Genomic DNA, 115,343 nt, shown 5'->3' on the forward strand with positions numbered 1-115,343 from the left:
GAGTGTGGAGCGCTGGCAGCAGGAACTATCGCAACTGCTACCGTTGTTTGTGCAAAGTGCCGGTATTGCTGCAGTGGTGGCCAGTGCCAGCCTTATTTGGGTGGTACTGTTGTTAGAATGGCGCCGCCGTCATGGGGTATTCGGCTTGAGCGGCTGGTTATTGCTGCCACTGTTAGTACCGCAACTAACTCTGCTACTGGCATGGCAGGAGCTGTTTGCAGCGTTTACCAGTGGTGGCCTACCATGGCGTTATGCGCTAGCACTCATTATGGTGCAGATACCCTTTAGTGCGGCCTATGTGTATTTAATTTTAGCGCCGCTGGAACAGCGCTTTGAGCAACGTTATCTGACCACTATGCAAAGCTTCGGTTATGGCTTTTGGCGCAGCTGGTGGCTGACTAAACGCTCATTATTACAACAGCCCCTGCTATTGGCTTGGGTATTTGCAGCGCTGGTTAGCATGGCACAGTATCTACCTATAGTTTTGTTTGGTGGCGGCCGTTGGCTGACCTTGACTAGTGAATTAGTCGCTGTGAGTAGCGGTGCAAATAGTCAATTAATAGCGATTTATGCGGTCAGTCAATGGTTGCTGGCACTATTATTCTTGCTGGTATTGGCATGGCCGCAACAGGCTGTTGAAGGAGAACAACAATGAGCACCACGCAACTTCGCCTTAGTGCAGCACAATTGCAACTCGCAGGGCAACAGGTGAATCTACCTGAGCTTAGCTTGGGTTGCGGCGAAATATTGGCGGTGATAGGGCCTAGTGGTTGCGGTAAATCAAGTTGGTTGCGCTGGCTACTAGGTGATCAGCAGTCGCATATGCAGGTCAATGGCAGGATAGAACTCAGCGGTACCGACATCAGCACATGGCCGATTGAACAACGTGGTATCGGTATTGTGTGGCAGGATTTTTTACTGGTTCCGCATTTAAGCGTTCAGGAAAATTTGCGCTTAGCGCTACCAAAAGCACTGCGTAGCCAGTCACGTCAGGCGCAACAGCAGGTGATTTTTGAGCGTTTGCAGCAAGTTGAGTTAGGCGACTTGGCGCAGCAACCGGTGACTGCGCTCAGTGGCGGTCAGCGCGCACGAATCGCCTTATTGCGGGCACTTATTAATGAACCGCGTTTAGTGTTATTGGATGAACCCTTCGCCGCGCTCGATAGCCAGTTACGTCAGCGTATTCGACAATGGACCTTTGCCACCTTAGCGCAAACTGCAACGAGTGCCATTATTGTCAGTCATGATAGCGCCGACTTTCCAGCGGGATGTAGCCAGTTACATTGGCCACAAGGAGCAAACTATGATTGACCCATGGTGGATCAAGCAACTGCGACAACCACTTAAGCACGCGGCACAGCTTGCGGTGAAGCTCGGTGTTAGCGCGAACCAAGTGACCGTAGCCAGTTTTCTGATTGGTATGCTGGCAGTGCCCGCGCTGGCGTTGGAACAGTACTATCTAGCGCTTGTAGCGATTCTGTTGAACCGTATCGGTGACGGCCTTGACGGCGCGATAGCCCGCATCAACGGCACCACTGACGCGGGTGGCTACTTGGACATCAGCTTAGATTTTATCTTCTATTCGGCGGTGCCATTTGGCTTTTTGTTGGCTGACCCAGTGCAAAATGGAGTGGCTGCAGGCTTACTCATGCTTACGTTTATGGGTACTGGGGCAACGTTTTTAGCTTTTGCAGCCATCGCGGCAAAGCGTGGCATAGATAACCCCAACTATCCAAATAAATCCTTGCATTACTTAGGTGGTTTAACTGAAGGCTTTGAAACTATTGCGGTATTTGTGGTGATCTGTGTACTACCGCAGTTTTTTGTCGAGCTCGCTTATGGCTTCGCATTGTTATGTTGGGTCACTGCGTTGAGCCGCTTGTACGCCGGTTATCGTACCTTAGAATTACCCGGATCGTCAGCAGATTGAGTCTGCGCTTTGGCAGCTTGAAACGGGATCATCAGCATGCCACTGAGTCGAGTGGTTTGGTGGCTGTTGGGATAATCGCTGAGACCTATTTGCAGCGCATCCGGTCCGGCCGCAGCTTGTTCGGTATAACTGTGGAATAGCCGATCCCATAGCGATAGATTAAAGCTGTAATTACTGTTGGTTTCCGCCACCACTTGACTGTGGTGAATGCGGTGCATGTCTTGGGTAACTATCAGATAGCGCAGCGGCCGTTCTAGCCAGGTGGGTAACGCCACATTGCCATGGTTGAACAGCGAAGTGGCATTGAGCACTACTTCAAATACAATCACTGCCCATAGCGGCGCACCTAACACCACCACCACCGCTATTTTAATTAGCATACTGAGGATGATTTCAAGCGGATGAAAACGTAGGCCGGTACTGCTATCGAAGTCGGGGTCGGCATGGTGCACGCGATGCAGACGCCACAGCCAAGGTACTGCGTGAAATAACCGATGCTGCCAATAAATGCTCAGATCAAGCAGAAGAATACTGGCGGCAAAGGCTAGCCAGCTAGGGGCGTTGAGCCAATACCACAGGCCCAGTTGCTGGCTTTGTGCCCATAATGCCGCACCCACCGCACCGGCTGGAATGAGCAAGCGTAATATCACCGTTGACACGGCTAACAGACCAAAATTATGCAGCCAACGCTGACTTTTCTTCACCGACGGCGTGCGTTTGGGGCGCCAATGCTCCCACGCAACCATAGCCAGCAGTACGCCAGCAAAGCAGCTGAGTCGGATCAGCAGCTCCAGCGTCATAGCCTATTGAACTTTCGGCTGATGGTTGGCAAATGGCGGCCAACCCATGGTGATACCACCGAGCAGATGCAAGTGAATGTGATAAACCGATTGCCCGCCATCGGCGTTACAGTTCATTACCACCCGATAGCCACTCTCAGCGATACCAAATTGTTGCGCCAATTTAGCCGCGACCAAGTACAGATGACCGACGACTTCGCGGTCGGTAACCTGAATATCATTGATGGTGGCAATACGCTTTTTCGGAATGATCAACACATGCACAGGTGCTTGCGGATTAATATCGCGAAATGCCAAGCTAACTTCGTCTTCGTGGACAATATCCGCCGGAATTTCACGGGCAATAATTTTGTCAAAGATACTCGCAGTCATCTTACCCCCTCAATACATAGCCTTTTAAATACAGCGATTCTGGGAAATTAGTTCGCACTGGGTGATCGGCACTTTGAAAGAGGTGCTCAATAATGTGCATGGGACGCTTAGCATCCAAGCAGGCATCGGCCACGACTTTTTGGAATAATTCACCCGATAGTAAGCCCGAGCACGAGAAGGTTAACAGCGTGCCACCTGGCTTCAACAACATTACTGCGAGGCGGTTAATGTCTTTGTAGCCCCTGCAGGCATTCATCAGGTTAGCTTTACTATCAACAAATTTGGGCGGGTCGAGCACAATCACGTCAAAGCGCTCACCTTGGTGATGGAACTTACGCAGTGCTTCGAACACATCTAATTGCATATTGGTAAGTTGCTCGGTGGCGAAGCCATTACGCTCATGGTTATCAGCTGCTTGCGCAAGCGCAGGCGCTGAAACGTCCAAGTTAACTACTTCGCTGGCACCCGCTGCGGCGGCATATAAACCAAAGCCGCCGGTGTAACTGAAAGCGTTCAGCACCCGTTTACCGGCGCTATAGCGGCGCATGGCTTGGCGACTGTCGCGTTGGTCGAGGTAATAGCCAGTCTTGTGACCTTGCTGTAAATCAACGCCTAATTGCAAGCCGTTTTCTTCAATCCACAAGGTGGCAGGTGGCAAGCCGCTACCGTTATCATGCAGTAATTGCACCACCGGCGGTAAGCCTTCTTTTTTGCGCACGTCTACGTCAGAGCGCTCAAAAATGGCACAGTCGGGGTACAACTCACGTAACGCCGCAACAATGGCATCACGCCAGCGCTCAGCACCGGCACTTAACAGTTGGCACACTAACCATTGGTCATATTTATCAATGGTCACACCCGGTAATTGGTCGCTTTCTGCGGCCACCAAGCGATAGGCGTCACTGGCGATAGATAAACTATCGCGCAGCGCTTTAGCGGCGCTAATACGGGCCAAGAAGAACGCGGCATCGATGCTATCGTTCTGTTGAAAGCTCCAAATCCGCGCGCGAATTTGTGATTGCGGTGACCACGCCGCGTAGCCGAGCCAATCGCCATCGGCGCTATGAACTGCAACGGTATCGCCGCTTTGCGGATTACCTTTGACTTTGCCGATAGCACCGCTGAATACCCACGGATGCAGACGTTTTAATGATTTTTCTTTGCCAGCAAGCAGATGAATGGTGGCGTTCATTATTTCACGCGCATGCCAGGTTTGGCACCGTCTTGCGGGTTTAAAATATACAGCTCTGAGCCACCTGGGCCGGCCGCTAACACCATACCCTCGGATACCCCAAAACGCATTTTACGTGGCGCTAAGTTAGCCACCATTACGGTCAATTGCCCAATAAGCTGCTCCGGCTGATAGGCGGATTTAATACCGGCAAACACTTGGCGTGTCTCGCCGCCTAAATCTAAGGTTAACTTCAGCAGTTTTTCGGCACCTTCAACATGTTCAGCATTGGCAATACGGACCACCCGCAAATCAATTTTAGCGAAATCATCATAGACGATCTCAGCACTGATTGGGTCGGCGATTAATTCACTGTTGTCGCTGCCAAGCGCCGCTGCGGTCGCATCAGTGCTGGCTGTAGTGCTGGCTTTAGAATCTTCAATCATGGCATCTACCTGAGTCATTTCAACACGTTGTAACAGCGCCTTAAAGGGGCTGACGGGGTGGTCGCGTAACAGAGTTTTATAGCTGTCCCAGACAAACTGGTCTTGCAAGAACTCTTGCACACGGGCCGATAGTTGTGGCACTACAGGGGTTAAATAGACCATTAAGATACGGAACAAATTAATCCCAATAGAGCATACCTCATGCACTTCAGCAGCGCGCGCTGGGTCTTTAATAGCTTGCCACGGCTCTTTATCAGCAATGTAGGCGTTGGCTTTATCAGCGAGTGCCATAATGTCGCGCATCGCCCTGCCAAATTCGCGTTGCTCAAAGGCTTGGGTAATGCCATCGCCAGCAGCCTGAAATTCGTGTAACAGGCTGGTGTCGTTCAGTTCTGCAGCGAGCTTGCCGTCGAATTTTTTGCTGATAAAACTGGCACAGCGGCTGGCAATGTTGACGACTTTACCCACTAAATCGGCGTTCACTCGTTGAGCAAAGTCGGTCAAGTTAAGGTCTAAATCATCGATACGGCTCGATAACTTGGCGGCAAAGTAATAACGCAGATAATCCGGGTCAAGATGATTCAGATAAGTGCGCGCCATAATAAAGGTACCTTTTGATTTTGACATCTTGGTACCGTTGACGGTGATAAAACCATGCGCCCACACGTTGGTCGGCTGGCGGAAATTAGCACCATTGAGCATCGCTGGCCAAAATAGACTGTGGAAGTAAATAATGTCTTTGCCAATGAAGTGGTACAGCTCGGCCTGGCTATCAGGCTGCCAGAAGCTATCAAAATCAGCGGCACCAGTGCGCTCACAGTAGTTTTTAAAGCTGCCCATGTAACCAATTGGGGCATCTAGCCACACGTAAAAATATTTACCCGGTGCATCAGGGATCTCAAAACCAAAATAGGGCGCATCGCGGCTGATATCCCACTGCTGCAAACCGGCCTCAAACCATTCGTTGAGTTTGTTCGCCATTTCATCTTGCAGCGAGCCAGACCGGGTCCAGGCTTTGAGCATTTGCTCGAACGCGGGCAGATCAAAAAAGTAATGCTCTGATTCCCGTAATTCTGGCGTTGCTCCAGATACCGCTGAACGCGGATTGTTCAATTCAATCGGCGAGTAGGTAGCGCCACAAACATCACAGTTATCGCCATATTGATCGGTGGCGCCGCATTTCGGGCAATCACCTTTAACAAAACGATCGGGCAAGAACATGTTGCGCTCAGGATCGTACAGCTGCTCAATGGTTGTGGTCTTAATGTGACCAGCGCTGCGCAGGCGTTTATAGATGAGTTCGGCACAGGCGCGGTTCTCATCGCTATGGGTGGAATGATAGTTGTCAAAGGCGACCTGGAAATCAGCAAAATCAGCCTGGTGGGCCTGTTGCATATCAGCAATCATCTGCTCTGGGGCTATGCCTAATTGCTGGGCTTTGAGCATGATAGGCGTACCATGGGCATCATCAGCGCAAACATAATGACATTCGTGGCCGCGTAACTTTTGAAAACGTACCCAAATATCGGCTTGGATATAACCGAGCATGTGGCCAATGTGAATGGGGCCATTGGCATAGGGAAGGGCATTAGTGACCAAAATTTTACGTGAATTTGCTGACATCGAGCGGTCCATATAACGACAAAAAGATATCCACGCAGTGTACCTGAATCACCGCTAGCAATCCAGCTACAGTCACCGTATCATGCGGCTTAGCCGTAGCATTTACGAGGAGTTTTAGATGTTCGAAAAATGGTTTTCAGGCGACCCCATAGCCGCAGCCTATGAACAGCTGCGGATCCCAGGTTGGCAGGGCAAATTGCCGACTGAATGGCTCCAGGTTGCTGGCCATCAAGCCACCTTAACCCTACCATTTGCTGCCGGAGATTCATTTTTAACGCCATTTCGCGCTGACCCAGTGCTCGGTAAATTGACCTGGCAGCTGCAATTAAAGATCCGCAAGCTAGCCAATTCACAGCCGGAGCTACCGCTGATTTACGGCAATGTCATTGTCGTATCCTCGGGTAAAGGTGGTGTGGGCAAGTCCTCGGTAAGCGTGCAGTTAGCGCTGGCCTTAGCCAACTTTGGCGCCAAAGTAGGGCTGCTCGATGCTGATGTTTACGGACCGTCGTTGCCGACCATGATGGGCGGTGCCGAAGAAAAATTGCACTACACCCCGCAGAATAAAATGCTGCCGCATCAGCGTCATGGCGTGTGGGTGACTTCGTTGGGGTACCTGACCGATGCTAAAGCTCCAGCTATTTGGCGTGGGCCGATGGCTAGTGCTGCGTTGCAGCAGCTATTTCGTGATTGCCAGTGGCCACAACTCGATTACTTGATTATTGATATGCCACCGGGCACCGGCGATATTCAACTAACCATGGCGCAAAAGTTACCCATAACTGGCGCGGTGGTGGTGACCACCCCACAAACCGTGGCGTTAGCCGATGCCGAAAAGGGCATCGAAATGTTTCGTAAGGTAGGTATTCCACTGACCGGTATTATTGAGAATATGAGCTATTTTGAATGCTCTGCGTGTGGCCATCACGAAGCCATTTTCGGCAGTGGCGGTGGGGCTGATGTGGCACAGCGCGAGGGCGTGCCACTTCTAGGTCAATGGCCGCTGGCAGCGCGCATGCGGGCGGCGCTTGATAACGGCGTACCGCTGGCAGTGCAGGCTGCGGCTGATCCGTTAGTGGCGCTAATGGCCGACAGTGCACAACAATTAGCCATGCAGCTTTACCAACAAGCAACCAGCAAGCCATAATAGCGCCTCACAGGAGAGTCATATGCGTTTAACTGATGGACAAATAGAAGCTTATTTGGCAGCCGGACGGATCGTTATTGATCCACCGCCACAAAGCGAAGATATCACCGGTGTGACCGTTGATATCCGCTTGGGTAATGAATTTCGGGTGCTACAAGACCACGCCGCACCGTTTATTGATATCAGCGGTACCCGTGAAGATATTGACCGGGCTATTTCGCAAGTCATGAGCGAGGCTATTGTGCTGACCTCTGAGCAGGCATTCTTTATTCATCCCGGCGAATTTGCTTTGGCGGTCACGCATGAAGCGGTGACGCTGCCCGATGACATGGTGGGCTGGTTAGATGGCCGTTCATCGCTAGCACGCTTGGGTTTGATGGTGCATGTTACCGCGCACCGTATTGATCCGGGTTGGTCAGGGCAGGTGGTGTTGGAGTTCTATAACAGTGGCAAGTTGCCTTTGGCGCTGCGGCCGTTAATGAAAATAGGGGCGCTCAGCTTTGAACAGCTCGATGAGCCGTGCTTGCGCCCCTACAGCAAGCGTAAAGATGCCAAATACCGAGACCAGCGTGGTGCAGTCGCGTCGCGCATTGCGGCTGACCACAACCAGTCGGAGTAATTAGCGCAGCGGTGTGGCGTGGGCAGCACCGCCGAATATGGCATTCATCAAGACAATATTAAGCCCATCCATGTAAGCGCGGTAGGTGGGCTCTTGGGCAAAACTAATCACCATGCCGCGACCACGGGGTTGCCACATCAAAAACGGCTTGTAGGCCAACTGTTCAACATTCTCCGCCCACAAGTAGCCACTGGCGACTAACTGGTCGGCAGCGGCGTAGCGCATGACATTGCGGCCGTTATCGATAGTCAATGGCCGATAAATACGATTGCCAACGGTTAAACTAATGGCTTGTGGTTTCATACCGGCTGTCAGCCAATGCTCCAAATCCACGTCCAAGCGCGTCAATACGCCTGAGGTTGGGTAGGGCGCGGCAATGTCGGGCTTGATGTAATCGGCAAACTCTTCATGACTATGGAATAACATACCTTCTACCCGAGTGCTATCACCATGGCCATTCGCTTTGTAGTGGGTAGAGCTTTCAATTGCACTGGCGAGTAAGCCTTGTTCAATCGCCCAGTCAGTGGCGTTGGCAAGGGTAATGAGCACGCCGCCGCGGGCTACCCATTGCTCAATGTTGGCCACGCCACGGTCGCCAAAGCTGTGTTGCAGATCGCCATAAATGCTTGGCAAAATCAGCACCTGATAGTGACTTAAATCGGCACGCGCTAATTGATTGGCGCGAATTGCCGTTACGGGATAATCAAATTGCTGTTCGATCACGAAGCGCGTGTGGCCGGCATTTAAGCTTGAAAATGGTTCATCCCAGGCGAGCGCAATGTTCGGAGCGTGCAGTTGTTTGACATTATTAGAACCAAAGTTTGGCCCATCAGTTACCCAGCTGCGATCAACGCCATCAATGATTGCGCCGGTTGTTTGCGCGAGAGCGGTTAATTGCTTGCTCAGTTCAGCGCTGTTGTCGGCGCGGGTGAAAATCAAGCTACCGGCCGGGTAGCGCGTACCGTTGGCGTGGGTAAACGCCATATCACTACGTTTGACGGTAAGCCCTTGGCGCAGCGCAGCAGTCAACAAGCGACCGCTATTCATATCGCCCCAGCTAGCAATAAAGCCGACTTTAGCATCGGGATTGGTGACGCGACCCGGTTCCAGCAGTTCTTCACCGACCTCACGTTGCGCGACTTTAGGCAGTTTGGCGCAGGTGTCGTACGACAAATTAAACATCAGTGGTAATGACCAGGCCGTTACATCATAGATTTCATCGGGTAAATTGTTCGCGCGGCGACGCTCTTGGTCCTCTAAAAAAGCTTTATCCATGGCAATTTCTGGATCGAGCAGAGTGCGAACCATGTAATGGGCCGGTTGCGCGCCATCGACAATAAAGCTACCGGCTGGGTATTCAGTGCCGCAGGCGCTAAAACCTTGCTCGGCTTGACTAACTTCTACCCCATGTTGGCGCAATAAGCCGGCAAGACGGCGGGCGCCCGCGCGATCGTCATCGGCACGGAAAATATGGAAGCGCCGCTTACTGCTATTGCCATCGGCGATTGCCTGTTGGCGATACTGCCAGAAATTATTGAGTAGGGTGCGGCGATTATCAGCGGTTGATTCGACCGTGGCAATAGAGGCGACATAATGACGTTTGACGCCATCGCCGTAGGTGAGGATATCGCCATCTTTGGTGCGAAAATGTAGACCGCGCGCTGACGCCATTTCATAGGTCATCGACAGGGTGCCGTGATAGAGCGGCCAACTGGCGCCATAGCCTGGGTAAAAGGCATCGAAAATTTCGCGGGTAAAGTAGTCGTAGCCGAGTTCATCAAACCATTTGGCATTATTTTCACCAATCACCCACAGCTGTTCGCGCTGGGTTTTGCTGATCAGTGGATTATACGGGCGTGCCTCAGGGGTAAAGTAGTAGCTGGTATCGCCGCCCATTTCGTGGAGGTCGACAAACACCAACGGCAAGTGCTCGAGTAGGGCATCGACCTGACCGGCAATTTCCGGTTGGGTTAGTGCAATCCAGTCACGGTTCATATCGAACAAGTAATGATTACTACGGCCACTTGGCCATGGCTCATTGTGCTCGGCAGAGATGCGATCGGCACTGGGTTCGCTGCCTACGGTCATGTAGTACCGGCTGACAAAACGACCACGGCCATCAGGGTTTTGTAATGGGTCAAGGTAGACCACGGTTTGGTCTAAATAGCGTTTAGTCTGCTCGTCGTCGGCGGCGAGTAAATGCCAGGCCGTTAGCATAGCAGCCTCTGGCGACGAAATTTCGTTACCGTGAACGCCATACGATAGCCAAATACTCGCTGGTAAGGTATCGATCAGTGTTGCTGCTTGTTCTTTAGTGGTTTTGCGTGGGTCGGCAAGTTGTTGCATACCCGCGGTGATTTGTTCCAGCTTAGCAATATTATCCGCACTCGAGATCACCGCGTAATAGAGCTCGCGACCTTCCCACGTTTTGCCATAGGATTTCAATACCACCTGTTGCGGAAACTGTTCGGCCAAGGTTTTGAAATACTGTTGAATAGCCTCTGGGCTGCTAATTCGGCTGCCAGTCGGATAGCCCAATACCTTTTCAATACTTGGTACGTCGCTGCGATAGCTGTTTTCAAGCGCTAAGGTATCCGCTTTAACTGGCTGGGTAACAGCCAAACAGGCGAGTACTGCACTGAGTGCCGTTAGACGAAAATGATTCATGCATTAACCTCGTTTATGGAAATAACACGGTAACGGCGCGTTCTAGAGCCTGCAGCAAACTGCTTGGGTCGTGCCGATGAGCTGCATCACGGGCTGGTACAATACTGTTTATAGTGGGTAATTGCAGCGCTGGGTCGGCATGATTGGTGATAACTAAGTCAATCGCTAATGGCCCGAGTTGCTGCTCCATCCAAGCTAGCCGTTCTGACAACGATAACCGCCCCGCAGGACTATGTTCTGGCAGTAGATTATCAATAAACACAACAGCTGCAGGGCTATCTGCGATGGCTTGTCGAATTTCAGCTACCAATAGCGGCGGCATGATGGAAGTTAAGAAGCTACCCGGACCGAGAATGATTAATTCGGACTGTAAAATATGCTGCACCGCCTCAGGGGTAGCGTGAACCTCGGGAGCTAATTTAAGTTGTCGTGGCATGTGACAGAGTTGATCAACATGCACTTCACCAAAACACTCCAGCTGCTCATGGGTTTCGGCGACTAAATCGACGGGTATCTCGGACATTGGCAAGATACGCGTGGTGATGTTGAGCAAGCGACTGAGCAGGGCAATGCCATCTAAGGGTCGCGCACTGACTTGATCAAGGGTGTAGAGTAACAAATTACCGAGATTATGACCGTCTAGCTCATGGCTATCGTCGAAGCGATAGTTCAACACCTCAGCGGCTAACGGTTGTTGCGTTAGTTGACTTAAGCAATTACGAATATCACCCCAAGCAATGGTCTGTTGTTGCTGCCGCAAACGACCGCTGGCACCGCCGTTATCGGTTGTCGCAACAATACCTATCAAGCGTTTGCGCATAAACATCAGACAATGCAGCACGCGACCCAATCCATGCCCACCACCAATGGCGGTGATAAGTTTGAGATCGCGAAGCTGAGTTCGAGTGTTAGCGCGCTTTATCATGTTGTGTGATTGTTACAATAAAAAGAATAGCGGTACTTTATGCCCATCTGATCACGGATTCAAGCAACCTTCCAAAGTAAAAGCTAAGTAAACGATGGGCAAGGGACTTAGCCGAAGCAAGACGACATGATATAACTATGATCCTTGGCATATCTCATGAGGATTATTTATGTTGACTAAAATGAAGCTTGTACCTTACCTAACTGCAGTCACCGCAGCACTAACACTCGCCGGGTGTGGTTCTAGCGACGACCCAGATACAGCAGTATTTTCGCTGGCTGTCAGTGACGCGCCGGTGGATAGCGCGGACGCTGTGTGGGCTTGTTTTAGTGCGATTGAGTTAATCGGCAATGAACAAGGCACGCAAGTGTTCACCATCGGTGAGGATAGCAATACCATCGCCAGTAACGATGTCTGTAAAGATAGTAACGGCGCAACAATTCCAAACACTCATGGTCTCGATTTATTGACGTTCACCGGTAGCGATTCAGAAACGATTCTCAATGGAGTAGAGGTTGCTGCAGGGGTTTATTCACAAATACGCTTGGTCATGGCGGCCGGTTCGTTCGTGCAAGTTGGTGATCAACAAATCCCCTTGTCGGTACCGTCGAACGAACTTAAATTTGATGGCGTGACCTTAAGTGCAGGCGGGCAAGCAAACTACACGGTCGAATTCGATCTACGCCAAGCGTTAGTCGACCCCGTAGGGCAAGCTGGCTACTTTTTAAAACCGCGTGGCGTTCGTTTAGTGGATAACGCAATGATTGGGCACATCGAAGGTAGTATCGCTGAAGCCTTGTTGATCAGTAACCAATGCACGGTTGCACCAACCGATGTGGGCGTTCCGGTAGCGAGCGTTTACGTGTATCCCGGTCATGGTTTGGATGCGACCACGTTAGCTGATATCGGTGGTTCGGAGACGCTTGAACCATATGCAGTAACAGGCGTCTATTATGATAACGTGAGTGCTTATGATTTTGCGATTGGTTTCGTTGACCAAGGCGATTACACCGCGGCGTGGACTTGCCAAATTGACGATGATCCTGAAGCCGACGATGTGATTGAGTTTATTGGTAGCAGTGAAATTCAAGTTGGTGCTGACGGTTCAGTGGTTCGCGTTGATTTCAGCGCAGGCTAGAGTTTTGTTGGTTGTCTCTCCCATTGGGCCTCATTTGAGGCCCTTTTTTCATCCTGTTAAGGCTTTTTTTTCAGGGCTATTCGCGCCATACTAACCGTCACTTCATGGGCTATGAGAATCACTATGATTGCGCCACTAAGTTCTAAGTCAGTGCTAGCACTGCTGCTCGCCCCTTGGTTGCTGATGACCAGCGCCGCAACAGCCACATCCTTGCCGACCACCGCATTATGTATTGCTGATCACCCGCACCAAATAACCGCAGAGGTAGCTGATACCGATCGCACCCGCGCGCGCGGGTTGATGATGCGTGCGCAACTTGCTGAGCATTCCGGTATGTGGTTTCGCTATCAAAGTGAACGGCCAGGAAGTAACGGTTTTTGGATGTATAACACGTGGATTGCACTGGATATCGCCTATTTAGACGCGCAACAGCGTATCGTTGCCATTATCCAAATGCAGCCCTGTGAGAGCATCGATCCAAGTCGTTGTCCGGTGTATCAACCCAATGTGCCGTACCATAGTGCGTTAGAAATGAATCTGGGCTATTTCGCTAAACATAATATAACACTTGGGGCGCAGGTAACCGAGTGTACCGACTCTTCACAACAAACAACAATAAAGGAGAAGCCATAATGAAACGCCTCACGGTGTTGGCTACGTCAGTCTTGTTACTGGCATGCAGCCCGGCCCCCGAACCTACCGCAAGTGAACAACCGAGTGCGGTATCGGTGGACTCGTACAGTTTTAATGAAAATTACCGCAGTTATTTAGAAACGCTTAGCGGTGATGACTTTGCTGGTCGCGCACCGGCGGGTGAGGGCGAAGCAAAAACTGTCGCCTTGGTCGAGCAAAAATTCTCACAGTGGGGTATTAAACCCTACAATGCAGATACCGGTAGTTATCAGCAACCGGTGCCATTAGTGCGTATGTTGCCGTATCAAGTCAGTGATATGCAGTTTAATCACGATGATTTAGCGGCATTCAGCTATCGCAATGACATGATGGCATGGTCACCGCGTGTGCAAGATGGTGTTGAGCTGATTGATAGCCCATTAGTATTCGCTGGCTATGGCATTGTTGCACCAGAGTATGGCTGGAATGATTATGAAGGCCTCGATGTTGCCGGCAAGACGGTTGTGGTGTTAGTCAACGATCCAGGCTACGACAGCGGTGATAGCGAAGTCTTCAATGGTAAAGCCATGACTTATTATGGTCGTTGGACGTATAAATTTGAAGAAGCCGCACGCCAAGGCGCTGCTGGGGTGCTGGTGATTCACGAAACCGGTGCTGCAGGTTATGGTTGGGGAGTGATTGCAGGTGGATCACCGCAACGCTTCGATTTAGCCCGCGATAATAACAACATGGATCGTAGCGAGATTGAAGGCTGGATCACGGAAGCCAGTGCCGATCGCTTGTTTGCGCGTTTAGGCGAAGATTACAAGAGTATGCGTCAGCGCGCTCAACAAGCAGATTTCAAAGCTATTGATTTAGGCACATCAATGTCGTTATCGGTAGCAACCAAATTTGATTATCTCGATTCGCCGAATTTAATTGGTTATATCGAGGGCGCTAAATACCCTGATCAACATGTTATTTATATGGCTCATTGGGATCATATGGGCGTTGACCCAATTAATCCTGATGATGGCATTTTTAATGGTGCACAGGATAACGCCAGCGGCACCGCTGGGGTTATGGCATTGGCAGAGTTCTACGCTAGTCAGCCGGCACCAGACCGTTCAGTGGTATTTGTGTTAGTCACAGCTGAAGAGCGCGGCTTATTAGGCTCTGATTGGTATGCTGATAATCCGATGTTACCGCTGGCTAAAGCAGTCGCAGGTATCAACATGGACGTGATGAATGTCTACGGTCCGATGCGCGACATGGTGGTAGTGGGTCGCGGTAATTCCGAGCTCGAAGACTACTTGCAAAAGTATGTTGAGCAACAAGGGCGTTATTTAGCTGCCGAGCCAAACCCTGAAGTCGGTTCGTACTACCGCTCAGATCACTTCAATCTGGCAAAACGTGGTGTACCGATGTTGTATGCCAAAGGTGGCAATGATCACATTGAGTTTGGCGTCAGTTACGGTCAAGAAAAGCGCGCTGAATATATTCGTGATGCGTACCATAAACCAGCTGACGAATATGACCCGAATTGGGATCTGCGCGGTGTGCAACAAGACCTGTGGCTGTATTATCAAGTTGGTCATGAGTTAGCTCATGGTGATGCTTGGCCGAACTGGTATGAGGGCAATGAATTCCGTGCTATCCGTGATGCCTCACAAAGTCAGCGGCAGTAACCGATAGTGAATTTATTGGCAGAAAGTTTCGGTGTTTTAGCACTGGTATTAAACTTCATTGCCTATCGTCAACCCAGTGCTAATGGTTATCGATTGATATCGGCCATTGCGCTGGGTTGTTTATCGGTGCATTTTTTCATGATTGAGGCAATGGCCGGAAGTATCGTTACCGGCATTGCTTTTGTTCGTAATTTAGTTGCCTTACGTTGGCAAGGGCCCTGGGTCTTATGGTCCTTTGTTGCTATTAATATCGGCTTTCTGCTGTATGAAATCATCGCCCCACAAGGCGGGCAGGCGGTTTATTGGGCGCTCGCATTAGCCTACAGCTCATCGATTATTTTCACGGTGGGTTCTATAAAGCTTAATGATCCAGCGTTAATCCGGCGCTGGTTTTTGTTAGCCGAGTCGCTGGGTCTGATGTACTCAGTGCTGGTTGGCAGCGTGTCAGGAACGGTCTTCAATATCGTTAATATCACCAGTATTTTACTCAAATTGTTACAAGATAGACGCGCCGCTAACTTGTAATCATCGGTACAGCCCACATAATAGTCAAAGATGTATTAACGATGAGAGCCTTATGCTGATTTATATTCGCAATATGCGAGCAAAATTAACCCCTCCGGCGGGTGCTAACCCGTTGCTTTTGATTCTAAGTTGGCTGGTTATGGGCTTGGTTTTTGTCATGGCAATTGGGCTTGGGCTATTGTTTTTGCTGGTCGGTTGGATTTTACTGCTACCGGTAATGTGGCGTCGGCGCCGCGAAATCAAGCAGTTTTGGCAGTTTAATCGTGCCGCCAAGCAAGCCGCCCAAGCGGCACAACAGCAACGCAGCCAATCTGCTAGCAATGCTGGTACTCATGAGCAACAAGCCGGGCGAGTATTTGAAGGTGAGTATCGCGATACTAGCGAGCGCTAACCCGTGGTAGACGGCGCAGCATGCGGCCGAGACCAGACAGCAGCAGATCACACGCCACTACGACTACCAACGCTAACAGCAAACCAGTCAGCAACGCCTGCTGGGTAAAGGGCACGTTGTAACTGTACATGCGCCAAGTACTTTCACGTAATTCGCCATCGCTTTGGCTCGCTAAAAACCACAGTTGCCCCAGATAACTGGTTTGCAGGCCGCGCTGCTGGCTGCGAAAAAGTTCGACACGGTTCACTAAGGTTTGAATGGGTTCAGCACTTTCTCGAATGGCATTATCACTAGAGCTACGATGATGATCGATGAGACGTTGTAGATCGCCAGCAAAATGTTTGCTGGCGATTTCTTGATACTGGCGGTAATACACCATAGCTTCGCTGTACTGGGCATCTAAGCGTTGCTGATATTGGGTCAAAAAGTTGGGGATTTGCACCCCAACAAAGGCCGTCATAATGGCAATAAGCAGCAACAGATAGCGGTATAGCATAATCACCTCGGTGACGTTATACCGATTGGTTTAATCGTGCTGTGGCGGTTTTGGTGGAAACCGTTTACGAACGATATAGAACAACAACGGTACAAAGAATATGGCTAAAATAGTACCACCTAGCATACCACCAATGACACCTGTGCCAATAGCCTGGCGACTCACTGCACCGGCGCCAGTAGAGAGTGCTAGGGGCAATACGCCAAAGGTAAAGGCTAACGAGGTCATCAATATTGGCCGCAAGCGCAGTTTAATCGACTGTAGCGTGGCATCGAGCAGGGCGACTCCTTGCGCTTGTAAATCTTTTGCAAATTCGACAATCAGGATAGCGTTGCGCGCTGATACACCGACCGTCGTTAATAAGCCAACTTGAAAATAGACATCATTTTCTAAGCCGCGCATGGTCGCTGCAAGCACTGCGCCCAATATCCCCAATGGCACTGTTAACATGACCGCAAACGGAATTGACCAACTCTCGTAAAGGGCGGCTAAGCAGAGGAATACAATCAGCAATGACAAAGCGTACAACATCGGTGCTTGGTCGCCTGATATTTTTTCTTCCAACGAAATCCCCGTCCACTCAAAGCCGATACCCGTGGGGAGTTGGCTAATCAGCTGTTCCATTTTCGCCATCGCATCACCTGACGAGAAGCCGGGGCTTGCCTCGCCTTGAATGTTCATAGCCGGAACACCGTTATAACGTTCTAGGCGTTGCGGGCCAAAGGTCCAGCGGCTACTTGAGAAGGCCGAGAACGGCACCATGTCGCCTTGATTATTGCGCACATACCATTGGTTTAAATCTTCCGGCACCATGCGGCTTTCAGCTCGACCGGCAAGATAAACTTTTTTCACCCGTCCGCGATCGGTAAAGTCATTGATATAACGACTACCAAAAGCGCTGCTCAGGGTGCTGTTGATATCACTAATGGCCAAGCCGAGTGCTTTAGCTTTGTTGTAGTCAATATCGATTTGGAACTGTGAGGTGTCCTCCAAACCATTCGGTCGCACCCCAGTCAGCGCTGGCTCTTGCGCTGCCATCCCTAACAGTTGGTTACGTGCTGCCAATAGCCCTTCATGACCAACCCCACCGCGATCCTGCAAGTACAGGTTGAAACCACTGGCGGTGCCCAGCTCAGGAATTGAGGGGAGGTTGAAGGCAAAGATCATGGCTTCACGGATTTGGCTAAAATAACCAAAGGCTTGACCGATAATCGCCTCAACTTGTAGTTCCGGGGTGGTACGCTCGTCCCAGTCGGTTAAGCGCACAAAGGCTAAGCCAGCATTTTGACCTTGGCCACTAAAGCTAAAACCAACTACCGAAAACACCGAGCGAACGCCCTGTGCCTGATCGAGGTAATAATCTTCAACCTTGGCCATAGTTTGTAGCGACTGTTCTTTGGTAGCCCCTGCAGGTAACTGCATTTGGGTTAAAAATACACCGCGGTCTTCGTTGGGAATAAATGAGCTGGGCATACGCGCAAACAGCATGCCCAAAACCACCACCAAACCAACGTACAGCAGAACAAAGCGACCACTGCGCGCGATGATAGATTGCACCGAGCTGCTGTAGCCTTGGGTAAAGCGGGCGAGGCCGCGATTAAATACCGCGAACAAGCCTTTCGGTTTGGTATGCACTGGTTTGAGTAAGGTTGCGCACAGCGCTGGTGAGAAAATGATTGCCACCAATACTGACAAGCCCATGGCTGAGATGATGGTAATTGAGAACTGGCGGTATACCGCGCCGGTTGAGCCACCAAAGAAGGCCATCGGCACAAACACCGCCGCCATCACCAAGCCAATGGCAACCAAGGCCCCAGTTATTTGCTGCATGGATTTAATGGTTGCTGCGCGCGGTGATAGGCCTTCGTCGGTCATCAACCGTTCGACGTTTTCCACTACCACAATGGCATCATCAACCAGCAGGCCGATGGCGAGCACAATACCAAACAAGGTTAGGGTGTTAATGGTAAAACCGAACGCTGACATGATGCCAAAGGTGCCGAGCAATACCACCGGAATAGCAAACGCTGGAATCAGCGTGGCGCGGAGGTTCTGCAAAAACAAGAACATCAATAAGAACACCAACAACACCGCTTCAAACAGAATTTTCACCACTTCTTGAATGGAGATTTCAACGAATGGCGTGGTGTCGTACGGGATCACCGCTTCAATCCCGGCTGGGAAAAATTGTTCCAGCTCGGCCAGTGTGGCTTTGACATTGGCGGCGGTTTCTAGCGCGTTGGCGCCAGTGGCCAAGTTTATCGCTAAACCTGATGCTGCTTGACGATTGAAGCGGCCTGTCACGCCGTAGCTTTCACCACCTAACTCTACTTCAGCCACATCAGCGACGGTTACGGTTGAGCCATCGGCATTCACTTTCAGGAGAATTTGCTCAAATTCGGCAACCGTCTGTAACCGCGTTTGGGCAATAATGGACGAGGTTAAGCGCTGGTTTTCAACAGCTGGAGAACCGCCCAATTGCCCAGCGGCGATCTGATTATTTTGCTCGCGCAGTGCAATAATGACGTCTTGTGGCGTTAAGCTGTAACGATTTAAGCGCGCAGGGTCAAGCCAAATGCGCATGGAGTAGGGCGTACCAAATAACTGAATACTACCCACACCTGGGGTTCGACTGATCGGGTCTTGTAGACTGCTGGCGACGTAGTCGCCGAGATCGATCTGATCGATATCTGGGTTACTTGAGACCAACGCAATAACCATCAAAAATGAGTTATTGGCTTTGGCCACAACTAACCCTTGGTCTTGCACCTCTTGGGGTAACAACGGCAACGCTAACTGTAATTTATTTTGCACTTGTACTTGCGCTATATCGGCGTCGGTACCGGCGGCAAAGGTCAGGGAAATACTGGCATTGCCCTGCGAATCACTGGTCGATGAAAAATACATCAAGTTATCAATGCCATTGAGATTTTGCTCAATGACCTGAGTAACGCTCTGTTCTAGGGTAGCCGCGGTGGCACCCGGGTAGCTGGCGTTAATTTGCACCGACGGTGGGGCAATTTGCGGGTATTGTTCCACCGGCAACTGGGTCACTGCAAGGCCGCCACCGAGCATAATCAGAATGGCGATAACCCATGCAAAAATGGGGCGATCGATAAAGAATTTAGCCATAAGTTACTTCACTTCCTCTGCCGTGACTTTGGCGCCAGGCTGGATTTTTTGCAGCCCTTCAACGATCACTTGATCACCGGCACTTAGCCCGTCTAACACAATCCAGTTGGCGTTATACGTGTTGCCAAGGGTGAGATAACGCATTTCGACCTCGCCTTGTGCATTGACCACCATGGCCGTGGGCCGGCCACGAGCATCACGGGTTACCCCTTGCTGTGGCACCAACAAGGTCTGTTGCAACTCGCCAGCTGCCAGCTCAGCACGCACATACATGCCCGGTAACAACCATTGGTCGGCATTATCGAATTGCGCGCGCAGGGTGATTGAACTGGTATCGCTATCGACGGTGACTTCATTAAACAACAAGGTACCGGTGAGCTGCTGTTCGCCCGCGCTGTCTAGTGTGATGGTGACGCGTGGACCCTGTTCGGAGTCGGTACTCAAGCGACCGCTGCGAGCAGCCTGTTGCAGACGCATAAATTCGTCACTGCTTTGGACAATATCCACATAAATTGGGTCGAGTTGGTGAATACTGGTCAGTGCTTGTGCTTGCCCAACTTGTATTAAGGCACCTACAGTCACACTAGAGCGCCCAATACGGCCGGAAATTGGGGCGGCTACGCGGCTGTAATCTAAATTCAGCTGGGCTTTCTGCAGTGCTGCTTGAGCGACCTGTTGATTGGCTTGGGCACTCAGAAAATTCGCCTCAGCCTCATCATAGTCTTGCTGACTGATAGCTTTTTCCTCAAGCAGACCTTTGGAGCGTTCATAGCGCGCAGCATTTGCTTGCAAAACTGCCTCGGCACTGGCTAGTGATGCTTGTGCAGCGGCTAATTCAGCTTCAAATAACGCTGGATCAAGTTGATACAATGGTTCGCCTTGCTGCACTAAGCTGCCCTCAACAAAACGTTGTTGGCGCAAAATACCGCTGACCTGTGGCCGCACTTCTGCTACTTTAAAGGCGGTGACGCGGCCGGGGAGTGTGGTTGATACGGGCACAGATTGTGGTGTTAGCGTGACGACTCCAACACTTTGTGGTGCGCCGGTATTCATACCGTCGCTTGTATGTTCCGCTTGACCGCAAGCGGCTAACCAAAATGTTGTCGCAAATGCTAGGCTAAGCGCTGCGAAAGGGCGTTGACGCATGTGTAATCCTCTTAATTTGTATGGCTTTTAGATAAGCATGATTGCCGCCAATTATACATACATACATGAATGTTTGTAAGTGGGATCAGAATCTTTTTACCCGAATAAAACGTAACAAAGAATGTGTGGCTAAGATGCGAACCAATCGTTTTAGTAAACAACTGATCTGGGCAGGCGCGGTGCTTGTACTAGGCATTACCCTGATGCTGGGTTGGAATTACTGGCAGACCAGCCAACCGGGTCGTGATCGCAATCAATTATACGTGGAATTGCTGGAGCGCTCAGGGCAATTTAACCGTGACTTGCCAAAGTTACTTGATCAGCAGACGCGCTTTGAGCGCGCTGAAGTGGTTAATTATGGCATGCGGTTTGTTTATGCGTTGATTGCGGTGGATCGATTTCAACATGATATCAATAGCGTACAAAAACAGGTTGAACCCTTTATGTTGAACAGTTTTTGTACGGCGAAAAGCATGCAGTTCTATCGCCAGCAGGCTGAATTTGTTGAGTACCTTTATCAAGACCGTAACAACATGAATTTATTTACTTTACGTTTTACCAGTGCCGATTGTGATAGCGCTGAACCTACTAGGAAATCCTCATGAAATTAACTCAGTTCGTTACTGCCGCAAGCGCCATGTTGATTGTCTCTATGGCGCATGCCGGGCAAGTTGAATACCACGATCAAGCGCGTTTACACGCTATCGCTGCAGCCGTTCAAGCTGATCGCATCGAGGCCGATATCACCACCTTGGTAGGCTTTGGTACGCGTCATACATTATCAGATACGGTATCTGATACGCGCGGTATTGGTGCCGCTCGGCGTTGGATCAAAGCTGAATTTGACAAAATCTCAGCAGCCTGTGGTGGCTGTCTTGAAGTTTATTATCAAAGCCGCGTTATTTCTGGCACTCCGCGCATTCCTGACGCGGTTGAGGTGGTCAGCGTGATTGCCGTGCAACGCGGCACCATTGATCCGAATCGTTACGTGATCATGAGTGGTGATATCGACTCACGCGTCAGTGACATTATGAACTTCACCGATGATGCCCCAGGCGCCAACGACAATGCCTCAGGTGTTGCCGGCACGCTGGAAGCAGCGCGCGTGTTAAGCCAGTACAAATTTGCTGGCAGCATTGTTTATGCCGCTCTAGCTGGCGAAGAGCAAGGCTTGTTTGGTGGCCGAATTATGGCGGAAACGGCACAACAAGATGGCTGGCGCATCAAAGCGGTACTGAATAATGACATGATCGGTAATATTACCGGTATCAATGGTGTCACCGATAACACCACGGCACGCATTTTTGCCGAGGGTACGCGCATGAACGAAACTGAGCAACAGGCTCGGCAACGCCGCTTCATGGGCGGTGAGGTGGATAGCCCGAGTCGCAACCTAGCGCGCTTTATCGATTGGATGGCAGACCGTTATATTCCCAACTTGGATACCAAAGTGATTTATCGCCTCGACCGTTTTGCCCGTGGCGGTCACCATCGGCCGTTTAACGACCTCGGTTTTCCCGGCGTGCGGATCATGGAAACCAATGAGCATTATGACCGTCAACACCAAGATCTGCGTGTTGAAGATGGCCGTCATTATGGTGACACCATCGATGGCGTAGACTTTGTTTATGCGGCCAAACTGACGGCCCTGAATGCGGTATCGTTAGCCGCAATGGCTTGGGCACCGAGCCCACCGGCGGCGGTCAGCATAAGCGGTGCGGTTAGCGCCAACACCACCTTAAAATGGGCCGCTGCTAGTGCCGAGGAGCAAGCATTGATCAGTGGCTATCGGGTGTACTGGCGGGATACTGATGCGCCGAATTGGCAACACAGCCGTTGGGTTGGTAATGTCACTGAATACACCTTAGAAAATGTCGTCATTGATAACTACTTCTTTGGCGTGGCCAGCGTTAGTAAAGACGGTTTTGAAAGCCCTGTGGTATTTCCAGGCCCAGCTGGTGCCTTTGGTGAATAACCACTGCAGTAATAAGGATAGACATGTTTTCATGGTTTGAACGACGCTTAAACCCATTCCCGGACGGTGGCGATCAACAGCCACCCAAGGGCTTGCTGAAATTCTGCATGTACTACAGTCGCGGGGCTTGGCGCTATATTTTGCTGGCCGGCAGTTTAATGATGCTGATTGCTATTACCGAAGTGTGGTTATTTAGTTTTATTGGCAGCATTGTTGATTGGTTGGCGCAACAAGACCGCGACACCTTGTTTAACGAGCATTTTTGGTCGCTTACAGGCATGGCTGCGGTTGTCTTAATTGGCTTACCGATATTAGTCATTTTGCACTCATTGGTGACTTACCAGGGCTTGCTGGGCAATTATCCAATGCGCATTCGCTGGCTACTACATAGCTATCTACTCAATCAATCGCTAAGTTTTTACCAAGAAGAATTTGCCGGGCGCATCGCCACAAAAGTGATGCAAACTGCGCTCGCGGTGCGGGAGACAGTGATCAAGCTGTTCGACGTGCTCAATTACGTATCGGTATACTTCATTGGTACTGTAGCGATTGTTGCCAGCGCTGATTGGCGCTTAGCGTTACCGTTAGTTGCTTGGCTGGCTTTATACATAGTCTTGTTACGCTATTTTGTGCCGCGCCTAGGCCAGGTTGCCGCATTACAGGCCGATGCCCGTTCAGTGATGACTGGTCGCATCGTTGATAGTTATACTAATATTCAAACGGTTAAATTGTTCTCCCATGCCCAGCGCGAGCAAGCATTTGCCAAAGAGGGCATGAGCGAATTCCTGCATACCGTACATCGCCAAATGCGGCTGGTGACTAAGCTTTACACCTGCCTGTATTTACTCAACTCCCTGCTGCTATTTAGCGTGGGTTGGTTAGCCTTACAACTTTGGGCAGATGCCTTGATAAGTGTCGGCGCTATTGCGGTCGCGTTAAGCTTGGTATTGCGCTTATGGGGCATGAGCCAGTGGATCATGTGGGAAGTGTCGGCGTTGTTTGAAAATATTGGTACCGTGCAAGACGGTATGCAAACCGTGAGTGTGCCGCAGGTTATTCGCGATGTGGCTAATGCAGCGCCACTACAGGTGCCACACGGCGAGGTGGTTTTTGACGATGTCTGTTTTCAATACAGCAGCGACAAGCCGATATTGCAACAACTGCAGTTGCATATCAAAGCTGGGGAGAAAATTGGTGTCGTAGGGCGTTCAGGCGCTGGTAAATCAACCTTGGTGAATTTATTGCTACGCTTCTACGACCTCAGCAGTGGTCGCATCTTAATTGATGGCCAAGATATCTCGCAAGTTAGCCAAGACAGTTTGCGTCAGCATATTGGCATGGTCACTCAAGATACTTCGCTGCTGCATCGCTCAGTGCGCGGCAACATTGCGTATGGTCGACCACAAGCCAGCGATGACGAGGTTTTACAAGCAGCTCACCGCGCCGAAGCGGATTTGTTCATTGACGACTTAGTGGATGCCAAACACCGTCGTGGTCTCGATGCCCATGTTGGTGAGCGTGGCGTGAAGTTGTCAGGTGGGCAACGGCAACGTATTGCTATCGCCCGTGTGATGTTGAAAGATGCTCCCATTTTAATTCTCGATGAAGCGACCTCGGCGCTCGATTCTGAAGTTGAGGCTGCTATTCAAGAGAATCTTTATAAATTGATGGAGGGTAAAACGGTCATCGCCATTGCCCATCGGTTATCGACCATTGCTGCGATGGATCGCCTGATCGTGATGGATCAAGGGCGCATTGTTGAGCAAGGTAGCCACACCGAGCTGTTGGCTGCTAATGGCCTTTATGCGCAGTTATGGGCCCGGCAATCGGGTGGTTTTCTCAATGATTAACCAAGTACTACTAAAATCCATGGAATAAATCAGGCAGTTGCTACGTCTTAACCCTAACGACTATGCTCATACATGAATTCATGCCGATAGCATGGTCATTGGAATCGCAGAAAAGGTGGCAACTGTGCAACAACGACTTCAACAACTTCAAGTCTATACCCCCGCCGCGCAGCGCTTTGCCACGCAATTGCTAGGCTGCGCTGCGAGTGCTGCGGATGTTTGCCAAAGTAGCCTAGAAAAAGCGCTGACCACCAGCCATTTTCCGAGCGATGCTGCGGTGCTGAAAAGCTGGTTTTTTCAGGTGGTTCGACATCAGTGCTTGGATCACTTGCGGCGCAACGCGCAGGCTAAGTTCAATGATGCAGAGCCAACTGACCTGGACGGTGAGGCGGGTTACGCTAATCAAACTATCCATCCAGACCAGCAGTTGCAGCAACAGCAGATGGCCATCGTCATGCGCCGCGCCTTGGCGCAGTTACCGCTGGCTCATGCTGAGATTCTGTGGTTACGAGAAGTACACGAGTTCAGCTACCAGCAGATAGCAACCATTATTGCGGTGGAGGCGGGTACAGTGATGTCGCGAATTCATCGTGCGCGACTAGCGCTGCGGGTGCAATTGCTAAAAATTATTGCCTTGGAGGATCTATGAACGGTCACTATCGTTGTGATGAAATAAGTGTCTTGATATCAGGCTATTTGGATGATGAATTAACCCAGCAGCAACAGCAACGGCTGTTCCTTCACTTACAGCAGTGCAGTGATTGCCAGCAGCAGTTTGACCAGTTACAGCTATTACAGCAAAGTATGCAGCAAGGCCTAACGCAAGAGGGACTGTCTATGCGTGAAGACGATCGAATTCAACAGCAGCTCAATGAGCCTAAGACACGGCTGTTACGCCGTGCCGGCTGGCTACTAGCAGGGTTTGGCGCGGCGCCATTACTCGCCTATGGTTTATACCAGTTCTGGCATGATCCGCAGGTTCCAGTATGGATGAAATTTAGTTTGTCGGCCTTTTGGTTGGGCGGCTTAGTGGTATTTATTAGTGTGTTAAGACAACGCATACGCGAGCGTAAAACCGATCGCTACAATAAGGTGAAATTATGAGACACATCAGTATTTATACCAGCGAACATATTGCTGATAAAACCATCATTGAACATGTAGGGTTAGTGCGCGGCAATACCATTCGGGCGCGCCATTTGGGCCGCGATATTTTAGCTGCATTTCGTAATATAGTGGGTGGTGAAATTCATGACGACACCAAACTATTGGCTGAGAGTCGCGAGCAGGCGCTTGACCGCATGGTTGATGAAGCCCGTGCCCTGGGGGCTGATGCAGTGATTGGGGTGCGCTTTTCAACCTCTATGTTAGCCCATGGTGCGGCTGAATTACTTGCTTATGGTACCGCAGTAAAACTAAAGTAGGCAGCATTAGCAGCCTAACTTGAGGATGACATGGGCTATTCGCGGTTTAGACGGTATTGGCAAGCAGCATTTGTTCGTGATCATGAAGCGCACCACGGTTTACTGGAACCTTATGCGGAGGCCACTGAGGCCCTGCATCAAGGCTCGTTTAACAGCCGTTGCTTGCAACGAGCTGAGCGCTTGTCAGCGCAACTCGGCTGGCAGCAATTAGAGCAACAATGGCACTGGCAACGGCGACTCTTGCTGCTCGGCTTTATCATACTAGTGATCGTGGCCGGCAGCGGCCTCACCAATGGCTTACTCGCGTTAACGAGCCCGATCTCGCTGCTCCATGCTTGGTTTAGTTTGGTCGGCATCAACTTACTTATGCTATTGCTGTGGCTTGTTGCTATGTTACGCGCTGCACCATTACCAGGTGTCGGTGGGTTTGCTATTGGCCTGAGTCAACGTTGGCGGCTATTTCGCCGCACCCGGGCCATGACCACTGCGTGGCTGCAGGTTATGCAGCAACAACGCCTGTTGAGCCCCGCGTTGAGTGCTATGAGTCATGGTTTTTGGTTGGCACTGCTTGGCACCGCATGGTTATTGTTGTTATTGCGCTTGAGCGCGCAATCCTACAGTTTCACCTGGGAAACCACTATTTTGTCTGCCCAGCAACTGCAGCAGACCGCACTATGGCTGGGCTATCTGCCGCAGCTGATGGGCTTTGATCCGCCGCCGTTGCAAGCGTTATTGGAGCAACATTCAGCTGTGGCGCAACAACAAGCGGGGCGGTGGTTACTGGCGGTATTGTGGTGCTACGGTATGGCCCCAAGGGCATTGTTATTGGTAATCGCCTTGCTAACTCTAGCGTCACGTTATCGCCAACTTAGCCTGAATGATAATGATCCCGCGTATGCCGCCATGCAGCGTTGCTGGCAGCAACTGGCCAGCGCCAACGCTCGCATTGTTGATGCCGATGCTGGGCAGTCAGTGGCGATACCTGCGGCAGCTGCTGTGCACGGGCAAGGGCGGCTGGTACTGAGTTTGGATCATGAACCAGCAACAGCATTACCGGCCTGGGCTGCTGATTTGACCTACCTTGGCGTCATTGCAACGGGCAGCGATAAACGCCGTGTACTGGAGCAATTAGGCCAACAAGCCGCGGCTGTTGTGGTGGTGCGTATTGATGTCATGCTCAGCCCAGATCGCGGTAGCATCGAGTTTTTGCGCGCCGTACAGCCACTCACCCAGCGACTGTTATTGGTTAATAGTCAGCCCGAACAGCAGCACGATTTCAATGCACGAATAGTGCTATGGCAGCAAGCATTGCAACGCTTAGGCGTAGAATTTATCGCGCCCACCGATATGATTCATCAGTTAGCCGCAGGAGCCAGCTCATGAGCACCGCAAACTGGTTGCATATTGCCGTTGTCGGCCATACCAATGCTGGTAAAACATCGTTATTACGAACCTTGTTACAACGGCGTGATTTTGGTTCGGTGGCGGCCAGCCCAAGTACTACGCGCGATGTTGTTTGTACTGAAATGACACTTACTGCGCAGTTTGGTTTAGCACTATACGACACTCCAGGGCTGGAGCAAGGGAGTGAATTATTTGACCTACTAAATAGCGAGTTTGCTGATGATAGCTATCGTCATGATGGCCCCAAACAGCTTACGGCCTTGCTCAGTAGTCCTGCGGCGCAATTCCAGTTTGATCAAGAAGCGAAGGTAATTCGCCAACTGATGAAATGTGATGCAGCGTTCTATGTTATTGATGTACGTGATCCTGTATTGCCAAAACTACAAGATGAATTGAGTTTACTGTCACGCTGCGGGCGCCCATTAATTGCTGTTTTGAACTTTACCGAGGGCGCCAACCAGCAATTAGCACTGTGGCGCGAGGCCTTGGCCAAGGTGCATATTCATCAGCAGGTTAGTTTTGATGCTGTGGCGCCACCGCAGGATGGTCTCGAACAGTTATTTGATAGCTTAGCGGTAGTCTTACCGCAAGCCAGAGAGGGCCTTAAGCAAGCCCTTGTGACATTACAACAACAGCAGGATCTGCGCCGCCGCCAAGCGTATTTAATGGTTGCTGATTTATTACTAGATGTTGCTGCTTATCAACGCTTGGTGGTTAGCGATGACGCCCAACAAGTACAAGCCGCTATTGCCACCATGCAGCAACAAGTGAGAGAACGCGAACAAGCCACCTTGAGTAGTATTCTCACCTTATATGGTTTTAGCAGCGATGATGCACACTTTGACTTGCTGGCGCTAGCCGAAGGGCAATGGCAAGACGACTTGTTTGCCCCAGAAACATTAAAGGCTTTTGGTATTAAGACTGGCTTGGGAGTAGGCAGCGGTGCCGCCGCTGGAGCCGGTATTGACTTGTTGCTCGGCGGCGCAAGCCTAGGGGCTGCGGCGGCTCTCGGCGCGACCATTGGTGGTGTTTATCAGGGCTGGCAGAGTTTTGGTAAGCGCTTGGTCAGCCAGTGGCGAGGGTATCAGAGCCTTCAGGTTCAGGATGCCATTGTGGCCTTGTTGATGCGCCGTCAACAACTGTTAGTCGCGGCGCTAGAGCGGCGGGGTCATGCGGCACAGCAACCGCTTCACCTTGAACCGATGTCGCCATTGCGACAGTTGTTACCGCAGCACCATCTTCCGTCGCTGGTTGATCAGGCGCGGCGACAGCCTCACTGGTCGCGGCTCAATGCTGAGCAATGGCAACCAAGCCGTGCGCGTGAACAGGCCTGTGCGGACTTACAGGTGCAGTTACGGCAATCCATATAGCGCAGCGCTGCGTATCCATGGCAGGATTGACTAATAAGAGAAAGTTGTATGCTTGGTGATGGCTTTGCTGCGGCAGATATTTCGCGCATTATTGAAATGGCTTGGGAAGACCGCACCCCGTTTGAGGCGATTGAAAACACCTATGGCTTGTCAGAAAGCCAAGTCATTCAACTGATGCGACAGCAGCTAAAAACCACGGCATTTAAGCGCTGGCGGGCGCGCGTATCAGGACGGGTGACGAAACATCAGGCTAAACGCCCGAAAGAGGTGCTGCGCGCTTACTGTTCGACGCAGTATAAGCAGCGTTAAGCAAACTGGGAGATGTTGAAGAATTGGTCGGCATGACTGGATTTGAACCAGCGACCCCTGACACCCCATGACAGTGCGCTACCAAGCTGCGCCACATGCCGACCGAGCCCGCTATGATAATGAAAAAGCGGGCAATGGCAAGGCTAAATCAGCAAAACTTTAAGGATTACTTTCGTTTTGCTGATTAAAGCGTTTTAACTTCCGCAAACTATCAATCATTACCGGAGTAGCTGGGCTAACGCCAGGCAGTAACTGCAATGATTGATTGTCAAAACTACGAATATGACCGTCACGATCAATCACTGAAGTCATTTCTTCTTGATAGATGACTAAGTCTTCGCCATAGGTAGTCACCAGCGGCCAGCGCCGAGCTTCACTTTGCAAATTATGACCTAACGAATAATGTTTGGTGTCTTCAACGCACTGTAAATAGTTGCTCAGTACTGTTGGCATAATGTCAGTGAGGCTCGCCAAAGGCTGCGCTTGCCAATTCACTTTATCATTGGTCCATAGTGGCACCTGCATAGCGCTCACCGCATAGGCTGGGTCACTTGTGGCCGCATTGCTGGCTGCCAGTGCGGTAACAATCACCGCCATACCGCTATCAAGCGCCTGTTGAATGCGGCGCAAACTATCGCTGTGCTCAGGTGCACTGATAGCTAAGCCTATCACCGCTGATGGCTGGGATAGGCCGAACTGGCGGAACTGTTGCAGTGGCTGCGGCAGTTGCATGTTGCTTGCTATGGCGTCATCGGCTGTGGCCGGATTGTTGAATAACGCGGTGGTGAACTCAATACGATAATCACGCAACGGGCCAAAGTAGGCCGGTTCCGCTTGGCTATCAGCAATTGCCGTCATGTAAAGGTCAGGCAGCCCGTAGAGCAATTCAAATAAGCCGCTGGCAGCATCTAATTGGCCCAACACTGGGGTACCATAGTGTTGTAACTGCGGAAAGCGCTCACTGAATTGCTGTTGCTGCTGTTGGTTAAGTTGAGTAAAGGCCACAATCAAGGTGGTCGGTGGCTCAGCGATGCGCGCACACATTATGTCGGCGGCAGGATATTTGAGATCAATGCTAGTGGTTTGGCGCAGCAGCCGGTCGGTGGCTTGATGGCGCTCTTCAACCAGTAAGCCATGTTTGCTCATGAGGGTTTTTGCTGTGGTTGGGTAGGACAGCGGAAAAGTATCGTCTTGCTTGGTGATATTGGTATATAACACCGCATCAGCCCAGACGTGAATACTGTGGCTGGCCAGAAAACACAGCACAAAAACGGCACTAAAGGCTGGGCCCCAGTGTTTTTGCTGAAGCCTATCAAGGCGTTTCCACGCCAGATTTGCTAGCGCTAGTTCAAACACTAATAGCACCACAAAGGTCAGCAACATGCCCAACAAGATAAGAAAACTAGCTCCAGCAAATACCGACTCGGCATCAGCGGCTAGTTGCGACAGTGAATAGGTATTGAGGTGGTAACCATACTGTCGGTAAAACAGCAAATCGGCAACTAACGCAATAATACCTAAGGCGGCTACCAGGGTGGCAATACCGCGCAACACCCGAGAATAGGGCACCAGTAAACAGAAAGGGAAAATCAGTACAATAAAAACAACGAATGGCAAAAAGGAAAAATGCCCCAGCCAATTAAGCAACATGTAGATCAGGCCTAAGCCACTACCTGGAGGTTCGGCCGCCTCAATATATAAACTTCCGATCGCTAACACCAAAATGATGTTAAAGAAGGTGAACCAGTGGCCCCAGCTAATCAGCCGCGCAATTTTATCGCGTCGTTGCTTACGTTGTTTCATGACGATTCCGCTCAGGCATGCTTAGTCAATGATTGTAGCAGTACTTTGCCAAATTGTTCAGCCACTTTGTAGCCTTGCTCTGGGCTGTACTGTTGATAAATCACATTGCTGACGGCATTACCTAAGGTCATCAAAGCAAGGTCGCGGCTGACCTGTTCACGCTCCAGCAGCTCCATCACTTGCTCGAGTAATTGCTGTTGGCGCTTAGCATCGTATTGGGACACAATCGGCATTTTTTAACTCTCATCGTGTTAGAATGCGCTCATCTTAACACAGCGATAGCAACAGGAAATCAAAACCGCCATGCACGCCGACATAAAACACAGCATTATCCACCAGTTTTATACTAGCAATGGTCAAATTGGCTTGCGATTAGCTCCGGCGATACTCGCCATAGATGATCAAGTGGGACTATTAATCAATGAGTTGCGTGAAATTTATGATGCCAAGCCAAGTAAAGGGTATGCCCGTTTTTTAACCCCAGAGGATGCCGTTGAAAGCAGCCAATTAAGTGATTTTCCGCAGCATTTATCGCAGTGGCAAGCAGGTAGTTTAGATTTTGTCGGCTTCTCACAAACCGCTGCCAAATTGCTCCACAATCAGCTCCAACACTATGGCATTCTTGAAGCTGGTTTCTTGCTGGTGGCTAGTTATTATGAGCGCGGCCAAGATTATCTGCTGGTGGCCTTCTTACCCAGTAAAGATGGTGTGACCATTGCCGCTGATCTTTCGGTAGACCGCTCATCGCAACTCGATCTCAGTCGAGTGCAACTGGCGGCAACTATTAACGTCAGCGAGTGGCGTGATAATCCGAGCTCAAGTAGTTATATTTCCTTTATTAAAGGGCGAGTAGGCCGCAAGGTTTCAGATTTTTTCCTCGATTTCCTGGGTTGTGCCGAAGGCGTCAATGCCAAGAAACAGTCGCAACAGCTGGTGGAGTCGGTACAGCAATTCGTGCAGCAACAGGAATTAGCCGAACCACAAGCGAAACTATTGCGTAAATCGGTGTACGATATTTGCGACAATCAATGGCAACAAGGCGAGCCGCTGCGGGTCAAGGATTTATCTGAGCAGCTGCAACAACAGGTGCCTGAGGCCAGTAGTTTTGCCGATTTTGCCGCCAGCGCTGCAACACCGCTGGCCGATGAGTTTCCAATGGATCGCAGTACCTTGCGTAAATTAGTCAAGTTTCAGGGCCAAGGGGGCGGTTTGAGTGTTGGCTTTGATCAACAGCTATTGGGTGAGCGGGTGGAGTATGATGTGCATACCGACCGTTTGACCATTCATGGCACGCCACCAAATTTACGTGATCAATTACGCCGTTTTTTCGGTATTGATAGTTAGTAGATACAAAGACGCCGTGCTGAGGATGAAAAACGCCGGCGGTGTGCCGGCGTTTTCAATCATGGTGCGGGAGTTAGTTAGACTACTTTTGCACCGGAGTAATATGGACTGCATGTAACCCTTTTGGCCCTTCTTCGAGTTGAAACTCAACGTCTTGGCCTGCTTTCAGGGTACGATAGCCTTCCATTTCAATGGTCGAATAATGCGCGAAGATATCACCTTCGCGGTCTTCCGCCTCGATAAAGCCAAAACCTTTCGAGTTGTTGAACCATTTCACTTTGCCGGTTGCCATACTTCTACTTCCTTTGTTCTGCTCTGAAATTTAGTTATTGTTAGAATGACATCAACGCAGCTTTAGCGTTTGGCTTACTTGAAAACTGCATATGTTAACGCCATGTTTTACTCTAGGTGAGTTACGCCGATAGTCAAGGCAAATTTTGCTTAAAATATGTACTAATGTGCGCGATGTCAGAAAAATAACCGCGCTGAAACGTAAAAGAACGTCTATATATAGTTAGTAAAGGGACATCATGGGTGCAGCAGATCATAAACATCAGGTGAGTCAGCAACAGCAACAAGGGTTGCAGCCACCGCCGATGTATAAAGTCATTCTAAACAATGATGATTACACCCCTATGGACTTTGTGGTTGAAGTATTAATGCGGTTTTTTCGGATGGACCCAGAGCGAGCCACCGATACCATGCTAACCATTCACTACAAAGGCCGGGCCGTGTGTGGCACGTATTCGGCAGAAATTGCCGAAACCAAGGTGGTGCAGGTTAATCGCTATGCGCAAGACCACCAGCATCCATTGTTGTGCACAATGGAGAAAGCTTGAACGAATTTTCACTGACGACGCAGCAGGAGTACCGCTATGTTAAATAAAGCGCTAGAAGTTACCTTAAACGATGCGTTTCGGATTGCACGTGATCGTCGCCATGAACTGATGACCGTTGAGCACTTGTTGCTCGCACTGTTAGAAAATCCCGAAGCTGCGGCTGCACTCAAAGCCTGTGGCCTCGATTTTGCCGTGTTGAAACAGGAACTGCTCGGTTACATAGAACGCAGTACCCCATCGTTTGAGCACGATAGCGGTGATACTGAAACGCAGCCGACACTGGGTTTTCAACGGGTATTGCAACGTGCCGTGTTTCATGTGCAATCATCGGGCAGCAGTGAAGTCACCGGGGCAAATGTGCTGGTGGCCATTTTCAGTGAACAAGAATCGCATGGGGTGTATTTACTAAATAAGCACGATATTACGCGTCTGGATGTGGTGCACTACTTATCCCATGGCTTGACCAAGCCCGATGCCGGTAAAAACGACAAAGACCAGCACGAACAAGAAGCGACTGAGGCGCAGGGCGAAGAGCAGCAAAGCTATTTGCAGCGCTTCTGTACTAATCTAAATGCTCGTGCCCGTGAAGGACGTATTGATCCATTGATTGGTCGTGAGGCGGAGCTAGAACGCTGTATTCAAACATTGTGTCGGCGGCGCAAGAACAACCCACTGTTGGTGGGTGAAGCAGGGGTGGGTAAAACCGCTATTGCCGAGGGTTTAGCCTATCGCATCGTGCATGAAGAGGTGCCTGAAGTAATCGCCAAATCGGTGATTTTCTCGCTCGATATGGGCGGATTACTGGCTGGTACCAAATATCGCGGTGATTTTGAGAAACGCTTCAAGCAATTATTGAAGGAAATCACCGAACACGATGATGCCATTCTTTTCATTGACGAAATTCATACCATTATTGGCGCCGGTGCTGCCAGTGGCGGGGTTTTAGACGCCTCAAATTTACTCAAGCCGATGCTTAGTAGTGGCGAACTAAAATGTATTGGCTCAACCACCTACAGTGAATATAAAAATATTTTCGAGAAAGACCGCGCGTTGGTGCGGCGCTTCCAAAAAATTGATGTCAGCGAACCGTCGGTGGATGACACCACCCGCATTTTGATGGGCTTAAAAGAGCGCTATGAAGAGCATCATGGTATTCGTTATACCCAACCAGCGGTGCGTGCTGCCGCTGAACTAGCTGCGCGTTACATCAATGAACGGCATTTGCCGGATAAAGCCATTGATGTGCTCGATGAGGCCGGGGCTAGTCAACGTTTATTACCGCCATCAAAACGTAAAAAAACCATCGGTGTCAGTGATATTGAGCAGATCATTGCGAAAATCGCGCGGATTCCGGAGCAGTCGGTGTCACGCACCGATCAGCAAACGCTGAAGAACCTTGATCGTAATTTAAAGTTGGTGGTATTTGGTCAGGATCAAGCCATTGATCAGCTCACCTCATCCATTCGGTTATCACGTTCAGGGCTTGGCAACGAGAATAAGCCCATAGGTTCGTTTTTATTTGCTGGCCCCACCGGGGTGGGTAAAACCGAGGTGACGCAGCAACTGGCCAAAGTGATGGGCATTCAGTTCGTACGCTTTGACATGTCAGAGTACATGGAACGCCATGCCGTCAGCCGTCTGATTGGTGCGCCACCGGGCTATGTTGGCTTTGAACAAGGTGGCTTGTTGACCGATGCGGTGATCAAGCATCCGCATTGTGTGTTGTTATTGGACGAGATTGAGAAAGCTCACAGCGATATCTACAACATTTTATTGCAAGTGATGGATCACGGTACATTGACTGATAACAACGGTCGTAAAGCCGATTTCCGCAACGTGATTGTGGTGATGACCACTAACGCTGGGGTGCAAGAAACCGTGCGTCGGTCGATTGGTTTCAATCAACAAGATCACGCCCCCGATGCTCTCAACGAAATCAATAAAGTGTTTTCGCCAGAGTTCCGTAACCGTTTAGATGCCATTGTCTGGTTCAATCATTTGTCAGAGCAGGTGATTACTCAAGTGGTCGACAAGTTCATCGTCGAATTGCAGGCTCAGCTGGATCGCAAGCATGTGGCACTAGAGCTCGACCAAGCTGCGTACGAGTGGTTGGCTGAAAAAGGCTATGACAAAGCAATGGGCGCACGGCCGATGGCACGGGTAATTCAAGAACATCTGAAGAAGCCACTGGCCAACGAAATTCTATTCGGTGAGTTGACCCAAGGCGGAACTGTCACGGTGAATGTGGTAGATGGTCAGTTGAAGCTTACCATCGAAGAACGCGAAGCCCGCAGTCAATCAACCACGGGCTAAGTGGCGGCGGCTGTGTTAGCGCGCGCGGAAGACGATACGACCTTTGGTTAAATCGTAAGGTGTGAGCTGCACAGTCACCGTGTCACCGGTTAAAATGCGGATATAGTGCTTACGCATTTTGCCCGAAATGTGCGCGGTTACCACGTGGCCGTTTTCTAATTGCACACGGAACATGGTATTCGGCAGGGTATCTAATACCGTGCCCTGCATTTCAATACTGTCTTCTTTTGCCATTCAAATCCTCGAGAAATTACGTGGGGTAGTCGTTAAAGTGCGCAAATTCTAGCTGTTTTACGCGCGTAATGCCACTTCAAATGATAATCAGCTGCCGTGGCGTCCAAAAATCCGCACTGACATCGTGTTGAAGCTGTTGATTTTGGCGCAATTGCTGCAGGTAGTGTTGACGCGGAATACTGCGTACTCCCAAGCTAGCCAAATGTGGATTATCCATTTGCGCATCAAGCCAGGTTCCGCCGGCGGCAAAGTAATGTCGGGCGAACTGAATCAGCGCCAGTTTAGAGGCATTGCTGTGGCGTTGAAACATGCTCTCGGCGCAAAAGATGCCGTTAACGTTGACCCCGTATAAACCAGCCACCAAATGGTGTTGCTGCCACACCTCAACAGAATGGGCCGCGCCACTATGGTGCAGAGCGATATAAGCCTGCTGCATGTCGCTATGGATCCAACAACCTGCAGCAGCATGGGTGTCGGCACAGCCACGGATCACCGCTGCGAAATCATGATTAATGGTAATACGCAGCGGCGTAGTGGCCATAAAACGGCGCATCGAGCGGCTGACATGCAAGGCGTCTGCAGTGAAAATGGCGCGCGGATCAGGGCTCCACCACAGAATCGGGTCGTGCTGACCATACCAGGGGAAAATACCGTTGTGATAGGCCATGCGCAAACGTGATACCGATAAACTGCCGCCAAATGCCAGCAGTCCGTTCGGTTCACGTAGGGCTAGGGAAGCGGCAGGAAAGGCCTGTTGCTCGTCGCTCAGATGCACCAGCATCAACAGCTCCTGCCGACTTGCTTACTTGAGCGCGTCGAGATAACGCTCGGCATCTAGAGCCGCCATACAGCCGGTACCCGCCGAGGTAATGGCTTGACGGTAAATATGGTCCATGACGTCACCGGCAGCAAATACGCCTGCAACCGAGGTGGCGGTAGCGTTACCATGCAAACCAGATTGCACCTTGATGTAACCATCGTGCATGTCTAATTGACCGGCAAAAATACTGGTATTGGGTTGATGACCAATGGCAATAAAGCAACCCATCACTTCAAGTTCGCTGGTGTCGCCACTGTGCATATCTTTGATGCGAACAGCCGACACGCCCATGTTATCGCCCAGCACTTCATCTAAGGTTTTGTTGAGGTGCAAGGTGACATTACCGTTGGCGGCTTTATCCATTAACCGGTCAACTAAGATCTTTTCCGCTCGGAAGCTATCGCGGCGGTGAATCACGTGCACTTCGCTGGCAATGTTAGCGAGATACAGCGCTTCTTCTACTGCGGTATTACCACCGCCGACCACACAGACTTTTTGCTGGCGGTAAAAAAAGCCATCACAGGTAGCACAGGCCGAAACGCCTTTGCCCATGAAGGCGGTCTCTGAGGGCAGGCCCAAGTATTTGGCTGACGCGCCGGTGGCGATGATCACTGCATCAGCAGTGTATTCACCGCTATCACCAAACAAACGCAACGGCTTACTGCTGAAATCAACACGGTTGATGTGATCAAACACCATTTCGGTATTAAATTTCTCGGCATGCTGTTGCATACGCACCATCAAATCAGGGCCGGTTAAACCCTCTGGGTCGCCGGGCCAGTTTTCTACTTCAGTGGTAGTGGTCAGCTGACCACCTTGTTGCATACCAGTGACCAGCACTGGCTTCAGGTTGGCGCGTGCAGCATAGACCGCTGCGGTATAGCCGGCCGGGCCTGAACCGAGAATAAGTAAACGACAATGTTTGGCTTCAGCCATGGGTCAACAACTCCGTTATCTGCAAAAGTGCTGCAAGTATGCCTTAAATTAGCTCTGGATCGCCACCCGTGGGTCGACATAATCAAGGCCTAATTGCTTGCCCAAATCATCGTGGACCGCTTTAAAGGTGATCTTACCTTTATGCATATTTAAACCATTGAGCAAATGCGGATCGTCAGCCAATGCCAGTAAGCCTTTATTCGCCAGCGCTAGACCGAATGGCAGGGTAGCATTATTCAAGGCGATGGTTGAGGTGCGGGCTACGCCGCCTGGCATGTTGGCCACACAGTAATGCACCACATCTTCGACCACATAGGTTGGGTCTTGGTGAGTGGTTGCCCGTGAGGTTTCAAAACAGCCACCCTGGTCAATCGCTACGTCGACCACCACTGAACCTGGCTTCATATTTTTCAAGTGTTCGCGGGTCAATAATTTCGGCGCTGCTGCTCCGGGAATTAACACCGCACCAATAACCAGGTCGGCTGTGCGCGAATACTGGTCAACGGCATCAACGGTGGAGTAAATGGTTTTAGCGCGGCCACCGAACAAGTCATCTAATTGCCGTAAACGCGGCAGTGAACGGTCTAAAATGGTCACATCTGCACCCATACCAACTGCCATTTTAGCGGCTTGCGTACCCACCACACCGCCACCAAGAATCAATACTTTGGCTGGCGCAACGCCCGGAACCCCACCGAGCAGAGTACCGCTACCACCGTTGATTTTTTCTAAATGATGGGCGCCGGCTTGAATGGACATACGACCAGCTACTTCACTCATTGGCGCTAACAACGGTAAGCCGCCGTTACGGTCAGTCACGGTTTCGTAAGCAATAGCGGTTACGCCTGCTTTGGCTAACAGCTCGGTTTGCTTTGGATCAGGTGCTAAGTGCAGATATGTATAGAGAATTTGACCTTCACGCAATTGCTCACACTCATGCGGTTGCGGCTCTTTTACTTTCACAATCATTTCAGCTTTGGCGAAGATTTCCTTGGCGTCGTTGCTAATGGTGGCACCGGCAGCGATATAGTCTTCATTGGTAAAGCCAATAGCCAGACCGCCATCATGTTCCACCATGACCTGGTGACCATGGGCAACGTACTCGCGCACTGCTGCAGGAGTCAGGCCAATTCGATATTCGTGGTTTTTAATTTCTTTCGGTACACCGATCAACATGGGCTATATCTCGCTCATTTGTGAGTAGTTAATGAAACAACTGAATTGGGCGGCATTATAACGAATCAGAGGGTTTTATTTCGCACTTTTTTTGGCGGTTAAATTAGCGTAAAGTGGCGTAATAATAGCTTCAAATAGAGAAAAACAATGTTCACACCAGAAGAGCCCGTGAAAATCACGGTTGATAGAATTGACCGTAAGATTCTACGCTTATTGCAAGATGATGGCCGCCTATCGAATGTAGCCTTGGCGAAAAAAGTCGGCCTTAGCGCCACTGCTTGCAATGAACGGGTGCGCAAATTGGAACGCGAGCAAGTGATTGAAAGCTATCATGCCCGTGTTAATCCCGCCAAACTGGGTGCCAATCTGATGGTATTTGTCGAAATTACCCTAACGCGAACCTCATCCGACGCCTTTGCTGAGTTCAGTTCTGCAGTGCAACGAACGCCAGAAATACTTGAATGCCACTTGGTTGCTGGAGATTTTGATTTTCTGATCAAGGCGCGAGTGCCGGATATGCCGTCTTATCGTAAGCTGTTGGGCGAAACTATACTAAACATGCCAGGGGTTAACGAATCACGGACTTACGTGGTGATGGAAGAGGTTAAAAACGCCAACAAAGTTCTGATTAAGGGCTAAGAAAAAGTCGTGTTAAAGTACTCGTGTTAAAGTGCTGATATCCACTACGATGCAGGCTACAATAAGACAAATAATAATAGGGAGCGCACAATGAGCGGTGTGCAACGAATGCTGGAAGTCGGGCTGATCTTATGTGGTGCCTTTGCGGTGTTTCTATTTTTGGCACTAGCAAGTTTCCACCCCGCCGATCCAAGCTGGTCACAAACCGGCTATGAAGGCACGATTGAAAATGCAGCGGGCGCTATTGGCGCTTGGTTTGCCGATGGCTTGTTGTTCTCATTTGGTTTTGTTGCCTATTTGATTCCATTTGGCTTGGTCGGTTTGGGCTACTTGATGTTCCAGCGCCCGCATCAGTTGCTTGAATTAGATTGGCTAGCGGTTGGTTTAAGGCTGATTGGTTTGTTGCTTACGCTCGTCGGTAGCTCGGCCTTGGCGTCGCTAAATTTTGCCGATATTTATAGCTTTTCTGCCGGTGGCGTCGTTGGCGATGTGATTAGCTCGTCGCTGTTACCGTATTTTAACCTCATTGGTACTACCTTATTGCTGCTGACGTTCTTGGCGACAGGCTTAACCTTGGTCACTGGCTTGTCATGGGTGTGGGTTGCCGAACAGGTTGGGGCAGGGGCTATTTGGCTAAGCCAGTGGCTGGTGGAAAAAAGTACCGCGCTGTGGCAGCAACTGCGCAGCCAAGCCAAAGAGGATTTACCGACCGCGGACGTGGTCAGTCGCGCTAAGCCAGCAGTGCGCGCTGAGCGCACCCGCAGCGAACCGGAATTAGCATTTGCCGCCGACGCCGACGACGACTTTGATTTACCGGCCATCAGTAGTCACGATGAGCCAGCCCCTAGCGTTGATGATCTGACCCGCTTTAGCCGCAGTGCCAAAGTAAAACCGCAGCCGATGCAACCAATTCACACCGATGACAACGATGATGATGATGACGCCAATGCGATGAGCTTATCGATTGATCCGTTGCCATCTATTGCTTTGCTCGATCGCCCGAACAAAACTGGAAACCCGCTGACACCGGCTGAGTTAGAGCAAATTAGCCAAACCGTTGAAGCGGTATTATTGGATTTTGGCGTTGAAGTAAAAGTGGCAAACGTACAACCAGGCCCGGTGATTACCCGCTTTGAGCTTGATTTAGCGCCCGGTGTGAAAGTCTCCAAGATCTCTAACCTCGATAAAGACATTGCCCGCTCACTGTCGGCGATATCCGTGCGCGTGGTCGAAGTGATCCCGGGTAAGTCTTATGTGGGCCTTGAGTTACCGAATAAGAGCCGTGAAACGGTATTCTTTAGCGAAGTGATTAGTTGCGATGCCTTCCAGCAAAGTCAATCGCCGCTCACCATGGTGCTGGGTAAGGGCATAGCTGGTCAGCCGGTGGTGGTTGATTTGGCGAAAATGCCGCACTTATTAGTGGCCGGCACCACCGGTTCAGGTAAGTCAGTGGGCGTTAACGTCATGATCCTTAGCCTACTGTATAAGAGCACGCCAGAAGATGTGCGCTTGATCATGATTGACCCGAAAATGTTGGAATTGTCGGTGTATGAAGGCATTCCGCATTTATTGACCGAGGTGGTCACCGACATGAAAGACGCCGCCAACGCGTTGCGTTGGTGCGTGGCTGAAATGGAACGGCGTTATAAGCTGATGTCGGCCTTGGGGGTACGTAACCTGAAAGGCTATAACCAGAAAGTCGCCGACGCTATTGAAGCCGGCGAACCGCTGCGCGACCCATTGTGGAAGCCAGGTGATTCAATGGACGAATTACCACCGTTGCTGCAAAAGCTACCGAATATTGTGGTGGTGGTTGATGAATTTGCCGACATGATGATGATTGTCGGTAAAAAAGTTGAAGAATTGATAGCCCGTATTGCGCAAAAAGCCCGTGCTGCTGGCATTCATTTGATTTTAGCGACCCAACGTCCATCGGTGGATGTGATTACTGGCCTCATCAAAGCCAATATTCCAACTCGTATTGCCTTCCAAGTGCAGTCTAAAATTGACTCGCGCACCATCCTTGACCAGTCCGGCGCGGACCAATTGCTCGGCCAAGGCGACATGCTTTACCTACCGCCTGGTAGCGGCGTGCCGACCCGTGTACACGGTGCCTTTGTTGATGATCATGAAGTGCATGCGGTGGTAAAAGATTGGAAAAAACGTGGCAAGCCCAATTACCTCGATGAAATTCTCAAAGGCGATATGAATGAGGATAGCCTGCTACCGGGCGAGCAACTGGATCTCGGCGATGAAGAGAGTGACCCGTTGTATGACGAGGCAGTCGCTTTTGTCACTGAAACACGGCGGGTGTCGGTATCAAGTGTACAGCGTAAATTCAGAATTGGTTACAATCGCGCCGCGCGTATTGTGGAACAAATGGAACTGAGTGGGGTCGTTACTAGTGCAGGGCATAACGGTCAACGCGAAGTCATTGCACCGAAGCCGCCGCGCGATTAATGCGCTCATTTTTACAGTGGATCAAGCAATCATGTTAAAACAGTTTGTACGTAGTGCCGCGCTTAGTGTGATGCTATTTAGCAGTTTCAGCGCGGTAGCAAACAGCAATTCAAGTGATGAGGCACGGGCCAGCTTGCAGGCACGGTTAGCGACTATGCAGTCGTTACAGGCAGACTTTGCCCAAACCGTCACTGACCAACAAGGCGAGCTGATGCAGCAATTGCATGGGCGCTTCGCACTGGCGCGCCCCAACTTACTGTATTGGCAAACCGATGCCCCTGATGAAACTGTGATGATCGCTGACGGTAGCGCGTTGTGGTACTACAACCCGTTTGTGGAGCAAGTCTCGGTGTACGACCAAACCGATAGCATGGCGCAAAGCCCACTGCTGTTACTCGTGGATGCTGAATCCAAGGCATGGGCGGATTATCAAGTTAGTTATGAAAATAATAGCTACGCGTTGCAACCACTGCCAAATAGCGATGCTCGGCAAAGCTTACAGTTGGTATTTGGCGACGCCGATAGCAGCCAGCTACAACGGATTATTTTAGACGATGGGCAAGGGCAGTTGAGTACCATTGAATTAGAAGCAGTACAACTGAATGGCACCATTGCCGATGATTTATTCCGTTTTAAGCTACCGGCTGGGGTAGAACTTGATGACCAACGCGGCGGGTAATAGCGAGCAACCATCACTGTTTGCCAACACGGTTGATTTTCGCCCGTTAGCGGCACGTATGCGGCCGCGTCATCTGTCTGAATATATTGGTCAAAGTCATTTACTGGGTGCTGACAAACCGCTGCGGCAAGCGCTGGAACGTGGTTTGTTACATTCGATGATTTTTTGGGGCCCGCCGGGCAGCGGCAAAACCACCTTGGCTGAATTGTTGGCGGTCAGTGGTAACGCTTATGTTGCCCGCATTTCTGCGGTAAGTGCTGGGGTCAAAGAGATCCGTAGCGCCATCGATGAAGCGAAGCAACGGGCGGCGGCACAGCAGCAACGTACGTTATTGTTCGTTGATGAAGTGCACCGCTTCAATAAAAGCCAGCAAGACGCCTTTTTACCGCATATCGAAGATGGCACCGTATGGTTTGTTGGTGCCACCACTGAAAATCCTGCCTTTGAACTGAATCCGGCCTTGCTGTCGCGCACTCGGCTGTATCGCTTGCAAGAATTGACCGATACCGATATGACTCAAGTGATTTCCCAAGCACTCGCTGATGAGCAGCGCGGATTAGGCAAAAAAGCCCTGCAATTAACTGCAGAAGCCCACGAATATCTCATCCATTGCGCTGCTGGTGATGCTCGCCGCGCATTGAATCTCTTAGAGATTTGTGCCGATGCCGCGACCACTAACCAGCTAGATCTAGCCTTTGTACAACAGGCTGTTGGGCAACGCCAAGCAGGCTTCGATAAGCACGGTGATCGCTATTTTGAGCTGTTATCAGCGTTGCACAAGTCGGTTCGTGGCTCATCGGTAGACGGCGCTTTGTATTGGTTCGCGCGTATTTTACTGGGCGGGGGTGATCCACTGGTGGTGGCGCGGCGGCTGTTGGCTATTGCTTCCGAAGATATCGGTAATGCCGACCCGCGGGCGCTACAACTGGCATTGCAGGCTTGGGATACCTTTACTCGCGTAGGCCCTGCTGAAGGCGAGCGCGCCATAGCACAAGCATTGATTTATTGTGCCTTGGCGCCCAAAAGTAACGCGGTTTATCAGGCCTTTAATGCTGCTAAAGCGCTGGCGGAACAGTATCCAGACGCACCAGTACCCAAACATTTGCGTAATGCGCCAACCCAATTGCATCAGCAACAGGGTGATGGCGTCGATTATCGCTACGCGCACAATTATCCGCAGGCGATCGTGGCGGGTGAGCGGTACTTACCGGCAGACGTGGGGCAAGTCAATTTGTATCACCCTAGTGACCGCGGCTTAGAAAAGCAATTAGCTGAAAAACTGGCGTGGTTACGCCAAGCCGACCAACAGAGTGACTGGCAACGAGGTGAGCATGACTAATTGGTTGTTAGTGGCATTGGGCGGAGCCCTAGGTGCCAGTGCCCGCTATGGCGTGAATCAATGGATCATACATGCAGCCAGTGCAAATCACTGGCTCAAAGCATTCCCTTTCGGCACGCTAATCGTTAACATAAGCGGCTCATTATTATTAGCCTGCCTGTTTGTAGTCACCCAACATCATGCCCAGCAGCAAACGCTGTGGTTATTTCTTGGTGTTGGCGTGCTTGGCGCCTTTACCACGTTTTCGGCGTTTTCGTTAGAATTCGTGCATTTGGCGCAACAAGGGGCATACCTGAAGGCGGCATTCTTTGCTAGTGCCAACTTTATTGGCTGTATCGCCGCAGTTTTGATGGTGCTGTGGCTTAAGTCATTTATTCTCGCAATGTGGAACTAACATGTTAGACGCTAAGTTATTTCGTAGTGAACTCGAGCAAACAGCGGCGCGGCTTAAACAAACGCGTAACTACTCTCTTGACGTGGCCGAGTTAGACCAACTTGAACAGCAACGCAAAGCTCTGCAAGTGCGCACTGAAACCTTGCAGGCGGAGCGCAACGCCAGCGCCAAAAGGGTTGGCCAAGCCAAAGCCCGTGGTGAAGACATCAGTGCCTTACTGGCCTCGGTCAATGATTTAGGTGAGCAGCTTGAAGCCGCCAAGGCTGAATTGAACAGCGTACAAGAACGTCTGCATAACATCATTGCTGGGGTACCCAATATCCCAGACCATAGCGTGCCGTTGGGTGCCGATGAAAATGACAATCAGGAAATCAGCCGCTGGGGCGAGCCACGCCAGTTTAATTTCAAGGTAAAAGACCACGTTGACGTTGCCCTCGGTTTGCAAAACGGCATGAATTTTGAGCAAGGGGTTAAACTTGCTGGGGCTCGTTTTGTGGTGCTGCAAGGCCAGATAGCTCGTTTACACCGCGCTTTAAGTCAATTCATGCTTGATTTACATACCGAGCAACATGGCTATAGCGAAGCCTATGTGCCGTACCTGGTCAATCAAGATACCTTGTTTGGTACTGGGCAGTTGCCAAAGTTTGGTGAAGACTTGTTCCATGTACAAGGCGCCACTGAGAACACCGCAGCCTTAAGCTTGATCCCAACCGCTGAAGTGCCACTGACCAACTTGTGGCGCGACGAGATTGCCGATGAAGCACAATTGCCGCTGCGCTATGCCGCGCATACGCCATGTTTTCGTAGTGAGGCTGGTTCGCATGGTCGTGATACCCGCGGGCTGATCCGTCAGCACCAGTTCGATAAGGTGGAACTCGTTTGTTTAACCCGCCCAGAAGACAGCATGGCAGCGCTAGAAACGCTCACCGGCCACGCTGAAAAAGTTCTGCAGTTGCTGGAACTGCCGTATCGCAAAGTGTTGTTATGTACCGGTGACATGAGCTTTGGTAGCTGCAAAACCTACGATTTAGAAGTGTGGATACCAAGCCAAGAGAAATATCGCGAAATCAGCTCATGTTCCAATATGGGTGATTTTCAGGCCCGCCGTATGCAAGCGCGTTTTCGCCGCAAAGGTGCCAATAAGCCTGAATTAATGCACACCTTAAATGGTTCGGGTTTAGCGGTAGGGCGCACGTTGGTGGCGCTACTTGAGAATTTCCAGCAAGCCGATGGTAGCGTCAGCATTCCTGCCGCGCTGCAACCGTATTTAGCCGGCAAAACTCAGTTAAACGCCGATTAAATACATTTAGCGGGCTTCGGCAACCCGGCAATACGGGTTGCCTGCTTGGCTGGCCCTTTCGGAAATAGCCGATACAAATACATGCTATTGGCTTTATCGGCGCCTAAACTTTGACCAATGGCTTTCACCAGCACCCGCATAGCTGGGCTGGTATCGTAGGTTTGGTAAAATTCACGGACAAAATTGACCACTTCCCAATGCGCGGAGGTGAGGGTGATGCCTTCTAAGCTGGCAATATGTTCCGCCAATTGCGGCGACCATTGGCTAAAATCGGCCAAGTATTCGTGCTTATCGGTGGCATATTCGCGGCCCTGGCAGACAAACATCGGTTAATCTCCCCAGCTGATCACAGGCGCGCATTGCAAGCTTAACTCCAACCAAGCGTTATCCGCCAGTTGTAGCAGGTGCGCGGGTAGTTGCTCGCGTTGCGCTGCAGTCAGCAGTAGCACTTCAGTGCGCAGGCAATGACAGCAAGCTACCGGTAATTGCTCCAGCAGCTCAGGCTGCGCCATGACCGCGCGCAAGGCTTGCTCAGAGATAATCACCACGCTATCAGGGCTCAGCCATTGCGCTATCCACTCGGATTGTGGCCACTGCCGCAGTAAGTGCAGAGTTCTTGGCATCATTAAAACCTCAACAGCTGATGACAATGGCTGATACGCTCGGCCAGCTCATGGCTTGGCACAATCTCGATGGCAACGACAAAATCATCGGCGCTTAGCGCATGCTGCTGGAGATCGTTATCAAGGACCCAGGGCTTCGGGCAGTCATAAAGCTCCAGCAAGCGGTAGCGCTTTTGCAGCGAGCGTTGCTGGCGTTGCACATCAAAACCGTGACGTAACTGATGTACGGCAGCACCCACTAAAATCAGTTGTGGATTGAGATCGAGGCTAGCCAGGCTGAGTAGGGCATCTTGGCCATGCCAGCTGCGCAGATGATTGGCTGCATGGCTTTGAATCACGGCAATCGTCATTAGAATTGTACCAGCTGGTCAGCTTCAGCGACGGCTTGAGCAAACTCGGTCAAGCCACCTGCCGCATAGCCTGGGCGCAATTGCTCAGCGCTCAAACCATAGTCGTTTTCTGCTACTGTGCTGCACACTAGCAAGGGAATAGCTTGAGCTGCAGCCCATTGCGGCCAGCGTTCAGCATGCGCATGAAGTTGCCTCGGGTCAGCCAGTTTTACCGCTTGTTGATAACAGAACACCATACTGATGCTATGCCCACATGCAACTGCAGCCTGGGCGAAGTGAAACGCCAACAGGCTGCGAGTATCATGGTCAGGGCTGTCACTCGGGTGTGAGTGCAGGGCAATGACTAGTTTTGCCAAGGTTTACTCATCACCGCCAGTGAAGGCCATAAGCAAGTTAATCAAGCTCAGGAAGATGTTGTAGATTGACACATACAAGGTCACTGTTGCCAACACATAGTTGCGCTCACCGCCATTAATAATGGCGCTGGTTTGCATCAAGATGGCACCCGCTGAGAACAAGATGAAGAGGGCCGAAATGGCTAAACCAAGAGCCGGCATTTGCATGAACAGGTTAGCGATAACGCCAACAATCAAAACTACAAACAAGGCCATCATCATGCCACCTAAGAATGACATGTCTTTCTTGGTGGTTAACACATAGGCTGACAGGCTGAAGAATATCAGCGCAGTGCCGCCCAGCGCCATCATGATAATTTGGTCGCCTTGCGGGCCGATGGCACTGATCATGCCAAGGATTGGGCCAAGGGTGTATCCCATAAAGCCAGTTAATGCGAACACTGACAATAAGCCAGCAGAGCTATTGGCAGTTTTGTGCACTAAGAATAACAACCCGTAAAAACCAATAATAGTTACTAGAAAGCCCGGGTGTGGCAGCCCCATACTGGCACTGATGTAAGCAACGAAGGCGCTGAATCCTAACGTCATACCCAGCAGCATATAGGTATTACGAAGCACTTTGTTAGTGGCTAACGCCGACTCACTGCGAGCGGTTGAAATGTGAGCTTGATGACTCATGGTTATCTCCGTGTGGTTGAACTGCACCCTCGTACTGCAATAGGCTCGCACTACAAGGTTATTATGATAGCTAGAGTGTACCGCATAAATGGGTATGATCGACAAGCATTTCAATGATCGATCAAACCCAATTGCTTAAAATGACAGCAAACGATTCAGAAGGTTTCATTTTTTGCTTTACAAGCTCCAAACACCTCTTTATCATTCGCAACGTCTTCGGGTGAACACCTGTAGATACGGAGAGATGGCAGAGTCCGGTTTAATGCACCTGACTTGAAATCAGGCGTGGTTTTGCGACCACCGGGGGTTCGAATCCCTCTCTCTCCGCCAAATTCCGAAAAGCCCGCTCCCTGAGCGGGCTTTTTTCGTTTCTGCCCAAGCAGTGTCGACTAGGCATCTGGTCGTACCTGTGTATAATTGGCTTATATTAGTTGTTATGAGGGCGCCATGCTGTTTAGTGAAATCTTGGCACAAATTACTGTTGCCGCCGAACAAACCATCCACCTGCCTGAAGGCTGGGGCCAAGGTCGCGCCTTATTTGGTGGTTTAACCGCCGCTGTAGCCTGGCAACACGCTCATCACGGCGTCGCTACTGAGCAACATTTGCGCTCCTTTACGGTGTCTTTTGTTGCGCCTGTGCAACCCGGTGAGGCGCAGTTGGTGCGCCGTATTCTGCGCCAAGGCAATAACGTCACCCAGGTTGCTGTGGAAATTTTGCAACAGCAGCAGGTGGTATTATCCGCACTTGCTAGCTATGGTCGCTCGCGGCCTTCTGCGGTAAGGGTGACCGATACCGTGACGGCACAGGTGCCAGCTCGCGAGCATGGACCAAGTTTTCCGAAAAGCCGCTTAATGCCGGAGTTTACCCATTATTTTGATTATCATTTAAGCGTTGGGGCGATGCCATTCAGTGGTCAGACATTGCGTGAATTTGGCGGTTGGATGCGTTTTTGTAACGAGCCAAAGCCGATCACCATTGGTCTGCTATTAGGCTTAGTCGATGCATGGCCACCGGCGTTGTTGCCTCACTTGTCAGAGCCAGCACCAGCGAGCTCATTAACCTGGACGATTGAGTTTCCAGAACCGCTGAATACGCAACAATCAGGGAGTGATTGGTGGCAGTACTCGGCCTATATCGATTACGCCGCAGATGGCTACGGTCACACTCATGCGCACATTTGGGATGAGCAGGGTCAGTTAGTTGCCATTAGTCGTCAGACAGTTACAGTTTTCGGTTAGGTTATCGCCCTGACAAAAGCGCGTCAGATGACTCAAAAATATGTCAAATGACGCGTAACTGGTTAAGAAATAACATATTTTTTTATAAATTCGTAATAAAAGCTTGCCTTTCGTGTCATTATTTCGCATACCTTAGACACTCTGGAATGGTTCCAGAGCACGATAATTCACAAGGGATAAGTGACACTATGAATGAGTATATTATCGCAGTATCGAGTGATTTGGTGCGAGCCGGGATGTACGCCACACTCACCAACCATAAATTAACCGTCGCTGATAGCGTCGAAAACTTTCAACAACTTCGCGAGGCGGTCAAAATCAAGCCTTTTGCGACAGTGATTCTGTGCAGTCACTTAGCGGGTGATGGCACCATTGAAACCTGGCGCAGATTGCAAAAACGACATCCCGATTTGCAGTTGTTGTTATGGGCAAAGCGCTTTCAAGATGTGCTCGATTTTCAATGTAACCTACGCCAAGTAGATGGTTACTTATTGGAGTCAGCATCGCATCAAGAATTTATTCAAGCCGTTGAGAGCGTTGGTCGCGGCCAGATGTATGTGGCAACAGCCGTAGCCGAATATTTAGCCAGAAACCCACGGCGGGCAGAACAAGTCAAACTATTGCGTAATCTGAGTGACCGCGAAGTTCAGGTCACACAAATGATTGGCCGTGGAATACGGGTTGCAGAAATCGCTAAACACCTTAATATCAGCAGCAAGACGGTAAACACCTTTCGTTATCGTATTTTTGCGAAGATTGGTGTCTCCGGAGATGTCGAATTAGCCCATGTGGCGATTCAGACCGGTTTAATCGATTTAGAGCAACTCTCAGACCATGAGCGAAACCCCGTTTGATGCGAAGCAATTCGTAAAATACCTGACTCATCAGCCAGGCGTCTATCGCATGTATGATGAGTCAGGCGACGTGATATATGTCGGTAAAGCCAAGGATCTGAAGAAACGCGTCAGTAGTTATTTCCGCAGCAGTGTTGATGTGCCGAAAACCCAAACCCTAGTGCGGCAGATCGCCAACATGGACGTCACGGTCACCAATACCGAAGCAGAAGCACTGATCCTCGAGAATAATTTTATTAAGAAGTATCGGCCGCGTTATAACGTGTTACTGCGCGACGATAAATCTTATCCGTACATCTTATTGACGCATCATGAGCACCCACGCTTAGCCTTTCATCGTGGTACGCGGCGCGAAAAGGGGGATTATTTTGGCCCATTCCCTAATGGCGTGGCCGTACGCGAATCGTTACGCTTAATGCAAAAGTTGTTTCCAGTACGGCAGTGCGAAGATTCGTACTATCGTGCTCGTAGTCGGCCGTGTTTGCAGTATCAATTAAAGCGTTGCTTAGCGCCTTGTGTGGCAGGATACACCAGCACCAACGAGTACCAAGAACAGGTGGATTTAGCGAAGACCTTTTTGCAGGGTAAGAATCAGCAGGTCATCGACCAATTAGTCGCGCGTATGAGTGCGGCTAGCGAACAACTCGAGTTCGAAAAAGCGGGGCGCTATCGCGATCAAATTGCCGCCTTGCGAGCCGTACAAGAGCGCAATGCGGTGACCGGTAATCAACAAGAGCTCGATGTTATTGGTTTTGCGCGCCATGGCGGTATTGCCAGTGTTCACCTGCTATTTATCCGCGAGGGAGCGGTGCAGGGCAGTCGTAGTTATTTTCCCAAAGTGCCGGCTAATACCGATGATCATGAGATTTTATTAGCATTTTTAATGCAATTTTATTTAAACGACGAGTTTCAGCGTCGCTTACCGCGCGAGATTATTTTACCCGAAGCGAACAGTACCCAGGTGCTCGACCCCGAGCACGAATTGCAAGTACTCGAACAAGTGCTTGCGCAGTCGGTGCGGATGACCAACAACGTACGTGGCGAACGGCGCCAATACCAAGTCTTGGCGCAGAAGAATGCCTTAAATGGTTTAGAGAGCCGATTGAATCAAGCGTCAACCATGAGTTTGCGTATTAACGCCCTGATGGAGGTGCTGGATCTTGAACAACCGATTCAGCGCATGGAATGCTTTGATATTAGTCACACCATGGGGCAGGAAACGGTAGCATCTTGTGTGGTATTTGATCAGCAGGGGCCGAAAAAGAGTGATTACCGGCGGTTCAATATCAAAGGAATTACCCCAGGTGATGATTACGCAGCAATGGCACAAGCTTTACGACGGCGTTTTGATCCATTAAAGCCGCCACAAGCCAATGCGCTTGGCCAACTGCCTGACATTTTGTTTATTGATGGTGGTAAAGGTCAACTGGCGCAAGCAGAAGATTATTTCGCTGACTGGCCTTATGGTGCGCCCATGTTGATTGGCGTCGCCAAAGGTGAGAGTCGAAAACCTGGGTTAGAAACTCTGATCATGGCCGGTAGCCATCAGATCCTCGACCTGAATGCGGATGCGCCGGCGTTGCATTTGATTCAGCATATTCGCGATGAGTCGCATCGGTTTGCCATCACCGGTCATCGGCAACGTCGTGCTAAGGTACAGCGCAGCTCAAGTTTAGAGCAAATCCCAGGCATTGGTGCCAAACGCCGACAGAAGATTTTGCAAAATCTGGGTGGATTACAACAGGTGAAACAAGCTAGTATTGAGCAGCTTATGGCCATACCAGGTATCAGCCGCGACCTCGCTGAAACCATTTATCATGCCTTTAGGGACGAATAAAGGAACGCAAACTGTGAAGTGGAATATCCCCAATCTGTTGACTGGCTTTCGCATTCTGCTGATCCCAGTGTTTTTAGTGATTTATTATCAACCCATTGAGCACGCTGGGTTTTGGGCGGCCTTGGTGTTTGCCATTGCTGGCTTTACCGATGCATTAGATGGCTATGTAGCACGTAAATATAACCAATTCACCGCGTTCGGTGCGTTTTTAGACCCAGTTGCCGATAAAGTCATGGTGGCGGCCTCGTTAGTGGTCGTCGTTGAGCATTATGCGGTGTGGTGGATTAGCATTCCGGCCTTAACCATTATCAGCCGCGAACTGGTGGTATCGGCACTGCGTGAATGGATGGCGCAAATAGGTCGCCAAGAGCAAGTTAAAGTCTCGAACTTAGGCAAGCTTAAAACCATTGCGCAGATGGTCGCTATTGGCGGCTTGATTTGGGGTATTGAAGGCTTTGTCATTACCACTGCGGTGATTTTGTTGTACGTTGCCTTCGTGCTGACGCTGTGGTCTATGTATGAGTATTTACGTGCGGCCTGGGCTGATCTGTCAGCGCATAGTTAGGCGTTTTTGGGCAATTTGCTGATTTGTGCAGCGAATCAGTCAAAAAACAGCCAAACGAACAGAAATTACAAATTTATTATTGACTGAATTTAACTGCCATGTAGAATGGCGAGCCACTGGAGTAGCGCTCTGGTGGCAGTTGAATGCAAAGCGGGAATAGCTCAGTGGTAGAGCACAACCTTGCCAAGGTTGGGGTCGCGAGTTCGAATCTCGTTTCCCGCTCCAAACGCGATGGCGGGTTGGCAGAGTGGCTATGCAGCGGATTGCAAATCCGTGTACCTCGGTTCGACTCCGGGACTCGCCTCCATCAAACGCTGCACTCTAAACGAATAACTCAGGTTATGCCCGGGTGGTGAAATAGGTAGACACAAGGGATTTAAAATCCCTCGACTTAACGGTCGTGCCGGTTCGAGTCCGGCCCCGGGCACCATTTAAATAAGTCCTCAGTAATTCTCTTCCAATCGTTAAAAACCGTCATTATGTATATTGGTCGTCGCATCGATTATCATAACGGCTCCGAGTTTGCGCTGCTGCGAGTCACTTATTGATGCTTTACCATAACCTGTCGATGGCATTATGACTAGCATGCTAACGTCAGCTCAATTACAACAAAGTTTCACTGACTATGATCAGTTTTTGGCCACACACAGCGGCCTGTGGCAGTGCAATCCGTTTACCTATACGCACTGGCCGTGGTCACAATCTGCTGAGGCCATTCGCACGCGTCTGCGTCAGCAACTGCAACTGCTCACTGATCCAGTAGCGCCCCTCGACGCTTTAACGACTGAACAAACGGCCTGGCCCTTTTGGCTGACTAACGGTATTCAAGGCCGAAAACTTGCCCAAATCAGTGGTTTCATCGGCCAGTTTGATAGTCAGCAAGCAGTGTTGGAATGGTGCTCAGGCAAGGGCCATTTAGGCCGCCTGTTGAGTTATCAACGGCTGCTACCGGTGACTAGCTTGGAATGGCAGAAAACTCTGTGTGAGCAGGGCCAAGCGCTGGCGCAACAGCATGGTATTGCACAACAGTTTCAGCACTGTGATGTCCTCGCGCTGACGCCCGGTAGTTTGCCCAATAACTGCGCCATGGTGGCATTGCATGCCTGTGGCGATCTGCATCGGCGTTTGTTGGAGCAGTTTACGCACAGCAGCGGCGCTGAATTGTTCCTAGCACCATGCTGTTACCATTTGCAAGCCGCCAGTTACTACCAGCCACTTTCAAAATATGCTCAGCAATCGCCATTGCAGCTCAGCAAAAGTGACCTGAAGCTGGCCGTGCAAGATTTTGTCACTGCAGGGCAACGCACTGCGCGTCTTCGTGATACTGAACAGCTGTGGCGTTTGGTGTTTCAAGAATATCGGGCACTGCTGTGCGGTGATCCCAGTTACCAACCGTTACCAGCTATTAATAAACAGATTTTTACTGGTGATATCAGTGCTTTCATGGCGTGGGCGTGTCAGCAGCATGGGCTGAAGTTACCGAGCGCGGCAGAGTTGGCCGAATTACTACCTATAGCCCATCAGCGCTTGCGGTTGGTAAGGGATATCGATGATGTACGACAATTATTCCGCCGCCCGTTGGAATTATGGTTATTGCTCGACCGCGCGCTGTATTTGAGTGAGCATGGCTATCAGGTAGCGCTGAAACAGTTTTGCCCGTATCAGCATAGCCCACGTAATACCCTAATCATTAGCAGACGTTAATCGATAAAATGGTGGTCTGCGGCTTTAAAATTTCGCGTCCAGCGCTTGAAGGTCAGGCTGAAACCCGGAAACATGGCAATGACTTTTCCGCTTTTACTTTTATACCAGCTATTACAGCCACCCCAGTGCCACACGGTCTTTTCCATTTGCTGATGAATATGGTCGGTATAACGTTGTTCGGCGTCCGCTTTAACGGCAATAGCCTGTTTACCGAGCCGTTGGACCGCCGCCATGGCGCGCACAATGTATTGCAATTGCGCTTCAATAACCACCAGTGCTGAGGTGTGGCCGATACCGGTATTAGGCCCGGTCACAATAAACAAATTGGGAAATTTAGGTACCGAGGTACCTAAGTAGGCGCGCGGATAATCATGCCAAAAATCAGCCAGTTGGTGGCCATCTTCGCCGGTGACTGGGTAGCAGATCATGCCGTCAGTGGCATCATAGCCGGTGGAGTAGACAATCACATCTACATCAAGCTGCTGTCCGGTTTGTGTCACCAGCCCAGTGGCGTTGATGCTGGCAATGCCATCGTCACGACCATGCAGCTGCACATGCTCGCGGCAATAGGCCGGATACAGCGTATTCGAGATAATCACGCGTTTACAACCGATGGTGAAATCAGGAGTTACCTTAGCCTGTAGCTCAGGGTCTTCGATTTGCTCACGAATCAGTTGTCGCGCCTCGTTACCCGCTAGGACCTGTAGCAACGTTTTCGAGTACTTAAAGCCGAGCACCCGCAGTTCAAGGGCCAGATAAATAACCCCGCGAAGCAGCTTATAGCCCCATTTAGTGCGCAGGATCCGGCGTTGCCAGGGTTTAAAAACATAGTCATGGCGTTTAACCACCCAATGGGGTGAACGTTGAAACACGTGTAATTCGGCCACTTCATCAACAATCGCCGGGATCACTTGCGCGGCACTGGCGCCACTACCGATGATAGCCACCCGTTTGCCTGCCAGAGAGACACTGTGGTCCCAGTTATTGGTATGAAAACTCACACCTTGAAAGCTATCGCGACCGGCAAAATTAGGTATTACTGGGGTACTGAGTGGACCAGAGGCATTAATCACATAGCGCGCGGTGAGATACTCGGTGCCGTTGATCTGCACCTGCCAATGGCGTTGCTGCGCATCCCAACGCATTGCCGTTACCGTGCTATTGAGACGGGTTTTCCGCGCCAAGCCAAAGCGCTCAATAACATGGTCGGTATAGCCTTTTAATTCATCGCGGCTGGCGTACATCTGTGTCCAGTCGTAAGGTACTGCTGAAAGTGAATAGAGCGGCGATTGCACATCTACCGCGGCACCTGGGTAACTATTCTGTACCCAAGTTCCCCCCATAAACGAGCGGCGTTCGAGTAACAGAAAATCCTGTTGTTGTTGGTTGAGCAATTCAATCGCAGCGGCTTGGCCGCCAAAGCCGGTGCCGACAATAATGACCTGATAGTCTGTCATGATGATGCTGTAGTTCTCGATGCGATAAACAATGGCAGCATTATTGTCTGATTTTTAGTGGTTTTTCTAGTCATTCTTGCCTAAAGTGGCAACATCGTTGATGAATGATTGCGCTCGCAACCGTGCCGCTGGGGGAGGTCTTCACTGTGTATCAAAACCTGTCAAATTTTACCCAAACCATGTTGATGGTGGCGCAATTTATGTTGGCGCTGGTGGTACTGGCGCTATTCATTGGAATGCTTTGGTTGCTGGTATTGTATGTCATTGATAAACGGCAAACCCAGCATACTATTCGCCGAAACTTTCCAGTCATAGGGCGATTTCGCTATAGCTTTGAGCACTTGGGTGAATTTTTCCGACAATATTTTTATGCGATGGATCGCGAAGAAATGCCGTTTAACCGCGCTCAGCGTAGTTGGGTGTATCGTGCCGCCAAAGATGTCGACCGTACCATAGCCTTTGGTTCTACCCGCGATTTGACCAAACCAGGCACCATCATTTTTGCCAATGCAACGTTTCCACCCCAGGATGACGAGCAACAAGCGCTGACGCCAGTAGTCATTGGTGCTGGCTGTCGCCAACCGTATCAAACTGCGCGGCTGTTTCATATTTCTGCCATGAGTTACGGTGCTTTATCGCCGGTAGCTATTACTGCACTGTCGCGTGGCGCACAGTTAGCTGGTTGCTGGCTTAACACGGGTGAGGGCGGATTAAGTTCGTATCATTTATCCGGCGGTTGCGATTTAGTCTTTCAAATTGGTACCGCCAAATATGGCGTTCGTGACCGCGATGGCAAACTAAATCATTTGCGCCTGCAAGAACTAGCGGCCATGCCAGCGGTGAAAATGTTTGAAGTAAAATTGAGCCAAGGAGCTAAACCGGGCAAGGGCGGTATCTTACCGGCCGCTAAAGTCAATCACGAGGTGGCAACCATTCGCGGTATTCCGCAAGGGCAAGATTCTATCAGTCCGAATCGCCACACCGATATTAATAATACCGAGGAGTTGCTTGATTTTATCGAATTAGTGCGTGAGCTCACCGGTAAACCCACGGGGATTAAGTTAGTGCTTGGCGAACCCTCATGGCTCGATGAACTGATCGCAGCGATTCAGGCCCGCGGGGTTGCAAGTGCTCCTGATTTTATTACCTTAGATAGCGCTGACGGCGGCACTGGTGCTGCGCCGCAACCGTTAATGGATTATGTTGGATTAAAATTATCCGAGAGCCTGCCGATTCTAGTGGATAAATTGGTGGCCGCTGATTTAAAGCAGCGAATTAAGGTGATTGCCTCAGGCAAAATGATCAATCCAGCTGATGTTGCGTGGGCCCTTGCGGTGGGTGCAGATTTCGCCGTGTCGGCGCGCGGCTTCATGTTTGCACTAGGCTGTATTCAGGCTATGCAATGTAATAAGAATACTTGCCCAACCGGAATTACCACCAGCAATACTGATTTGCAACGCGGCTTAGACCCCACTGACAAGGGTGTGCGGGTGGCAAATTATCAAAAGTATTTAGAGTACGGCGTTGGTTTGATAGCACATTCATGTGGCGCTCACGATGCGCGTCAGTTGCAACGCCAGCATGCCCGCATGGTCACCGCACAAGGGCATAGCGTGCCACTCTCTGAGCTCTACGCTAAGCCACACTCTGAACATTAATGCGGCTTTCTAACCACTTACTGAAGGCGACCAGCGCCACCGGTTGGCGACTACGCTCTTTGTAGCTGATAAACACCGCCTCAGGGAGTTGTAGTGACCACTCTTGGTGCCGCGTGAGACCACTTAACTGTGGGTGCGACAATAACAAGCTGTCGGTTAATGCGGCGGCACCATGATCGGTTAACAGGTCGAGAGCGCTATGGTCCGGTGCTTGCTGTACCTGAGCCTGACGAGTAACAGTGGCAAAGCGCTTGCTAAAGTGTTGCCACGGTAATTGTTGGGTATCGACCACCCAACGCTGCCAGTCGCCGTTACTCGGGGCTTGCTTAGCCACCGCGCAAATAGTTGGCTGATATAACCGTTGCTGGCGAATGTTTTTGTCTTTCAAACTGCCATAATGCACCACAATATCACTGACTTCATGCTGTAACTGGCTACAAACATTAGCTTTTTCATGACTATTCGGGTACATAGCAACAGTGCTAAACTGCAGCCGAATATGCGGGTATAAGGCGCTGAAGTCAGGCAGTTTGCGCGCTAACCACCAGCGTAACAAACTATCGGGTAGCGCTAAGCGTAGCGTGGTTAACTCGCTATCACCAATATCGCGAACGCGATCAATAGTGTGTTCAAGGTCACGAAACAGCCGCAGTAATTCAGGTGCCAAGGCTTGCCCTGCTGGAGTAAGTGCGTGAACGCGGTTATCGCGCTGAAAGAGTCGGGTGCCCAGCTGTTGTTCAAGGGCCTGCACTTGCCGCGTAATCGCCGATTGTGATACGCCGAGTTGTTGAGCCGCATGCTTAAACGATTGGGCATGGGCAGCAATCGCAAATACCCTAAGAGCGTTGAGTGACGGTTGTTTTGCAGCCATAGCGAGCCTCAGCAAAGAGTTGTGTAAGTAAATTTGAGTTAACTAAAAGTAAATCACTGAAGGCGCTGACGCAATGTATTTACAAGAATTTTTAGCCATAGCTATTCTGCACTTTTTGGCGGTAGCCAGCCCAGGTCCTGATTTTGCCGTAACCACGCGGTACAGCTTAAGTTACGGCGGCCGCATTGGGCGCTGGGTGGCGGTGGGTATTGGTACAGGTATATTAATCCACGTAGCCTATTCATTGCTGGGTATCGCCATTTTGATTCATCGATATCAATGGGTGTATGCGAGCTTTTTACTTGTTGGCGCAGGGTACTTGGCCTGGCTGGGCTGGCAAGCGTTGCAAAGCCAGCCGCGCAGTGCATTACCCACAGCACAGTCGGCGCCGCCAGCATTAAGTTCGTGGCAGGCCTTTCGCGTTGGCTTTTTAACCAATGGGCTAAACGTCAAAGCCACGTTGTTTTTTCTCACCTTGTTTTCAACGGTGATTAATCCAGCCACGCCAAACCTAATAAAGCTCGGTTATGGCGTGTATATGGCCATTGCCACGGCGTTGTGGTTTAGTCTGTTGGCAAGCTTGATTACCTGGCCGCCGTTTTATCAGTATCTATGGCGTATCAGTCATTGGCTCGACCGCTTGATGGGCTTGGCTCTGTTGTTGCTGAGTGCGTGGTTGATTTATGACTGGTTTACGCTGATTGGCGTTATAGCTTCTGCGTAAGCGGTGATATAATGCCAAGCTAAATTATCGTTATCCGTCATTAAACGTTGAGTATTTTATGCAGTTATTTGTAAACGATCTAACCGTTATCGATTTTTCTTACCTATGCCCGCAACGTGGCATGGTCGGAGAGAGTTGGATTGTTGATATTATTCTCGATGGACGACTCAACGAGCAGTCTATGGTGCTTGATTTTGGTCGGGTCAAAAAACAGATCAAACGCATCATTGATGGTGCTGTCGATCACAAACTAGCAGTGCCGACAGAACATGCCTATACCGGCGTTGTGCATAATGATCTGCACGACACCCTATGGGTCGATTTTATGCGTCCTAATGGCGGCTCTATTCATCTATATTGCCCAGCCGATGCCTTTGCTTTTATCGATGCCGAGGCCGTCACCATGAGCTCTATCACTGAGTATTTGCGTGCGGTGATCAAGCGCGAATTACCCGAAAATGTAGACGCCATTCAGTTACAGCTGCGGGCCGAAGAAATCCCCGGAGCGTTTTACCACTATACGCATGGCTTGAAAAAACATGATGGTAATTGTCAGCGCATTGCACATGGCCATCGCTCACGCTTATATGTTGCGATTAATGGACAGCGTGACCAAGCGCTTGAACAGCAGTGGGCTGATACCTGGCGCGATATTTATTTGGGCTCGCAAGATGACGTGGTGCCGTTATCACAGTTACAACGCTCGCAGCAGGCACAACAACTCAGCGAAGAGAGCCATATTGGTTACAGCTACCGTGCGGATCAAGGGCTATTTGAGCTGATTATGCCGCGCAGTGAAAACTATTTGATTCCAACCGATTCAACGGTGGAATGTATTGCGGCCTATTTGGCTCAGCAAATCAAACGTGAGCATCCTCATGAGCAGGTACAAGTGACTGGCTTTGAAGGGGTAGGTAAAGGAGCCATTGGTTATGCTTAAAGCACGATGGATGGCGCTTTTGGGGGTGATGTTCATAGCCGCCACTGCGATGGCCCCAGCGCGCGCGACTGATCTAAGCATTGAACTTCGTGGAGCGCGTACCGCCGGCACGCTGATGATTGGTAAAACCGCGGTCGGTAACCGGGTATTCTTAGCCGAGCAAGAATTAAGCGTGACTGAAACCGGCCATGTGGTGTTTGGTTTTGGTCGCGAAGCAAGCGGTGCGCAGCAGCTTCACATCGAGGCACCTAATGGCGAACGGGCTACAATAAGCATTGAATTACAGCCGCGGGAATACGACATCGATCGCGTCGACGGTGTGCCGCAACAAACCGTTACCCCTGATCCTGAGCAAGTCGCTCGAGCCCGTCGTGAGGCACAAAAGGTTGCTGCCGCGCGCAATGATATGAGCCAGCGGCTTGATTTCTTGCAGCCACTGATAATGCCTGCTGAAGGGCGTATTAGTGGGGTGTATGGCAGCCAGCGTATTTTTAATGGTGAGCCACGTAATCCACATTATGGTTTAGATATCGCAGCGCCAACCGGGACACCGGTACAGGCGCCGTGGGCGGGGCGGGTAGTGCTGGCTGAGCCTGACTTATTCTATTCCGGCGGGACCTTAATTCTCGACCATGGTTATGGCGTCACGAGTACCTATATTCATTTACACAAATTACATGTGCAGGTCGGCGATATTGTCCAGCAAGGTCAGTTAATGGCTGAAATTGGTGCGACCGGCCGGGTTACTGGGCCGCATCTAGATTGGCGCATCAATTGGGGCCAAGAACGTCTTGACCCTGCCTTAGCACTCGAGCACTTCAGTATTACAGAGTAAGCCATCCTGCGAGTTTTTCCGCTGCCACAACGGTCAATTGTAAACTTTGTGGCGCTGGTACCTGCCACGTTAACTGATGCTCACGCAATTCATCGCGATGAAAAGCATGAATCGTCACTGTTTGACCCGGTTTAAAGCGCTCGGCAATTTCACGTAGTGTTGCGTCGGTCACTTGCAAATAGTCGATAGCGATAATCCGATCATAAGCACTTAAGCCTGCCATGCTGGCGGCTTCACCCTCGTAGACATGAGTCAACTCTAAGCCTTGGTTGCTGACTTTATATTTCGCCCCGAGCGATACTGGTAAGCTGCTGTTGACGGCTTTGCCACTAAAGGTATTATCGTCCGCTGCGGCAGCACGCGTCAGCGTAATACCAAATTGCTCGAGTAACTCTTCCAGTGGCAGAATTGCGGTGGACTGCGTTGCCTGTTCGACAAAAGTAGCGATAGCCTGATAGTCGTAGCGTTGGCGTAAAAAATCGGCAAAGCTGTTATCGTCGGTACCCGCATCAGCTGAGTCCTGCTGGGCACCATAACGCTGCCAGAAGTCCGCCATCACTGCTGCTAGGTCATGTTGGTGCTGTGAGGCTAAGCGAATTTTTAAATCGACGCACAAAGCAATCAATCCGCCTTTGGCGTAATAACTAACGATCGCATTGGGTGAATTTTCATCTTGTTTATAGTATTTAGTCCACGCATAAAAACTTGATTCTGCTACAGATTGGCGGAGATGGCCCTTACCGCGCTGCACTTTAGCAATGGTTTCACCGAGAATGGCCAAATAAGCATTAGCACTGAGCAAACCTGCACGATGAAGCAAATAATCGTCGTAATATGAGGTAAACCCTTCATAAAACCATAACTGAGGCGTGTATTGCTCGGTGTCTAGTTGATACGGCAAAAACAGTTTTGGCTTGAGCGTTTTGACATTCCAACTATGAAAATACTCATGGCTGCACAGGCTTAAAAATACCCGGTAGTCATTGTCTATGTTGCTTTTGTTGGTATGAATCAAGTCTTTACGGTTACATATCAGCGCGGTGGAATTACTGTGCTCGAGACCACCAAAACCACGGCCAACCACCATGGTCAAAAATAGATATTGAGCAAACGGTGGTTGTTCACCAAACATCGTTATTTGAGTGCTACAAATGCGTTGCAAGTCAGCACAAATTCTTGCCAAGTCAGCATAATGGCGACCAGCGAGCACCAGTGCGTGTGGCACGCCAGCGGCGTTAAATTCGGCGATAGTCAGTTTGCCCATGAGCATAGGGTGGTCAATCAGTTGCTGGTAAGTGTCTGCTTGGAACCGCCCAGCCGCATATTTGTCGCCCGATATCCGCGTCAAACCGGTAGCTAGCTGCCAATCCGCTGGGCATTCGACATCGAGCTGACAAGGGCTGTTGGCAAGCTCATCAACACTAAGACATAAACTGCTATGGTTAAAAAAGGCAAAATCGCGCTCTAAGTAGGCGCTGCGAACAGATAAGTCGTAGGCGTAGACCTTATAACTGACCTGCACCTCAGCCTGGTTTGGTGATAACTGCCAGGTCTGCTTATCCAGGGTTTTAAAGGCGAGCGGCTGCTGTGCCGAATCGGCACGAAAATCAATGATATGACGAGCAAAATCGCGAATCATGTAACTTCCGGGTATCCAGGCCGGCAAGCGCAAGATATGACCTGTTGTGGAACTCGTCGGAATACTGATTTTTACTTGAAAGAGATGAGCGCCGTGGTCGGCAATCGTGATGGCATAATGCAGCATGTCTACCTCAGTGCTGGAGCAGGTGGCAATGCCTCTATGCTAGCACGGCATTGACAAGCTATATAGCCATCTAGCTGCGATAAAGCGCGGTACAGCGCAGAGTGGAATGGTTATAATGGTTACGTTAACAGGTTTCACAAAAAACGGCAGAGGCCATGAACAAACGCTGGAAAAGTTTACTTGATGATCGCAATCGCTTCTTCTGGGTACTGCAAGCCGCCGGGTGGTCAGGTTATGCATTAGTCCACTATATTGGCTCACTGATGCACGAAATGCGTGATATCTATGCGTTGGTCATTCTACTAGGCGCCTATGCCGGATTCCTAATCACCGTGCCCTTGCGGCATTTATATCGCCGTATTTGGGATATCAGCCCATGGCAACTGATTATTGTGGTGTTAGCAGCATCCTATTTGTCGGCAGCTTGCTGGGCTGTGATCGATAACGCCACCTATTGGGAAATCTATAAATTTGGTTTCCGCCCTGACAGTGATTGGTTCTATTTCAAAAACTCTATTGCTAAGTTTTATATCATGCTGAGTTGGAGCGGTTTGTATTTTGGTATCAAATACTACCAAATGCTGCAAGACGAAAAACAAAAAGCGTTGATGGCTACGTCTATGGCGCACCAAGCGCAATTAAAAATGCTTCGCTATCAGCTGAATCCGCATTTCTTGTTTAATACGTTAAATGCTATCTCCACACTGATTTTGGTGGGTGAGAATGAGCTAGCTAATCGGATGATGTCGAAGTTGAGTTTATTTTTGCGCTTTTCACTCGACAACGAGCCCATTAAAAAGATCCCTTTGGCGCGTGAAATCGATGCTATTAATTTATATTTAGATATTGAAAAAGTGCGCTTTGATGAGCGCTTGCAAGTCGTGATAGACGTGACTGATGAGGCGCAAAAAGCTCTGGTTCCGAGTTTGTTTTTACAGCCGCTGATTGAGAATGCAATTAAGTACGGCATCGCTAAACTGGAGCAGGGCGGTTGTATTAACGTGCACGCTCACCGCCATGAAGAGCAATTAGTCATTGTTGTTGCCGACAACGGACCAGGCACTAAAAAACCGATTGATCAGCTACTTAATAGTGGTGGTGTTGGTCTGGCCAACACCCGCGATCGGTTGCAAGCCTTGTTTGGTAAGCGCTACTCCTTTACAGTAGCGAACAATGATCCGCAAGGGTTGCGGATCGATATCCGAATTCCGTTCGAGCAGGTTGATACTATATGACGAAAACCATTCGTGCTTTGGTTGTAGATGATGAGTCACTGGCTCGACGTGGCTTAATTGTGCGGCTTCGTGAATTTGCTCAGGTAGAGGTACTTGACGAATGCCAGAATGCCCGCCAAGCAGTTGAAAAAATTATTACCTTAAAGCCCGACTTAGTCTTTCTCGATATCCAAATGCCTGGTATGAATGGTTTTGATGTGTTGCGTGAGGTACAAAACGCTGGTCAACAAATGCCCTTGGTGGTGTTCGTTACGGCTTATGATCATTATGCGATAAAAGCCTTTGAAGTACGTGCTATCGATTATCTATTGAAGCCAGTTGATCACGAACGGTTACAACAAAGTTTAAGCCGGATTGAAAAAAACTTAGCGGAACGTGAACGAAACGATCAACATCAGCGTATCTTAAATTTGCTCGCTGACGCTACCGGTGAGGATTGCGAAGATATTCTCAAGCGCCTAGCCAGCGGTGAAGATATGACCATGGCGCGTTATCCTGAGCATATTGCGATTAAAGAAAGTGGCGAAATTACCCGTGTTGCAATCAATTCAATTGAGTGGGTTGATGCGGCGGGCGACTATATGTGTATTCATGCTTGTAATGAGACTCATATTTTGCGTCGCACGATGAAAGAGCTCGAAGACGAGCTCAATCCAGCGCGCTTTCAGCGCATACATCGCTCTGCGATCGTTAACCTCGATCAAGTAGAAAAGTTATGTAGTCGGCAAAATGGTGAATACCACCTCGTTCTGCGCAACGGTAAAGAGCTTAAAGTAAGTCGAAGTTATAAAGATCGTATCAAGAAATTAATTTTATCGACGTAATTTAACCAAGGAGTGAACATGCGGCGGCTGACAGTTATTCTTTTATCACTGTTAGTGATAGTCGGGTGTTCCAACCGCTTTGGTTATCGCTTTGCTGACACCTTGGTTGAGTGGCGGTTAGCGGATTATGTCGCGTTATCTGGTCAGCTTGAGGATGACGTCAGCGCCAGCATAGATGCCCTTCATCTATGGCATGCGCAAACTCAATTACCACTCTATCGACAGCACCTCACAGAATTACGTAATCTGATTAGCAACGATGAGCTGACTGAAGCCGATGTGCTGCGTTACAGCGATATCATGTATAGCTGGTGGGGCAATGTTCGTGTTGCCGTAGAGCCTTATGCACTGCGTTATATGCCGCAATTATCCGTCGCACAACGCCAGAAAATTATTGAAACTATTCAGGCGGATATTGATGAGCGTCGCGAAGAAATTGCGGAAACAGAATTTGCTGAGTTATTAAAACGCAGCCAAAAGCGCATGGAAAATAATATTAGTGATTGGATAGGGCGCTTAGAATCTGGGCAGATGCGTTATTTGCGGCGCTGGTTAGATCAACGTGAAGACGTGCGGCTGCTATGGCTTGACTATCAACAGTTATGGCTTGATGAGTTCAGTCTGGTGTTAAATCAAAGCGATCAACAGCAGTTTGAGCAGCGTATGCGTGAACTGATTTTAACCCCGGAGCAGATGCGGCCTGAGGCGCTGCAGCAGTCGTTAGAAATTAGCCGTGAAGCAACGTTAACGATGATTTATTCACTTTATCAGTCATTAACACCGAAACAAAAACATCGCCTTGTAAGCACCATAAATGGCTATCTAGATGACCTAGATAGCCTGATTGCGGATTATGCTAACTGACTTTAATGATTTTGCAGGTATTGGTCGAACCGATAGTCTCCATGGTATCACCATGGGTTAAAATCACTAAATCACCGACAGCAACATGCCCGCGCACCTTAATTTCATTGACCGCTTCATAGACTAAACGCTCAGGTTTACACTTGGTCGAATCGAACGCAATTGGATAAACACCCCGATAAAGTGCACAGCGAGCACGACTTTCTGGGTGGCGAGACAATGAAAAAATCGGCAGGGTGGTATTGATGCGGGACATCAGTTTAGCGGTTGAGCCAGACTCGGTTAAGGCAATGATGGCTTTAACGCCTTGCAAATGAGTGGCAGCGTACATCGCAGTAATCGCTGTCGCCTCAGAAATACTGGTGAAGCTGTAATTCTGGTCATGGCGCTCAAGTGCAGCACTTGGATGAGTTTCTGCGCCTAAACAAATGCCTGACATGGCCTTCACAGTTGCTACCGGATAATTACCCGCGGCAGTCTCTGCGGATAGCATCACCGCGTCAGTTCCATCAAGGACGGCGTTGGCCACGTCCATCACTTCGGCGCGTGTTGGCATGGGGTTTTCAATCATCGATTCCATCATTTGGGTGGCGGTGATCACCACCTTATTGAGTGCTCGAGCCCGAGCAATAATCTTTTTCTGCTTACCGACCAGCTGCGCGTCGCCAATTTCGACACCCAAATCACCGCGAGCAACCATCACTGCGTCTGATGCCCGAATTATGTCATCCAGAGCGCTGTCCGAAGCAACCGCTTCGGCACGTTCAATTTTGGCACATAACAAAGCGCGGCCGTCAGCATCATGGAGGAGGCGGCGCGCTTCTTTCATATCAGCACCCGTGCGCGGAAATGAGACGGCCAGATAATCGACCCCAATTTTCGCTGCTAAGGCGATATCTTTATGATCTTTATCGGTCAATGCTGCGGCAGACAAACCGCCACCGAGGCGATTGATACCCTTATTATTTGACAGCTTACCACCGACCGTCACTGTGGTTGTGATTTGCGGACCGGTAACGTCTTCGACGCGCAATTGGATGCGCCCATCATCGAGTAATAAAATGTCACCAACGTCTACGTCGTTCGGGAGCTCTTTGTAATCAATACCAACGCGCTGGGCGGTACCCGCATTTTTGTCGAGCGCGGCATCTAATACAAAAACATCACCGATATCCAGCATGACCGCGCCAGATTCAAATTTCGAAACACGTATTTTGGGCCCTTGTAAGTCACCTAAAATGGCTACATAGACGCCAAGTTTCTGGGCAATTTCACGCACTGTGGTAGCGCGTTTGATGTGATCATCAGCGCTACCATGAGAAAAGTTTAACCGCACCACATTCGCTCCGGCTTGGATGAGGGCTTCGAGTACCTTGGGATCATCGGTAGCCGGGCCTAGGGTAGTGACAATCTTGGTACGCCGTAACATTGCGGAAGCTCCTGAGTGGTGGTCAAAATTCAACGCGGATTATATCACGACCATCTCAGACTTACAGGTCTAGGTGGATTGATTCTGGCGCTTAATGACGCTTTTCAGTACAATGCAGCCCACTTAATTTTTTAACTTCAGCAACGCAACCGAGATAGGTACCCTCATGAGTGATCAGCAAACCGAACTGACCTTGAAAAGTTGGCAGGAACGCCAAGAATACGCGGAGATGATGCAACCAATCATAGGCCGACTTTATCGTACTTATGGTGTGGAGATTTTGGTTTATGGGCGTTCATTATTGAATGTCGATACCATTCATATCATCAAGGCGCACCGCTTAATCGAGCGGCATGAAGGGGTCAAATTACGGTTGCGTGAGAGCTTCCCGTTTATTGAAGCGTTAAGCAAGATGAAATTAGCGCCGGCGCGCGTTGACTTGGGTAAATTAGCCTTCAATTACTTGTTCAAAAATGCCGCCGAGGGGTTATCTATCGAAGCCTACTTGCAATGTGAATTGATAGATATCGTTGATCAAGTCGACAATATCCCAGCCCAAGATATCGTCCTTTACGGTTTTGGCCGTATCGGCCGTTTATTAGCGCGGCTTTTGATTGAACGCAACGGTAGCAACAATAAAATGCGTTTGCGCGCAGTCGTTGTACGTGGTGGCCGTGATGGTGATTTAGAGAAGCGTGCCAGTTTATTACGTCGTGATTCAGTACATGGCCCGTTTAATGGTTCAATTACCGTTGACCATGAGAATTCTGCCATTAAAGCGAACGGTACCTCAATCAAAGTCATTTATGCCGACGCACCTGACAAAATTGACTACACCCAATACGGTATTAACGACGCTATCATTATCGATAATACCGGCATTTGGAAAGACGAAGCTGGTTTGGGCTTGCACCTAAAATCGAAAGGCGTGAAAAAGGTGTTGTTAACTGCTCCGGCAAAAGGCGCGATTAAAAATATCGTTTACGGCGTTAATCACCAAGATATCGTTGCTGACGATTTGATTGTTTGTGCTGCTAGCTGCACCACCAATGCAATTACTCCGGTGCTTAAAGTTGTGAATGATAAGTTTGGTATTCGCAATGGCCACGTTGAAACCGTTCATTCGTATACCAACGATCAAAACCTAATCGACAACTACCATTCTGCCGAGCGCCGCGGGCGGTCTGCTGCGCTTAACATGGTATTGACCTCGACCGGGGCTGCTAAAGCGGTGGCGAAGGCACTGCCAGAATTGGCTGGTAAATTGACCGGTAATGCCATTCGAGTGCCGACTCCTAACGTATCGATGGCGATCATGAACCTCAATTTAGCGACCACGACCAGCAAAGATGAACTGAATAGTTTCTTGCTTGAGCAGGCACTGCATTCTGAGTTGCAAGCACAAATTGATTACACAGCATCAACTGAAATTGTTTCAACTGACTTAGTTGGTTCTCGCTATGCGGGCGTTGTGGACTCACAGGCAACCATTGTCGATGGTGACCGCGCGGTGCTGTATGTGTGGTATGACAACGAATTTGGTTACAGCTGCCAAGTAGTGCGTGTCGCCGAAAAAATGGCCGGTCAACAGTTATTGAACCTGCCAAAATAAATTAAAGGAAGCAGCATGTTTATTACCTCGAATTTTGATAGTGGCAACATAGAAGTGCTGGCCGCTGAGCAGCCGGATGCTATCAAACTAGCGATTCGCAACGATGCGCAATCTGATTTTTACCAGTGGTTTCACTTCAAATTATACAGTGAAGCTGGGGTTGAGCACGTCATGCAGATTACCAATGCCGGTCAATCAGCGTATCCAGATGGTTGGCGCGATTACCAAGCAGTCGCATCATACGACCGTGAAACTTGGTTCCGTGTGGACACCGATTTTGACGGGCAAAATCTGACTATTCGTCACAGTCCGGACCAAGAAAGCGTGTATTACGCTTATTTCGCCCCGTATTCGTACGAGCGTCATCAAGACTTGGTGCAATGGGCGCAACAAAGTATCGAATGTCAGCATGTACTGCTAGGTCAAAGCCTTGATGGTCGTGATTTGAACTTGTTGGTGGTTGGTCAGCCCGAAGCCGGTAAAAAAGTCATTTGGCTAACCGCGCGCCAGCACCCCGGTGAAACTATGGCCGAATGGTTCATTGAAGGTTTGTTGAGCCGCTTGCTCGATGATGAAGATGGTGCTGCGCGACAGTTGTTGCAGGATCACGTGTTTTATATTGTGCCGAACATGAACCCTGATGGGAGTGTGCGCGGACACTTGCGTACCAACGCGGGGGGGGTAAACCTTAACCGCGAGTGGGCTACACCAAGTTTGGAGCGTAGCCCCGAGGTGTTTCATGTATTGAACATGATGCAGCACACCGGTGTTGATTTATTCTTGGACATCCATGGTGATGAAAATCTACCTTACAACTTTGTCGCTGGTAGCGAAGGCATTCCTAGTTACAACGCGTATATGGAACAGTTAGGTGCTAAGTTTAAGCAAATCTTAGTCGCTATCACCCCTGAGTTTCAAACCACCTATGGTTATGACCTCGAAGCGCCGGGTGAGGGCAATTTAACTGTGGCAAGTAACGCGGTGGCTGAACGTTTTGGCTGCTTAGCCTTTACCCTGGAAATGCCCTTCAAAGACAACGCTGACTTAGCGGATGCTGATTTCGGTTGGTCAGCACCGCGTTCTATGCAGCTGGGAGCTGATGTACTGTCAGCTATTTATGCTATTTCAGCCGATATTGGCAAACCTGCATAATCATCTCAGTGTTCAGTTAACTGCCCGCAAAGCTTGAATTTGCGGGCAGATCCCTTATATTGAAAAGCATTATTTGTTGACCTAGAGGCAGCTATGGCAGTGATTCAATGCCCGGCATGCAATAAACGCATGTCGTCCAAAGCAGATGCTTGTCCACATTGCGAATTTAAGCTAACAGGATTATCCAGTGAACAGCGCGAACGCGAATGGCAGCAGGTAGTGCAACGTCAGCGTGAGCGTCTGACCAGTCAATCAATGCTAGCATTGCTGATGGCTATTGCGGCGTTCACCTATTTTTTCATGCAGCAACCTGAACCGGGTAGTTGGCAGCTCCACTTAGCCAACGGCGGCATGCTGGTTGGCTTGGTTTGGTTTGTGATTAATCGTATCCGTATGTTGCTGCTTAAGCGACGGGGTTGTTAATGCAGTTTGACGAATTACTTGCCAGTATTTCACCTGATGTTTATCAACGCTTGGTAACCGCAGTCGAACTCGGCAAATGGCCTGATGGGGTGGCTTTAACTGATGAGCAAAAAGCCAATAGCATCCAATTAGTGATGGCCTATCAAGCAAAGTTTTGCCCCTCCGAAGAGCCCTTTCGAGTGGGCGCCGACGGTCAACTGATTACCCGCAGTAAAGCCGAGATGAAGGCGAACTTGCAGCGTCCAACAGCTGCCACCATTGCTACCTTTCCATTAACTGATAGTGAGTCGTAAATTAATGAGTACCAACTATGATGTTTTGTTGGAGCAAGCCCAGGCTATCACTGCTGGAGAACCTGATTTAATCGCTAATTTGAGTAACCTGTCGGCGTTGGTTTACCATGAGCTCGCCGATGTTAATTGGGTTGGCTTTTATTTGTTACGTGCTCCAGAATTGCTGGTGCTTGGGCCTTTTCAGGGCAAAGTGGCTTGTCTGCGCATTCCATTTTCACGCGGTGTTTGTGGTGCTGCAGCGCGCAGCCAAAAGACCCAACTAGTTCACGATGTGCACGAATTTGCCGATCATATCGCCTGTGATGCAGCATCAAATTCTGAAGTGGTGGTGCCTATCATTGTAAACGGACAGGTGGTGGCGGTATTCGACCTCGATAGTCCGAGCATTGGTCGCTTTAGCCAAGCAGACGCCGATGGCTTGAGTCGCCTTGGGCGCTTTATCGAAAGCCTCAACTGGCAACAATTATGTTAGCTGAATTCGATATTTACGCGTACTTGGTCAGCCGTAGTGATATGGTTTTTTTTGATGATGAGGCCGAGGTTGCGGCTGATCAAATGAATGAAATGCTGCATTATGTGGCAACCTATATGGAAGAAGATGACAGCCTTGAACAACTTGAAGAGGTGATTCGTCGGACTCTATTCGAATGGATTGAAAATGACGAATTGCTAGAAATAGATAGCGACGACATGCAAACCTATATTTTGGAACAACTAGCTGACGTGCGTCAGCAGGAACTTGATGACGATGAATGATGTAACAAAGCTCAGCACGAGTAAGGATATTCTGGCTTATTTGGCCGAGCAGTTTCCCGCCTGTTTTACCCTTACAGGTAACGCGCAGCCGTTGAAAATTGGTATTTTTGATGATTTGGCAGCGCGTTTGGCCGACGACCCAAAGGTCAGCAAAACCCGACTCCGTTCGGCGGTTCGTCATTATACCAATAGTTGGCGTTACCTCCGTTGCATCAAGGCGGGTAGCGAACGTCTTGACTTAGATGGCAAGGCTGCTGGCGTTGTTGAAGTAAGCCATGCTGAACATGCGCAGCAGCAATTGACTGAAGCGAAAGCGCAGGTCGCGGAAAAAAAATCACTGCAAATGCCAGCAAGCAAAGCCTCTGAATCAGGCGATAAGACTACTGCAGCCGTTTCCGAGCAACGCGCCAAACCAGCTCGCCGCAATGCGCCACGGCGTCAGCCAAAAGCCGCGGGTAATAGCCCTAAAACTCCTCGCGCAGTCGCAAAGCAGACGCTAAAACCTGCTCTAGCAGCAAATTTAAAAGTCGGTCAACAGGTGCAGGTGAAAGTTGCGAATAACACAGTAAGTGGTCAGATTACTGAAATAGATCGTAACGATTTACAGGTGCAACTTCACAATGGCCTCACGGTCAAAGTGCAGTATGATGCTGTATATCTAGCCAAGCAGGAGTCGTAACAATGCTGAAAAAATTGTCCCTTCATAGCGCCATGGTGAGCGCCTTAGGCCTGTTGTTGTGGAGCAACAGCTATGCAATTCCGCCAGTGCATCAACTCGATGAGTTGCCAAAACTTGAGCCAGAAGCGCAGCATGGGACAGTCAGTCAGCGTGTTACCAGTTATTTTACCCGTTACCATTTTACCAATGCTGAACTTAACAATGAGATGTCCGAGCAAATTCTCGCGCGTTATCTAGAAATGCTCGATTACAGCAAGATATTTCTGTTGCAAAGTGACATTGATCAGACCGTTGAATACCGGCATTTATTTGATGACATGATCAATTCCGGCAAACTTAAACCAGCCTATGCTATTCATGACAAAGTGTTACAACGTCGCTTTGAGCGTTATGTGTATGCGTTGTCATTATTAGACGTTGAGAAACCCTTTGATTTTGAGCTTGCTGACGATAAGTATTATTACGATCGTGAAGACGCACCATGGGCCACCAGCGTTGAAGAATTAAATGAAATTTGGCGACAACGGGTCAAGTATGACGCACTTAATTTGACCATGACCGGCAAGAGCTGGGAAGAAGTGGTCGAGACCCTCGGTAAACGCTACAACAACGTCTTAAAGCGACTTACCCAAACGAATAGCGAAGATGTTTTTCAAACCATCATGAATTCATTTGCTCGCAGCGTAGAGGCTCACACCAGCTACTTATCGCCAGCTAATGCTGAACGTTTTGAGCAAAATATGAATTTGTCGCTGGAAGGCATCGGTGCAGTTCTGCAAGCTGAATATGATTACACCGTGATCCAAAGTCTGGTACCCGGTGGCCCTGCTGATAAAAGTGGTGCTCTCGGTCCAGATGATAAAATTGTCGCCGTAGGGCAAGGTGATGATGCCAAGGCCGAATTCGTCGATGTAGTGGGTTGGCGCTTAGATGATGTGGTTGAACTGATCAAAGGGCCAAAAGGCACCACCGTACGATTACAAGTCATTAAGGCTAATCAAGGTGCCGGTTCAGCGCCGCGCGAAGTTGCAATTGTTCGCGACAAAGTGAAGTTAGAAGACCGTGCTGCCAAAGCCGAAGTCAAAACTCCTGAAGAGGGTGATTACGCCGGTCGTAAAATGGGTGTTATTACCATTCCTGGTTTCTACAACAACCTCACCAGTGATGTTGTTGCGCTCATTGACCAGATGACGACTGAACAGGTCGAAGGCTTAATTATTGACTTGCGTGGAAATGGCGGTGGGTCACTCAGTGAAGCGATTACGCTGACCGGCTTGTTTATTGATCAAGGCCCGGTAGTGCAGGTGGCTCAGTCGGGCGGACGCAAAGAAATTAATAGTGACCGTGATGGGCAAACCTATTACAAGGGCCCCGTTGTGGTGATGGTTGACCGCTATAGCGCGTCGGCATCGGAAATCTTTGCTGCAGCGCTACAAGACTATGGTCGCGCCGTTATTGTTGGTGAGAATACCTATGGTAAAGGCACCGTGCAGCAGCATCGTGGCCTAGCACGGCGGTTTGATTTCTTCGAGAAGCCGATTGGTAGTGTGCAATATACTATTGCCAAGTTTTACCGGATTAATGGTGGCAGTACCCAGTTGCGCGGGGTGACACCGGACATTCTTTACCCAGCCTACACCGATGCCGAAGAGTTTGGCGAAAGCAGTCAAGAAAATGCCTTACCATGGGATCAGCTTGAGCGTGCACCATACAAAGAAGTTGGCGTATTCTCTGACGCCAAATTAACGGAGTGGCAACAGAAATTTGATAGCCGAGTGCCGAAAAATCCTGAGTTCGTCTATATTCTTGAGGACATTGAAACCTATCAGGCGAACAAAGATAAAACCTGGTTAAGCCTCGTGTTATCTGAACGTAAAGCGGAAGAAGAAGAAGACAATGAGCGCAAGTTGCAGCGAGCTAACGAGCGTTTACAACGCTTAGGTCTGAAACCGGTGAAGGATCTCGAAGCGCTTACGGATGAGGTAACTGGTCAATTGCCCGAATACGATCCGTATCTCGAGGAGACGGTAAAACTAGGCTTCGACATTATTGAGGCAAACAAAATTGCCATGAATTAACCACGAAAAAACCGCCTTTGGCGGTTTTTTTATGGCTATTCCAAGGCTGCTGTGGCAGATTACTGCGGTAACTTGAAACCAACGATAACAATAATTCAGGGGCATTTTATGCAGGAAATAGTCAGTACCTTAAATAATTGGGTATGGAGCGAAGCGCTGATTTACTTGTGCTTAGGCGCCGGTCTTTTCTACTCCATTTTGACGCGCTTCGGGCAAGTTCGTCATTTCAAAGAAATGTTCAAGCTGCTGGTCAGCAGCAATGATTCCGATAAAGGTATTTCATCCTTCCAAGCACTAGCAGTGTCATTATCCGGCCGTGTGGGTGTGGGTAACATTGCCGGGGTAGCAGCAGCGATCGGTTTTGGTGGCCCGGGTGCCGTATTCTGGATGTGGGTGGTCGCCTTTTTAGGCGCTAGTACCGCATACGTTGAATCAACCCTAGGTCAGCTCTATAAAGTAGAAGAAGACGGTCAATACCGCGGTGGTCCAGCCTATTATTTTGAACGCGCGTTAGGCTGGCGTTGGTTAGGTATCCTCTTTGCAATTGCGGCGATCATCGGTTGCGGTATTTTCTTGCCTGGCGTACAAGCCAATGCGGTGGGTAATGCAGTCACGCAAATCTTTGGTGACGGTAACATGGTGGTGACCAGCTTCGGTGAAGTAGGGACGCATAAATTAGTCGCTTTAGCAGTGATTTTGATCGTTTTAGCCTTCATCATTTTCGGTGGCATTCGCCGTATCGCCAATTTCACCCAAATCGTAGTGCCGTTTATGGCCCTTGGTTATATTGTGATGGCGTTGATTGTGGTGTTCCTCAACCTCGACAAAGTCGGTGATATTTTCTGGCTGATTCTGTCCGATGCCTTCACCGCGCAAGCCGGTTTTGGTGCGGCTATTGGTTGGGGTGTTAAACGCGGCATTTATTCGAATGAAGCGGGTCAAGGTTCTGGTCCGCATGCCGCTGCTGCTGCTGAGGTGGATCACCCATCGCAACAGGGTTTAGTGCAAGCATTCTCGGTATACATTGATACCTTGTTTGTCTGTACTGCAACGGCGTTAATGATCTTGATTACCCAGCAATATAACGTGGTCGGTGAGTTACCAGCAGGGCAGTTCATTGTACAAAACGTTGCCGCCGATACTGAAATTGGCTCAGCAGCATTTACCCAGTTAGCGTTACAAAGCGTATTTGGTAGCCTCGGTCCAATTTTTGTGGGTATCGCACTGTTCTTTTTCGCCTTTACCACTATCTTGGCCTACTACTACATCACTGAAACTAACGTGGCCTACTTAAACCGTATTTTTAAAGGTAAATTACCACTGATGCTGTTTAAGGTATTGTTGATGGCAATGGTGGCCTACGGAACAGTGAATAGTGCCGGTTATATCTGGGGTATTGGTGATATTGGCGTGGGCTTAATGGCTTGGATCAATATTATCGGTATCTTAGTTATTTTCTTCATGTACAAACCGACTATGCGTTGCTTGAAAGATTACGAAGAGCAACAAAAAGCTGGTGGTCCTATCACCTTTGATCCAGTCAAACTGGGTATCAAAAACGCCACCTTCTGGGAACGCCGTTTGCAAGCGCAACAGAAGACTGACAAATAGAGCGAATAGGGTTGGGGTAGAGTTTGCTTTACCCCAACCTTCAGCGTGTTAGAATTCGCCGGTTAATTTTTTTGAGAGAACTAAGATGCATACAGAAACGCCCACGGTGACGCGTTCGCCAAGCCTGTTGCAGGCACTCACCCCACTTGTTGTTTTGATTGCCTTGTTAAGTGCATCGGTATTTTTGTATGGTGAAGATTCATCCTATGGCCCGAATCAAATAGCACTTTGGATCGCTAGTGGCGTGGCCATGGCGATTGGTTTTTATAATCGTTTCACCTGGGCCGACATCGAAGATGGCATTAAATCCGGCATCTCTGTTGCCATGGGTGCCTTGTTGATCATTTTGGCGGTAGGCTCATTAATTGGTACATGGTTGTTATCGGGTACCGTGCCAACCATGATTTATTTCGGCTTGGAACTGTTGAGCCCAAGTTGGTTTTACGCTGCCTCAGCACTTATCTGCGCCATTATTTCGTTAGCCATTGGTAGTTCGTGGACCACCGCAGCAACCATTGGTGTTGCATTGATGGGTATTGCCGTTGGCATGGATATGTCACCGGCTATCACCGCGGGAGCTGTCGTGTCAGGTGCCTATTTTGGCGATAAAATGTCACCGCTATCAGATACCACCAACTTGGCGCCGGCTGTGGCGGGCAGTGAGTTATTCCAACATATTCGCTATATGGCCTATACCGCCGGTCCGGCGTTTTTAATTGCGCTGATTCTATTTGTTTTGCTGGGGCTGAATGCCGACACAAATTTTAATGCGCTAGAACTTGAACGCATGCAACTAGAGCTCAACAATACCTATAACATCGGTTGGGAAATGTTGGTCCCTCTATTAGTTCTGCTGTTTTTGGCCGCACGTGGTAAACCAGCATTACCATCGGTATTCTTCGGCGCCTTGCTCGGTGGTCTATGGGCTGTGCTATTTCAGCCAGAGTTGATTACCGCCATTGCTGAAGGGCAGAGCTCTGCCGTTGCTACCATTATGGTGGTATGGAGTGCACTGACCGACGGTGTCGCCATCAAAACCGGTTCTGCAGAGTTAAATGAATTGCTCAGCGGTGGCGGTATGTCCTCCATGCTCAATACCATGTGGATCATTTTAAGTGCCATGACCTTTGGCGCCATCATGGAAAAATTGGGCTTATTAGAACGCATGATTCAAAGTTTGCTCGGTTTCATTAAAAGCACCGGCGACTTGATTGCGGCCACGTTATTTACCTGTTTTGGTGCTAACGTGCTAACTGCTGACCAATACATGGCGATTGTGATTCCAGGCCGCATGTTCCGCGAGCAATATGAAAATCGTGGCCTCGACCCGCGGGTGTTATCACGTACTCTAGAAGATAGCGGTACCATCACCTCAGCGCTGATCCCGTGGAATACCTGTGGCGCGTTTATGATGGCAACCTTAGCCGTGAGCCCGCTAGAATTCGCGCCCTATGCATTCTTTAACTGGTTAACGCCACTGATCGCCTTGTTCTATGGCTACACCGGTATAACTATTTTGCGACGCCCTGAAGCGGTATAACCATGAGCCAGCATGTAGCTAAGTTACGGAGCGATTATCGCGCTCCGGCGTATGTGATTGACACCGTCGAGCTAGAATTTCATTTGCATGATAGCGCTACTCGCGTGCTGAATACCATGCACATTCGCCGGGTCAGCGAGCAGCCGTTGCAACTGAACGGTGAGCATGTGCAGTTAGTCAACCTGTGGCTCGACGGTCACTTGTTGCAGCCGCATGAATACCAGCTTAGCGCTAACTTATTGCAGCTGCAGAACCTACCAGAGCAGTTTGTACTAAGCGTCGAAACTGTTATCAACCCAAGTGAGAATAGCGCGCTAGAAGGGCTGTATAAATCTGCTGGAGCGTTTTGTACGCAATGTGAAGCCGAGGGTTTCCGGCGTATTAGCTATTATCTGGATCGCCCTGATGTCTTGGCTGTTTTCACCACCACCATTTATGCCGATGCTAAGCAATTTCCCTACTTATTGAGTAATGGAAACCTGATTGAGCAGCGGCATTTGGATGATGGTCGCGCTATGGCGATATGGCATGATCCACATCCCAAACCCGCTTATTTATTTGCTTTAGTGGCGGGTGATTTTGACCGCATTGATGACGTGTTTGTGACCCAGTCAGGGCGTACCGTACAGCTACAAATTTATGTGGACCATGGTAATGCTGAACGGGCGCATTATGCAATGCAATCACTCAAGCGTGCTATGCGGTGGGATGAGCAGCGTTTTGGTTATGAATACGACTTAGATATTTACATGATTGTCGCTGTTGATTTCTTCAACATGGGCGCCATGGAAAATAAAGGGTTAAATATTTTTAACTCTAAGTACGTATTGGCTGATGCAAAAACCGCAACTGATCAGGATTTTATCAACGTCGAATCAGTAATCGGTCATGAATATTTTCATAATTGGACCGGGAACCGCATTACCTGTCGCGACTGGTTTCAGCTGAGCTTGAAAGAAGGCTTAACGGTGTTCCGCGATCAAGAATTTAGTGCCGATATGAGTTCGCCGGCAGTGCACCGTATTCAAGCCATCAAAGTGATTCGAAGCCATCAATTCAATGAAGATGCCAGCCCCATGGCGCATCCTATTCGGCCAGATAAAGTGGTCGAAATGAATAATTTTTATACCGTTACGGTCTATAACAAGGGTGCTGAGGTGATCCGTATGCAGCACTGCTTGTTGGGCGAGCAGGGCTTTATGCGTGGCATGCGTGCGTATACCGAACGCCACGATGGCCAAGCGGTCACCTGTGAAGATTTTATTCGCGCGATGGAGCAGGCTAATGACCGTGATTTAAGCCAATTTAGACGCTGGTATAGCCAAGCGGGAACGCCGCATGTGCAGGTGGAACAGCAGGCTACAGCCACGGGCTTTACGCTGACTTTTACCCAACAGACACCGGCAACTCCGGGACAAACCGATAAGCAGCCGCAGCATATTCCGGTGTTACTGAGCGCGTACGATGCTAACGGTGAGTTGTTGCCGCTTTACAGTGATGCACTGGTCAGGCATGAATCAGCAAGTTATTTATTTGAGTTGCGTGAGCGTCAGCAAACGATCACCATTACTTGTCGCGAGCAACGCCCAGTACTGGCGTTGTTTGAGAATTTTAGTGCGCCAGTAAAGCTTGAGTATCAGCAACACGAAGCTGACTTACTGGTGTTATTGGCCCATGCCAAGCAGCCGGTAACGCGCTGGGAAGCTGCGCAACGACTGTACACCGAGTTACTACTCGAAGCATTGCAGCACAATACCGCACCACAACTTAGTGACGCAGCTGTTAGCGCGCTACAACAGCTGTGTGGTGCTGATATCGATCCAGCGTTACGGGCCTTGGCATTAGTGCCACCAAGCCCAGAAGAACTCGCTGAACATTGTTCTGGGCTGATACCGGTTGAACAAATCGCCGTCGTATCACGGCAGTTACGCGACAGCATTGCATATGCTATTGCCGCGCCCTGTGCGCAGTTATATGTGCGGTATCGGCAAGCTCAGTATCAATTGAGCGCTGAGGCTATTGCGGCGCGCAGCTTGAGCAATTTAGCTTTGTATTATCTAAGTGCGGCCGCACCGAATGATGCCGCCACCTGGCAACGAGTGATGAGGCATTATCAGCAAGCCGATAACCTCACCGATCAATATGCCGCGCTGCAAACTGCGGTGCACTTACAATTGCCGATTGCCGCGCAGCTGTTGACTGAATTTGCCGAACAATGGCAGCAGCAACCGTTGGTGATGGATAAATGGTTTGCGGTGCAAGCACAAGTGCCAGCGGCAGAAACCGTCGAGCGGGTAGAGCAGTTGTTGCAGCATCCATTGTTTACTCTCGCTAACCCGAATCGGGTTTACGCACTGCTAGCCACCTTTGGTCGTAATTTGGTCAGTTTTCACCGTCAAGATGGTGCTGGCTATCGCATTTTTACCGCCGCTATCAAGCAATTAAATAGTAGTAATCCGCAAGTAGCAGCAAGGTTGATCACGCCGCTAACGCAGTGGCAACGGTTTTCCAATGAACGCCAACAATTGCTGCGACAGTTGCTTACTGAGTTACGTCAGCTGCCGAATTTAGCTGCCGATTTGGAAGAAAAGATCAACGCCAGCCTGAATTAGGTTCAGGCCGCGAAATTCGTGGTCTGAACACTATCCTTTACGCTTTTTAAGCATTGAATAGCGTAGCTAAATGTCCGACAATAGAGGCGCTCTCTCTTAATTGGTTACAAGGACACTAGCATGAACGCGTTTGGCGAAGGCCAGATCCCAGTGGTTTTGCAGAAGGTAGCCGATCTCATCACACAACGTGCGACTGATCGAGCCGATATTATCCGTGACTTTGCGATGAGGTTATTTAAGAACATCTCACCGGATGAACTGGCTCTGCGAAACGACAGTGACATGTATGGTGCGGTGATGGGGCTTTGGCACAGCTTCAACGAATACAAGTCCGGTAACAAAGCACTTATCAAAGTCTACAATCCAGACGTGGCCCGCCATGGCTGGGAGTCGGCGCATACCATTATTGAAATTATCCAGTTTGATATGCCGTTTATGGTCGATTCTGTGCGCATGGCGTTATCGCGGTTGGGTATCAACTCCCATCAATTACTGCATCTGCCAATCAGCCACAAGCGCGATAGTCAGGGTCGTATTACTGAATTATTGCGTGCTGGAACCCGGGGCGATAACGAGGTCGACACGGTATTTTTGGTGGAAGTGGATCGCCAGTCGAGCAAAGAAGCCATCGATAGCCTGAAAAAAGAACTGCAATCAGTGATGGAAGAAGTCACCTTAGCGGTTACCGACTGGCAGGCAATGCGTCAAAAGATGCTCGACGTGGCAGCACAATTGAGTGATATCAAATACCCCGGCGATGCGGCAAAACTTGAAGAAAGTCAGCGGTTTTTGCATTGGTTAGCGCAAGACAACTTCATGTTGTTAGGCTATCGCCGCTATGACTTGGCCGCGGTTGAAGGCGACTATGTGATTCGCCAGCAAGCAGACTCAAGCTTAGGCCTGATGCGCCGTTCGGCTAATAATAAAGAGCGCTTAGTGTCATCGTTACCTGAAATCACCCGCGAATTGACCTTTGACGACAACCTGTTAATGGTCACCAAAACCAACAGCAAGGCACGGGTTCATCGCCCAGCCTATGCCGACTACATCGGTGTGAAGCGCTTTGACAAAAAGGGTAGAGTGATCGGCGAAGACCGCTTCATTGGCCTATACGCTAGTAGCTTCTATAACAACAGCACCCGTGATGTGCCGTTAGTAGGCGAAAAAGTTCAGCGGGTCATGGATGCCTCGGGTTTTGCGCCACGCTCGCACGCCTCAAAGGCCCTATTAAACATTTTAGAAACCTACCCACGCGATGAGATTGTGCAAGCTAATGAAGCTGATTTGCTCGAAGTCGGGTTAGGTGTATTGCAGATGCAAGAACGCGACATGACCCGCGTGTTTGTGCGCCGTGATATTTTTGGTCGCTTTGCATCGTGTATGGTTTACGTGCCGAAAGAGCGCTACAACACCTTACTGCGGCAAAAGACCCAACAGGTACTCGCCAACACCTTTGCGAGCGCTGCTGATGTCGACTTTACCACTTATTTTTCCGAATCATCGCTGGCCCGCACCCATTACACCGTGCGTTTAGGTAACCAAGTACAGGATATCGACGTGAAAGAACTCGAGCAAAATTTGATTGAAGCGGCCCGTACCTGGGAAGATAATTTTGAACGTATTTTACGCAGCACCTTTGGTGAAGCACGTGCCAACGAGTTGAGTAAGCAGTATCACAATGCGTTCCCACGGGCCTATAAAGAAGAAGTATTGCCATCGGTAGCAATTGCAGACTTACAGCAACTTGAAGCGCTTGATGGTGAGCACAAGTTAGGGATGTTGTTCTATCGCTCGCGTGAAGAGAACGAAAGCAGCAAAAAAATTCGCTTGAAGCTATTTCACAAAGACGAACCGATTCATTTATCTGATGTGTTGCCGATGTTGGAAAACTTTGGCTTGCGTATTATCGGTGAAAGTCCTTATCAGATTAAAACCACTGACGGTCAATTAAATTGGATCCTTGATTTCCAGATGTTGCATAACAGCAGCAAGTTAAATCTGGAAGATATTCGTGATGTATTCCAAGATGCTTTTGCCAAGGTTTGGCAGGGACACTACGAAGACGACGGTTTTAACAAGCTGGTACTTAGTGCCGGATTAAACGGTCGCCAAGTGGTTATTTTGCGTATGTTTGCCAAATACATGCGGCAAATTGGCTCAACGTTTAGTCAGAGTTACATTGAGAGCGCGTTCGCTAAGTATCCATTGATTGCCAAATTGATCGTGAAGCTGTTCTACACCAAATTTGAACCTGCCACGAAGAACCGCAATAAGAAAATCGAAGCGTTAGAAGTACGTATTGGCGCTGAATTAGAGAACGTCGCGAACCTTGATGACGATCGAATCATTCGTCGTTATGTGGAATTAATTCTGGCCGCGCAACGTACCAACTTTTTCCAACCTGATCAGCATGGCAATGAAAAACCTTATATTTCGGTGAAATATATCCCTGAACTGATTCCAGAAATGCCGTTGCCGTTACCGAAGTTCGAAATCTTCGTGTACTCACCGCGGGTCGAAGGTGTTCACCTGCGCGGCGGTAAAGTAGCGCGCGGCGGATTACGTTGGTCAGATCGTCGTGAAGACTTCCGTACTGAAGTATTGGGCTTAGTGAAAGCACAACAGGTTAAAAATACAGTCATTGTTCCGGTTGGGGCTAAAGGTGGTTTCTTCTGTAAGCACCTGCCTGATGAGCGCGAAGCGTTCTTTGAAGAAGGTAAAGCCTGCTATCGTACCTTTATTCGTGCCTTACTCGATATCACCGATAACATTGTTAACGGCGAGATTGTGCCACCCGAGCACGTGGTGCGTCATGATGAGGATGACCCGTATTTAGTGGTTGCCGCTGATAAAGGTACTGCGACTTTCTCTGATATCGCCAATGGTATCTCTAACGAGTATCAATTCTGGCTTGGAGATGCGTTTGCTTCAGGTGGCTCAGTCGGTTATGACCATAAGAAAATGGCGATTACCGCGCGCGGTGCTTGGGAGTCAGTGAAGCGTCACTTCCGTGAAATCGGCATTGATTGTCAAACCACTGATTTCACTGCAGCAGGCATTGGTGATATGGCCGGTGACGTATTCGGTAACGGTATGTTGTTGTCGAAGCACACGCGCTTAGTCGCTGCCTTTAACCATATGCATATTTTTATCGACCCTGAGCCAGATGCGGCCAGCAGTTTCGCTGAACGCAAGCGCCTATTCGATATGCCGCGCTCAAGCTGGGACGACTATGATCGTAAATTAATCTCTAGTGGTGGTGGTATTTTCCTGCGTTCTGCCAAAGCCATTGAGCTGACCCCAGAAATGAAGAAATTATTCGGCTCACCGAAAAAGTCGATGACCCCCAACGAGCTCATTCGTGCCATTTTGGCAATGCCGGTCGACTTACTGTGGAACGGTGGTATCGGTACCTACGTGAAGAGCAGTAAAGAAAGTGATAGCGACGTGGGAGACCGCGCCAACGACGCCGTTCGGGTCAACGGTAGCGAGCTACGGGCCAAGATCGTAGGCGAAGGCGGTAACTTAGGCTTTACCCAATTAGGTCGTATTGAGTACGCGTTAGGTGGTGGACGCATCAACACCGATGCCATAGATAACGTGGGTGGCGTTGATTGTTCAGATAACGAAGTGAATATCAAGATATTGCTGAACGGTTCGATGGCCAATGGCGATATTACCCGTAAGCAACGCGATGAGTTGCTCTATGAAATGACTGATGAAGTTGCGCAGATTGTCATTCGCGACTGTTTCCGCCAATCACAATCTATTTCAGTAACTTGTTTACGCGGCCCAGACCAAATTAAAGAAATGCAGCGCTTTATTCACCATTTAGAGCGCGAGGGTTTGTTGAACCGTAGCCTCGAATATTTGCCGGATGATGACCAATTAGCCGAACGCCAGGCGCAAGGTAAAGGCTTAACACGCCCTGAAATTGCGGTGATCACCGCCTATGGCAAAATGGTACTGAAAGATCAGCTGTTAGATGATGCCGTATTGTCTGATCCATTCCATGCGCGCTCATTGATCAACGCCTTCCCGAAACCGTTGCAGGCACGTTTTGCCGAGGCCATGGAGTCGCACCCGTTACGCGGCCAGATTATTGCTACTCGGTTGGCGAATAATATCGTCAATGATATGGGCCCGAACTTTGTCTATCGCAAGCAGGACGCCACGGGTGCCAGTGTTGCCGAAGTCGCTAATGCTTATGTTGTTGCCCGCGAATGCTTGAACTTGCGGTCATTGATGGAAGAAATCGAGGCCGGCAATAATGTCATTCCAGCGGCAGTACAAAATCAGATGCTGTTCCTGATCCGTCGCGTTGTGCGTCGCGCAACACGCTGGTTCTTGCGTCATCGCAATCCACAATTGAAATCGATTCAAGACTACTTAGATTTCTATAAAGAAAGCTTTGATGACCTGCGCAAAAATGCCCTGAATTACGTGGTGCCAGAAGAACGCAAAGGTATTGAGCAAGCCATTGATAAACTGATCAAACAGGGCGTTCCAGAAGCCTTAGCGGCAAAAATCGGCATCCTAAGCACCGTATTCTCAGCAATGGATATCGCCGATATCGTGCATACCAGTGAGCGCTCGGTGCGTTTGGTTGCCGAAGCCTACTTCAAGTTAGGTGCGCGTATGCAGTTGCATTGGTTCTTAGAGCAAATCAACAGCTTACCGGTCGATAACCATTGGCAAGCCCTGGCGCGCGCAGCGTTCCGTGAAGAGCTTGATTGGCAGCAACGTTCCATCACCATGGGTATGTTACGTAATCGTGATGAATCCACCGACGCGGTTGAAATTCTCGATGCATGGTTTGCCCGTAACGCGAGTTATATCGACCGTTGGTTACAGATGGTGAACGATTTCCGTACTACGAAAACCCCTGAGTTTGCTAAATTCTCGGTGACGTTGCGTGAATTGACCTTGTTAAACCATAACTGCACGTCGATTTTGAACTAATGTACGCTTTAGTCCGACAGTGGTTATTTCGGCAAGACGCTGAGCAATCTCATGATTTTACTATGGCCTTGCTCAAGCGCTATGCACGTACCCCGTTGTCGCTCGCATGGCGACAGCGGGTGGTCAGCAAACCAGTGCAGGTGATGGGCATTGAGTTTCCCAATCCAGTCGGGTTAGCCGCGGGGTTGGATAAAAATGCCGATTGTATAACTGCATTTGCGCAAATGGGCTTTGGTTTTATCGAGGTCGGCACGGTAACACCGCGCCCGCAGTTAGGTAACGCCAAGCCACGCATGTTTCGCATCCCCACCAAACAGGCGCTGATTAACCGCATGGGGTTTAATAATCATGGCGTCGATTATTTAGTCGAACAAGTCCAACGCGCCAACTTCAAGGGTGTGTTAGGCATTAATATCGGCAAAAATAAAGATACTGCCGATGAGCATGCCATTGATGATTACCTGCATTGCATGCGCAAGGTTTACCGTTTCGCGAGTTATATCACCGTGAATATCTCGTCACCCAACACCCCAGGGTTACGTGCATTTCAGCACGGTGATGCGCTCGATAAATTGTTGGCGGCATTAAAAGCCGAGCAGGCGATATTGCAACGAGAACATAACCGTTATGTACCCTTAGCGGTAAAAATAGCGCCCGATTTAACCAGCGACGGTATCCGCGATATCGCCAACGCACTGTTGAAGCATGGTATCGATGGCGTCATTGCAACCAATACCACATTATCGCGTGATGCGGTGCAGGGGTTGCCTCATGCAGATGAAGCGGGGGGCTTAAGTGGTGCCGTGTTAGCTGAGGCAAGCACCCGTGTGGTAGCAGAACTCTATCAATTATTAGGCGAACAAATTCCTATTGTCGCTGTAGGTGGTATTGATAGTCTGGCTGCGGCACAGCAAAAATTTGCTGCTGGGGCAAAATTAGTTCAGCTCTATACTGGCTTTATTTATCGCGGCCCCGCACTGGTCAAAGAGATTGTTAACGGCTTGTAAGTCGAGCCATTTTTTATTATTGTAAAGACGCTTTTTAACCCACATTCAAACTATAAAAAGGGCTTTTAGTGCAGGCATCTCAGAACTGGCGTTGGGTGGTTAACCCAGATGATATGCAATTACGAATTTTGCTGGACCATCAGCAGCAGCACATCTGTCCCTACAAAACCTCTCGGTTAGTGCCTTTAGGGCCTCTGAATGCCAGTTTTTCAGTCGCCGATGCCGAGGCCTTTGAGCTGTTTTCAGAAGCCCTTGCCAGTTCCGCTGCATTAACCTCTGAAGTGATTGTTGCGGCAACCCTAAACTACCTGATTATGAGCCATTTTGGCCGTCCGCAAATGCCGCAAAGTTGGTATTTTCAGCAACAAGAAGCTGCCATTCAGTATCCCTTACAACTCGGTAGTCTGGTCGAACTGAACTCAGGTTTGGCTAGTGCAACCTTTGTGCTGATCAATCATAGTGATGACGTGAGTGAATGTATGCTGCTCGATGCCAGTATGGCGCTATCCGAGATCAAAACATTACACCAGTTTGATGTCATCAAGGTGCTTAACAACCGCCTTCAACCGTCGGCAGCCATGGGCAGTCTGTCTGCCGATAGCGTATTATTGCGGTTGGCATAATGAATGGTGGCATCCGCAGTTCTGGCTGGGCAATCTGTATTGCGGCGCTGTTAACTATGGCTGCTTGCACTGACGCAGCGGCTCCAGCTGACCCTACCACACTCACAGTGCGTATTCTTCATACCAGTGACATTCACGGTAAACTGACCGGTTATAATTATTTTTCGGCACGTGATGATGGTCAGCCTAGTTTGGTTCATGCTGCCGCTGTGATTGCTAAAGCGCGTGCGCAGCAAGCTAATACCATCCTCATTGATAACGGCGACTTAATCCAGGGCGATCCCCTTGCTGACTGGGCTATAAGCGCTGCAGATGAAAACGGTCATGCGATTATCACGGCCCTCAATAGCTTGCGTTATGATGTTGCCAACTTGGGTAATCACGAGTTTAATTTTGGCTTAGATAATCTGTATTTGGCCTATCAACAGGCGCAGTTTCCATTGCTCAGCAGCAATATAGCGTTTACCGACAGTGCGCCGTTGGCTTTGCGTGAGCGTGTGCAGCCATGGGTGATGCTACAACGCGACTTTGTTGATAGCGCAGGGCAATCACGGCTTCTAAAGATAGCCGTAATTGGTGTGGTACCGCCGCAAATTATGCAGTGGGATGCCAAATTGCTGATTGATCGCGTAATCGCCAGTGATATGGTCAGCGCTACCGCTAAAGGTATCGCTGAGGCACGTGCCGCGAACGCCGATGTGATTATCATAGCCGCCCATAGTGGTCTCCCTCGACCTACCCATGGTGCCAATAATACCGAGCAAGTGGTTGATAAATTGGCGCAACTTGAACATGTTGATGCCATTGTATTTGGCCATCAACATCAAGTTTTTCCGGGTGCCGGCAGCTATACCCATATCAGCGCTGCCGATGACCAGCGTGGCACCATTTATGGTGTGCCAGCAGTATCACCGGGGTATGGTGGCTCTCATGTTGGGCAAATCGACCTCACGCTGGAAGCCGTTAACGATGGCTGGAAAGTCGTGGACTTCTCTGTGCAAGCACTCGCCAGCGACGCAAAGCAGCTTGATACTCAACTGCTGCAACAGCTACAACAAGCTCACAATGCTACCCAACAGTATGTCCAGCAACCGGTTGGCGTTACGCAACAGCCGCTGAGCTATGCCACTGCGCGACTGGCACCGAGTAGTGGGGTACAATTCGTGCAACGGGCACAATTATGGTACGCACAGCAGCGTATGCAGCTGCCAGCGCAGTACGCTGATCTACCGTTATTAAGTGCTGCAGCGCCGTTTGATGCTGCCGCCGATAGCAACGAAGCCTACACCGAAATTAGTGCGGGGCAGGTGAGTTTGGGGCAAATAGCTGATTTGTATCGCTATCCGAATAGTCTCGATGTGGTTAAATTGAGCGGGCAACAGCTCAAGGATTGGCTCGAAGCCAGTGCTAACGCTTTTGTCAGCAGCGAGAATCCGAAGCAGCCGTGGTCGTGGGTTAACGGTAGTGTACCGCACTACAATTTCGATCATGTAATGGGCCTCAGTTATCGCATCGATCCTCGCCAACCCATCGGTCAGCGTATTACTCATTTACACGTTAAAGAGCAAGCTGTGTCAGCTGATCAGCAGTTTTTAGTGTTGGTCAATAGCTATCGGTCTAGCGGTGGCGGTGGTTTTCCTCATCTTGACGGCAGTACCATTGTGCTACAAAGCCCTGATCAGTTGCCCGATATATTGCGCTGGTATTTGAGCAGTTTTGACGCCGCCGGATATCCTCATGAAATCATCGAACATTGGTCCCTTTGTCCCGACGATAACTGCTAAAACGAACGAATAACGCACAAATACGTTAATTATTCGTATTACAATTTGGCATTTATTACACAATCCATTATAAAGTTAAGCATAGTTTACAAATTTAACGGACTAACAAGCGTTCAATCATGCCGGAATTTACCGTTTCAGTGGGGCGTTGCAGTCAAACCAATGATGTGGTCGTGGCCGATGCCAGTGTGTCACGGCAACATTTGCTATTGACCATTGACAGTGTCAACGCCATTCGGGTGCAAGATCGGCAATCGGCCTATGGTTCATTTTTTTGGGATGGCCAACAGTGGCAACCATTTCAACAGATTACGCTTTCAGCCAATGACTATATTGTTATTGGTAAAACCAAATTACGGCTGATGGAACTTATCATCGCTTATCAAATTCGATCTAGGAGCGAGTCGTTATGACCAATCTCGATAAAGAAGAATCCTATTACCGCTTGATTGTGTTACTGGCTTCTGCTTTTCTTGGTATTACCGTGATTGCGATCAGCGGCATGTTCACCTCGGCACAACCTGAGAATAGTACGGAACTGGTGTTAGCGGACGTACTCTTTGATCGTAGTGCAGCGATTTATCCGTTCACCATTCAGAATTTAATGTGGTTATTCTTCTTTATATGTGGCGGCGAGATCTGGGTACGATGGTTTCGCGGCAATCAGGAGTTCTCGCAATTAAGCCGCAACCTTCTTAGCGATGATGATGCCGTATTGTACCGTTCAAAAGATTTAGTTCCGATTTATAAAATGATTCAAGGTGACCGGGTTGGCCAGCAATTTTATCTTCAGCGTTTGATCAAACGCATCATCATGCAATTTCAAATCACGCAAAGTACAGACCAAGCGAACGGCCTCATGAATTCGTCGTTAGAGCTCATGCAACATGAAGTAGACCTCAAATATAATATGGTTCGCTACATGGTATGGCTGATACCAACCCTTGGCTTTATCGGTACCGTCGTTGGTATCGCGTTGGCGCTATCGAGCGCCGGTGAAATGCCAGATATTACCGATTCGGATGCCATTAAAGCATGGGTAGCGGTGATCACTATCAAGCTAGGCATTGCCTTCAATACCACCTTGGTGGCGCTGATTATGTCGGCAGCACTGGTATTTTGTATGAATATTGCCCAAGGCCGTGAAGAGCGTGCCTTGAACTTGATTGGTCAGTACTGCCTCGACCGCTTGGTCAATCGTCTTATCGCAACAGATTCCAGATAGTAAGGAGTAGCACCATGAGTTTTCGTTTAGGGCCAGATGGCAAGCCAATTGAAGTAGCAACAAGTTATGGTGACCGTGATAAAGGTCAAGCCAGCGAGCGTACAGTGCCGCCGAAAGGGGCCGGCGAAGCCGCCGCAACGCAACCCAATGGCGCTGCGACTAAACCACCGGCGGTGGATCTATTTAATCATATTGCTGGCGGTGCCACCGCACCACGGCCAGATATTCGCCCAGGGCAGATGGCGGTTACCCCTGAGCCACCAACGCGGCCAGTCAATGCGCCAGCAAGCTCTCATGATCCGGCTGGTACTCAGCCACCGGCCGGTGGTTGGCCTAATCAAGCGAATAAGGCAGCGGTTGCTGACGAAGCCAAAACGACGATTAATTTTGGTAAATCAGCTGGCAGCGATAGCGAAACCTTTGTTTGCGGCTGGTTTGTGGTCATTGATGGTCCAGGTAAAGGCAAAAGCCTCACTGTGGGGCCGGGACAAAGTGCCATTTCACGGTCACCGAGTGAGCGTATCGCTTTAAATTTTGGCGATTCGACCATTACCTCCAAACAGCAATTATTGGTGTTATTTGACGATGAAACTCGTGATTTTTACGTGGCTCCAGGGAATGGCTCCAGCTTAAACCGGCTGAACGGACAAATTATTGGCAGTCAGATGTTGCTAAAAACCGGCGACGTGGTGAAGGTTGGTGCGACAACGCTTCGTTTCGTTGCGTTTTGTGATAGCCAATTTAGTTGGAGTTAACTGGCATGTTGCAGCTGGATATTGGCTGGGCACAGAGTATTGGCAAACGCGACTATCAACAAGATGGTATTGCCAAAATGGTATGGCCAAATGGCTTTGCCTTGGCAGTGCTATCTGATGGCATGGGTGGCGCAGTACACGGCGAAATTGCTAGCCAAGAAATACTAAAAGGCTTTACCGACAGCTTTTGTGCCAGTGAAGAAGACGACCTCGATGTGCGCTTGCATGATAGTGTGCTAGCCACCAATGAACACATTGCTCGTTATATTGAGGCGGAACCAGCTTGTCATGGCATGGGCGGAACCCTGGTTGCGACGGCCTTTACCGGTGAGCATCTTTACTGGGCTAGCGTCGGAGATAGTCCGCTATGGCTGCTGCGCGGCAATCGTATTACTCGCATTAATCAAGACCATTCAAAGAAGGCTGAATTACAGCAATTGGTAGCAGCCGGAATGATGGCTGAAGAAGACATTGCCGTGCATCCGCAACGTAACCAGCTAACCTCGGCAGTCATGGGGTTTAACATTGAAAGTATCGATGTGAATCACTTAACACTGCAATCAGACGATCTTTTATTGGTGGCCAGTGATGGTGTAGAAACTATCGCTGAAGATGATTTATTAACCTTATGTACAACGTTGGTGGTGGACCATTCGGTGCAGACCATTGCCGAACAAATTATTGCCTTTGTCGAACACTTAGACCGAGCTTACCAAGATAATGCGACGGTTATGGTGCTGAAGTTTAGTCAACCAGCCGCAGCGGAAACGGAACAAGGACCTGTAGCATGAAAATTAGCCCTACCTTTGCCTTAACTATGCTGGCCAGCAGCTTATTCATCGCGCCTCACGCGAAGGCCGATTATGTCTATGCTATGCATATTGAGCGTGGCAATAGCCGTATCATTGAAGCATTGGCGACCAAGGTAAATGATACTCAGTTTGTCACCGATGCCGAACTAGTTTCGGGCGCGGATAAAATTTTCTTATTGGATTCGTCGGTTACTCCGGTAGCGAAAGTGCTGGCTACCGTCAGTTTTGTCGATAAGCAAAATCGCCTTGCCGTGTTAACCGCAAGCAGCGTTAACGGCAAAGCGGTGACTATTGCGTTGAATCCACAAGGTCCGACTCGCCAGATAAGCTTGTTATTGGGTGGTAGTCAATCGGATTCAGTTGTTCAGCGTTACGAGCCCAAAAAAGATTTAGCGGTAGGGCCACTCTACGTGCATACCATGCGCTACACCGATAAACAGTGGGCGGCACCGCTAGTCAACAACTGTGGCGAATTATTGGGTATCAGTGTTTACGAATCGGGTGTATTCAGCCGCATGAATTTACCGGAAATATTCGCTTATGCGACTGGAACCGCGCAGTTAAAGTCGGTATTGGATGCCGGCAAAGTAAGCTACACCGTCGCCACCGATGTCTGCTTGTCTGATATTGAGCTGGCCGAGAAAAATGCTGAAGAGGCACGCAAAAAAGTAGAAGAGGCACAAAAAGAGTTAGAACAGGCCGATAAAGAAGCGCAAGAAAAATTAGAAGCGGCTAAGAAAGAAGCTGAAGCAGAGTTAGAAAAACAACGTTTAGAATTAGAAAAAGCAAAAACTGAAGCGGACGATGTCGCCAAAAAGACCGCTGAGGAACTCGAAAAGGCACGCTTAGAATTAGAGCAATTAGAGAAAGATCGGGAAAAAGTTAACGAAGATATCGAACGTTTAGAACAAGAGAAAAAATCAGCTGAGGAAGCCAAGCAACTGGGTGACCAGCAAAAGATCTATTTAGCGGCAGGCGCTGCAGCGGTCTTCTTGATTGGTTTGATTATTTTCCTGATGGTTCTTCGTAAACGCCGCGCCGCGATCGCCGAGCGCGAGCAACAGCTCCAGCAAAAGCAACGTGAAGCCAGCGGCTTAGAGCATGAAAAGCAGCAGTTATCGGCTGAACTGCAGCAGCTGCACCGCACCTTCAACGACATTCTATTGGATGGTGTTGCCAGCGACGGCCGTACTGCGCGCATCAAAATAAGCGGTAAAGCGTTAGCGCAGCAGGGTGTACAAGTTATTGGGCGAGAGAGCACCCAAGTTGATTATGCCCTCGCTGAGGCAGAAATTTCACGTAAACATGTGCAGATTATTCTGCGTGATAACCGTGTTTATGTGGAGGATCTGAAGAGCCAAAATGGCAGTTGGGTTAATAATCAGGCATTGATCCCGCATCAGCCGGTGGAGCTAACACAAGGCGCGCAGCTGAAGTTAAGTTCATTTACCTTTACTGTGACCTTTTTATAAGCGACCACTGACACAACCGTGAGGACCAGCGCTGATGAAAATTAAAAATAGGGATATCAATATTTTTAGTATGTCGGCGCTGGATCTATTTGCCTCAGGCATGGGGGCATTTATTTTGCTCGCGGTTATCGCCTTGCCGTTCTTTGGAAATGTCTCGAAAATCCCAACTGAAGCGCCGCTGGAATGCCCTAAACCTATTGTTTGTCCGAAGCCCGTACCGTGCGAGGTTTGTCCACCGCCGACACCACCGGGTTTTAAAAAGCTCGAGAAGCTCGACATCGTAGTGGTTCTGGATATATCGGGCAGTATGGGTGACGAAATAGCCAGTTTGAAAGCGGAAATTCGCGACATTGGCGCCTTATTGGATCGACTCTCAGAGCAAGCCGCTTTGCGTATTGTAGTGTTTGGCGACGATGACTTTGATCAGCCGGTAACCCATTATCCGCTGACCTTGGTGAGTAATTTGGCTCAAATTGAGAGTTACATTAATTCAATTTATGTCGATATTGGTATGGGGCGTGGCAGCAATACCCGTGAAGGCGAGTCGGTGTTTCCCGGTATGAACGAAGCCTATCGAAGCGCATTTCGGCCCGAAGCGAGTAAAACGGTGATAGTTCTGCTGACCGATGATAAACCCCATGTGGGTCATGAGCCCCGCTTGAACGATGCCACACGGCAATTTGTGTCCATTGGCAACCGCTCGGTGTCGGTACGCTACTCAGGTTCTGATGCTAATCAACGCAATTATTATGAGCAATTAACACGTATTGGCGGTGGCACCTTTATGGGCGATCAAAATGGCTCGCTAACGGCAGCCCTGTTGCTTGCCTTATTGCCGCCGTAGTCGATGACATAGACGCTTATGAGCGAATTACAGCCAGGTAGCAGCATACATCGTTACGAAATTATTAAAGTGCTGGGGAGCGGGGCGTTCGGTGTTGTTTATTTAGTCCGACACAAAAGCCTAGATTACCAAGTTGTGATTAAAGAGTACTTGCCGCGCACGCTGGCACATCGGGTTCAGGGTAAGGTAGTACCGTTGCAAGCTAATGTTGAAACCATATTTGAACAATCGCTGCTGCGATTCAAGCAGGAATGCGAAACTCTGCTAACCTTGAATCATCCGAATATTGTCTATGTGTATGACTGTTTTTACGATGGTGGCACGGCGTACATGGTGATGCATAAGGAAAGCGGTAATACCTTGTGGGAAAGTTACGCTGAACAGGTTCAACAACAGCAACGTGCGCTGGCATGGCGACAATTACAACCGATCATGCCAGGGGTGCTCAGCGGGTTACAGTACATGCATGAACGTGAACTGATTCATCGTGATATTAAGCCAGGTAACATATTTTTGCGGGCTGGGCAGCGTATTCACCCATTATTGATTGACTTCGGTGCGGTAAAAGTTGGTAAAGGCTTTAGCAGTGCTTATGCACAGAATACGCCAGTTTACGCTGCGTTAGAGCAAGATTACGATATTCACCCAATCGGGCCATGGACGGATGTTCATGCCATTGGCGTTATGCTCACTGAACTGCTGACAGGGCAACGGCCTTTATCGGCCTATGAGCGGCAGCAGCAGGTAGCAGCGGGAGTGACTGACCCAATTGTGACCATTATCGATGAAATCGCTGCTCGGGAGGGCGCCCAGTTAGCGCAAGCATTACTGCACGCTACGCAGCTGCATCCGCAACAGCGGTTGCAGACTATTGAACAGTTACAACGAGCATTAACCCATTAACCTAGTTTGGTGCAGGAGTCGCACATGACCACCACGACCACAGTCGTTTTAGAATTATCCGAGCAAGGCGGGCGAGATTATAATCAAGATCGACTGATCGTGCTGCAAGACACTGACTCAGGCGACTTTATTGCGCTAGTGAGTGATGGCGTTGGTGGGACGGCTAAAGGTGAAGTTGCCGCTGAATGTTTAACTACCGTGGCGGCTCAGGTCTGGCAGCAACGTAGTGAGTTTGCATCGCTGCAACAATTGCTGCAGGCACTATTTGAGCAGGGTAATGCAGCAATTGCCGCAGCCAACGCCGCTGGTACCAACACCGCTGCGACACTGGTTGCCTTGGCAGCTCGTGGCGGCGAGGTGATGTCGGTTCATGCTGGAGATTCGCGAATCTATCAATGTCGCGATAATAAGGTTGTTAAGGTCACCCAAGATCATTCCTTGGCGTATGCTAAGTTTAAGCTTGGTGAAATTACTGAAGAACAAATTGCCACTCATCCGGGGCAAAGCCAGCTCTTGAATTGTATGACCGGTCACAGCGATGTGCATGCTGAATACAGTGAGTGGCAGGTGGCTGTCGGCGATTATTTTGTGCTCTGTAGCGATGGTTTTTGGGAATTATTTCCACAAACTGAAATGGCGCCACTCGCTGGCAATGAAAATCGGCAGTTTGTCATCGCCAATCGGCTTGAACAAATGTTGCAACAGCATCCACGCCATGACAATACCAGCGCGGTATTTATTCATTGTGGTAGCGGCTTTGCCGCGCAGCAAACGGAAACTACGAACGGCACTAGTCATCAATCAAGTGCAGCTGTGGTCAAGCCGTCCAATGACACAAGCAGCGGCAATAAACGTTGGGCTGTGATGATTATTGTGGCTGCTGCCATTGCTATCGCTGCCTTGTTGTTTTGGCCGCAACAGCTCGACCAGAACGGTTCGCCACCAGTCGTTGAACCTCAGCAGCAACAGCCGATTGAGGAGCCAGATAACGATCCGCCTGAACCCAAAGATCAGCCAACGCAACCACAACAACCCGAGCAACCGCAAGAACAACCAAAAAGTGAGCCGCCGCCAGCAGAACCTACTGAGCAGGAGCAGCCTGTAGACGAGAATGCACCGCCCGTTGCAAGCTCAGACTCCAGTAGCGAACAAGAAGGTGGTAGCGGCGATAATCCCACCGAGCAATTAGGTCGCCGCTTGAATGAGGCTCCGCGGGATACTATCCCAAGCGATGGTAGTCGCCCAGATATCGATGTACTCGAAGACCATTTACGTGACGGCGGGGTAATCACCGAACAAAGTGAATTAGAGCAAACCAACGAGAGTAAAGATGAGCTCGCACATATTGTTACAGTACAATTAATGGTGCACAACACGCCAGTATTCGGTGCCGTCGTTCGCTACTTAAAAACCGCAACAGGCATGCAACTGGTCAGTGGTCGGCTGGCTTATCTAGACGATATGCCCAGTCAACCAAGTAACTCATTCGATGCCTGTTTCGAGCGTTATCAGCAACAGCAACAAGCCAGTGGTGAAACCGTCACGATTATGCGTGATAGTCAACCGACACTATATATTGATGCGGGAGACTCAATTTATTTCTGGTCGATTCGAGTAGTGCAATCACAATCACCAAGCCTAGTCGATTTACATTTGCGCGATGACAGCTGTGATGCATTGCGAATATTACCGCTGCAAGTATCAGGTCAGTGAGTATGCATATGCTGCTGCGTAATATAGTGATAGCGCTGAGTATTGCTATCACAACGACCCCAACGCACGCCCAGTCGTCCGATCAGGTGGATAGCGATAGTGCGCTCCCGCTAGTTGAACGCCTGCAGCAATTGCCCGTGGCGCAGCAGCCATTGCAAACCAGCACAAGTATTGAGGAGTGGGCGAGCCAGCACGCTGAACTGCTTGGCTTATCGGCACAAAGTAGCCTTAATGTGCAATTAACAGCGGTGAACTCACGCTATCAAATTGCCCGCTTACAACAACAGATAAATGGTATCGAGATATTCGCGCACCGCAGCACATTGCTGATTCGTGATGGCCAGCCATATTCACTAAGTCGGGTGACTACCGATTTATCAGCGACTGAATTTCCCCAAGTGCGTGAACCGATGCAGGTGGTTAAGCAATTATTGTCAGCGCATGACATTAGTATCAGTGATCGTACGTACATTAAACCTATCTATGCTCGTGATGGGCAACAGCTAAGCCCAGCATGGAATGTATCGTATGGGCTTGAGCGCCACGGCAAAGCCTATAACTATGAACTGTTATTAAGCCATGATGGCCGTATTTTAGAAGCCTTGCCGCGTGAATATTCCATCGACTACAAACTGGTTGATGTAGACCAAATGTGCCAAGTGATGGGTATTAATTTTGATATTACTGCCAATGATCTATTTGTCCTGACTGAAAACTATGAAATGAGCTATGGTTTTCCGAACTCTGCAGCAAGCGCGACGACCACAATGAGTCGTCGGTTAGGGAATTTATTAGATAAAGGTACTGAATTTCTGCAATTAATTCTCAAGCAACCGGGGTTAGATGCTGCTAATAACGTTGAATTATATGCTTTTGTGGGTACTCGTTTTGGCGACAACGCCTTAAACTGCGGCAATAACTACGGAACCAACGCTAACTTTATGGCGGTCAATGATCAGCTGGCAATTACCCAGATCCATGCACCATTTCTAAACAATCCAGAGGTGATCTTGCATGAGCTGGCTCATGGTATAGTTTTTTACGGCTCTGGATTAGAGTATTTAGGCGAGTCTGGCGCTCTCAATGAAGCCTTTAGTGACGCCGTTGGCGTGTCCTATGCAGCATGGGCCAATGGCCGTTCTGCCGCGCCCAGTCAGCGAGATTGGCAACTATGGATTGGCACCACTGATTTGCTGCGCGATTTTGCCTATCCTCGCCGCGTTACGCAGGTACCCGCAGTCATTGGTTTGATGCCAGATCATTACTCTGAGCGCTATGTCGGCCGTGCCGATCATGGTGGCGTGCATTACAACTCGTCAATTATTAATCATGCCTTTTATCTGCTCGCTGAGGGCGGACAGCATCGCCGCTTAGGTGGTGTCGAGGTGCCCAAAATTGGTATGGATAAAGCGTTACAACTTTGGCACTTTGCCGCCACGCGATTGCTTACCCAAGTATCAGATTTCCGTGATGCGCGTTATGCCTTTGCCGATGCCGCAGAAATTTTATTCGGTGAATACGGCATGGAACGCACCGCCGTTCACAAGGCCTTTGATGCAGTGGGTATTAAAGGCGAGTGGGTGGAAAAAATTGAACCGCCCAAGGTTGACCCATTACCGAAACCTGACACTGAAGTAGAAAAACCACAGCAACCGAAACAGCAACCCAAAGTTGAATTGCCTAACACGCCGCCAGCTGATGAAACCCTGCCACCACAGCAACACCAACCATGGCAATTAACCAGTAAACACATTGGTATTTTAGCAGTATTGCTGATCATGACCATGGGATTATGGCTGGTATTACGCCGCGCTAAACCCGGAGCTGTGCAACGTTATGGCGATTACCAACCCTATCAACCAGCTCCCGCCGGTGGCGATGCTCCTATGGCTAAACAGCGCGGACCAGGGCGGGTGATTGCATTTCTGCATCACCAAGGCGAGCGCTATCCGTTAACTGATAACCAATTGCTCGATGGAATTACTGTGGGGCGTTCGAGCAGCGCTGATATAGTCATCAGTAATGCGTCGGTATCGAGCTTTCATTTAAAGCTGACCCAGCGTGAGCGGCAATTGCGAGTGGAAGACCTTGGTTCCAGTTATGGTACATGGCTTAATGGTGAGCGCATTAGCACGCACCAGCGTTACGCGTTTCATTTGCCGGCGCAACTGCGTTTGGCTGACGTTAGCATCAGTTTAAGTAGCGATGACCAGCGGCCCGTTAGCAGCGCAAAAGCAAGCTCTGGTGAGGGGCTACGACTAGTGATTAAGGGCAAAGCTTATACATTGACTGAAAGCCAAGGCGCAGCAGCTGGCTATAGCCTTGGTCGCGGCAGTGATAACGATATTGTCATCGATAATCCAACGGTATCGTCGCGTCATGGGCGAATTTTGTATCGTGACAGGCAGTGGTGGTATGAAGATTTGAACTCAAGCTACGGCTCTGCGGTGAAACAAAACAATCAAAAAGTACCACTCAATAGTGGCGAGCGTATTCGTTTACAGGGTGTTAGTAAGCTATATTTGTCAGATTGCAGTATAGAAATAAACGGCAACAATGATGGCACGATTGTGCTTTAGCCATTACAATTTAAACATCATGTTAATACGCATGTTTAATCATAACTTTGCGATGAAGGTTGGTAATGACAACAAGTAATCAAGGTATTGCGCTGCCAGTGGGCACTGAGATCAACCACTACCGTATTGCCGATGTGCTCGGCCAAGGCGGTTTTGGGGTCGTTTATAAGGCTCACCATACACATCTCGATGAACAGGTCGTTATTAAAGAATTTTTGCCGGTTGAATTAGCGGGGCGTCACGGTAACACCGTTTCGCCGCACTCAAATTCAAAGCAGGATTTATACAGCGACTGTTTGCGCCGGTTTATGGAGGAGGGGCGTACGCTGGTTAAACTACGCCACCCTAATGTGGTGCGCTGCCGTGACTTATTTACTGCGAACGGAACCGCGTATTTGGTGATGGATTTTGAAGATGGTTTGTCACTCGACCAGCTGATCCGTGCCCTTGAGCAACAAAACGATAGCTATACCCAAGTTCAGTTACTGCATTTCTTGATTCCATTGGCGCAAGGTTTGGCCTATATCCATGATCAGGGCGTGCTGCATCGTGACATTAAGCCCGGCAATGTATTTATTCGTCGCCACGATGGCTCACCGGTTATTATCGATTTTGGTGCGGCCAAGCAGAATTTTGCTATTGCCTCGCAATCACAAGCACCTTTTACTGAATTTTATGCGCCGCTGGAACAAATTGAAGGCGGTGGCGAAGCCAAACCAACCATCGATATTCATGCCTTTGGGGCGTTAGTGTATCGGCTGGTGAGTGGCGCGGTTGGGCCTAAGGCCGAAGCTCGGGCAATGGCGCTGTTGTATGGATCAAAAGATCCACTAAGCCCAGTTGCTGAGGTCACTAAAACCAAGCTTACGGATGCTTTTTGTCAATTGATTGATAGTTGTTTGGCGTTTCGTGCTGGCGACCGGCCACAGAGCATGCACGAAATTGTCACTGCATTGGAGCAAATTGCTGGCAAATCGTTGTCTGGTGATAGCGCAAAATATACCAAAATGCCCGCAGCCGAAAAGCCAGCTAAGGCCGAGAAACCGAAAAAACCAGCAAAAGCTGTTGATGACAGTAAACCAGCTCTGATTTTCCCAACCAAATGGGTTGCCATAATCGTGGCTGTAGCGGTACTTGGTGGTGGCGGAGCGTGGGCGATTAGCGAATTTCAGCAACAGCGCGCAATTGACATTGAGCAGCAGCGCATTGCCGAGCAACAGCGTAAACAAGATGAAGCAGCTTGGGGCGAGGCCAGTAGCGGCAACACCATTGAAGATTTTGAACAGTATATTGCCAATTACCCAGAGGGTATCTACCTAGAAGCGGCGAAATCACGTAAAAAAGCTCTCGAATTAGAAGCCGAACTACAACGCAAACTTGCGGAGCAGGAGCAACGCGACAAAGCTGAACGTGATCGTCTGCTGGCTGAACAACGTGAACGTGAGCGTATTGCTGAACAGCAACGTAAAGCCGAAGAGCAACGTCGTAAGGCGGCTCGCGCGCGTGAGTTAGCCGGTGAGATGGTCAGCATTCGTGGTGGTAGTTTCAGCATCGGTTGTGATGCTGGCTCGAGCTGCGATAGTAAAGAATTACCGACCAAACAAATCTCGATTAGGGCCTTCCAAATCGGTAAATATGAGGTCACTAGAGCGCAATTTGCCGCTTTTGTGCGGGCAACCAATTATGTCACCCGAGCTGAGCGTGAAACTGGCAGTGCTACCTGTTATGCCGGGGTTGCTGGCCGTGATCCATTTTGGGCTTACACCAACGATATAACTTGGCGCAATGCCTCTTTGATGGGTTCTGGCCAGGGTGATAACCATCCGGTAGTGTGTGTTAGCCAACTCGATGCGCTGGAATTTATTGATTGGTTGAATAAAGAAACTGGCATGAAATTCCGCTTACCATCTGAAGCAGAGTGGGAATACGTTGCGCGAGCTGGCTCACGTAATACTTATGGTGTGACAAACAACCAAGAGTCATTGTGCATGTACGGCAACGTGAACGATAGCACAGCCCTGCCAGATGGAACCTTCTGGAATAGTAAACTCAGTTGTACTGACGGTTACGCATTTACAGCCCCAGTTGGCTCATACATTGCCAATGCCTTCGGTGTGCATGACATCATTGGTAATGTCAAAGAATTCACCGCCGATTGCTGGAATGCTAACCTATCCAATATCCCAAGCAACGGTAGCGCCAACAAAAATGGCGATTGCACTAAGGTGGTTGAGCGCGGTGGTAACTTTAACACCTCGCCAAGCTTCTTGCGGGTAACCTATCGCGGCGATCCGGGCAATGCCTTTCGTGGCGTACATGCTGGCTTCCGCTTAGCTCTTGATAACTAATGACTACGGATCACGCCTTCGCACTGACACCAGGCACCGAGCTCAATCACTATGTGATTGAGTCGGTGCTCGGGCAGGGTGGTTTCGGTGTAGTCTACAAAGCACATCATGCCTTATTGCATGAAACTGTAGTCATTAAGGAATTTTTACCGGTTGAATTAGCCGGTCGCCACGGCGTATCGGTGGTGCCGCACGGGCAGTCAAAACAAGCCCTTTACGATGATTGCTTGCAGCGATTTTTAGCTGAAGGTCGCACTCTGGTCCGGCTTAGGCATCCTAACGTAGTGCGCTGCCGTGACCTATTCAATGCTAATGGTACCGCCTATTTAGTGATGGATTTTGAAGACGGCTTACCGCTCGATGAATTAGTCAAAAGCCTAGAGCAACAGGGCTTACGTTATTCTGAACAACAGCTCTTACACTTCTTACTACCGCTCTGTGATGGTCTTGAATACATTCATGAACAGGGTGTTTTACACCGTGATATCAAGCCGGCCAATGTCTTTATTCGACGGCGTGACGGCAGCCCAGTGATTATCGATTTTGGCGCTGCCAAGCAAAATTTTGCTGCGGCCTCGCAATCACAGGCACCGTACACTGAATTCTATGCGCCATTAGAACAAATTGAAGGCAGTGGCGAAGCGCGACCGAGTGTCGATATTCATGCCTTTGGTGGCTTAATGTATCGCATTGTAACGGGTAAAGTAGGTCCGCGTGCAGAAGCTCGTGCCATGGCCCTTATCAATGGCAACGCTGATCCTCTGCAAAGCGCTAAAACCATAGCTGGTGAGCATTACTCCCAAGGCTTACTGAGTCTCATCGATTGCTGTTTGGCATTTCGTCCTGATCAGCGTCCAGCATCTATGGCTGAGGTCCGGCAGGGCTTGCAAATTGAAGCACAGCATGCACCCGCTGTGGTGCAGCTATCTCAGCTCGACGAACTACTTAATCTCGCTGGCGTCGATCAAGTGATCACTGACGGCGAAATGCAGATGCTGTTGAACAAGGCGAAAGCGCTACAGATTGATGCTATTGAAGCGCAGCAATACATCGTACAGCAGTGCATACAAAAAGGCTGGCAACTGCAGTCAGGCCAAGGTAAACAAGCACGCCCTGAGCCGGATATGAATGATTTTTTCAATGATGTGTTTGGTAAGCAGGCGAGTGCAACAGCACCCGCAAGTCAGCATATTATCCTCGATCAAAGCCGAATCACCCTGTGCATCGAGCGCAATAGTCCGGCACTTTCTGGGCAAGAACTATCAGAATTTATTGGTATTGAAACCGCGGGCCCAGTATTTACCCCACTAGTAAACCCAGGCGAGCGCTTAACCCAAGCCTATACCCAAGTGTTTTCCACCGCTGAAGATAATCAACGTGAAGTTGATATTCACTTGATGCGTGCGAGTGACAACAGCTATCAAACAGCTCGCTCGGTGAGTCGGGTTAAAATAGGTATCGCTAAGCCTGCTGCAGCTGGCGTTCCACAAATAGAGCTGTCGTTGTATGCCAAAGGCAACGATTTGTATCTCGATATACAACGTCTCGATAATCAACCGCAGCAGCCACAATCACGGGCCGCTGAGCCAATGCAAGCTGCCGCTGCTGCACACAGCATCGACAACCAACCGACTAGGATAGGTGGCTGGTTATGGATGGTGTTGGCTAGTTTGCTGATAAAACTGTTAGTTTCGTCAGCACGGCTGACAAAACTTTATCAAGAGTTTGAGTTGGTGAATTTTGTCGAGTCAGCGCAGAGTTGGCCGCAGCTCTTTAGTACTTCGCTGGCAATTCTGGCGGCTTATGTGGTTGCTGTGCTGGTTTTATTGGTGCTGCTGTGGCGTTGCAGTCGTTATTTTGTTGCTGCGTACGGAGTTATTGTTGCCACTATCTATGCCATCGACCTGTGGCCGTCTGAATTGCTGTTACAGCAATTTTATCCATTAAGTCAAACCGATAACATGACCAGCGTGATTGCCACTGAATGGGTCATACTCGCTTATTTATTGTTCTCAAAGCGCGTCAAAAATACTTTTGTGCGGTAAATTAGCTTGCTGTTAGTGGTTTAGGGCGTACAGAAGGGGTGCAGAAGGGGTACAACATGTCCTCGGAAAATGGTTGCGGGGGCAGGATTTGAACCTACGACCTTCGGGTTATGAGCCCGACGAGCTACCAGACTGCTCCACCCCGCGTCCGAGTGAGAGCGCATACTAAACACCTTTATCCTGAAACGCAAGCGAGCATTGGCGCGAACGCTCATAAATACAGCAGATTTGATTCAACCGCTCAGATAACCACCAATTGCCGCAATACAGCATGGTCTGAACCCGCTATAATAGAGCCACTTTTAGTGACTGGATAATTTTCTCGCATGGCTGAATCGTTACAACTCTTTGCTACTTGTGCCAAGGGTCTCGAAAACTTACTGTTTGATGAGTTACACCAACTGAAGGCTAGCAATGTTCGACAAACAATTGCTGGCTGTTGGTTTGAAGGCGATTTGGCTGTGGCCTATCGAAGTTGCCTATGGAGCCGCATCGCCAGTCGAGTGCTGATGAAATTAGGTGACTGTGATGCATTGCGTGCAGAAGCCGTACCGGTAGCTGTAGCCAACACCCCATGGGAAACTATCTTTAGCCCAGCACAAACGTTCATTATTGATTTCGCTGGTGACAACAAAGCAATTCGCCACACTCAGTTTGGTGCACAACTGGTCAAAGATGGCATTGTTGATCGTTTTCGTGAACTCGGTTTAGACCGCCCATCGGTGGCCAAAGAACTGCCCGATATTCGCATCAATGCGCATTTACACAAAGATAAACTGACCTGGTACTTAGACCTTTCTGGCGATAGCCTGCATCGGCGTGGCTATCGACAGCAGCAGGGCGCTGCACCGTTGCGTGAGACCTTAGCGGCTGCGGTAGCTTTGCGGGCTGGGGTAAACAGCCAAACAGGCGTGATTTATGACCCATTTTGTGGCTCTGGAACGCTGCTGTTAGAGTCAGCTATGATCTGTTTTGATCGTGCTCCGGGCCTGAGCCGCCGTGGTTGGGGCTTTGAACAGTGGTTGGGTCACGATGAAGCGCAGTGGCAGCAATTATTGACTGAGGCAGAGCAACGTTTTAACGCCGCCTTCCAAGCCAGCAGTGCAGAATTCATTGGTGTTGATAGCGATCCGCGCATGCTTGCCATTGCTCAGCAAAATGCCGAACGTCTTGGCTTTGCCGATTGCATGCGTTGGCAGCAGGGATTTGCAGAACAAGTACTCCCTGAGCTCAGCACAGTGAATCAGCAATCTCAGCGCTTACTAGTGACCAATCCGCCATATGGTGAACGACTCGGAGAAGAGGTCGAGACGCTGTTGCTGTATCGGCGCTTTGGTGCCCATATGCGGCAACACTTTCACGGCTGGCAATTGGCCGTATTAGCTGGCGATGAGAGCCTGTTAAAGCGAATGAAGCTGCGTAGCCATAAAAAATACAAGCTCTACAACGGCGCATTAGACGTATTGCTAGCCCTTTACGACTTAACCGAAGAGCAAATTGAATTTACCCAGGCGCAATCAACTGATTTAGCTAACCGATTGAAAAAGAATTATAAACAACTAGAAAAGTGGGCGGCAAAAGAGGGGCTAAACGGTTGGCGTGTCTATGATGCCGACATACCTGAATACAATGCTGCAATTGATATTTATAACGACTATGTGGTGATTCAAGAATACGCAGCGCCGAAAGATATTCCGGAGGCTGTGGCGAAGGAACGGTTGTGGTTCTTGATCGATACAGTGGCACAAGAGCTGCCGTTTGCCGCTGATCATATCACTCTAAAAATACGTCAGCGCCAGGCTGGTAAGTCACAGTATCAAAAGCAACAGCCACGTGGACTCACCACGTTAGTGCACGAATACGGCGCACAATTTCAGGTTAATCTCAGCGATTATTTAGATACTGGGTTATTTTTGGATCATCGTTGGGCGCGTCGTGAGTTAGGTAAATTAAGCCATGATAAAACAGTCTTGAACCTGTTCGCTTATACCTGCACCGCATCGGTCCATGCAGCGCTTGGCGGTGCTCGCGAAGTGGTGTCCGTTGATTTGTCGAAGACTTATCTAGCTTGGGGTGAAGAAAACTTTCGTTTAAATGGCATAAACCCGCGTAAACACAGCTTTATCCAGGCCGATTGCTTGCAATGGCTGCGGGAACAACGCCCACAACAACGCTTTGATGTGATCTTTCTTGATCCACCGACATTCTCAAATTCAAAACGCATGGACGATGTACTCGATGTGCAACGTGACCACGTGCTATTGCTCAAGCTAGCGGCACGCTTGTTGACCCAAGATGGGGTAATTTTGTTCTCCAATAATAATCGCAAGTTCAAACTGGATGACGAGGGGCTCGCTGAGATTTTCTTACGCGCCGAAAATTGGACACAACGCTCATTATCGCCTGACTTTGCTCGCAATAAGCGTATTCACCACTTGTTTAAGGTGACTCACCTTGACTGAGTATTATCTATTGAGTAAAAGCCAGTGCCCGTTATGCGATGAGGCCTTGGCCCACCTACAACAATTACCGCTGCAACATGCTATTACCCTGCATCAGGTTGATATTGCTAGCGATGAGCAGTTATTCCAAGAATATCGCTGGTTGGTTCCAGTGCTAATCCGCGCCACTGATGATGCCGAATTACGCTGGCCATTTGGTGATAAATTAATGGAGTTTTTACAGCCATGAGTATTGTACGCCTGCAGAATGCCCAACTCGCATTTGGCGACCATGCCGTTTTAGATGGTGTTGATTTAGTAATAGAAGCACAGGAACGACTGTGTTTGGTCGGCCGTAATGGAGCTGGTAAATCAACCTTGATGAAAGTGCTTGATGGCTCCACCTTGCTTGATGCTGGTGAGGTGCAACTGGTCGGCTCTACGCGCATAGCACGCTTACCGCAAGATCCGCCGGCAAACTCAGCACAATCGGTGTATGACTATGTTGCTGAGGCGTTCGCTAGCACCGGTGAGTTATTGAAACGCTACCATCAGGTGATGGAGCAACTCAGTCACGACGCCAACGACAGAGTGCTAGAACAGCTATCGCAACTACAAAACCAACTTGAAGCCGCTGATGCGTGGCAATTACCAACTCGTATCGAGCAGGTGCTTACCCAGCTCGGTATCCCGCATGATGCCACCATGGATGCGTTGTCTGGTGGTTGGTTACGGCGCGTGGCCTTGGCCCGGGCACTGGTGATTGAACCTGATCTTTTGTTACTCGACGAGCCAACCAACCACCTCGATGTTGAGATGGTGCAATGGTTGGAGAAGTTAATTAAGGAGTTTCGTGGTGCTGTGCTGTTTATCAGCCACGACCGCGCCTTTATTCGTAACTTAGCGACTCGCATTATTGATCTCGACCGCGGTCATTTAACCAGCTATCCGGGCAGCTACGACAAATACCTCGAACTTAAGCAACAATTGCTGGAAGTCGAAGACAGTCAAAACGCTGAATTTGACAAGAAACTGGCACAAGAAGAAGTCTGGATTCGTCAGGGCGTTAAAGCCCGCCGCACCCGTAACGAGGGGCGTGTAAGAGCGCTGGAGCAATTACGCCGTGAGCGCGCCCAACGCCGTGAACAACAAGGCTCGGCCAAATTGAGTGTGCAACAGTCACAACGCTCCGGCAAAGTGGTGTTCGAGGGTGAGCATTTATATCTAAAATTTGCCGATAAAGTGATTCTCGATGATTTTTCATTGACCCTGCAGCGTGGGGATAAGCTGGCCTTGGTCGGTGCGAACGGCTGCGGTAAAAGTACCTTGATTCGAATTATCTTGGGCGATCAGAGCGTTGATAGCGGGGTACTAAAAATTGGCACCAATTTAGCCGTAGCCTATTTTGATCAACATCGCGCACAACTCGATCCAGAACTAAGTGTGGCGGAAAATATTGGCGATGGTAAACAGGATATCACCTACAATGGACGTACCCGTCACATTCTGAGCTATCTGCAAGACTTTCTGTTTAGCCCTAAACAAGCGCGCACACCAGTCAAAGCCCTATCTGGTGGTGAACGTAACCGCGCGCTGTTAGCTAAACTATTCCTGCAGCCTAGTAACCTGTTAATTCTCGATGAACCAACCAACGATCTGGATATAGATACCTTAGAATTGCTGGAACAAATTATTGCTGAGTATCAAGGTACAGTCATTTTGGTGAGTCACGATCGAGAATTCGTCAATAATACCGCGACAACGTCGTTGTTATTTGAAGGGCAGGGCCGATTAACGGAGATTGTCGGTGGTTTTGAGGAAATTGAGCACTATCTGAAGCAACGTCAAACAGCGGGAACTAAATCAGCTACGCGACAGTCAGACAAACCAGCGAATAATGTGGATAAGCCTTCTGCCAGTGGACAAAAAAAGTTATCCTACAAACTGCAACGTGAACTTGAATCAATTCCGCAGCAAATTGCGCAATTAGAACAACAACAGCAGAGTTTACAGACACAAGCTAATGATCCGCAATTCTATAACCAAGCGCATGAAATCACTGCTGCGGTGCTATTGCGATTAGGACAAATAGAAGATGAGTTGCTAGCGGTGCTTGAGCGCTGGGAAGAATTAGAAAATTTACAACAAGAGAGTCGTTAATTTCATGATGAAAAAGTTTAATTTGGCTGCTTTGAGTGTCGCCATCCTCGGTAGTTTTTCCGCCGCCGCTGAAGCTGATTTGTATACCGTACAGCAGCTTGAGACGCCCGCAAACTATCGTAATTTAGTCCCACGTGATTTAAACGATCAGGGCATGTTAGCGGTATTGTCACGCTTACCTCAGGATACCGAAATAGACCTGACCAAACTGTCAAGTAGTGCCTTGGCAGCGGTCGGAATTCCGAGTGACGCTGACCTCGAAACCTATGAGTTGAGCTACAGACAATACAACGGCCTTATCAGCTTTTTGCAAGACAATGTCAGTGGTAACCTGCTCAATCCTCGATATGGGACGAATGCAGCAACCAGTTACGATGGTCAAAATTTCCGTTTTATCTCACCGCTGGATGGTCAAACCGACTTGAGCCGAGCTACTTCAAGTACGATCGATACGCAATTTCATGGATTGAATGATAATAATGTGTTTGTCGGTTTAACCTCGAGCGCATATACCGAATTGTCGCATACATATACACCAACTCCGGTGGGCGATGCTGACCCAGTTCCACAAACATTGACCTTTCATCAGCGTGAATTTACCTCTCGAGCTCTTTGGTTCGATGGCAATAATTATCAGACCTACACACCACCAGAAACCGCATACCTTGGTGGTGAATCACTGATGTTTGATATCAATGACAACAACGTTGCTGTCGGTGCTGTCAGTGTGGCTATATCACCGGGCGCACAAGCACGTATCACCGAGTGTGAAGAAGCAGATCCGGCCACCAGCACTAACCCGCTGTATGTATGTGTTTGGAATCAATGGTTCGTTCGTCAAAATGCCTTAGCACCTAATTTATCGGTGTCGTTTTTACAACAGCTGGAAATCCCTACCAATCAATCGATTTACGATATGAATGCGGCTAAATGGCAGTTAGATGCCAACGGTAACGTGATTTCAGTAACCCAGTGGGGCACCTTAATGGAGCGCACTGGCGAGGAGGATTTGGAAGACTTCTCAAGCTACGCTTATGCCATTAATAATAATGATATCGCGGTAGGGCAGAGCTGGACTTACTTTAATAATGGCCAAGATGACTTTATAGGTAACCCCGCCACGCGTATTAAGAAGCCAGTGGTTTTTATCGGTGATGAAGTACGCTCCATCAGTGATGACACTGATTACATTTGGGGTAGCGCTCGCGACATCAATAACGACAATATAGCGATCGGTTTTATGCTAAAAGAGGTACAAGGATTCGTGCGTTATATTGGCTTTAGCTATGATGTTGATAGTGAAAACTTTACCGAAATGCCGGGCTTTTTTACCGGCTCAAGTACTATTCCGAATGCTCTAAATGACTCGGGGTTAGTGGTTGGTACGGCAGACATCGATAGTAGCTTGCAGGTCACCCGACGTCGGGTGGGTTTTGTGTATGACTTAAATAACCCGAGCAACGGCTTTATTAACCTCAACGATGCTATTGGCTGCGATTCTGGCCTATTTATCGTCTCTGCCGACGCTATCAATAGCCAGGGTGAAATTTTAGCCACCGCATTGGAACAGGTTGACGTAGTCGACGAAAACGGTGAGACCCGCAATGAAATTTTCATCCGTACGGTAAAGCTCAATCCTGTCAGTGGCGGTCAGATCAATGATTGTGATGCGGAAGAGCAAATTGTCGAACGCCAAGGTGCGTCAACGAGCCTGTTTGGCGGCATCGCTATGTTATTGATTGGTGGGCTTATTACAATTCGACGCCGTTGGTCTGTTTAACAGGCGAACTTGTTCTAATAATTAAGCCAACAATATTAAGCGCAATTTCATTCACTTACACAGGTGACTGAAGATTGCGCTTTTTTGTGGGTTGAACTCCGAGCCAGAGTTGCTATCTATGTAATAGAGCTGATGAAAAAATTGGCTCTTGCAATGAACGCATTATATGAAAATCTGGACGAGGAAGTGAATGATGAAAAGACAGAAACGCGATCGCCTCGAACGTGCTCACGCACAAGGGTTCAAAGCCGGAGTATCAGGCCGTTCTAAAGAAGTTTGTCCGTATCAAAGTCAGGATATTCGCTCGCAGTGGCTGGGCGGTTGGCGCGATGCTATGGAAGCTCGTGGTGGCGGGTTATTTCGTTGACCCCAATTGAATCAACGAACACTATATCTTCTCGAAAAACTTATCAGCCCGCCTTAATAGCGGGCTTTTTTTAGGGCATACTATATAGCGCTTAGAAGCTACTGGTATCCGTAAATAGACCAACTTTCAGGTCCGTGGCGGTATAAATGGTTTTACCATCAACTTCAACCCGGCCATCACCAATACCCATATACAATGAACGCTTAATGACGCGTTTCATATCAATGAAATAACTGACTTTTTTGGCAGTAGGGAGGATTTGACCGGTAAATTTCACTTCACCAACACCCAATGCACGGCCACGACCTGGGCCACCGGCACAGGCTAAGAAGAAACCGGTAAGCTGCCACATAGCATCAAGGCCTAAACAGCCTGGCATAACGGGATCACCAATAAAATGGCAGTCAAAAAACCACAAATCAGGGCGGATATCGAGCTCAGCGTGGATATAGCCTTTACCGTACGCGCCGCCGTCTTCGTTGATTTCAAGGATACGATCCATCATCAACATGTTAGGGGCAGGTAATTGACTATTGCCAGGGCCAAACATCTCGCCACGGCCACAGGCCAACAGTTCTTCGCGGGTATAACTCGATTGTTTCATAATCACCTTGCTTGAATACAGCGTTTTAAGTGCGGTCCAGCCTGCGCTAAACACAAAGTGGCGCTAGCTTAGCGAACAGTTGTACGCTAAACAAGTCCGACTAGTCTTTTAGCGCCACCAACGCTGCCACCACGATTGCTCACGATCACTGCGGTGCAATTCCTCAAGCCGTGCTTCAATGCGTTCGAATAGGTCTTTTTGTTCCACCTGGGTAAGTAATTCTAGTGCTTCGGTCACGTGACTAACCGCATAAATATGATATTGGCCGGCTGCTACAGCAGCGACAATAGGGTCATCAAGGTTCAATTGACTTAGGTTAGCTGCCGGCATAATAACGCCTTGATTACCGGTAAGCCCGCGTGCGGCACATAAGGCAAAATGGCCTTCGATCTTTTCATTCACCGCGCCTATGGCCTGTACCGCACCAAATTGATCCACCGCACCAGTAATGGCTAAGCCTTGCTGAACGGGCGCTTCTGCTAAAGCTGACAATAAGCAACAGAGCTCGGCAAGCGATGCGCTATCACCATCTACCTCGTGATAGGACTGCTCAAAAACAATAGTGGCAGACAGACTCATCGCTTCATTACGCGCAAACAAGTTAGCAATATAGGCACTTAAGATCATCACACCTTTGGTATGAATGTTGCCACTTAACTCAGATTTGCGATCAATGTCGATAATGTCGCCATCACCATAGTGCACCGTTGCGGTAATTCGTGAGGGTTCGCCAAATTCCGTCCCACCTGCGGTTATGACCGTAAGACCGTTGACTTGGCCAATGACCGCACCATCGGTAGCAATATAAACTTGATGCTCAAGAATCGCGCGCCGTGACAGCTCAGCAATATAACCATCGCGTTGCTTGCGATGCAGCAGCACTTGGTCAATATGCTCGCCTTGGATCTCATGACTATGTTGTTGCACGGCTAACGCCGAAGCCTCACGCAGGAGCTGCATCAGAGCAATGGTATCTAAACTGAGCTCACTTTGATAATCACTCAAACGAGAAGCAAACTTGAACAGAGCAGGGTACGCCAGTTGATGCAATGGCAATACATTGGCTTCACCAATAACATAAGCAAGATAGTCAAAATAATCACTGAGGGGCTGTTGAGTCAGCGAGTAATGCTCAGAAAAATCGGCGAGGTAAGGGAATAAATTATCAAAATCGCGATCAATTTCGCGCAACTGCGCAAAAATATCGCGCTCGCCGAGTAATAACACCTTGATATGAATGGGTACTGGCTCAGGTTGATAATAAGCGGCAACATTAAGGTTATCGCCCGGTGCTGGCCAGTGAAACAGGCTGGTTTTTAAGATGTATTTTAATTTACGCCATAGGCCAGGCTGCAATAGCAGTTCTTCGGCATCGATGGCCAGCACACCGCCATTGGCGCGCAACAAGTCACCCGGTTGAATCAGATGCAAGTCAGACGAAATAGTGCCCTCAACCGACTGCAAACGAATACTGCCAAACAAACTGGCTTCGGTTACGCGGTCACACAATAAAATGGCCGGAACCTGTTCATGTTCAACAATTACGGTAGCGAGTTCATTGCCGGGTAAGTCGGCGAACTGTTTATCGGCAATTTCAGCCAGATAATTTTGTAACCGTGCGCTTGGGCTATCACCGAGTAAAGCCTGCTGTAATTCTGCGCGTTGCTCCGTAGGAGTTTGTAAAAACATCCAGAGCTGTTGCACAAAATTAGCAGCGCTACCAACGGGTAAGTTCACACAACAGGGTTCATTGGCTGAATGAGGGTTGGCTAAATACACCCAGTCATATCGATCAGCGTGCTGCCAAGGAAAGCGGGGCGCTAATTCATGCATGACATCTTGTACCCGCATTCCAGCCGGCGTGACCAGATAGGCATGGGCATAACGCCCAGCAACGGTTAACGCTTGCTGAAGGGCTTGCAAAGCACGTTGTTGGCCCACTAATGCTGATGCACTAGTGACAGTTTGTGGACGTTGCTCAGCCCAAGTGTGAATAGGCGGTTGTAAAGCATTAGCAGAAACGCGCATAACCAAAACTCTCCTTGAATAGTCCGCTATGATAGCTGATTAGGTCGGGTTATGACTACGTTTTAGCTCAGTTGACTGGGGTAACTTGATAGCCAGCTTGGCGCAGTAATCTGACCACACCTTGCTCACCGCCGAGATGACCCGCACCAACAGCAATTAACGAGGAGCGTTCACGCATGAGCGACGGTATTTTCGTTAACCAATCCTGATTGCGGCGATCTAATATCAACTGTTGAAAGTCACCTAATGATGGATCGTTAGCAATCAATTGGTATAACTGGTCAATATCTTCAGCCAGATATAATTCGGTCATCGCCTTAAAATCCGCCACTGATTGACTCTTGTTATCAATCATTTGCCAAATCATATCCACTTGATTTTGAATCGGGATTTGGTCAAATAAACCAAGCTGAAAAGCAGCGGTTTCAAGCCCTTTAATCGGTTTTTCTGCCGCCATAGCCAGAGTTAATAAATGGCCCTCATAGCTGGCGGTATTGGCGCAGGGAAGTTGCTTGATCATAATTTGCGTACTTAACACAAATGGATTAATACGCTGTGCACGAGGTATCGACATATTCAGGTTTTCTTGAATATAGCCAGCGACCTGCGTGAGTTGATCATCGCTCAGGTGTTGCTCAAGATACGGACCATTGCGATTCACCATTAAACTAGCCGACTGGAAGATCACCTCTGGAGAGGTAAGATCAAGTTCCATCACTAATTGATCAACCTCGCTAAAGCGTTGCTCAAGTTGCTCCGGTACACGAAAATCTTCGGCACAAAGTATATGCATAGTTCCGAACAAATAGGATGGTTTGTCCAGCTCGTTGCCACTGACCTTATACAGCAATGCGGCCTGTGAAATTGGGGTAAACAGTGCCAATAACACAGCGACGGTGGTTAATAACAAGCGCATACAAAAAACCTAACAATTAGATGTGTGAAGCAAAGCGTTACTATAACATGACGACAGTAATGCGCCAGATGTGACAGCACATATGACACGCATGACAGTGCAGGCGACAGTCATAAAAATGTCGTCGGCAGGGCAGCCAAAGCTCGCTACAGTGGGCCAAGTGCACTACATTTAACCCTGCTCAATAAGGAAACATAATCATGACAAGTAACACCAATACCAGCAAAAACATCGGTTTTTTCAATCTTTTACGGAACGGCTTTTGGTTCTATTTCTCACACAATAGCCACGAGATCGCGGCTCATGCCAGTGGTATGAGTGGCCGTGAATCGGTATATGTCGATGATAGTAAGGTCTCTGAGAAGATATCTTGGCGGTTTACCAGCGATCATCAATTTGAACTCGATGGCCATCATTATCGCGTTGAATTCATCGTAAAGAGCGCTTGGCGTGGTCAGTTGGTGTGTAATTTCTATGTCGATGGTGTGCTTCTTGAAAGTACCGAGTTTGCCATGGCGGTAGGCAATAAAAAATTGGGCTGGAGTGCCATTCTTATTCTATTTGTGATCGGTATGGTATTTGGCTACTTAGGTGCCTATATCGCAATCAACGTGATTTAGGAGCTTCGCATGGATATCCAAGCAAGCCGTGTGCGTGAATTGCGCGCACAACGCGGATGGACACAACAGCATCTTGCCGATGCTTGTGCCGTCAGTCTGCGCACCGTGCAGCGGATTGAGAAGGACGGCAATGCGGCACAAGAAACCGTAGCAGCATTATGTGCGGTATTTAATGTTGAACGTGAACAGTTGTTGTTGGTGCCGCGCAAACAAATCGAATTGTTGCAGCCCGCACAATTCGGTCGGCAATGGCTGGCGTACGTGGTTGTACTAATGATCGGTATCGCCATTGGCTCAGGAATGATGGTGCTACTGACGCGCTAGCTTCGATTAACTCAAAAGGGCTCGGTAACTACCGGGCCTTTTTGCTTATTTGATGATTGCGCATAATGTATATTATGTTAAATAGGATATATGAATACACAGCATAAGCAGTGTGTGCTCACACTATTTGTTAAAACACCTACCTATCTCGACTGCTAAATTTAAAATCTGTAGCACTAACACCCAGCATTCCATTACAGATTTCACGTAGCGCACGATGATAAAACTATAGGTGTTAACTGCTGGGCATAAAAAAGCCACCCGTAACAACTGCTACGGATGGCTGGCTTATAATAACTAACAACGCTTAAAGCATATCTGCAGCGTCCATTTCACGCTCAAGCTTTTGAGTTTCATCGGCACGCGGCTTACTGAAACGTGCAATGGCGTAATACACAATTGGCGTTAAGTATAAGGTAAACAACACCGCGAACGCTAAACCACCAAAGATAACCCAACCAATGGCATTTCGCGCCTCAGCGCCTGCGCCAACCGATAGAATTAATGGTAACGCACCCAATAAGGTCGATACTAAGGTCATCATGATGGGTCGTAAACGAATCGTAGCCGCCTGCTCTACGGCTTCTCTGACTGACTTGCCTTGGTCACGTAATTGATCTGCAAATTCAACTAACAGAATCGAGTTTTTGGCGATTAAACCAATCAACATGACCAATCCTATCTGTGAGAAAATGTTAATCGAGGTTCCGGTTATGTAAAGCGCGAAAAATGCCGCTGCGATACCAAAAGGAACCGTTGCCATGACCACTAAGGCACTGTTTACACTCTCAAATTGTGCTGCTAACACCAAGAAAACAATGATTAAAGCAAGGATATATGTGAGCATAACCTCGCGCTCTGTTTCTTCGTATGCTTCGGCTTCACCTAATAAAATCATATTAATATTAGCTGGTAGTTCTTGCTCAGCGAGTTGACGTAATGTGCTCACCACATCTTCCATCGGAATGCCTTCTGGCTGCTGCATATCAATGGTGATTGCTCGACGCTGTTTACGTCGTTCAAGTTCTGCCGACACCCCTTCTTCGGAAATTGTCGCTAAGCTCGATAATGGCACTAAGGCACCTTGACTCGAGCCAACATAGAGGTTGGATAAATCTGACGGATCCTTAATCTGACTGCGTTCAGCCATCAAAATTAACGGGACTGCTTGGTCGCCAATGTTGAGGTCAACTAAATCATCACCATTGATAGCAGCTCGTAATGTTGCTGAGATATCCGTTAAAGGCACCCCTAACTCTTCTGCGCGTTTACGATCGATATTTACGCGCAGTTGCGGCTGCGTGGGCTGAAAACCAACACGAGGAAAGCCAACCTCTGGCATACGTTGTTGTAGCACGCGAGAAAACTGCTGAGCCGCGGTAAAAATTTCTTGGTAAGTTTCGCCGGTTAAGGCTATTTCTAAACCGCCGCCCTGCCCGCGTAAATTGAGACTGTTAGAACCAAAGGCCCGCCCTGGAGCGCCGGGTATTTCACTCACTGGGCCGCTAATTTCACTAATAATTTGTTGCTGAGTTTTACTGCGCGAGCCCCAGTCGGTTAAGCGCACTGTAATAAACACCAAATTTGGATCCCATTGGCCTACGGTAGTGCTAATGGTATCAACATCACCACCATTGACGTACGGCAGCAATAACGCCTCCATTTGCTGTGCTTGTCGGTCCATAAAGTTCAACCCAACACCGTCAGGACCACGGGCAAAGATCCGCACAATGCCGCGGTCTTCACTAGGCATCAGCTCATTGTCTATTTTGCTGTAGAAAAAGACTGCTGATGCGGCAATTAAGGTACAAGCAATAAAGACCAGCCAAGCATGATTAATAACCCACACTAAGCTTTTCGTATAACCGTTTAACATCAATGAACCGATTTGTTGCAATCGGCTTGAGCGAGCTTGTTGCTGTGCCTTGAGTGGCAACCGTGCAGTCAGCGCCGGTACCAGTGACAAGGCGACAAAAGATGAAATAATCACCGCAGTTGCTAGCACACCACCAAATTCACGGAAAAGACGGCCGG

Annotated in this window: 102 protein-coding genes and 6 tRNA genes (2 of these 108 only partly in view); 77 read left to right on the top strand and 31 right to left on the bottom strand. The window is 49.3% G+C overall.

Annotated elements, in window-relative coordinates:
* The 3 genes in view from EFO84_RS10380 to EFO84_RS10390 are tightly spaced (each overlapping or abutting the next) and all read left to right on the top strand, a layout consistent with a single transcriptional unit that may run on beyond the window.
* Positions 1 to 655: the 3' end of an ABC transporter permease family protein gene (locus EFO84_RS10380; protein ID WP_127347991.1), read on the top strand. The gene continues 920 nt to the left of window position 1, outside the view; the window shows 655 of its 1,575 coding nt (coding positions 921-1,575); the start codon falls outside the window, past its left edge; it ends in the stop codon at positions 653 to 655.
* Complete coding sequence (locus tag EFO84_RS10385) at positions 652 to 1,311, top strand: ATP-binding cassette domain-containing protein (RefSeq protein WP_127347992.1); 660 nt, start codon at positions 652 to 654, stop codon at positions 1,309 to 1,311. The genes EFO84_RS10380 and EFO84_RS10385 overlap by 4 nt, the downstream gene beginning before the upstream one ends.
* Positions 1,304 to 1,930 (top strand): CDP-alcohol phosphatidyltransferase family protein, encoded by a 627-nt coding sequence (locus EFO84_RS10390; RefSeq protein WP_127347993.1) that lies wholly within the window; start codon positions 1,304 to 1,306, stop codon positions 1,928 to 1,930. Before EFO84_RS10385 ends, EFO84_RS10390 begins: the two co-directional genes overlap by 8 nt.
* Here the strand turns inward: EFO84_RS10390 and EFO84_RS10395 are convergent.
* From EFO84_RS10395 to metG, 4 genes are read right to left on the bottom strand one after another with little or no spacing between them, the layout of a single operon-like run.
* Positions 1,891 to 2,730 carry a sterol desaturase family protein gene (locus EFO84_RS10395; protein ID WP_127347994.1) on the bottom strand — a complete coding sequence of 280 codons (840 nt, stop codon included), beginning with the start codon at positions 2,728 to 2,730 and terminating at the stop codon, positions 1,891 to 1,893. The genes EFO84_RS10390 and EFO84_RS10395 overlap by 40 nt on opposite strands.
* Positions 2,731 to 2,733: 3 nt before the next feature.
* On the bottom strand, positions 2,734 to 3,102 hold the full coding sequence (locus EFO84_RS10400) for a histidine triad nucleotide-binding protein (RefSeq protein ID WP_127347995.1): 369 nt from the start codon (positions 3,100 to 3,102) through the stop codon (positions 2,734 to 2,736).
* Position 3,103: 1 nt separating this feature from the next.
* Positions 3,104 to 4,294, bottom strand: coding sequence for a class I SAM-dependent rRNA methyltransferase (locus EFO84_RS10405; protein WP_127347996.1), 1,191 nt, complete (start codon positions 4,292 to 4,294; stop codon positions 3,104 to 3,106).
* The gene (metG, locus tag EFO84_RS10410; RefSeq protein ID WP_240642694.1) at positions 4,294 to 6,342 is read right to left on the bottom strand and encodes a methionine--tRNA ligase; all 2,049 of its coding nucleotides are present in this window, start codon (positions 6,340 to 6,342) and stop codon (positions 4,294 to 4,296) included. The genes EFO84_RS10405 and metG overlap by 1 nt, the downstream gene beginning before the upstream one ends.
* Positions 6,343 to 6,460: 118 nt before the next feature.
* On the opposite strand from metG, the gene EFO84_RS10415 reads away from it, so the two are divergent.
* Both EFO84_RS10415 and dcd read left to right on the top strand, forming a co-directional pair.
* Entirely contained in the window at positions 6,461 to 7,486 is a 1,026-nt protein-coding gene (locus EFO84_RS10415; protein WP_127347998.1) for an Mrp/NBP35 family ATP-binding protein, read from the top strand.
* 22 nt (positions 7,487 to 7,508) lie between these two features.
* A complete protein-coding gene (gene dcd, locus EFO84_RS10420; protein WP_127347999.1) occupies positions 7,509 to 8,105 on the top strand; it encodes a dCTP deaminase in 597 nt (198 codons plus the stop codon).
* Here the strand turns inward: dcd and EFO84_RS10425 are convergent, their stop codons facing one another.
* Together EFO84_RS10425 and EFO84_RS10430 are read right to left on the bottom strand one after the other, a co-directional pair.
* The gene (locus tag EFO84_RS10425) at positions 8,106 to 10,772 is read right to left on the bottom strand and encodes a M14 family zinc carboxypeptidase (RefSeq protein ID WP_127348000.1); all 2,667 of its coding nucleotides are present in this window, start codon (positions 10,770 to 10,772) and stop codon (positions 8,106 to 8,108) included. It lies immediately after the preceding gene.
* A gap of 13 nt (positions 10,773 to 10,785) precedes the next feature.
* Entirely contained in the window at positions 10,786 to 11,697 is a 912-nt protein-coding gene (locus tag EFO84_RS10430) for a gluconeogenesis factor YvcK family protein (RefSeq protein ID WP_127348001.1), read from the bottom strand.
* 169 nt (positions 11,698 to 11,866) lie between these two features.
* On the opposite strand from EFO84_RS10430, the gene EFO84_RS10435 reads away from it, so the two are divergent.
* The 5 genes from EFO84_RS10435 to EFO84_RS10455 all read left to right on the top strand — a co-directional run bounded on the left by EFO84_RS10435 (position 11,867) and on the right by EFO84_RS10455 (position 16,051).
* On the top strand, positions 11,867 to 12,835 hold the full coding sequence (locus tag EFO84_RS10435; RefSeq protein WP_205701975.1) for a DUF4382 domain-containing protein: 969 nt from the start codon (positions 11,867 to 11,869) through the stop codon (positions 12,833 to 12,835).
* Positions 12,836 to 12,958: 123 nt separating this feature from the next.
* Positions 12,959 to 13,468 (top strand): DUF192 domain-containing protein, encoded by a 510-nt coding sequence (locus tag EFO84_RS10440; protein WP_164742433.1) that lies wholly within the window; start codon positions 12,959 to 12,961, stop codon positions 13,466 to 13,468.
* Entirely contained in the window at positions 13,468 to 15,135 is a 1,668-nt protein-coding gene (locus tag EFO84_RS10445) for a M28 family metallopeptidase (RefSeq protein WP_127348003.1), read from the top strand. The genes EFO84_RS10440 and EFO84_RS10445 overlap by 1 nt, the downstream gene beginning before the upstream one ends.
* A 6-nt stretch (positions 15,136 to 15,141) precedes the next feature.
* On the top strand, positions 15,142 to 15,660 hold the full coding sequence (locus EFO84_RS10450; protein ID WP_127348004.1) for a YgjV family protein: 519 nt from the start codon (positions 15,142 to 15,144) through the stop codon (positions 15,658 to 15,660).
* Between the two features lie 52 nt (positions 15,661 to 15,712).
* Positions 15,713 to 16,051, top strand: a complete 339-nt coding sequence (locus tag EFO84_RS10455) for a hypothetical protein (protein WP_127348005.1) — start codon at positions 15,713 to 15,715, stop codon at positions 16,049 to 16,051.
* Here the strand turns inward: EFO84_RS10455 and EFO84_RS10460 are convergent.
* From EFO84_RS10460 to EFO84_RS10470, 3 genes are read right to left on the bottom strand one after another with little or no spacing between them, the layout of a single operon-like run.
* On the bottom strand, positions 16,038 to 16,547 hold the full coding sequence (locus EFO84_RS10460) for a DUF2937 family protein (protein ID WP_127348006.1): 510 nt from the start codon (positions 16,545 to 16,547) through the stop codon (positions 16,038 to 16,040). The genes EFO84_RS10455 and EFO84_RS10460 overlap by 14 nt on opposite strands.
* Before the next feature lie 30 nt (positions 16,548 to 16,577).
* Positions 16,578 to 19,679: an efflux RND transporter permease subunit gene (locus EFO84_RS10465; RefSeq protein ID WP_127348007.1), complete on the bottom strand. Its 3,102-nt coding sequence runs from the start codon at positions 19,677 to 19,679 to the stop codon at positions 16,578 to 16,580.
* A 3-nt stretch (positions 19,680 to 19,682) separates the two neighbouring features.
* A complete protein-coding gene (locus EFO84_RS10470; RefSeq protein WP_127348008.1) occupies positions 19,683 to 20,825 on the bottom strand; it encodes an efflux RND transporter periplasmic adaptor subunit in 1,143 nt (380 codons plus the stop codon).
* A 134-nt stretch (positions 20,826 to 20,959) separates the two neighbouring features.
* Here EFO84_RS10470 and EFO84_RS10475 point away from each other — a divergent pair, with 134 nt between their 5' ends.
* From EFO84_RS10475 to EFO84_RS10515, 9 genes are all read left to right on the top strand, one after another.
* Positions 20,960 to 21,430, top strand: coding sequence for a hypothetical protein (locus EFO84_RS10475; protein WP_127348009.1), 471 nt, complete (start codon positions 20,960 to 20,962; stop codon positions 21,428 to 21,430).
* A 32-nt stretch (positions 21,431 to 21,462) separates the two neighbouring features.
* Positions 21,463 to 22,800: a M28 family metallopeptidase gene (locus EFO84_RS10480; RefSeq protein WP_240642709.1), complete on the top strand. Its 1,338-nt coding sequence runs from the start codon at positions 21,463 to 21,465 to the stop codon at positions 22,798 to 22,800.
* A gap of 23 nt (positions 22,801 to 22,823) precedes the next feature.
* Positions 22,824 to 24,650: an ABC transporter ATP-binding protein gene (locus tag EFO84_RS10485; RefSeq protein ID WP_127348011.1), complete on the top strand. Its 1,827-nt coding sequence runs from the start codon at positions 22,824 to 22,826 to the stop codon at positions 24,648 to 24,650.
* A gap of 124 nt (positions 24,651 to 24,774) precedes the next feature.
* Positions 24,775 to 25,299 (top strand): RNA polymerase sigma factor, encoded by a 525-nt coding sequence (locus tag EFO84_RS10490; RefSeq protein WP_164742434.1) that lies wholly within the window; start codon positions 24,775 to 24,777, stop codon positions 25,297 to 25,299.
* Entirely contained in the window at positions 25,296 to 25,754 is a 459-nt protein-coding gene (locus EFO84_RS10495) for a zf-HC2 domain-containing protein (protein WP_127348013.1), read from the top strand. The genes EFO84_RS10490 and EFO84_RS10495 overlap by 4 nt, the downstream gene beginning before the upstream one ends.
* Complete coding sequence (locus tag EFO84_RS10500; RefSeq protein WP_127348014.1) at positions 25,751 to 26,074, top strand: YbjQ family protein; 324 nt, start codon at positions 25,751 to 25,753, stop codon at positions 26,072 to 26,074. The genes EFO84_RS10495 and EFO84_RS10500 overlap by 4 nt, the downstream gene beginning before the upstream one ends.
* A gap of 30 nt (positions 26,075 to 26,104) precedes the next feature.
* Positions 26,105 to 27,457 (top strand): DUF2868 domain-containing protein, encoded by a 1,353-nt coding sequence (locus tag EFO84_RS10505; RefSeq protein WP_127348015.1) that lies wholly within the window; start codon positions 26,105 to 26,107, stop codon positions 27,455 to 27,457.
* Positions 27,454 to 28,848 carry a DUF3482 domain-containing protein gene (locus EFO84_RS10510; RefSeq protein WP_164742435.1) on the top strand — a complete coding sequence of 465 codons (1,395 nt, stop codon included), beginning with the start codon at positions 27,454 to 27,456 and terminating at the stop codon, positions 28,846 to 28,848. The genes EFO84_RS10505 and EFO84_RS10510 overlap by 4 nt, the downstream gene beginning before the upstream one ends.
* A gap of 48 nt (positions 28,849 to 28,896) precedes the next feature.
* Positions 28,897 to 29,157, top strand: a complete 261-nt coding sequence (locus EFO84_RS10515) for a TIGR03643 family protein (protein ID WP_127348017.1) — start codon at positions 28,897 to 28,899, stop codon at positions 29,155 to 29,157.
* A gap of 24 nt (positions 29,158 to 29,181) precedes the next feature.
* Here EFO84_RS10515 and EFO84_RS10520 read toward each other — a convergent pair.
* From EFO84_RS10520 to EFO84_RS10530, 3 genes are all read right to left on the bottom strand, one after another.
* A tRNA-Pro gene (locus EFO84_RS10520) sits at positions 29,182 to 29,258 on the bottom strand.
* A 58-nt stretch (positions 29,259 to 29,316) separates the two neighbouring features.
* Positions 29,317 to 30,960, bottom strand: a complete 1,644-nt coding sequence (locus tag EFO84_RS10525; RefSeq protein WP_127348018.1) for a DUF3413 domain-containing protein — start codon at positions 30,958 to 30,960, stop codon at positions 29,317 to 29,319.
* 11 nt (positions 30,961 to 30,971) lie between these two features.
* A complete protein-coding gene (locus tag EFO84_RS10530) occupies positions 30,972 to 31,193 on the bottom strand; it encodes a DUF1414 domain-containing protein (RefSeq protein ID WP_127348019.1) in 222 nt (73 codons plus the stop codon).
* Positions 31,194 to 31,263: 70 nt separating this feature from the next.
* On the opposite strand from EFO84_RS10530, the gene yejK reads away from it, so the two are divergent.
* Positions 31,264 to 32,304, top strand: a complete 1,041-nt coding sequence (yejK, locus tag EFO84_RS10535; protein WP_127348020.1) for a nucleoid-associated protein YejK — start codon at positions 31,264 to 31,266, stop codon at positions 32,302 to 32,304.
* Positions 32,305 to 32,386: 82 nt separating this feature from the next.
* Here the strand turns inward: yejK and cspD are convergent, their stop codons facing one another.
* Positions 32,387 to 32,596, bottom strand: coding sequence for a cold shock domain-containing protein CspD (gene cspD / locus EFO84_RS10540; protein WP_127348021.1), 210 nt, complete (start codon positions 32,594 to 32,596; stop codon positions 32,387 to 32,389).
* 238 nt (positions 32,597 to 32,834) lie between these two features.
* Between cspD and clpS the strand changes: the two genes are divergently transcribed.
* Both clpS and clpA read left to right on the top strand, forming a co-directional pair.
* On the top strand, positions 32,835 to 33,143 hold the full coding sequence (clpS, locus tag EFO84_RS10545) for an ATP-dependent Clp protease adapter ClpS (protein ID WP_127348022.1): 309 nt from the start codon (positions 32,835 to 32,837) through the stop codon (positions 33,141 to 33,143).
* A 36-nt stretch (positions 33,144 to 33,179) separates the two neighbouring features.
* Positions 33,180 to 35,456, top strand: a complete 2,277-nt coding sequence (gene clpA / locus EFO84_RS10550) for an ATP-dependent Clp protease ATP-binding subunit ClpA (RefSeq protein WP_127348023.1) — start codon at positions 33,180 to 33,182, stop codon at positions 35,454 to 35,456.
* A 15-nt stretch (positions 35,457 to 35,471) separates the two neighbouring features.
* On the opposite strand, the gene infA is transcribed toward clpA, so the two are convergent.
* From infA to ald, 4 genes are all read right to left on the bottom strand, one after another.
* Entirely contained in the window at positions 35,472 to 35,690 is a 219-nt protein-coding gene (infA, locus tag EFO84_RS10555) for a translation initiation factor IF-1 (RefSeq protein WP_127348024.1), read from the bottom strand.
* 76 nt (positions 35,691 to 35,766) lie between these two features.
* Positions 35,767 to 36,471, bottom strand: coding sequence for a leucyl/phenylalanyl-tRNA--protein transferase (aat, locus tag EFO84_RS10560; protein ID WP_127348025.1), 705 nt, complete (start codon positions 36,469 to 36,471; stop codon positions 35,767 to 35,769).
* A gap of 21 nt (positions 36,472 to 36,492) precedes the next feature.
* Positions 36,493 to 37,446, bottom strand: coding sequence for a thioredoxin-disulfide reductase (gene trxB, locus EFO84_RS10565; protein WP_127348026.1), 954 nt, complete (start codon positions 37,444 to 37,446; stop codon positions 36,493 to 36,495).
* A 48-nt stretch (positions 37,447 to 37,494) separates the two neighbouring features.
* Entirely contained in the window at positions 37,495 to 38,622 is a 1,128-nt protein-coding gene (gene ald, locus EFO84_RS10570; protein WP_127348027.1) for an alanine dehydrogenase, read from the bottom strand.
* 147 nt (positions 38,623 to 38,769) lie between these two features.
* Between ald and lrp the strand changes: the two genes are divergently transcribed.
* The 6 genes from lrp to serS all read left to right on the top strand — a co-directional run bounded on the left by lrp (position 38,770) and on the right by serS (position 45,433).
* Entirely contained in the window at positions 38,770 to 39,261 is a 492-nt protein-coding gene (gene lrp / locus EFO84_RS10575; protein ID WP_127348028.1) for a leucine-responsive transcriptional regulator Lrp, read from the top strand.
* 90 nt (positions 39,262 to 39,351) lie between these two features.
* On the top strand, positions 39,352 to 41,721 hold the full coding sequence (locus tag EFO84_RS11930) for a DNA translocase FtsK 4TM domain-containing protein (protein ID WP_127348029.1): 2,370 nt from the start codon (positions 39,352 to 39,354) through the stop codon (positions 41,719 to 41,721).
* A 31-nt stretch (positions 41,722 to 41,752) separates the two neighbouring features.
* Positions 41,753 to 42,400: an outer membrane lipoprotein periplasmic chaperone LolA gene (gene lolA, locus EFO84_RS10585; RefSeq protein WP_127348030.1), complete on the top strand. Its 648-nt coding sequence runs from the start codon at positions 41,753 to 41,755 to the stop codon at positions 42,398 to 42,400.
* A complete protein-coding gene (locus tag EFO84_RS10590; protein WP_127348031.1) occupies positions 42,381 to 43,739 on the top strand; it encodes a replication-associated recombination protein A in 1,359 nt (452 codons plus the stop codon). The genes lolA and EFO84_RS10590 overlap by 20 nt, the downstream gene beginning before the upstream one ends.
* On the top strand, positions 43,732 to 44,133 hold the full coding sequence (crcB, locus tag EFO84_RS10595) for a fluoride efflux transporter CrcB (RefSeq protein ID WP_127348032.1): 402 nt from the start codon (positions 43,732 to 43,734) through the stop codon (positions 44,131 to 44,133). The genes EFO84_RS10590 and crcB overlap by 8 nt, the downstream gene beginning before the upstream one ends.
* 1 nt (position 44,134) lies before the next feature.
* Positions 44,135 to 45,433, top strand: a complete 1,299-nt coding sequence (gene serS, locus EFO84_RS10600) for a serine--tRNA ligase (protein WP_127348033.1) — start codon at positions 44,135 to 44,137, stop codon at positions 45,431 to 45,433.
* Here the strand turns inward: serS and EFO84_RS10605 are convergent.
* From EFO84_RS10605 to EFO84_RS10625, 5 genes are read right to left on the bottom strand one after another with little or no spacing between them, the layout of a single operon-like run.
* Positions 45,430 to 45,759, bottom strand: a complete 330-nt coding sequence (locus EFO84_RS10605) for a TusE/DsrC/DsvC family sulfur relay protein (protein WP_127348034.1) — start codon at positions 45,757 to 45,759, stop codon at positions 45,430 to 45,432. The two genes, serS and EFO84_RS10605, sit on opposite strands and share 4 nt — an antisense overlap.
* 3 nt (positions 45,760 to 45,762) lie before the next feature.
* Positions 45,763 to 46,059: a hypothetical protein gene (locus EFO84_RS10610; protein ID WP_127348035.1), complete on the bottom strand. Its 297-nt coding sequence runs from the start codon at positions 46,057 to 46,059 to the stop codon at positions 45,763 to 45,765.
* A complete protein-coding gene (locus tag EFO84_RS10615; protein WP_127348036.1) occupies positions 46,059 to 46,406 on the bottom strand; it encodes a DsrE family protein in 348 nt (115 codons plus the stop codon). The genes EFO84_RS10610 and EFO84_RS10615 overlap by 1 nt, the downstream gene beginning before the upstream one ends.
* Positions 46,406 to 46,762, bottom strand: coding sequence for a DsrE/DsrF/TusD sulfur relay family protein (locus tag EFO84_RS10620; RefSeq protein ID WP_127348037.1), 357 nt, complete (start codon positions 46,760 to 46,762; stop codon positions 46,406 to 46,408). Before EFO84_RS10620 ends, EFO84_RS10615 begins: the two co-directional genes overlap by 1 nt.
* A 3-nt stretch (positions 46,763 to 46,765) precedes the next feature.
* Positions 46,766 to 47,440, bottom strand: coding sequence for a Bax inhibitor-1/YccA family protein (locus tag EFO84_RS10625; protein WP_127348038.1), 675 nt, complete (start codon positions 47,438 to 47,440; stop codon positions 46,766 to 46,768).
* 238 nt (positions 47,441 to 47,678) lie between these two features.
* Between EFO84_RS10625 and EFO84_RS10630 the strand changes: the two genes are divergently transcribed.
* The 9 genes from EFO84_RS10630 (at position 47,679) to EFO84_RS10670 (ending at position 53,639) form a co-directional block, all read left to right on the top strand.
* A tRNA-Ser gene (locus EFO84_RS10630) sits at positions 47,679 to 47,770 on the top strand.
* Between the two features lie 117 nt (positions 47,771 to 47,887).
* Positions 47,888 to 48,679, top strand: a complete 792-nt coding sequence (locus tag EFO84_RS10635; RefSeq protein ID WP_127348039.1) for a thioesterase family protein — start codon at positions 47,888 to 47,890, stop codon at positions 48,677 to 48,679.
* Positions 48,680 to 48,867: 188 nt separating this feature from the next.
* Positions 48,868 to 49,533, top strand: a complete 666-nt coding sequence (locus EFO84_RS10640) for a LuxR C-terminal-related transcriptional regulator (RefSeq protein ID WP_127348040.1) — start codon at positions 48,868 to 48,870, stop codon at positions 49,531 to 49,533.
* Complete coding sequence (gene uvrC / locus EFO84_RS10645; RefSeq protein WP_127348041.1) at positions 49,514 to 51,370, top strand: excinuclease ABC subunit UvrC; 1,857 nt, start codon at positions 49,514 to 49,516, stop codon at positions 51,368 to 51,370. The genes EFO84_RS10640 and uvrC overlap by 20 nt, the downstream gene beginning before the upstream one ends.
* Positions 51,371 to 51,383: 13 nt before the next feature.
* Positions 51,384 to 51,935 (top strand): CDP-diacylglycerol--glycerol-3-phosphate 3-phosphatidyltransferase, encoded by a 552-nt coding sequence (gene pgsA, locus EFO84_RS10650; RefSeq protein WP_240642695.1) that lies wholly within the window; start codon positions 51,384 to 51,386, stop codon positions 51,933 to 51,935.
* Positions 51,936 to 52,085: 150 nt separating this feature from the next.
* A tRNA-Gly gene (locus EFO84_RS10655) sits at positions 52,086 to 52,160 on the top strand.
* Positions 52,161 to 52,168: 8 nt separating this feature from the next.
* Positions 52,169 to 52,242 (top strand) — tRNA-Cys (locus tag EFO84_RS10660).
* Positions 52,243 to 52,278: 36 nt separating this feature from the next.
* Positions 52,279 to 52,365: transfer RNA gene (locus EFO84_RS10665), tRNA-Leu, on the top strand.
* Positions 52,366 to 52,520: 155 nt separating this feature from the next.
* Positions 52,521 to 53,639: a methyltransferase gene (locus EFO84_RS10670; RefSeq protein ID WP_127348043.1), complete on the top strand. Its 1,119-nt coding sequence runs from the start codon at positions 52,521 to 52,523 to the stop codon at positions 53,637 to 53,639.
* On the opposite strand, the gene EFO84_RS10675 is transcribed toward EFO84_RS10670, so the two are convergent.
* The gene (locus tag EFO84_RS10675) at positions 53,636 to 55,096 is read right to left on the bottom strand and encodes a flavin-containing monooxygenase (protein ID WP_127348044.1); all 1,461 of its coding nucleotides are present in this window, start codon (positions 55,094 to 55,096) and stop codon (positions 53,636 to 53,638) included. The two genes, EFO84_RS10670 and EFO84_RS10675, sit on opposite strands and share 4 nt — an antisense overlap.
* A gap of 179 nt (positions 55,097 to 55,275) precedes the next feature.
* Between EFO84_RS10675 and EFO84_RS10680 the strand changes: the two genes are divergently transcribed.
* The gene (locus EFO84_RS10680; protein WP_127348240.1) at positions 55,276 to 56,754 is read left to right on the top strand and encodes an FMN-binding glutamate synthase family protein; all 1,479 of its coding nucleotides are present in this window, start codon (positions 55,276 to 55,278) and stop codon (positions 56,752 to 56,754) included.
* Here EFO84_RS10680 and EFO84_RS10685 read toward each other — a convergent pair.
* A complete protein-coding gene (locus EFO84_RS10685) occupies positions 56,732 to 57,625 on the bottom strand; it encodes a LysR family transcriptional regulator (protein WP_127348045.1) in 894 nt (297 codons plus the stop codon). The genes EFO84_RS10680 and EFO84_RS10685 overlap by 23 nt on opposite strands.
* A 73-nt stretch (positions 57,626 to 57,698) precedes the next feature.
* Between EFO84_RS10685 and EFO84_RS10690 the strand changes: the two genes are divergently transcribed.
* The 3 genes from EFO84_RS10690 to EFO84_RS10700 are packed head-to-tail and all read left to right on the top strand — an operon-like array spanning position 57,699 to position 60,124.
* On the top strand, positions 57,699 to 58,349 hold the full coding sequence (locus tag EFO84_RS10690; protein ID WP_127348046.1) for a LysE family translocator: 651 nt from the start codon (positions 57,699 to 57,701) through the stop codon (positions 58,347 to 58,349).
* Positions 58,350 to 58,407: 58 nt separating this feature from the next.
* Positions 58,408 to 59,289 carry a 6-carboxytetrahydropterin synthase gene (locus EFO84_RS10695; protein ID WP_127348047.1) on the top strand — a complete coding sequence of 294 codons (882 nt, stop codon included), beginning with the start codon at positions 58,408 to 58,410 and terminating at the stop codon, positions 59,287 to 59,289.
* The gene (locus EFO84_RS10700) at positions 59,282 to 60,124 is read left to right on the top strand and encodes a M23 family metallopeptidase (protein ID WP_127348048.1); all 843 of its coding nucleotides are present in this window, start codon (positions 59,282 to 59,284) and stop codon (positions 60,122 to 60,124) included. Before EFO84_RS10695 ends, EFO84_RS10700 begins: the two co-directional genes overlap by 8 nt.
* Here EFO84_RS10700 and EFO84_RS10705 read toward each other — a convergent pair.
* Positions 60,114 to 61,889, bottom strand: a complete 1,776-nt coding sequence (locus tag EFO84_RS10705; protein ID WP_127348049.1) for a M61 family metallopeptidase — start codon at positions 61,887 to 61,889, stop codon at positions 60,114 to 60,116. The two genes, EFO84_RS10700 and EFO84_RS10705, sit on opposite strands and share 11 nt — an antisense overlap.
* Positions 61,890 to 62,044: 155 nt before the next feature.
* Here EFO84_RS10705 and EFO84_RS10710 point away from each other — a divergent pair, with 155 nt between their 5' ends.
* From EFO84_RS10710 to EFO84_RS10720, 3 genes are read left to right on the top strand one after another with little or no spacing between them, the layout of a single operon-like run.
* The gene (locus tag EFO84_RS10710) at positions 62,045 to 63,124 is read left to right on the top strand and encodes a sensor histidine kinase (RefSeq protein ID WP_127348050.1); all 1,080 of its coding nucleotides are present in this window, start codon (positions 62,045 to 62,047) and stop codon (positions 63,122 to 63,124) included.
* Positions 63,121 to 63,948 (top strand): LytR/AlgR family response regulator transcription factor, encoded by an 828-nt coding sequence (locus EFO84_RS10715; protein WP_127348051.1) that lies wholly within the window; start codon positions 63,121 to 63,123, stop codon positions 63,946 to 63,948. Before EFO84_RS10710 ends, EFO84_RS10715 begins: the two co-directional genes overlap by 4 nt.
* An 18-nt stretch (positions 63,949 to 63,966) precedes the next feature.
* Complete coding sequence (locus tag EFO84_RS10720) at positions 63,967 to 64,812, top strand: DUF6279 family lipoprotein (RefSeq protein WP_127348052.1); 846 nt, start codon at positions 63,967 to 63,969, stop codon at positions 64,810 to 64,812.
* Here the strand turns inward: EFO84_RS10720 and pyk are convergent.
* The gene (pyk, locus tag EFO84_RS10725) at positions 64,805 to 66,241 is read right to left on the bottom strand and encodes a pyruvate kinase (protein WP_127348053.1); all 1,437 of its coding nucleotides are present in this window, start codon (positions 66,239 to 66,241) and stop codon (positions 64,805 to 64,807) included. The genes EFO84_RS10720 and pyk overlap by 8 nt on opposite strands.
* 166 nt (positions 66,242 to 66,407) lie before the next feature.
* Here pyk and EFO84_RS10730 point away from each other — a divergent pair, with 166 nt between their 5' ends.
* The 26 genes from EFO84_RS10730 (at position 66,408) to EFO84_RS10855 (ending at position 102,069) form a co-directional block, all read left to right on the top strand.
* Positions 66,408 to 67,853, top strand: coding sequence for a glyceraldehyde-3-phosphate dehydrogenase (locus EFO84_RS10730; protein WP_127348054.1), 1,446 nt, complete (start codon positions 66,408 to 66,410; stop codon positions 67,851 to 67,853).
* A 15-nt stretch (positions 67,854 to 67,868) separates the two neighbouring features.
* Positions 67,869 to 69,005, top strand: coding sequence for a M14 family metallopeptidase (locus tag EFO84_RS10735; RefSeq protein ID WP_127348055.1), 1,137 nt, complete (start codon positions 67,869 to 67,871; stop codon positions 69,003 to 69,005).
* Positions 69,006 to 69,134: 129 nt separating this feature from the next.
* The gene (locus EFO84_RS10740) at positions 69,135 to 69,428 is read left to right on the top strand and encodes a hypothetical protein (protein WP_240642696.1); all 294 of its coding nucleotides are present in this window, start codon (positions 69,135 to 69,137) and stop codon (positions 69,426 to 69,428) included.
* A complete protein-coding gene (locus EFO84_RS10745; RefSeq protein ID WP_127348057.1) occupies positions 69,428 to 69,721 on the top strand; it encodes a YeaC family protein in 294 nt (97 codons plus the stop codon). Before EFO84_RS10740 ends, EFO84_RS10745 begins: the two co-directional genes overlap by 1 nt.
* Before the next feature lie 4 nt (positions 69,722 to 69,725).
* Positions 69,726 to 70,193, top strand: a complete 468-nt coding sequence (locus EFO84_RS10750; protein WP_127348058.1) for a GAF domain-containing protein — start codon at positions 69,726 to 69,728, stop codon at positions 70,191 to 70,193.
* Entirely contained in the window at positions 70,187 to 70,477 is a 291-nt protein-coding gene (locus EFO84_RS10755) for a hypothetical protein (protein WP_127348059.1), read from the top strand. Before EFO84_RS10750 ends, EFO84_RS10755 begins: the two co-directional genes overlap by 7 nt.
* A complete protein-coding gene (gene proQ / locus EFO84_RS10760) occupies positions 70,470 to 71,156 on the top strand; it encodes an RNA chaperone ProQ (RefSeq protein WP_127348060.1) in 687 nt (228 codons plus the stop codon). Before EFO84_RS10755 ends, proQ begins: the two co-directional genes overlap by 8 nt.
* A 2-nt stretch (positions 71,157 to 71,158) precedes the next feature.
* Complete coding sequence (prc, locus tag EFO84_RS10765; RefSeq protein ID WP_205701976.1) at positions 71,159 to 73,234, top strand: carboxy terminal-processing peptidase; 2,076 nt, start codon at positions 71,159 to 71,161, stop codon at positions 73,232 to 73,234.
* A 108-nt stretch (positions 73,235 to 73,342) separates the two neighbouring features.
* A complete protein-coding gene (locus EFO84_RS10770) occupies positions 73,343 to 74,845 on the top strand; it encodes an alanine/glycine:cation symporter family protein (RefSeq protein ID WP_127348061.1) in 1,503 nt (500 codons plus the stop codon).
* A gap of 85 nt (positions 74,846 to 74,930) precedes the next feature.
* On the top strand, positions 74,931 to 76,385 hold the full coding sequence (gene nhaC, locus EFO84_RS10775) for a Na+/H+ antiporter NhaC (RefSeq protein WP_127348062.1): 1,455 nt from the start codon (positions 74,931 to 74,933) through the stop codon (positions 76,383 to 76,385).
* A gap of 2 nt (positions 76,386 to 76,387) precedes the next feature.
* Complete coding sequence (gene pepN, locus EFO84_RS10780) at positions 76,388 to 78,997, top strand: aminopeptidase N (RefSeq protein WP_127348063.1); 2,610 nt, start codon at positions 76,388 to 76,390, stop codon at positions 78,995 to 78,997.
* A gap of 120 nt (positions 78,998 to 79,117) precedes the next feature.
* On the top strand, positions 79,118 to 83,959 hold the full coding sequence (locus tag EFO84_RS10785; protein WP_127348064.1) for an NAD-glutamate dehydrogenase: 4,842 nt from the start codon (positions 79,118 to 79,120) through the stop codon (positions 83,957 to 83,959).
* Positions 83,959 to 84,966 carry a quinone-dependent dihydroorotate dehydrogenase gene (locus tag EFO84_RS10790; protein WP_127348065.1) on the top strand — a complete coding sequence of 336 codons (1,008 nt, stop codon included), beginning with the start codon at positions 83,959 to 83,961 and terminating at the stop codon, positions 84,964 to 84,966. The genes EFO84_RS10785 and EFO84_RS10790 overlap by 1 nt, the downstream gene beginning before the upstream one ends.
* Positions 84,967 to 85,034: 68 nt before the next feature.
* A complete protein-coding gene (locus EFO84_RS10795; RefSeq protein ID WP_127348066.1) occupies positions 85,035 to 85,589 on the top strand; it encodes a cell division protein ZapC domain-containing protein in 555 nt (184 codons plus the stop codon).
* Positions 85,589 to 87,373, top strand: a complete 1,785-nt coding sequence (locus EFO84_RS10800; RefSeq protein ID WP_127348067.1) for a bifunctional 2',3'-cyclic-nucleotide 2'-phosphodiesterase/3'-nucleotidase — start codon at positions 85,589 to 85,591, stop codon at positions 87,371 to 87,373. The genes EFO84_RS10795 and EFO84_RS10800 overlap by 1 nt, the downstream gene beginning before the upstream one ends.
* A 119-nt stretch (positions 87,374 to 87,492) precedes the next feature.
* Positions 87,493 to 87,786 carry an FHA domain-containing protein gene (locus EFO84_RS10805; RefSeq protein WP_127348068.1) on the top strand — a complete coding sequence of 98 codons (294 nt, stop codon included), beginning with the start codon at positions 87,493 to 87,495 and terminating at the stop codon, positions 87,784 to 87,786.
* Positions 87,783 to 88,598: a MotA/TolQ/ExbB proton channel family protein gene (locus tag EFO84_RS10810; protein ID WP_127348069.1), complete on the top strand. Its 816-nt coding sequence runs from the start codon at positions 87,783 to 87,785 to the stop codon at positions 88,596 to 88,598. Before EFO84_RS10805 ends, EFO84_RS10810 begins: the two co-directional genes overlap by 4 nt.
* Positions 88,599 to 88,612: 14 nt before the next feature.
* Complete coding sequence (locus EFO84_RS10815) at positions 88,613 to 89,353, top strand: FHA domain-containing protein (RefSeq protein WP_127348070.1); 741 nt, start codon at positions 88,613 to 88,615, stop codon at positions 89,351 to 89,353.
* 5 nt (positions 89,354 to 89,358) lie between these two features.
* Positions 89,359 to 90,144: a PP2C family protein-serine/threonine phosphatase gene (locus tag EFO84_RS10820; RefSeq protein WP_127348071.1), complete on the top strand. Its 786-nt coding sequence runs from the start codon at positions 89,359 to 89,361 to the stop codon at positions 90,142 to 90,144.
* Positions 90,141 to 91,637 (top strand): FHA domain-containing protein, encoded by a 1,497-nt coding sequence (locus tag EFO84_RS10825; RefSeq protein WP_127348072.1) that lies wholly within the window; start codon positions 90,141 to 90,143, stop codon positions 91,635 to 91,637. Before EFO84_RS10820 ends, EFO84_RS10825 begins: the two co-directional genes overlap by 4 nt.
* A 34-nt stretch (positions 91,638 to 91,671) precedes the next feature.
* Positions 91,672 to 92,481, top strand: a complete 810-nt coding sequence (locus tag EFO84_RS10830) for a vWA domain-containing protein (protein WP_127348073.1) — start codon at positions 91,672 to 91,674, stop codon at positions 92,479 to 92,481.
* A gap of 18 nt (positions 92,482 to 92,499) precedes the next feature.
* Positions 92,500 to 93,384 (top strand): serine/threonine protein kinase, encoded by an 885-nt coding sequence (locus EFO84_RS10835; RefSeq protein ID WP_127348074.1) that lies wholly within the window; start codon positions 92,500 to 92,502, stop codon positions 93,382 to 93,384.
* Positions 93,385 to 93,408: 24 nt separating this feature from the next.
* On the top strand, positions 93,409 to 95,097 hold the full coding sequence (locus tag EFO84_RS10840; RefSeq protein WP_127348075.1) for a PP2C family protein-serine/threonine phosphatase: 1,689 nt from the start codon (positions 93,409 to 93,411) through the stop codon (positions 95,095 to 95,097).
* 8 nt (positions 95,098 to 95,105) lie between these two features.
* Positions 95,106 to 97,676, top strand: a complete 2,571-nt coding sequence (locus EFO84_RS10845) for a M4 family metallopeptidase (protein ID WP_164742436.1) — start codon at positions 95,106 to 95,108, stop codon at positions 97,674 to 97,676.
* A gap of 65 nt (positions 97,677 to 97,741) precedes the next feature.
* A complete protein-coding gene (locus EFO84_RS11725) occupies positions 97,742 to 100,024 on the top strand; it encodes a bifunctional serine/threonine-protein kinase/formylglycine-generating enzyme family protein (RefSeq protein WP_164742437.1) in 2,283 nt (760 codons plus the stop codon).
* A complete protein-coding gene (locus tag EFO84_RS10855) occupies positions 100,024 to 102,069 on the top strand; it encodes a protein kinase domain-containing protein (protein WP_127348077.1) in 2,046 nt (681 codons plus the stop codon). Before EFO84_RS11725 ends, EFO84_RS10855 begins: the two co-directional genes overlap by 1 nt.
* A gap of 70 nt (positions 102,070 to 102,139) precedes the next feature.
* On the opposite strand, the gene EFO84_RS10860 is transcribed toward EFO84_RS10855, so the two are convergent.
* A tRNA-Met gene (locus EFO84_RS10860) sits at positions 102,140 to 102,216 on the bottom strand.
* A 179-nt stretch (positions 102,217 to 102,395) separates the two neighbouring features.
* On the opposite strand from EFO84_RS10860, the gene rlmKL reads away from it, so the two are divergent.
* The 5 genes from rlmKL (at position 102,396) to rmf (ending at position 108,817) form a co-directional block, all read left to right on the top strand.
* The gene (gene rlmKL / locus EFO84_RS10865) at positions 102,396 to 104,531 is read left to right on the top strand and encodes a bifunctional 23S rRNA (guanine(2069)-N(7))-methyltransferase RlmK/23S rRNA (guanine(2445)-N(2))-methyltransferase RlmL (RefSeq protein ID WP_127348078.1); all 2,136 of its coding nucleotides are present in this window, start codon (positions 102,396 to 102,398) and stop codon (positions 104,529 to 104,531) included.
* Positions 104,524 to 104,760, top strand: coding sequence for a glutaredoxin family protein (locus EFO84_RS10870; RefSeq protein ID WP_127348079.1), 237 nt, complete (start codon positions 104,524 to 104,526; stop codon positions 104,758 to 104,760). The genes rlmKL and EFO84_RS10870 overlap by 8 nt, the downstream gene beginning before the upstream one ends.
* A complete protein-coding gene (uup, locus tag EFO84_RS10875) occupies positions 104,757 to 106,670 on the top strand; it encodes an ATP-binding cassette ATPase Uup (RefSeq protein WP_127348080.1) in 1,914 nt (637 codons plus the stop codon). Before EFO84_RS10870 ends, uup begins: the two co-directional genes overlap by 4 nt.
* Before the next feature lie 4 nt (positions 106,671 to 106,674).
* Positions 106,675 to 108,450 carry a DUF3466 family protein gene (locus EFO84_RS10880; protein ID WP_127348081.1) on the top strand — a complete coding sequence of 592 codons (1,776 nt, stop codon included), beginning with the start codon at positions 106,675 to 106,677 and terminating at the stop codon, positions 108,448 to 108,450.
* A 193-nt stretch (positions 108,451 to 108,643) separates the two neighbouring features.
* Positions 108,644 to 108,817 (top strand): ribosome modulation factor, encoded by a 174-nt coding sequence (gene rmf, locus EFO84_RS10885; RefSeq protein WP_127348082.1) that lies wholly within the window; start codon positions 108,644 to 108,646, stop codon positions 108,815 to 108,817.
* A 91-nt stretch (positions 108,818 to 108,908) separates the two neighbouring features.
* On the opposite strand, the gene fabA is transcribed toward rmf, so the two are convergent.
* The 3 genes from fabA to EFO84_RS10900 all read right to left on the bottom strand — a co-directional run bounded on the left by fabA (position 108,909) and on the right by EFO84_RS10900 (position 112,365).
* Positions 108,909 to 109,421, bottom strand: a complete 513-nt coding sequence (gene fabA, locus EFO84_RS10890; RefSeq protein ID WP_127348083.1) for a 3-hydroxyacyl-[acyl-carrier-protein] dehydratase FabA — start codon at positions 109,419 to 109,421, stop codon at positions 108,909 to 108,911.
* Between the two features lie 108 nt (positions 109,422 to 109,529).
* Complete coding sequence (locus EFO84_RS10895; RefSeq protein WP_127348084.1) at positions 109,530 to 111,449, bottom strand: AAA family ATPase; 1,920 nt, start codon at positions 111,447 to 111,449, stop codon at positions 109,530 to 109,532.
* A gap of 67 nt (positions 111,450 to 111,516) precedes the next feature.
* Complete coding sequence (locus tag EFO84_RS10900; protein WP_127348085.1) at positions 111,517 to 112,365, bottom strand: TraB/GumN family protein; 849 nt, start codon at positions 112,363 to 112,365, stop codon at positions 111,517 to 111,519.
* A gap of 200 nt (positions 112,366 to 112,565) precedes the next feature.
* Between EFO84_RS10900 and EFO84_RS10905 the strand changes: the two genes are divergently transcribed.
* A complete protein-coding gene (locus EFO84_RS10905; RefSeq protein ID WP_127348086.1) occupies positions 112,566 to 112,985 on the top strand; it encodes a cell division FtsX domain-containing protein in 420 nt (139 codons plus the stop codon).
* 9 nt (positions 112,986 to 112,994) lie between these two features.
* Complete coding sequence (locus EFO84_RS10910) at positions 112,995 to 113,309, top strand: helix-turn-helix transcriptional regulator (protein ID WP_127348087.1); 315 nt, start codon at positions 112,995 to 112,997, stop codon at positions 113,307 to 113,309.
* A gap of 307 nt (positions 113,310 to 113,616) precedes the next feature.
* Here the strand turns inward: EFO84_RS10910 and EFO84_RS10915 are convergent, their stop codons facing one another.
* A protein-coding gene (locus EFO84_RS10915; RefSeq protein WP_127348088.1) for an efflux RND transporter permease subunit crosses the window boundary here: on the bottom strand, positions 113,617 to 115,343 show its 3' portion. The gene runs 1,369 nt beyond the window's last position; 1,727 of the gene's 3,096 nt are visible here — the last part of the coding sequence; its start codon lies beyond the right edge, outside the window — the gene reads right to left on this strand; it ends in the stop codon at positions 113,617 to 113,619.

It is taken from the genome of Pseudidiomarina mangrovi (genome assembly GCF_003999375.1).
Taxonomy (GTDB): Bacteria; Pseudomonadota; Gammaproteobacteria; order Enterobacterales; family Alteromonadaceae; genus Pseudidiomarina; species Pseudidiomarina mangrovi.

What these genes read in the sequence shown, in the direction of transcription:
- EFO84_RS10405 (WP_127347996.1), bottom strand. Translation starts at nt 4,294, where the DNA reads ATGAACGCCACCATTCATCTGCTTGCTGGCAAAGAAAAATCATTAAAA.
- EFO84_RS10905 (WP_127348086.1), top strand. Translation starts at nt 112,566, where the DNA reads ATGACAAGTAACACCAATACCAGCAAAAACATCGGTTTTTTCAATCTT.
- EFO84_RS11930 (WP_127348029.1), top strand. Translation starts at nt 39,352, where the DNA reads ATGAGCGGTGTGCAACGAATGCTGGAAGTCGGGCTGATCTTATGTGGT.
- metG (WP_240642694.1), bottom strand. Translation starts at nt 6,342, where the DNA reads ATGTCAGCAAATTCACGTAAAATTTTGGTCACTAATGCCCTTCCCTAT.
- EFO84_RS10515 (WP_127348017.1), top strand. Translation starts at nt 28,897, where the DNA reads ATGCTTGGTGATGGCTTTGCTGCGGCAGATATTTCGCGCATTATTGAA.
- EFO84_RS10690 (WP_127348046.1), top strand. Translation starts at nt 57,699, where the DNA reads ATGTATTTACAAGAATTTTTAGCCATAGCTATTCTGCACTTTTTGGCG.
- EFO84_RS10705 (WP_127348049.1), bottom strand. Translation starts at nt 61,889, where the DNA reads ATGCTGCATTATGCCATCACGATTGCCGACCACGGCGCTCATCTCTTT.
- EFO84_RS10500 (WP_127348014.1), top strand. Translation starts at nt 25,751, where the DNA reads ATGAGACACATCAGTATTTATACCAGCGAACATATTGCTGATAAAACC.
- EFO84_RS10480 (WP_240642709.1), top strand. Translation starts at nt 21,463, where the DNA reads ATGTTGATTGTCTCTATGGCGCATGCCGGGCAAGTTGAATACCACGAT.
- pyk (WP_127348053.1), bottom strand. Translation starts at nt 66,241, where the DNA reads ATGTTACGGCGTACCAAGATTGTCACTACCCTAGGCCCGGCTACCGAT.
- EFO84_RS10840 (WP_127348075.1), top strand. Translation starts at nt 93,409, where the DNA reads ATGACCACCACGACCACAGTCGTTTTAGAATTATCCGAGCAAGGCGGG.
- EFO84_RS10715 (WP_127348051.1), top strand. Translation starts at nt 63,121, where the DNA reads ATGACGAAAACCATTCGTGCTTTGGTTGTAGATGATGAGTCACTGGCT.
- EFO84_RS10800 (WP_127348067.1), top strand. Translation starts at nt 85,589, where the DNA reads ATGAATGGTGGCATCCGCAGTTCTGGCTGGGCAATCTGTATTGCGGCG.
- prc (WP_205701976.1), top strand. Translation starts at nt 71,159, where the DNA reads ATGCTGAAAAAATTGTCCCTTCATAGCGCCATGGTGAGCGCCTTAGGC.
- EFO84_RS10610 (WP_127348035.1), bottom strand. Translation starts at nt 46,059, where the DNA reads ATGATGCCAAGAACTCTGCACTTACTGCGGCAGTGGCCACAATCCGAG.
- ald (WP_127348027.1), bottom strand. Translation starts at nt 38,622, where the DNA reads ATGTTGATCGGTGTACCGAAAGAAATTAAAAACCACGAATATCGAATT.
- EFO84_RS10710 (WP_127348050.1), top strand. Translation starts at nt 62,045, where the DNA reads ATGAACAAACGCTGGAAAAGTTTACTTGATGATCGCAATCGCTTCTTC.
- EFO84_RS10465 (WP_127348007.1), bottom strand. Translation starts at nt 19,679, where the DNA reads ATGGCTAAATTCTTTATCGATCGCCCCATTTTTGCATGGGTTATCGCC.
- EFO84_RS10525 (WP_127348018.1), bottom strand. Translation starts at nt 30,960, where the DNA reads ATGAAACAACGTAAGCAACGACGCGATAAAATTGCGCGGCTGATTAGC.
- yejK (WP_127348020.1), top strand. Translation starts at nt 31,264, where the DNA reads ATGCACGCCGACATAAAACACAGCATTATCCACCAGTTTTATACTAGC.
- cspD (WP_127348021.1), bottom strand. Translation starts at nt 32,596, where the DNA reads ATGGCAACCGGCAAAGTGAAATGGTTCAACAACTCGAAAGGTTTTGGC.
- EFO84_RS10805 (WP_127348068.1), top strand. Translation starts at nt 87,493, where the DNA reads ATGCCGGAATTTACCGTTTCAGTGGGGCGTTGCAGTCAAACCAATGAT.
- EFO84_RS10900 (WP_127348085.1), bottom strand. Translation starts at nt 112,365, where the DNA reads ATGCGCTTGTTATTAACCACCGTCGCTGTGTTATTGGCACTGTTTACC.
- EFO84_RS10625 (WP_127348038.1), bottom strand. Translation starts at nt 47,440, where the DNA reads ATGAGTCATCAAGCTCACATTTCAACCGCTCGCAGTGAGTCGGCGTTA.
- EFO84_RS10680 (WP_127348240.1), top strand. Translation starts at nt 55,276, where the DNA reads ATGTTGATGGTGGCGCAATTTATGTTGGCGCTGGTGGTACTGGCGCTA.
- EFO84_RS10460 (WP_127348006.1), bottom strand. Translation starts at nt 16,547, where the DNA reads ATGCTATACCGCTATCTGTTGCTGCTTATTGCCATTATGACGGCCTTT.
- EFO84_RS10435 (WP_205701975.1), top strand. Translation starts at nt 11,867, where the DNA reads ATGTTGACTAAAATGAAGCTTGTACCTTACCTAACTGCAGTCACCGCA.
- lolA (WP_127348030.1), top strand. Translation starts at nt 41,753, where the DNA reads ATGTTAAAACAGTTTGTACGTAGTGCCGCGCTTAGTGTGATGCTATTT.
- EFO84_RS10720 (WP_127348052.1), top strand. Translation starts at nt 63,967, where the DNA reads ATGCGGCGGCTGACAGTTATTCTTTTATCACTGTTAGTGATAGTCGGG.
- EFO84_RS10825 (WP_127348072.1), top strand. Translation starts at nt 90,141, where the DNA reads ATGAAAATTAGCCCTACCTTTGCCTTAACTATGCTGGCCAGCAGCTTA.
- EFO84_RS10495 (WP_127348013.1), top strand. Translation starts at nt 25,296, where the DNA reads ATGAACGGTCACTATCGTTGTGATGAAATAAGTGTCTTGATATCAGGC.
- EFO84_RS10510 (WP_164742435.1), top strand. Translation starts at nt 27,454, where the DNA reads ATGAGCACCGCAAACTGGTTGCATATTGCCGTTGTCGGCCATACCAAT.
- clpA (WP_127348023.1), top strand. Translation starts at nt 33,180, where the DNA reads ATGTTAAATAAAGCGCTAGAAGTTACCTTAAACGATGCGTTTCGGATT.
- EFO84_RS10640 (WP_127348040.1), top strand. Translation starts at nt 48,868, where the DNA reads ATGAATGAGTATATTATCGCAGTATCGAGTGATTTGGTGCGAGCCGGG.
- crcB (WP_127348032.1), top strand. Translation starts at nt 43,732, where the DNA reads ATGACTAATTGGTTGTTAGTGGCATTGGGCGGAGCCCTAGGTGCCAGT.
- EFO84_RS10445 (WP_127348003.1), top strand. Translation starts at nt 13,468, where the DNA reads ATGAAACGCCTCACGGTGTTGGCTACGTCAGTCTTGTTACTGGCATGC.
- EFO84_RS10385 (WP_127347992.1), top strand. Translation starts at nt 652, where the DNA reads ATGAGCACCACGCAACTTCGCCTTAGTGCAGCACAATTGCAACTCGCA.
- EFO84_RS10855 (WP_127348077.1), top strand. Translation starts at nt 100,024, where the DNA reads ATGACTACGGATCACGCCTTCGCACTGACACCAGGCACCGAGCTCAAT.
- EFO84_RS10810 (WP_127348069.1), top strand. Translation starts at nt 87,783, where the DNA reads ATGACCAATCTCGATAAAGAAGAATCCTATTACCGCTTGATTGTGTTA.
- rlmKL (WP_127348078.1), top strand. Translation starts at nt 102,396, where the DNA reads ATGGCTGAATCGTTACAACTCTTTGCTACTTGTGCCAAGGGTCTCGAA.
- EFO84_RS10910 (WP_127348087.1), top strand. Translation starts at nt 112,995, where the DNA reads ATGGATATCCAAGCAAGCCGTGTGCGTGAATTGCGCGCACAACGCGGA.
- EFO84_RS10485 (WP_127348011.1), top strand. Translation starts at nt 22,824, where the DNA reads ATGTTTTCATGGTTTGAACGACGCTTAAACCCATTCCCGGACGGTGGC.
- serS (WP_127348033.1), top strand. Translation starts at nt 44,135, where the DNA reads ATGTTAGACGCTAAGTTATTTCGTAGTGAACTCGAGCAAACAGCGGCG.
- infA (WP_127348024.1), bottom strand. Translation starts at nt 35,690, where the DNA reads ATGGCAAAAGAAGACAGTATTGAAATGCAGGGCACGGTATTAGATACC.
- EFO84_RS10605 (WP_127348034.1), bottom strand. Translation starts at nt 45,759, where the DNA reads ATGTTTGTCTGCCAGGGCCGCGAATATGCCACCGATAAGCACGAATAC.
- trxB (WP_127348026.1), bottom strand. Translation starts at nt 37,446, where the DNA reads ATGGCTGAAGCCAAACATTGTCGTTTACTTATTCTCGGTTCAGGCCCG.
- EFO84_RS10880 (WP_127348081.1), top strand. Translation starts at nt 106,675, where the DNA reads ATGATGAAAAAGTTTAATTTGGCTGCTTTGAGTGTCGCCATCCTCGGT.
- fabA (WP_127348083.1), bottom strand. Translation starts at nt 109,421, where the DNA reads ATGAAACAATCGAGTTATACCCGCGAAGAACTGTTGGCCTGTGGCCGT.
- EFO84_RS10425 (WP_127348000.1), bottom strand. Translation starts at nt 10,772, where the DNA reads ATGAATCATTTTCGTCTAACGGCACTCAGTGCAGTACTCGCCTGTTTG.
- EFO84_RS10735 (WP_127348055.1), top strand. Translation starts at nt 67,869, where the DNA reads ATGTTTATTACCTCGAATTTTGATAGTGGCAACATAGAAGTGCTGGCC.
- EFO84_RS10635 (WP_127348039.1), top strand. Translation starts at nt 47,888, where the DNA reads ATGCTGTTTAGTGAAATCTTGGCACAAATTACTGTTGCCGCCGAACAA.
- EFO84_RS10745 (WP_127348057.1), top strand. Translation starts at nt 69,428, where the DNA reads ATGCAGTTTGACGAATTACTTGCCAGTATTTCACCTGATGTTTATCAA.
- EFO84_RS10785 (WP_127348064.1), top strand. Translation starts at nt 79,118, where the DNA reads ATGAACGCGTTTGGCGAAGGCCAGATCCCAGTGGTTTTGCAGAAGGTA.
- EFO84_RS10755 (WP_127348059.1), top strand. Translation starts at nt 70,187, where the DNA reads ATGTTAGCTGAATTCGATATTTACGCGTACTTGGTCAGCCGTAGTGAT.
- EFO84_RS10820 (WP_127348071.1), top strand. Translation starts at nt 89,359, where the DNA reads ATGTTGCAGCTGGATATTGGCTGGGCACAGAGTATTGGCAAACGCGAC.
- EFO84_RS10770 (WP_127348061.1), top strand. Translation starts at nt 73,343, where the DNA reads ATGCAGGAAATAGTCAGTACCTTAAATAATTGGGTATGGAGCGAAGCG.
- EFO84_RS10730 (WP_127348054.1), top strand. Translation starts at nt 66,408, where the DNA reads ATGAGTGATCAGCAAACCGAACTGACCTTGAAAAGTTGGCAGGAACGC.
- EFO84_RS10530 (WP_127348019.1), bottom strand. Translation starts at nt 31,193, where the DNA reads ATGCCGATTGTGTCCCAATACGATGCTAAGCGCCAACAGCAATTACTC.
- dcd (WP_127347999.1), top strand. Translation starts at nt 7,509, where the DNA reads ATGCGTTTAACTGATGGACAAATAGAAGCTTATTTGGCAGCCGGACGG.
- EFO84_RS10895 (WP_127348084.1), bottom strand. Translation starts at nt 111,449, where the DNA reads ATGCGCGTTTCTGCTAATGCTTTACAACCGCCTATTCACACTTGGGCT.
- EFO84_RS10685 (WP_127348045.1), bottom strand. Translation starts at nt 57,625, where the DNA reads ATGGCTGCAAAACAACCGTCACTCAACGCTCTTAGGGTATTTGCGATT.
- EFO84_RS10790 (WP_127348065.1), top strand. Translation starts at nt 83,959, where the DNA reads ATGTACGCTTTAGTCCGACAGTGGTTATTTCGGCAAGACGCTGAGCAA.
- EFO84_RS10845 (WP_164742436.1), top strand. Translation starts at nt 95,106, where the DNA reads ATGCTGCTGCGTAATATAGTGATAGCGCTGAGTATTGCTATCACAACG.
- EFO84_RS10815 (WP_127348070.1), top strand. Translation starts at nt 88,613, where the DNA reads ATGAGTTTTCGTTTAGGGCCAGATGGCAAGCCAATTGAAGTAGCAACA.
- EFO84_RS10670 (WP_127348043.1), top strand. Translation starts at nt 52,521, where the DNA reads ATGCTAACGTCAGCTCAATTACAACAAAGTTTCACTGACTATGATCAG.
- lrp (WP_127348028.1), top strand. Translation starts at nt 38,770, where the DNA reads ATGTTCACACCAGAAGAGCCCGTGAAAATCACGGTTGATAGAATTGAC.
- uup (WP_127348080.1), top strand. Translation starts at nt 104,757, where the DNA reads ATGAGTATTGTACGCCTGCAGAATGCCCAACTCGCATTTGGCGACCAT.
- EFO84_RS10430 (WP_127348001.1), bottom strand. Translation starts at nt 11,697, where the DNA reads ATGATAAAGCGCGCTAACACTCGAACTCAGCTTCGCGATCTCAAACTT.
- nhaC (WP_127348062.1), top strand. Translation starts at nt 74,931, where the DNA reads ATGCATACAGAAACGCCCACGGTGACGCGTTCGCCAAGCCTGTTGCAG.
- uvrC (WP_127348041.1), top strand. Translation starts at nt 49,514, where the DNA reads ATGAGCGAAACCCCGTTTGATGCGAAGCAATTCGTAAAATACCTGACT.
- EFO84_RS10615 (WP_127348036.1), bottom strand. Translation starts at nt 46,406, where the DNA reads ATGACGATTGCCGTGATTCAAAGCCATGCAGCCAATCATCTGCGCAGC.
- EFO84_RS10835 (WP_127348074.1), top strand. Translation starts at nt 92,500, where the DNA reads ATGAGCGAATTACAGCCAGGTAGCAGCATACATCGTTACGAAATTATT.
- clpS (WP_127348022.1), top strand. Translation starts at nt 32,835, where the DNA reads ATGGGTGCAGCAGATCATAAACATCAGGTGAGTCAGCAACAGCAACAA.
- EFO84_RS10830 (WP_127348073.1), top strand. Translation starts at nt 91,672, where the DNA reads ATGAAAATTAAAAATAGGGATATCAATATTTTTAGTATGTCGGCGCTG.
- EFO84_RS10395 (WP_127347994.1), bottom strand. Translation starts at nt 2,730, where the DNA reads ATGACGCTGGAGCTGCTGATCCGACTCAGCTGCTTTGCTGGCGTACTG.
- EFO84_RS10475 (WP_127348009.1), top strand. Translation starts at nt 20,960, where the DNA reads ATGCGAACCAATCGTTTTAGTAAACAACTGATCTGGGCAGGCGCGGTG.
- EFO84_RS10390 (WP_127347993.1), top strand. Translation starts at nt 1,304, where the DNA reads ATGATTGACCCATGGTGGATCAAGCAACTGCGACAACCACTTAAGCAC.
- EFO84_RS10455 (WP_127348005.1), top strand. Translation starts at nt 15,713, where the DNA reads ATGCTGATTTATATTCGCAATATGCGAGCAAAATTAACCCCTCCGGCG.
- rmf (WP_127348082.1), top strand. Translation starts at nt 108,644, where the DNA reads ATGAAAAGACAGAAACGCGATCGCCTCGAACGTGCTCACGCACAAGGG.
- EFO84_RS10700 (WP_127348048.1), top strand. Translation starts at nt 59,282, where the DNA reads ATGCTTAAAGCACGATGGATGGCGCTTTTGGGGGTGATGTTCATAGCC.
- EFO84_RS11725 (WP_164742437.1), top strand. Translation starts at nt 97,742, where the DNA reads ATGACAACAAGTAATCAAGGTATTGCGCTGCCAGTGGGCACTGAGATC.
- EFO84_RS10505 (WP_127348015.1), top strand. Translation starts at nt 26,105, where the DNA reads ATGGGCTATTCGCGGTTTAGACGGTATTGGCAAGCAGCATTTGTTCGT.
- pepN (WP_127348063.1), top strand. Translation starts at nt 76,388, where the DNA reads ATGAGCCAGCATGTAGCTAAGTTACGGAGCGATTATCGCGCTCCGGCG.
- EFO84_RS10590 (WP_127348031.1), top strand. Translation starts at nt 42,381, where the DNA reads ATGACCAACGCGGCGGGTAATAGCGAGCAACCATCACTGTTTGCCAAC.
- EFO84_RS10740 (WP_240642696.1), top strand. Translation starts at nt 69,135, where the DNA reads ATGTCGTCCAAAGCAGATGCTTGTCCACATTGCGAATTTAAGCTAACA.
- EFO84_RS10675 (WP_127348044.1), bottom strand. Translation starts at nt 55,096, where the DNA reads ATGACAGACTATCAGGTCATTATTGTCGGCACCGGCTTTGGCGGCCAA.
- EFO84_RS10400 (WP_127347995.1), bottom strand. Translation starts at nt 3,102, where the DNA reads ATGACTGCGAGTATCTTTGACAAAATTATTGCCCGTGAAATTCCGGCG.
- aat (WP_127348025.1), bottom strand. Translation starts at nt 36,471, where the DNA reads ATGCTGGTGCATCTGAGCGACGAGCAACAGGCCTTTCCTGCCGCTTCC.
- EFO84_RS10415 (WP_127347998.1), top strand. Translation starts at nt 6,461, where the DNA reads ATGTTCGAAAAATGGTTTTCAGGCGACCCCATAGCCGCAGCCTATGAA.
- EFO84_RS10750 (WP_127348058.1), top strand. Translation starts at nt 69,726, where the DNA reads ATGAGTACCAACTATGATGTTTTGTTGGAGCAAGCCCAGGCTATCACT.
- proQ (WP_127348060.1), top strand. Translation starts at nt 70,470, where the DNA reads ATGAATGATGTAACAAAGCTCAGCACGAGTAAGGATATTCTGGCTTAT.
- EFO84_RS10470 (WP_127348008.1), bottom strand. Translation starts at nt 20,825, where the DNA reads ATGCGTCAACGCCCTTTCGCAGCGCTTAGCCTAGCATTTGCGACAACA.
- EFO84_RS10440 (WP_164742433.1), top strand. Translation starts at nt 12,959, where the DNA reads ATGATTGCGCCACTAAGTTCTAAGTCAGTGCTAGCACTGCTGCTCGCC.
- EFO84_RS10695 (WP_127348047.1), top strand. Translation starts at nt 58,408, where the DNA reads ATGCAGTTATTTGTAAACGATCTAACCGTTATCGATTTTTCTTACCTA.